This window comes from Puniceibacterium sp. IMCC21224 (assembly GCF_001038505.1).
In the GTDB taxonomy this organism is placed as follows: domain Bacteria; phylum Pseudomonadota; class Alphaproteobacteria; order Rhodobacterales; family Rhodobacteraceae; genus Puniceibacterium.
In genome coordinates this window covers 1-107,414 of record NZ_LDPY01000003.1, presented here as the reverse complement: position 1 = coordinate 107,414, position 107,414 = coordinate 1, and the positions used below count along the sequence as shown (strand labels likewise).

Sequence of the window (107,414 nt, the reverse complement as noted above, 5' to 3'; positions counted from 1 at the left end):
CGCGCATGTGTCAGGTGCCGCGCTCGGAAAACTTTTGCGCCCGGCAAGCCGGCGGCTGCGCCGTCCCTGACCCGGGCAGATTCGGAAACCAGGCATTCGGCCATGCCCCCACACTCACGTGGTGGCCTTGCAACCGAACACTGGAGACCAGACATGGCTTATGACAATGCGAACACCTACGAGACCATCGAGCTTTTCGGGCTGACCGAGAAGGACGCGCAGCTGCCGATCCCCGAGGATCACATCCTGACCGACCACATCATCCGCGAAAGCTTCGAGGCTTTGCTCGGTCAGCTGCGCGGGACCGGGCTTGAAGCTGAAATCGAACCGCTGGCCCATGGGCTCGCGACGATCCTGCAGCGCCGCAAGGTGGCGCTTGGCAAGGAGGTCGACCGCACCGCCGACAAGATCGGCGCGCTGGCAAAATCTCACGACGGATCGGAGATCGCCGAGACTGCACTCGAAGAGGCGCAGGCGCGCTTTGTGCAACTGCGCGAGATTGTCAGCGCCATCGAGGTGATGAGCGAGGCGGCGGCGGAATACTACGAGATCGAGACGGGTCACGCCTTCATCCCGGCGGCAGGCTCGCGCGCAAGCGTCCGGGCGCAAGAGACAGGTGCTGTCTTCGAGGCGCGGCAGCTCCTCGAGCAGCACGACCGCGAGACTGCCGAGAAATCGAAAGTCTCAGGGGTGCCCCTGATCGTCTCAGGCGCCACCGACTGGACCGATGTCGATGTGATCTTCAACACGCTCGACAAGGTTCGCGAACGGATCAAGCAGAACCGCAACCAGGAGATCTTCCTCTGCCACAAGGGTGGCAAGCACGGGGCGGAGATGATCGCGGCCCGGTGGGCCCGGGCACGCGGCGTCGCGCAGGCGCGCTTTGATCCGCGCTGGTCCGCACATGGGCGGGCGGCACCGTTCAAGTGCAACGATGAGATGCTGGACGACAAGTTCGCGGCGACAGGGGTTGTCCTCTTCGGGGGCAACGGGGTCGCGCTGAACCTCGGGCAGAAGGCGGAAGCGAAAGGCCTGACGGTCATGCGGGTTGCGGACCCGGCGAAGAAGGCGTCGCAGGATTGAAGAGAGAGGGTCGCGCTTGGCGCGGCCCTTTCGTCATGTCTCATGGCGCGTGCGGTCGGTCACGCGTGATCGGCAGCTCGCGGCATCCAGAACCGTCATCCCTCTACCTGCTCCGTCTGAGTGCGGCCCATCCACATCGGTACGGGCTGGCGATGGTGCGCACCTCACGCACATCGTCAGCAGCGCAAGACGCGAGGGGCCGAGGCGTCGCACTTGCGGCTGAAGACCAGCACGACCCTCGGGTGGTGTCTCAGAACATCGCACCCGCGCGGGCGGGCTCCGTCAGCGCCCCGGCCAGGCTTGGTGGGACGCGGACGCGGATGGTGGCGGCTGCGTGATGGCAAGGGTCATCCGGATCACTCCTTTTTGCTCATAGATGTGGATCGCACGGGGTCGGCCCAATCGTGCCCTCCGCTCACGCTTCGGCAAGCACAAATACGGCTTCCACGCCTTTGGCGCAGACCCTCCGCATTTGCGCTTGCGACCGGGCCTCTTGCCCCCGTGCCGGGTGATCCCCATCGCAACAAGGAGTAACCCAAATGACCAACCACTATGTCGCCACCGTCCCCGTCAAGTTCACCGATACCGATGGCCAGGAGCGCACCCGTTTTCAGCGCGTGGGTGCGATGTTCCGCAACACCCGCAACGGGGACGGCTCGGAGTTCTTCAGCCTCAAGCTCGACTTCCCGGTCGCGGTCTCGGAGCTGGTGATGTTCCCACCGAGCGCGAAAGATCCCCAGGACTAAATCCTCTGACGAGGATGGGCCGCCCCAGGACGATCTTGGGGCGGCCCGATCCCTGTTCCAGGGATGCCGTCACCGGCGCGTGTGATCGCCGATAGCGACCTTCTTTTGGTGCCGGTCGCTGCGCGTTCAAGGGACGCACTCCCCCCGGAATGATCAGGCCGCGACAGGGCGGACAGGCAGCCTCAAGGGGGCCATCCACAAAAACCTATCGGCCAGGGCCTCCCGGTTTTTGCGGCAGAGATTTGGCAAGCCAAATCTAGCCCTCCTTGACCCTGCCTGTCCGCCCTGTCGGTGGGGTTTGCGCCCGCCCGCGGTTCCGTCCGAACACATGCGTGTTCGGCCAGACCCGCGGGCGGGGCTGAGGAAGGGGACCCATTGGATAAGTGGGGTTCTTGACGGTGAGGGGGCAGGCTCGCGTCCCTGCGGGCCGCGGGGGAAGCGGACACCAAGGCTGCCTGAGCCTGAATGCGACGTAAGTATATAATTGACAGATTGGTATATTATCGTAAGGTAAGGGCAGCCTTGGTGGAAGGTGGCAGGAAATAGGGGGTCTTTCTTCGCATGTCTCGCTCAAAACGCCTCATCGATGCGGAGCGCATGGAGATCGTTCGCGAAGCTGCGGAAGGCGTTTCCACTTCAGTGCTGGCGGAACGGTTTGGCGTGTCGGTGCGGGCGATTCAGTACACGCTCAAAGCCGATGCCGAGCGCCAGACGGATGCCGCGATCCCGGTCTCAGCGGTCAGTGTGAAGGTCACGGCTGCGGAGCTTGCGGCGCTCGACGAGGTGTTGGCGAAGGCGGGGATCGAGAGCCGTGCCGAGGGGTTGCGGCGGCTCATTCAGGCGGCAGGCGGGGTGTTCGTTCCGGACGCGCAGATGGCAGCAGAGATGGCGCGCTACCGCGCTTCACTGCACGAGGTCGGCAATGGGGTCGCGCAGATCGCCAAGCAGATGACGCAGGCCAACCGGCAGGGGCAGGGGGCCGTGGGGGGCACGCGTGCCGAGTTCACCGAATTGCGCCTTGTGCAGATGCGCGGGTTGGCGCGGTTCATCCTGGATTCCGCGGACGAGATCGACCTACTGCTACGGCGTCGTCGCGATGCGATGCAGCTCGAAGCCACAGCCGCGCTGAGGGAGTTTGCCCATGCGGCTGAATGATGCCGTTGATGCCGTCACGGGCGAGGTCTTTCGGGACGGCTGGAGCCGCGTCCGGGGCTCGATGCAGGGGCTGCATGTCGCCAAGCAGAAACAGCTCATGCGCGCGGCCGCGGGACACCGGCCCGCGGTCTTCAAGGCAATCCGGGGCGGCGGTACGCATACCAAATCGCAGCTTGCAAACCAGCTTGATTACCTCACAACCAAGTCCACCCATATCGTCGACAGTAGCGGGTTCCTGGATGGCAAGGCGAAGCTCGAGGCGGGTGACATCAAGGACCTGACCGAGCGCTTTGCCAAGCGGTGGGATGCGGGCTTCAAGCCCAAGCTCGGGCAGACCACCCACATGCTCATGTCCTTCCCGATCGGCACGCGCGGGGAGGATGTGCGCGACATCGCGACCGATGTGGCCGAGCGGTTCTTCCAGACCGACGCGGGTCATTTCGATTACATCATCGCGGTGCATGAGGACCGCGATCACCCCCATGCGCATCTGGTGCTGAACCGCCGCTCGCAAGAAGGCGAGTTCTTCTTTCTGGGGCGCAACCACCGCTTCAACTATGACGACTTCCGCGTCGCCATGGTCGAGGAGGCGGAGAAGTATGGCGTGCGCCTGGAAGCCACGCGCCGGGTGGATCGCGGGGTTGTGCATTACCCCGCCCGCACCAGCGAGGTCTATGCGGCGAAGGAAGAGGGGCGCGCGCCCCGCGAGCGGGAACGTGTGGGGGCCGACTTGACCCGGACTCTGGCGGAGATCGCCAACACCAGAACCGTCTACCATTCGCTTGCCGCAGAGGCCTCCCGGGAGGCCCGCGAGGATATTGCCGCGGCACTCTTCCGCGCGGGCGAGGTGCTGGCGCATGGCGGGCAGGTGGACCGAACAGGAGATGTGTATATGGCCGAGGATCAAAGCTTCGAGGAACTGAGAAGTCTCTATGCGGAAAAGCTCGCGCGGGTGCAGGGCATGATCGCCGAGAAGTCTGACGCGGAACGTCCCGTGCTGGAAAAACGCCTCATCGCCATCCAGGCGCAGGTCCAGCACATGCAGCCTCTGGGTCTGCGATCATCCACGCTGTCAGAGACCCCCTCGGAGGGCGGGATCTATTCCGAGGCCAATATCGACACCAACCAGCTAGAACGTCTGGCCGAGTCCGACCTGAGATCGCGATTTGACGTCGCACTACGGGGCACCGGGATCAGCACATCGGAAGTGGTGGCCCGGATCGAGACCGGGGCCTCGAGCGCCGCGCTGGAACATCAGTGGATCGCAGATGATCTCTCCAAGGTGGCGGAGGCGCGCGATTTGAACCTCGAACGCCGCGCCGATCTGGAACAGGCGCGCGACATTCTCAACGATGTGCATGTTGAGCTGGGCACGCTTTTGGAACGGGAAAACGTGCTGCGCCGGGATGGTGTCGTGGAGCAGGAAGCGGTCAGCGAGCGGTTCCACTATCACGAGGACGCGGTGCGGGCGATGGAAGGGACAATCCGTCAGGAGATGCGCGCAGACGGCCTGACAGCGCAGCAGATCGAGGACCGGGACTGGGCGGTTGTCTCGCGGGCGGAGCGCCGGATCGAGACGGAGCAGCGCACGTATCTCGAGGCACACCCGGATCTGCTCGCACGTCCTGGCGATGTGATCGACCGGTCTGAACCCTACAGGGAGACCATCACCGATGCGGCCCGCGCCAGCGAGATTGTCCGCGAGGTCGACCGCATCATGGAGGGACGCGACGTCCGCACGCCCGTTGCAGATGCTGTCACGGATGACTTGCGCGCGCGCTATCCGGACATGCCGTCCCATCTCGCCCGTGGGCTTGGCGCGACCTACGCGGCCGTCGTCGATATACGCGACACGGAGGTCATCAATCAGGTCCGCCGCGAAACCGAGATGCGCGACGGGCTCGGGTCTGGCACGCGTGACGACATCCTCTCAACCCGCGATGAAACGGCGATGCGGTCTGATGCCCGTACCGACCGTCTTGCAGAGGAGATTGCGCGCGTCCTGGACCATGAGCGGGCGGGGGAGTTGACCGCGCCCTTCGAGACGGAGGCGGAGCGGGACGCTTTCCGAACGGAAATCGCGCGGGTGCTGGATAACGGCCAACTTGACCGGCTCACATCCGGCGATGCCGATGCGCTGGACAAGGTTCTCGAGGACCGCCTCGACCGGCTCTATGTCGCCAAGGTCTATCTGCAATCCGATGCCGCGACGGCCAACACGGAGGCCTTGCGCCAGGTGGTCGATGATCTTGCCGACACCGAATATGAAAAACACCGCACCACAGACGTGGATGGCGAGACCGAGCGGGGACAGGTCCATTGAGCGCCGCCATGGGAAAAGCGCGGATCGCAACAGGGGTCTTGCTGATGACGCTTGTGACCGGGGCCATGGGCTATACCATTGCCTCGGCGGTGCTGACCTACCAGGATCTCGGCTTCGGCGCCGAGATCGACTTTGCCTATATCGCGCAGAACTATCTGGCGATCCTCGATCGCCGCCCCGAGGATGCCCAACTTATTCACCTGATCATCGGCAGCTTTGCCGCCGCCGGCCTGATGCTGAGCCTCGCCCTCTCGGGGTCCGCCCTGACACGCTTTGGCCAGACCCATTGGCAGACCGCGCGCGAGATGAAAGCCAACGGGTTTTTCGGGGCGCCGGGCACCGGGTTCATCCTCGGCAAGCTGGGGCCGCCGGGCTCCCGCGCCAATTACATTTGCTCCAAGGTCTTCCCCCATGCGCTGATCGTGGCCCCCACGGGCCGCGGCAAGACCACGGGCTTTGTCATTCCGAACCTGCTGACCTGGCAAGGCTCCGCCGTGACGCTCGACGTGAAGGGCGAGTGTTTCGAGGCTACGGCCCGGCACCGCGCGGCCCAAGGCGACAAGGTCTATCGCTTTGCCCCCACCGATTGGGAGGGCAAGCGCACGCATCGCTACAACCCGCTGCTGCGCATCGCCGAGCTCAAAGACCCCGCGCGCCAGCAGATGGAACTGCAGCTTCTGGCGACGCTCTTCCTGCAGAGCGACAATGACCGGGTGCAGGGCCTCCTCAAGGGCGGGATTGATCTCTTCGTGGCGGCAGGCCTGCTGGCGTTCCAGCGCAAGCGCCCGAGCTTGGGGGAGATTTATCGCATCGCGGCGTCGGGCGGGAACAAGCAGAAGGAGTATTTCGCCCGCGGCCACGAGGTCGACAACAGGGCCGCCAAATTGATCTTCACGCGGCTGGCCTCGACCAACAACGATACGCTGACCTCCTATGTCTCGCTCCTGATGACCTCGGGGCTCGATCAATGGCAGAACCCTGCCATCGATGAGGCGACGGCGGTGTCGGACTTTGACTTCCGGACGATCCGCAAAAAGCCCTTTTCGGTCTATCTCGTCGTCCAGCCGCTGATGGTGAAGCCGCTCGCGCCGCTGATCCGGCTCTTCTTCTCCGATCTCCTCTCGGCCATGCAGGAAAAGGATCCCGGACCGGATGAGCCTTGGCCGGTGATGATCATGCTCGATGAGTTCAATCGCCTCGGCAAGATGCCCATCGTGGTCGAGAGCGTCGAGACCCTGCGGACTTATCGTGGCCATTTGGCCGTGGTCACTCAAACCATCCCCGCCCTCGATGAAATCTACGGCGAGAACACCCGCCGCGCCCTGCAGGGCAATGCGGGCGTGAAGCTCTATCTCACGCCCTCGGATGAAAAGACCGTCGAGGAGCTGAGCAAGGCGGTCGGCAAGACCACGAAGACCGTCGTCACGCGCTCACAGTCCATCGGCAAGAACCCCTTTGAGGGTCGTAGCCAATCGACACGCACCGAAGAAAGTTCGTTGTTGCCCGAAGATGAGGCACGCCGCCTGCCGCTCGATGAAATCGTCATGGTCATCGATGCCCAGATGCCGGTCCGTGCGAAGCGGATCCAGTACTTCGACGATCGGCTGTTCAAGGCGATCCACGCGGCGCAGACGGGCGAGTTGCCGTTTCCGGAGCCGGGGGGAGGGGGGCCGCAGGGCACGCTGCCGCTGAGTGTGCGCGCCATGCCGATGACTCCACCCGCGAACGGACCAGGTGGGTCTGACGCCGTTGTGGAGACCGCACGTCAAGATCCTGGTAGTCAAACGTCAGGGCAAACCGAGGCCGTTCCAAAAAAGACCGCGCGTGTCGTTCAAGCCGTTATCGCTGAGGAACAGCGGCAAATAGAGATGGATTTTGGGAGCCAGATCGCGGACGCCGAGGCAGCTGGTGTCGTGGATGAGGCGCAGATGCGCTACGCCGTCGAGGGCTTAGACGACATGGAAGCGATGCTGCGGGAGGACGCCCGTGAAAAGCGGGTTGTTCGATAGGGCGGCGGGCATGGTATGTCGGTCGGGCAGCGCGGGAAGCGGTAGTTCGCTGCGCCGGGTATGAACGGCAGCTGTGAAGACCTTCCAACCAGATCATGTTAGCGAAAGGCTGGTATTCTACATCGCCAGTTAATGAATTCGCAGGCGCGCACGACGAGAGTTGCATTTCAGTGACATGGGCTGCATCCTCACAACGACGCATCTTAAAGCCACGTGAGTGTATCTTGTTAGACCAAACATTTTCTGCAAGGAACCTCAGGAGAATATCCGAGAGAGAAAAACGGCGGGGAAGAGTCCGGGATCTCGACTTTTTCGATTCTGTGAAGGAAAAGACGGAAGAACTAAAGCAGGCCATTCAGGAGACCAAAGAGTTTAGGCGTCTCCATCCGGAAAAATACTCAGACGACGAACAGGCTGAGTTTAATCTCCTCAAGGAGCTCCGCGAAGAGAAGCGGCGCGAGCGTGATGATACACTGCTCCAAGAGCTTGATGGTGTTTCCAGTCAGATCAACAGGAAAGACTTTCAAATTTCGTTCACTCAAGAGGACGGTCCTGGTGGGAAGAAAGTCTACGTCATAGATCAAGAGCTTCCGGACCAGTTCTACGCAATCAAAAAGTTGGAAGCCAATCTTGCGTCTCTCTACCGGCTCAAGCCGGCCAACAGAGATGAAGTAATGAAGCAACTAATTGGAATGATATCGGACGGCTTCAACTATCACGTCTTGCGAACGGACATTTCGAGCTTTTTTGAAAGTATTCCTCACGACCGACTTCTTAAGAAGTTGAAGGGTGATCAACTCCTGAGTCAAAAATCCCTTAGACTAATCTCTGGCATATTGTTCAGGTACGCAAGATTGGCCAGCACCCCAGGCGTTGGCTTGCCGAGAGGCCTTGGTATAAGTTCCTATTTGTCGGAACTTTACATGAGAGATTTCGATCAACGTTTAAGGATGTTAGGCGACGTTGTCTTTTACGCCAGATATGTTGACGATATAGTTGTTCTCTTTGCGCCACTGCCCGGAGCAGATGTTAGGGTGAAGCTACCGAAAATTCGCGGCTTCCTGAGAGACATCTCTCTAACAATGAACGAAACCGCAGAGAAAACAAAGGAGTCACCGGTTAATAACCAGGGGATTCCGGAGACGAAGGGCGCGTGGAACTTTGAGTACCTAGGATACCGCATAGATTTCCGGTCAGGTGTGTCAGTTTACATGAGCCGAAAGCGACTCGCGAGATATAAGAACAGGGTATTCGGCTGCTTCCGAAGGTATGAGAGTCAGAAGTCAAACAATCACAAAAAGGCCTATCGGCTTCTCATAAAGAGGGTTCGCTTTCTTACGAGCAATACCCAGCTTACCCACAATAAAAGCAACGCATATGTAGGAATATATTTCAACAATATGCATATCACGCATCATAATGACCTGAGAGCTCTTGATAGCATTCTAACCGCGAATGTGGGCTCCCTTTCTAGCCCATCTCTAAGAGCGAAGCTGTCAGCATATTCTTTTGTCACCGGGTTTAGTGAAAGAACATTTCGACGCTTTCACAAGAAGGGTGAGTTCAAGGAAATTGTAGAGGCCTGGAAATATGAAGAGTAAAGCTAGGAAAATGAAGCTGTCGCCAAAGGCTCGCTATCAGCGGCCGGTGGCAACTGACATTCTGCCTTTCGAAGTACCGCCTTCATTTTCCAACTCCGGCTTTTTCGCGTTCCTCATGCAACTCGAAGTCAAAATATCTTACTGGGAAAATGTCAAGGCTGTGCGGTGGATCGCTTCCGATGACAGGTTTGATGATGCATTCTGCATAATGTTCAGACTCACTGACAAGTCTAACGAGAACTTCAGGACATTTACGGAAGTTCATGATGGTAAGAATCTAAACGTTCGAGAGTGGAAGATTTCCTCAAGCTGGACGATGCCATTCAACTTCCGAATATCCCACAAAGAAACTGAATTTCGTCAGCTATCTGTAATACATCCCCAAGCGCAGATGTTTGTGGCGGAGTTTTACCAGTCACACGCGTCAGAGATCCTCTATCATTGTTCCAAGAGCAGCTTCTCGATCAGATTTCCAGCATCTGTCGCAAGGTCCGTCAGGTACAAAGATCGGCTCTTCAAAGAGAACGTTGGGGATCCAGGCGACTCCATTGAGGAGGCTGGGAAGGAGTATGAAGGTTCAGGGTCATACTTTACTTACAGCAAGTACAGTAATATTTTTAAATTCTACGAGAATTATGCATATTTGAACGCCGAGCGGAAATTCGGATGTCTGTATAAGCTCGATGTATCGAGTTGCTTCGACAGCATATATACTCATTCCATCACGTGGGCTACACTGGGGCAGGAAGTTGCCAAGGAAAATATAAAAAGTCTCGGCACTACATTTGGAGGTAAGTTTGACAGGCTTATCAGAGAACTAAATAGAGGTGAGACCAACGGAATCGTAATCGGCCCTGAGTTTTCGCGGGTATTCGCTGAAATTATCCTTCAGGATGTTGATCGAAGCTTGGAGCAAGTGCTTCTGTCTGAACACGGCCTGACGAATAGGGTTGACTACGAAATATTTAGGTATGTTGATGATTATTTTGTCTTCTGCGAGCGAGAGGAGGTCGCCACATACGTAAAGCGTCATCTATCGGAGCTGCTGAAGCTTGTTAAGCTCACTTTGAACTCCGAGAAGTCAGAGATTTACGAGAGACCCATCATCACCCCGCTCACAATAGCTAAGAATAGAGTAAGTAGCTGCCTCGCCGAGAGGATCGTCACGAAGGTTGAGAAAAAAAATGATCCGGATGGTGGTGATGACATTGATTACTTCAGTGTCAGAATACAGACTAAGAGCTTGATCGTAGACTTCAAAGCGGCGCTAAAGGAAAGCGGCGTAAAGTATAAAGACGTCTTGAATTACACTCTCGCCGCAATTGAGAGGCGGGTGAATTTCATCTTTCGAAAGTTCAAGGCCAATCATGATGATCACAAGGATTATCGAGAGCTGGTCGCGGCTACGTTGGGAATCTTGGAATTCTCTGCGTTTATTTACGCCGCACAGCCTCGGGTCAACTTTACTGTCAGATTAACTAGAATTATAGCTACGATAGTGGACAAGTTGCATGAAGTTGAAGTTGAACGAGACCTGAAGGATCGGGTCTTCAAGTTCATTTTCGACAATATAAATAGGCATATCAAACATACACCTCATGACCGCTTTCATGAGGTGGAGACGCTCTATCTGCTACTTGCGCTTAACAAGTTGGGTCGCGGCTATAGAATTCCTGAACGAAACATAGCGACCTTCGTTGGGTTGGAAATCAGTGACGCTGGGGATTATTCATTCAAGCGGCACATGAGCTATTTCTCTATTTCTGTCTGCCTGCTCTACGTAAGGAACCAGTCTAGGTACGGAAAGATCCGTGACTTTCTGGAAGCTGAAATCAAGAAAAAGTTTGAAGACAGAAAAGCCTACTTACATCAGGATTCTGAGCTCGTAATCGCCGCTCTCGATCTTCAGTGTTGCCCTTATATTTCCCATGGGCTCAAAGAGTATATCGCGACCAGCTACGGGGTCGAAATCGCTCGAGCGCCCCTACTTCAGCGTGCAGCTCCGTACTGGTTTACCAATTGGGAGAACTTTGACCTTTCGAGAGAGCTTGACAAGAAGCGTGCTCGTGAAGTTTATTGATGATTAGAGCGGCACCCAAGCTAAATTGCCATGCGCGAAGCTCTTCGAGTGAAGCGTAGTTGCGGCACACACACAAGCTCCATGTCCTGCGTGCCTATAGACGTTATCAGGACTCCGTCGGTGGTCGAGGTGCGCCACCGACAATATTTCGCTGAGATAGAGCGCTGCGCTAAAGCCTAAGGCTTTGATGCAGGCTGCGCGGATCAATCAGATAAGTTAAGGCTCGGTCCTTCGCTGCATTTGGCCACAATGTCTCTTTTGGGCAGTCACCGTCGCCCAAGCCGCCCCAGTCTCGCCAGCTGCGCCAGCATTTTTGACCCTGAGTCCGCGGACCCTGTGCCGCCTGCGGAACCCGTCTGCCCCATGCCTTGCCTCATTGGCATCTGTTGCACTCCGAACAATTGCCGCGCTCTGAGGGCCGCGTACTCCGTGCCGCTCGCCCCACCGATCAGATACCGATTGTAGGACTGTTGGCTGCCCATGGCGGCGCGGGCGAAGCTGTAGCCGCCGCCAAGGCCACCAGAAAGCGCGGGCATCATGATGTTGCCGGAGATCGCGCGTACGATGAAGGGCGTTGCGATGATGAATCCCTTGGCCATGAGCACCATCATGAAGAACGGAATGAGCGCGCCGATATTGGTGGCCCCTTCCGGGTCGCCCAACTCGCCAATAAGTGCCGAGGACACCCCGGTGATCGTCGCGAACACGCCTGCAACTACGATCGGGTAGAGCGCAAAGGAGACCAGCGCGGACAGCCAGCGCGCAAAATAGTCCTTGGTCACCTCGAACAGCGTCAGGAAAATCATCACTGGGGCGATCCCGATCAGAAGCGCGATCATCAGTCGGGAGGCCACGAGGATGAAGGCGGCCAGTCCGCCGAGGATTGAGAGTAGAAGCACACCGACTATGTCGAGCATGGCGCCAGCCATCCAGTTCAGCTCGGACCCGGCAGCGTTCAGATAGTCGCCCAGCTCCGCGATCAGCCGGTCGAATTCCTCCGCGAAGGTGCCTGAAGGGCCCGGACTGCCGCCGCCGACCGAGGCCACCAGCGCGCCCGCGATACTGTCGATCCCATAGAGAATGGCTGACGAGAACGCGTTGAACTGCATCCAATTGGTCGCGAATATCCCGATGAGCCCGATCTTGACCGCGAGCCAGAAGGCTGTGTGCCCATCCATGGCCCGATATTGATAGATCATGTTGATGCCGACGAGGATCACGACCAGCGTTGTCCCCAAAACCAGAAGCGTGCCGACCGTTGCCGCAACCGCACCAAACTGGGTTTCGGCGGCGGTGTTGAGATAGCCTTGGGAGGTTTCAACGAAGTAGGTGACGACACTCATCGCGGCGCTGCCTTACCAATTACCTGCGGCGTCGCAGATGGCCTTCGCTGCAGGGCGGGCGGCATTGGCGCGGCGGTTGTAGGCGTCCGAGGCTTGCAGCATCTCCCATCGTTCGTCGCTCGCGTATTTTTCCCGAAACATCGCCTCTGCTGCGTCCCAGGACGGGAACCGGGTCGCGCAGTCGCAGTTGCCGATCTCAACGACCCGCTCGAGATTCTGGGCGCGATAGATGTCCTGAACCAGAACCCGCTGATATGCCTGACGCAAGGGGATCTTCTGCATCCAGACAGGTTCAGCGGGCCGGTCTGGACAGACGGTGAAGTTGCGCTCGAGGGTCGGCACGAGATTGCGCTCGGCAACGGCGAAAGTAGGCGTCAGGCTTAGGGCCAGCGCGGCCAAGGCGAGGTGCTGCGCCTGCCTCATGCCGTGGCTCCAGCGGGTGTGGTTTCGCGCTTCAGGAAAACGGTGTGCCCGATATTGGCGAATTCCGAAGTGCTGATCGACACCACCTCCCACCCGTCTGCGCCCTTCTCGTTCAGGCTGGCCTGCATGTCGGAGAGGCTGGTCTTACGAGTCATGGGAAAGGACAAGATATCGTATTCAAAGGTCTTCATGGGGAAGTTCCAATCTCGGTGGCGCCGGGGAGGTAGAATTCGGTGATGCCGCGTTTGCCGTCATGCCGGCCGGTCTGGATGATCACGTCGATGGAATTTTCGATGTACTGGATCATGTCGGCATAGGTCATCGGGATCTCGGTCTTCAGTGCTGCGATCGCGAGGCGCTGCACGGCAAGTTGGGGGGTTTCGGCATGCAGCGTGGTCATCGAGCCGCCATGGCCGGTGTTGATGGCTTCCAGAAAGGTCATGGCCTCCTTGCCGCGGACCTCGCCGAGGATGATCCGGTCGGGGCGCATGCGCAGCGTCGCAGTGAGAAGCACATCGGCGGTCTGGAATTCTGCGTCGCGATGGGCGATGAGGGTCACGGCATTTGGTTGGGTCGGCAGAAGCTCGGCGGCTTCTTCGATGGTGACGATGCGTTCCTCGGCCGGTACGTGAGAGAGGATCTTGCGCGCGGCCACGGTCTTGCCGGTGGAGGTGCCGCCCGAGACGATCATGTTGAGTTTGTTCTCGACGCAGAAGGCGAGCGCATCATCGATCAAACCCGCAGCCACCACTGCGCGCAAGGCACGCTTTTTTTCCACGCGCAGGTCTTCGAGCTTGCGCTCTTTTCCGTAGAGGAAATCGAGTGCGATGCCCTCGAGTGGCAGGCTCGAGAAGAACCGCAGGCTGATCGACATGGCCGAGAGCACGGCGGGCGGGGTGATGACCTGTGCGCGGATCGGGCGCCCCTTGTAGGTGATCGAAACCGAGACGATGGGGCGGTCCTTGCTCATCGTGGTATTGGCCGATGAGGCGATCTGGTTGCCGAGGTCCCTGACCTGAACGCCGGTCAGCCTTTGATCCAGCGCGCGCATGAAGTGATCGCCCTGGAATTCGCCCCAGCAGGTGCCATCAGGGTTGATGCAGATCTCGATGACATCGTCGCGAGCGGCGGCGTCGATCCGGTCGAGCGAGGTTTCGAGATAGCTCAGCGACATGGGCTCAGAATATCTCCAGATCGCGGTCGACCATGACCGTGACGCGGGCGCCCTGGTCAACATAGATGACGGGGCCGATGGAGAGGTAATCGCCGATGACGCTGTCCGTGGCATCTGCCAGATCATCGCCAACGTCTTCGAGAGCGTCGGCGGCAGTCTCATCCTGGACTTCGGAGGCGGCGGCACTGGGTGCTGCGGAGATCAGCGAGATCAGTGCGGCCGACCCGAAACGCTCGGCGAAGCGTGTGTCTATGAGGCCGGTGACGCCAGAACGGCCCAGTTCATCACCTCCGAAGGAGCTGATCTGGACGGTCTGGTTGTCGGGCAGGATGATCCGGTCCCAGGCGATCGTGACGCGGCGCTGCGCGATATCGACGCCAGCGCGGTAGCGCCCGACGAGACGGGATCCGCGGGGGATCAAGAGGCGCACGCCATCGACGCTGTAGACATCCTCGGACACCACGGCACGGGTCTGGCCGGGCAGGGAGCTGTCAAGGGCGGTTTCCATGACGGCCTGGATCATGGTGCCCTGGATGATGGTGTTGGAGGGATTGGCGATCACCTCGGCCTGCGTCACCGTCGAGGGCAGCGCCCCGTTCAGCACGAAATCCGTCACCTCGCCGAAGGTGCGTTCGGTCAGAGCCGTTTCATTCGCTCCGGACGTGCCGCCAAACGCGATGGTGGGCGAGGCGATGCGCCGCTCCTGGAAGGCGCGTTCCTCCGCGGCGCGGCGCTCCAGCTCGGCCATGCGCCGGGCTTCTTCCTCGCGGCGCAGTCGCTCTTGCTCGCGTGCGCGCAGCTCATCTTCCGTGGGGCCCGCTGGAGCGGGTTGGGGTCGGCTGGCCTCGAGTTGGGCCAATTCAAGATCCATACGGAGTTGTTCAAGACTTCGATCCCGCGCCGTCAGTTCGTCCTGAAATCGTTGCTGTGCGGCTTCCGAGGCGGCTTGCAGCGCCGCAATCTGAGCGGTCAGCGCGTCGATCGCCTCTGCGGCGGCGGTGTCTTCCTCGACGACCGGTTCAGGGGCGTTGCGCAACTCCTCAATCTGGGCCTGCAGGGCGGTGATCTGCGCCAGAAGCTCGGCATTGGGCTCAACGGGGTCTGGTCCGACGAACACAACCTCGGGCTCGGGCGGGGGCAAGGTCTCGATGGCGCCAAAGCCGTCCCCCTCGTTTTGGAAGACGTCTGGGGTGGCCGTCGGCAAGGCTACCTCTTCGTCGGGCTGTGAGAGGAGATAAAGCAGGGCACCACCCGCGCCGATGACAAGGACCACGATCAGCGTGAGCAGGGGCGACCGGCGCTGCGCCGCCGTGGGGGCGCGGGCACTGCCTTTCTCAAGGGCGGCGAGGCGTTTTTCCAGCTCGGTGTTCCCGGTATCGCTCATGAGGTGGCCTCCGCGGGCGGGATCGCCTCGATGCAGACCACCTCTTCGCCAAGTCGCAGGACCCATTGGCGGTTTACGCCGCTGACGCGGATCACGCCGTCTTCAGGGGTTTGCGTGTTGACCGTGCGTTCACGGCCGCCCGCGTAGCGGAAGATCGCTGGCACAGGTGCGTTCCGCGGAAACGCGAAATACGTGAACGTCCCGTCATCCCAGATGCGTGTTGGCGTGAACTCGGTCCGCGCGCTGGCGCCGTAATTGTAGTTCGGCGCTTGGGCGGCGATGGCCCGGGTCGGGCGCGCAGCGTCGTCTGGATAGCGGAACTGCACCACGTAGAAGGTCGGGCTGCGTACCTCCTGGACGTTGAAGTAGTAGCTCCGGCGGTTCGTATAGACTGTCACATTGGTATGCACCCCGCGCGCCACAGGCTTGATTGCAAATGCCTGGCCTCCGGGCACGCCATCGATCTCGAAGCCCTCGGTGTCGCCCGCGATGATCGAGCGGATGCTTTCGCCCTCGCCGAACTCGATGGTGGTCACATGGGTGAGCGACACGCTGAGACGGTAGACCTGACCCTCCTGGTAGGTGGCCAAGCGCACCCGGCTGTCGTTGGGACCGCCACGCGGGATGGCTTCGGCAGAGGCGAGGCCGGGCAACAGGGCAATGACAAAAATAAGCGATCTTATAAACAACAACGTCAGTTCTCCAATCTGTCGGAGCGGATGGAATATTCGAGGACGGTGAAGCCGAATGGATTGGTCCAGACCTCATCTATGGAGCGGCGGGTCTCCGGGCGGAACTCGAAGAGAAGCGTCGCAGTGAAGAGGCCGGTCTGGGTGCCGTTAATGGACGTCAGGCGCTTGCGCAGGCGGACCGTCGCGCGGTTGGTTCCGATCCGGTTGATGCTGAGGATTTCCACGTCGAGCCGAGCATTGGGGCCATAGACCGTCGGCGGGTAATTCTCGTTGGCGCTGTTCCAGATCTGGCGCAGCCCGCTCTCGGCAGCTCCGTCCGAGCGGCGCAGGACGCTGCGGATGCGCAGATCGTTGTCGAGCTGGTTATAGACCTCCCGGTCGGTCACATAGCGGAACACCTCCGCCTCGATGATCGCCTGGTTGGCGGTCACCGAGGAGGCGCCTACCGAGGCTTCGGGGAGTGCAAAGCCGGTGGCGGGATCATAGGGGACAACGACGGGGGGCGGGTCGACATCGAGGATCGAGACAGCCGCGGCACTCAGACAGCCGATGATACCGAAGACAAGGCCCATCAGGCCAAGGCGTTGCCAGAGCCGTTCGCGGCGCAGGGCACCGTAGACCAGTTCTTCCTCGATGATCTCTTGTTCACTCGCCACCATTCATGCCCCCACGGTCAGTCTGCCCGGAGGTCCGGTAACGTGAAATCCATGAAGCGCTGCTCTTCGGCGATGGTGGCGGCATCGATCACGCCGCCCGTGCCATCGCCCACGGTCTGCACCGCTTCGAGCTGCCACATGGCGACCAGCGCAATGGCGAGCTCCGCGGTCACGCGCGTGTTGAGATCGATGCTTTCCTTGAGTTCGTCCATGTCGTCGATGAGTCCGACAAGGCGGTCTACCCGCTCGAGCGATTGGCCGGCATCTTCATAGCTGTTCTGGGCGGCGGCTGAGACGAGCGCGCCGGTTGTTGCCTGCGTCGCCACGCGGTTGGCTCCGGGATTGCCGCTCGTGGCCATTTCGGAGAGAGTGTCGTCATCGAAGCCGAGATCGGCCAGCACCCGGTCCATCTGGGTTTCGATCTCGCCTGCGCCGGAGCCCGAGAGGCTCGAGAAATCCCCCGTCTTGATCGCCTCAATAGTGGCGAGGATGTCCCCGAACTCTTGGTCGAGCAGACCGTTCAACTCGTCTTCCATTTCCGTCCGGATGATTTCGGGAAGCTCGGCGAGGCGGGTGAGCGCTTCATAGGTTCTTTGCAGCTCCGCGAGTTGGTCCGTGAGCGTGGCAAGCTGTTCGCGGAGCTGCGTCAGCTGCTCGTTTTGCAGGATCTCGTCTTCGATCATCTGCCGCAGCTGCTGGATGTTTTGCGCGATGTTCTGGGTGTCGACGACGGGTACACCTTGTGCTGCGGCAGGGGGTAGGGCGCTGAACTGCAAGCCAACGCCAAGTGTCGTGGCCAAAGCTGTCCTCAAGAGCAGATGTCCCATCATTCAATCTCCCTGATCGTAAAATCCATGAACGCGCCTTCGGCCATGCGGGCGCTGGCCTGGGCCAACTCCTCGGCAGAAAGGACGCGGGTGCGTGCCGCCTGAAGCCGGATGCGTGCAGCGACGAGGCGCACGAGTTCGGCGCGGGCATAGGTGTTGAGTGCGATGCTTTCCTGCACGTCTTCAGTCTCGGAAATCCGTTCGACGATGTCGGAAATGCGCAGGGCGGCTTGGCGGATCGCGGCTGGTGAGTTGCTGCCATAAAAGGCCGCCCCATGACCCGTGAGCGAGAGGTTGGCATTGGCGAGAAGCGCCGGATCGATCGTGCCAAGCGCATCGATCCCGCCGATACGGCTTAGATATAGATTGTAGCGTTCAGGGATGACCGAAACGTAGTGCTGGGTCTCGCGGAAGGGTGGCACGCCGCCATACTCGAAAACCCGGCCGGGTCCGGCGTTATAGGCCGCGAGGGCGTTGATGATGTTGCCATCGAATGTGTTGAGCTGGGCTGCCAGATAGCGCGCGCCGCCATGCACCTGCAGGTAGGGGCTGTCGTAGTATTCCGGGTTGATGCCGAGATCACTGGCCGTGCCAGGCATGATCTGAGTGAGACCATAAGCGCCAACGGGAGAGCGTGCCCCAATGGTGAACCGGCTTTCCTGCCAGATCAGCGCTTGCAGCAACGCGCGCCACTGGACGGGCGAGAGCCCTGCGCGGCCAACACCCGCAAAGCCGCTGGTCTCCTGAGCCACGCGGATGATGAGTTGCTCGATGGTCTCAGACGCATCCCCGAACATCTGCGCACCGCCGGGATTGGGATCGATCTCGCCCGTGCCATAAACGGCTTCTACGGCGCGGTCGGGATCGCCGCTGCCGTTTTCCAGCCCCGAGACCATGGCGGGCAGTCCCTGACCGCCGAAGCTGGTCTGCGCATCGAGGATGCGTCGGAGGGTTTCCAGCTGCTCCCGTTCGATCTCGGCAATGAGTTCGCGCACGGCAAGCTTGTCCGCCTGAACGGCCAAGTCAGCCTCGCGATCGCCAGTCTCGACGATGTCACGCGCGGTCAGCCCACTGTCATTGGTCGGCACGCCTTGAGACAAGGCGAGACCGGGCAGCAGGCAAAACGCGAGGATATGAGGCAGGCTAGACTTCAACGTCGCCCTCCGGCGCGCCGAGCGGTGCGAAGTGGCAATCCTGGGCTGTCGCTGCCGTCGAGGCGAGAAAGGAAAAGCAATTGGCCTGCGGCTCCCGATACTGGGTGCAGGAGGCCAGCGCGCCGAGCGCAGCCAAAGCCAACAATTTGGCGTTTCGAGATTGTCTTGAATCGTTTGTTCGCTGCCTCTCGCTTCGCTCGAACGCGAAAAACGATGCAGGATTTATTGGTGAAATCTCGATACGCCATATACGAATCATGAAAGCCTCCAGAAGTCTGGGCGGTCGCGGTAGTCGGCCCCAACAAGCGCTTCGCCTTTCTCCATGCCGCCAAGAATGGTGAGATTGAGTCCAAGGGCGCTCAGATCGGCATCGACGACGATTGAGCCCTGATCGTCGCGGATCAGCGCCAAGCGGCTGTTGCTGCCCGTGTTGAGAAGGACGTCGAGTTCCTTCTCCGTGAGGTTCAGCATGGCGTAATCCGCAGGCTGCGCGCGGATATTGGGCAGCAGGATCTGCGTCGGAACGGCTTCGACGATGGTCTTGCCGGTCCGGGTGCGCTCAAGCTGGCTTGCGTATTGCGTCATCATCACCGCGACGGTGTTCTGCTTGCGCGCGGTCACCAGCCAGTTCGATAGCCGCTCGGCGAAATATGCGTTGTCGAGCGCCTTCCAGGCCTCGTCGATCACGATGATGGTGGGGCGGCGGTCCTCGATCTCGCGCTCGACCCGGCGGAAAAGATAGGAGAGAACCGCCATCCGTTCCTTGTCGGCCTCGCTGTCGAGAATGCCGGTCAGATCGAAGCCCACCACATCGCCTTTGAGCGAGAACGTGTCCTCGAGGCTCTGCCCGAAGATCCAACCATAGCGGCCGTCTTCAGACCACTCGAGCAGGCGCTGGTGCAGATCGCCGCCATCATCGGTGGACACAAAAAGCGACGCGAAATCCCGCCAGTTCCGCAGGGCCGGATTGGAGGCCTGGGCATTCTGGCGCACGACTTCCTGGATGCGGTTGGTCTGTGCGGGCGTCAGGGGCTTGTCAGCGCGGTAGAGCAGGGTGGCAAGCCAGTCCGAGAGCCAGGCGGTGCCGCGGGCATCGGTCTCTGTCCAGAGCGGGTTGAGGCCCGTGGGCTGACCGGCGTTCAGGGACGCGTAGCGCCCGCCATTCGCGCGGACCGCCATCTCCATGCCAAGACGGTAATCGAAGACGAAGATCCGCGCCCCTGCGCGACGGACCTGGGTCATCAGGAAGGCCGAAAGCACCGATTTGCCCGACCCGGGCCGTCCCATGATCAGCGTATGACCGCTGGTCGGTTCTTTGTCGGGCGATCCCTGCTCGTGATAAGAAAACCGGTAGGCGCTCTGCTCCGGCGTGGGCAAATAAGTGACGACCCGGCCCCATGGGGTTTTCTCGGCGGGTTTGCCGAGCTGTGTCCGGTGAAAGGCCGCAAAATCCGCGAAGTTGCGATTGGTGACGGCGCTGGCACGCACCCGCTTGGACTGGTTGCCGGGATGCTGGCTGAGGTAATGCGCCTTGGCCGCGACCCGCTCGCCAATCATCTTCACGCCTTCGGTTGCGGCGGCGTTCACGATCTCTGCGCTGAGCGTCTGTAGCTCTTCGAGCGTGTCGCAAAAGAGCGTCACGACCATATGATGCTCGCCGAAGCTTTGGCGCTTGGCCTCGAGATCATCGGCGGCGATGTCGAGCGCTTCCAGGAGCGAGAGGGCAGCGTCCTGGCTCGCCTGCATCTGCCGCTTTTGCCGTTTGATGCGGCCCGCCATGAGGTTCGAATTGATCGGTGTGAAGGAATGGGTGACGATCATGTCGACCGGCAGGTTCAGCATGTCGAACATGGTGCAGGAGGTGCCTTCCGAGTACTCCCCGATGGTGAAACTCTTGCCGTAGCGATGCCCCACCACGCCTTCCGAGAGTTCGAAATGGTCTCCGTGAAACGTCACGCGGGTATTGGCGACGTTGAAGGACAGAAAGCCATAGGTGTTTTCCGGATAAAGCGGCAGCTCGGTGCCTGTGTTCAGGGCGCCCAGAAACCCCACCAATTCCCCCGATGCGGCCGACAGCAAGCGCGGCTTCAGCTCGGCGAGGCCAGACAGAAAGACGTTCACGGCCTCACCGAGGCGCTGCAGGCGTTTGCGGGTTTCCTCTCTCAGGCGGTCCGGTGCGCTGCGGCTGAGGAATGGCAGGAGGCTTTTCGGGGGTGGGCGGTGAATGACGGTGAGCGTCAGCGTCTTGTCGCGCAGCCCGCTGGTCTCGAGTTTCGCGCGCCAGCGCCGGTCCACCTCGCCAGCGAAGCTGTCCTCACGGATGGGGTCGAGATCAGGTTTGATGGCCTTGGAGACCTTGTGGACGTAATAGCTGAATTCCGGCCCAAGTTGCGCGACGATGCGGGCAAAAAGCGCCGTCACCTTGTCGAGATAGGCATCGTCCGTCGTGTAGCTGTTGATCCCCTCGAGCCGGATGCAGCGGAAGAGCTCATTGACCCGGGTGCGCACGGTCTGGTCATCAACTAAGCTCACATAGGGCAGCATGTGCGCGAGGCGGGTCTCGCGTGAATACCACTCTGGTGTCATCGTGCGGGGATCGAGCGCAGCATCACGGGGCATAGCTGTCCCCGCCGTGAATGCTGCGGTTCCGCGTGGGCGGGGTTTCCTGCAGCGCCGTCATCATCACGTCGATGAAGCGCGGGTCCCAATCTGCGGCCTTCCAAAGCACCGGGTAGAGCAGGGCCGCGACAACCAGTACCGCGATGTGCTGGACCCAGACGAACAAGAGCACCGAACCGAAGAGCCAGACCATCGCGTATATGATGGGCAGGCCCAGAAGCTTCGGCGGGCGCACGAGGCCGAGAAAGAGAGGCGCGCGCTCAGCCACCGGCGAAGACCGCGGCAACGATGGTGGGGGCAGCCGCGACACCGGCGATGCCTACAAGCACCCAGAGCGCCTGGCGCAGATCGATGATGTTGAAGAACCAGCTGAGAAAGACCCCGAGAACGGCCAGCGTCGCGATGACAACGCCAAGTGGGCCGGTCAGCGCATCGACGATACCCTGCAACAGGCTCTGGATTGGGGAGAGATCGATGCTCTGTGCAAGGGCGGGTTCGGCAATGAACAGGAATAGCGCCAGCGAGGCGACAAAGAGGTTTGAAATCTGTTTCACGAATTTGATCCTTCCAATCGGGCCACGACGGCCATGACGCGGGCCACGTGGTTCTGGGTTTCTCGGTAGGGGGGAACGCCGCCATACTGGCGGACCGCATCGGGTCCGGCGTTGTAGGCAGCCAGCGCCAGGTGCGGATCGCCGAATGTCTCCAGCATCATCGCGAGGTAGCGGGCGGAGCCATCAAGGTTCTGCAGCGGATCACGCGGGTCAACGCCGAGGTCGCGCGCGGTGTCGGGCATCAGCTGACCAAGGCCAATGGCACCCGCATGTGAGATCGCATCCTGCCGATAGGCGCTCTCAACCTCGATATTCGCCCGATAGAGAGCCAGCCAATCCGTCACGGAAAGCCCCGCGCGACGCAGGCCGGGATGGCCGGCATAGCGCAAGGCCGTGGTCTGAATCCCGGAGAGGACATCGGTGCGGGGCAGGGGAGTCGGGCGGGCAAGGGCCGCGACTTGGACGCCCTCTTGCTCGGCCTCTACCTCGCCGAAGATCGCGATCCCATCGGAGGCCGAACCCTGACCAATCCCGTCATTGTAGTTTCGAGCAAAGCTGCTTTGGGAGCGTGACGGGATCAGGGAGCCGTCGCTCTCCATGACCAGGACCATTTGAGCTGAGGCAGGTGCTGCGACCAGCCAGAGACAGACAAGGTTAGTTGCCAGGGCCCTTGTCTGATGGGGCTTTGTCTGGCGGGGCGAGTTTATGCGTGCGGCTTGTACCCGCCTCAAGCGGCAGGTCGACATGTGCAAAGCCAAGGCCAATGAAGAAAGACACCACGCCGGAGATCGTCTTGAACTCGCGGATCTTGATATCGTTGTAGGTCGTCCGCGTGCGGGCGGTGACGAGGAGTTTTTCCGCCCCATCATCAGAGACAACGCGCATGATCCAGACCCCGTAATAGCTCGGGCCTTTCTTATGTGCCGACTCCTGGCACAGGATTTCTGCGCTATAGCCGCTTTCCACGAGTTCGCGGAATCTGGCTTCCGTAACCACATTTGGTGCTTCGATGTCCCAGTTCATGGCCCGGCTCACGCTTTCTCCAATGGCGCGACCCCAGGCATTCCCACTTGAAGCCCAGAGTTACGATAGTATACTATCAACCGCAAGATGTAATATCGTGCTTCAGCTGTAGTTTGGTCACGCAAACATTAGTCACGGCCAGTGCCCGTGTTCAAGGAGATAACAGGTTTGAAAAACCCAAGGTTGACATACCTGTTCCCATTACAAGCTATGGCCCTTCTGATCTGCGTTCCTGGGCCAGTTTTGGCGGAATCTTGCATCCCGCCGCACCGTCCCTTCCTGCCAAGCGATTCGCAGGCGGCGCGGGATTATGGGGACATCATCCGTCGCGATTTCGAAGACTACATCCAGGATATCCAGAGTTACTTCCGTTGTCTCGACGGTGAACGGGCCCGCGCATTCGAGGAAGCGCGCGAAGTCAGCGAGGATTATGGCCTACTTCTGCAATTGGTAGGGGATTGATGGGCAACCTCTGCAGCATCAAACTTGCAGCCCATGGCAACCAGACGCCGACAATACCCTCAAATATCTACTTTTTAGATAACAGATTTCATCCGCTAGCGACGTCACAAAAGGTATGTGACGCGTGGCAAAGACAATCAGAAGCACGGGACAGGTGGCACTTTGCCAGGCGTTGGTCGACGCCCGTATCAAGGCGGGCCTCGGTCAGGAGGACTTGGCAGTTAGACTCAATTGCCATCAATCCCTCGTGGCGCGCATTGAAAGCGGTCAGCGCCGGGTCGACGTCGTCGAACTGGTCGTCCTCGCCCGCGCCATTGGCTTTGACCCGTTCAAGGTTCTGGCGATCGTTGAAGCCGCCACGGAGCCCGACCACCGAATTTGAGCAATTTCATCAATCAAGCACACGGGAGCTGACTTCTCTCGGGGTGAATATCGATGCCGCGAGGAAGAGCAGCTAACCAATTTAAAGAAAACCGGCATGGCGCTGCAGCAAACGCTTTCGAAGCCCAAGCTGCGTTCCGCAAAGCCCATTTGCAGGAAGTTAATAAATAGTGAATGAAGATAAAGTCGAAGGCGTCGCAATTGCCAATTTGATTGCAGCCGATGAGAACAGAGTTGTTGGCTGGGTTTATCGCTGGAACACAGGTGCGCTTGCAGTCCTTTGGGATGTGGATGGGCCGCAGCGCGTATCAAAGCTTTGCCCGGATCTATGTGATGCTGAAAAAGCTGAAATCGACTTCGCGTCACTCACGCAGCTGCCCTGTCGCGAACACTGAAAGGGAAGAATATGGCCTTTACGACCCTCGAATGCGTGCGTTTGCCTGCGTTGCAGGTTTGGTTTCATACAAGGGTCTGCGCGACGTCACTGCGGCTCAACAGTCAGTAGTTGACCTGCTCGAAGCCGTAGTTCCCGTTATAATCACGCCACTCCACAAAGACTGATCTGTGAAAAATACTGGGGCAGCGCTCACCCCATCGCTTGAGACCGGCATGCGCAGCAGGAAGCGCTGCGGGTGTCGAGGCCCTCCACGAAAAGTCACCCTGTGTGCCGTAGGTGCCAAGCACGACGACAGCACTTCGGTTGCAATCCCCATCGTCGCCGGATTTTCGTTGCCATGCATATCGTACATCGAACACGCGGATGGAGCGCACGAAATTGAATTCCTGCCCGCTGATATCGATGTCGGCGCGGTCTTCTACGAGCTGGAGGGCGTAGTCAGCCTTGACGAGGTTGCCCCATGCCGCGTCGGCGCCTTTGAACACGGGCATACCGCCTGCCCTGGCGGCTTGACCAAAGAGCGGGGCTGCTGAGTTTGGTGGGGTCCCAGCAGAACCATACAGGGCATAGAATATCCGGTCCGCGGGGCGTGACCTGACAGGTCCATCGTAAGACGCTCCCATCGGGCAGCGCCAAATCTGCAGCGGCGGCTCCACCGGCCAAGGTGTGATGCGCCGGATGAACTCGGCCCGCGCGCGGGCGCATGGCACGGAAGCCGGCCACCCGCCGGACAAACACAGCAAGATGGCGCAATCGATCTGATAGGTTTGGGCGCGGGCTTGCGTCGGAACTGTTGGCCCGGTCAAGGCGAGAGCTAAAAAGGCCGCCAGTGGGATGTTTTTGAATTCGAAACGCATGGCAAGAACCCTTGACAATCTTCACCCAGCATACATACGAAAATATACTATTGCAACATTGATGATGCGTGTTGCGGTTGCGGCGGTCAGCAAGATCGCGAGGTGACCTAGCCGCCCGTCGTCATCCGCCACGTTGCGCGCGGCGCCAGTCCCACGGCATGTCAAAGCGTCCGGACCAGATATTGCGCCGTGCGGAACTGGCCTCGTTCTCATCGCGGATATAGTCGCGGCTGTATTGGCGATAAGCGACCGCCCACCCTTCACGCACAAGCCAAGCGTTCAGATCGGTACCGTCTTGATGACAGACCGCAATGAAGCGGCCATAGCGGTCGATATCTCGCACGGTGCAGCTGACCCGCCGGTGGCCGATCCTGTCGGCGAGAGACAGTGCTGCTTGTTGTCCGCACCGCCAGCGCTGACCCTCAGCCGTAGCGCAAACTTGCCGACTTTCCGGGGCATCGATCCCATGCAGCCGGATGCGCTGTCCCCGGATTTCCAGTGTATCGCCGTCGATCACGCTGGCAACGCCGGTCAAACGATCAGCATGGGCCTGTTCAAGAAAATATGGGGTTTGAGAAACCTCCGGTTGTACTGCTCTACTTTTGCGTGGGGTGTCGCCTTGGCGATCGCGTTGGTTAGCAAGGCAGGGGCCGAAACCTGCATCGCGCCGATACGACCCTTTGTTCCGAGTGATCCACTTGCGATGCGGGAGTTTCGAGACCTCATTCGTCAAGATTTTGAGTTCTACATTCATGATGTTCAGGAATATTTCCGCTGTTTGGATGAAGAACGTGCGCGCGCATTTGACGAGGCACGGAACGTCAGCGACGAGGTATGGGCGATTTTTGGATGTCACAGGTCAATGATTGCTCCTTCTTAAGGTGAGGGTTGAAGACCTTCCTTACTAAAAATATCTAAATTTTAGATAATCTACATTCTAGATTAACGACGTCGCAAGAGGTTTGTGACGCGTGACAAAAACTATTAGAAGCTCAGGACATGAAGCGCTGTGCGAAGCCTTGATCGCGGCGAGGATGACGGCTGGACTGACACAAGCTCAGCTTGCTGACCGTTTGCGATGCCACCAGTCATTTGTAGCTCGCTTGGAAAGTGGACAGCGGCGGATCGATGCTATTGAGCTAATTGTTATAGCTCGAGCACTAAACGCTGATGCGCATGCCTTTTTGAATGTTACTGAACAACATACGGAACTTGACCATGAGCTTTAGATGAAAATTGAGCTCCCGAAACGGGTAATCTCAAGAGTGTTGAGGTTAACTCTTACTGCTTTCGCTCTGTATTGGTAGGTTTTCTAGTAAATCTACCAGTTCTTTGCTACCGAGCAACCTTGCTCTGGCTAAAGTACCAGTATTGATTTTTCGATCAATGCAGTCAACTTTTTGACCTTTATATAACCGGAGCACACCGAGCGCTCCGGTCTCCCAAACATAGATCCACCCGATAGTTCGAGTGGGATTGACGGCGATCAACCGCGCGATAGCAATACCTTCCAATGCTTGATCATTCACTGGTGAAACAAACCTTAAGATGTCCTTATGCTATATTCGGAGCGTATCTTAACCCACTACTACTATGCTAATGGCGGCCAAAATATTTAGTCATTCTTTCTATGGCCCGACGCCGATTTTCTGCTTTACCTCGTCAAGATTAAAAGTTGCGCTGCGCTCAACAATTTTACCATCTTGGAGCCGATCAATCCCAATCGCTGGGAATACCGCGGTTCTATTTGTTGCGGGGATACCGATCCAATTGCCCGTGTGAGTGCCATAAACCGTCACGAGGCTTACGACGATATCACCTTGGGCCACTTGCAAGTCCAATCGGTCCAACACATCGGGCCAGCCCGCGTGAAATTGGCGAGCCCAAGTTTTTACACCCTCTGGACCTTTCAGATCGAATTGCGGCCAGTAAAATTCTTCAGCAAATATTTCGTCGGCTACCTCGTAGGCCTTTTTATTAACGATTTCTTGAAACATGCGCGCAACGATCCTTTTGTTGCGTGCTTCTTGGGGCGTGTCGGGGCTAGCGGCGGCTAGAGCTGCGTCGGTTAGGATGTTGGCGTAACCGGCCAGTAGATCATTTGTCATTTTGAGTCCCTTTCGGTGGTTTGGTTGAGTTTGGGGATGCGGTGCAAATTACACCGTCATTGATCAACGCTTTGATGTCTGCTGCCGATAGACCAAGCAGACCTGAAAGGAGGGCAGGGCCGTCTTCGCCCAGCTTTGGTGGGTAACGATGATGCTTGGCAGCCGCGTCTTGGCTAAACTTGATCGGGTTACCTGCGACGCGCGCGGAATGGCCGTCATTGGATTGAATATCCTCAACCATGCCCCGCGCGATAACATGCGGGTCTGACAGGCTCTTTTGTAGAGTATTTACCTCTGCGGCGGGTATCCTGTTTTCCACGAATACCTTTGCCCAATGGCTCGCCGGTTGAGTCGAGAATCCACGCTCAAGAAGTTGCCAAAGCGCCTCACGGTTCTTGTTGCGATCTCCAAGGTCGACAAATCGGGGGTCGGTGAGAAGATCTGGTTCGCCAAGGCACGCGCAGAGACCAGCCCACATTCGCTCGGTGTTCGCGGTGACCGCGATTTCCGTGCCTTCCGCACAAGGAAAAACGCGATAGGTTGGTATGGAGTCATGCCCGCGTCCTTGCAGACCGGGTATGTCGCCCGAGTGCAAATGATAAGCCGCCTGATAGCTGAGCATAGCGATCTGACAGTCCAGCATCGACACGTCGATACGCCGCCCTTTGCCGGTACTTTTACTTTCCAGGACCGTCGCAAGAATGCCGATCACGCCATACATTCCAGCGGCAATGTCCCCAATCGGCACTCCCATGCGCACGGCATTACCTCCGACCTCACCAGTGAGAGACATAGCGCCCGATATGGCCTGAATGATCATGTCGTAAGCGGGGCGATCCCGGTAAGGACCAGTCTGGCCAAAGCCAGATATGGAGCACCAGACCAAGTTTGGCGCATCTTTGCTCAGATCGTCATAGGACAAGCCCAGTTTCTCCGTAACACCTGGGCGAAAGTTCTCGACGATCACATCACATTGAATGGCGAGATCGCGAACAAGCGCCTGACCTTTTGTGGTTTTCAAATCGATTGCGATGCTGTGTTTGTTGCGATTCACACTCAGGTAATATGCGCTATCACCTTCTACGAAATAGGGCGGCAAATGACGAGTAAGATCGCCTTCTGGTGCTTCAATTTTGATCACCTCGGCACCTAAATCACCGAGAATTTGAGTTGCATAGGGGCCAGACAAAAACTGAGTTAGATCGAGGACTTTTAGTCCTGCAAGGGGTTGCGCGAATTGCTCTAATGGTGCCGGCATATTATACCTCAAAAATGTGAATTGAGCAGGCGCCGTGATCGTAACCTGCTACGCCACCGCCAGTTGCATGGGTCAGCCCGACTTTCGCCTTGTCGACTTGGTGCTTTCCTGCACGGTTTTGTAACTGGCGCGATATCTCGACGGCCTGGGCTACGCCGGTTGCCCCGACCGGGTGCCCGCGCGAAAGCAGGCCTCCGGAAGGATTGACGACACAATCCCCCCCCAGCGACGTGCGGCCAGACGCTAAGAGACCGTAGCCATCGCCTTTATTGCAAAAACCTAAAGCCTCGTAATACATCAGCTCTGCGATGGTGAAAGCATCATGCAGCTCTGCAACATCAATATCTTCGGGGCCAATCCCAGCGATTTCATAGGCTTCGCGCGCTCCGCGAGCGCTTAGCTCGGCCCAAGTCATGTCACGGAAACCGCTAGTGAAAACACCAGAGGTAACGTCGGAGGCGGAGATGCGCACGGGCTTTGCCTCCCCCCTTGTGCTCAATGACTTTGATGTCAGCAAAACGGCGGCGGCCCCGTCGCCGGTCGGGCAGCAATGCCACAACGTAAAGGGGTCCGCGACTTTGCGGGCGCCCATGACTTCTTCAACTGTTACGGTCTTAGTGATCTGGGCTCTTGGATTCAGTGCGCCGTGCTTGTGTGCCTTGACTGACACCTCTGCCAGCTGCCGTTCAGTCAGTCCAAATTCGTGCATGTAGCGTTGAGCGCGCATGGCATAGATCGCGGGCATCACCATGCCTTGGCGAACTTCCCAGTCTTCGTGCTCAAGCGGCAGAGTGCCTCCGCCAAACTTTGTCAGTTTTTCGACGCCAATCACCAATACTGCATCCTGTCGCCCGCTGGCGATTTCGAGCCAAGCGATAGACAGCGCAGATGAAGAAGAGGAGCAAGCATTCTCAACATTGATGATTGGCATCCCTGTTTTGCCAATTTTTTTCATCACCCTCTGTCCCGCCAACATACCGCCCAAAGCGCATCCGCAATACACCGCATCAATTTGCTCAACTACTAGGCCACTTTCTAAAATTGCTTCGCGCACGGCGGGCCAGCCGAGGTCACCCAGTGACAATTCGGGAAATTTTCCAAAAGGGATCAGTCCCGTTCCAGAGACAAAGACTTCGCGCATAACGTTGCTATTGGGGGACAAAGACATACGTACACCTTTCTGGAATTGTGTCATTCGTGCCCACATCAGCCATAGAGACTTTAACGGGCAAACCGCATCGCAGCTGCGCTTTTGGAACTTTAATATGGCCCATTACGCGCACCCCATCGTCAAGATCGACATAGCCTAGCGTGTAGGGCAGTGCCCAACCCGCAGGCGCCTGGTAGACAGTGCTGAAAGAATAAAGCGTGCCCAATCGCGCAAGTGCGCTGTCTTCGACATTTAACGATAGGCAGTTGGGGCAGACTTGCGTGGCCGGAAATTGAAGCGCGCCGCAATCACTGCAACGTGTTCCGCGAATATTAAAATCCGCCCCAGTGCCCATGATGTTTGTTGGGTCGATGAATGTTTCTGTGTTCTGCATGATGTCTCGCTTGTGAAGTCAGTGATGGGGTGCGCATGGCAAAGATTGTTACAGCTCGTCTTCGCCACGCGCCGAGTCAGGAAACGGACCAATCGCGCAGGGGGGTTTCCCCGCGGGACTTAAGCGCGTCCATGTAGAGCCGCATGATGCGCTGCGCTGGCAGACCTGCCTCTTCCAATGGAGCCGCCCACTCAGACGCAAGATCCGGAAGAGAGTTGGCCCAATCTTGACGACCCGCCTCTTGCATCTCGGTAAGGGTAAAGTCGACAGAGATGGATTGTAGTGTCGAAAGCGCGTTGGCGTCCGAGGCGCGCTGAAGGTTAATCAGCCCTTGCTCATAGGCCGCCCCAGCGAATTTGATAGCTGATTTCGTTTCTTCGGAGAGGGGATCAAACGCGGCCTTTGACATAGTGAACGCCGCCCAATATGCGGCGTTGAAATCTGCTTTTAGCATGAAAGGCGTCACCTCATAAAGCTTCAGGCCCAAAGCGGCAGAAGGCGACGTGAGGATCGCATCATAAATTCCAGTTTGCAGATCGTTGTAAATTGTTGCGGGTGTCAGACTCACTGGAATCGCGCCTGTACCACGCAGCCAGTTCAGCGGTGGACCTGCTGCGCCGACCTTGAGACCATCTATCTGATCCAACGAAGTAATCTTTTGCTTCGTAAAGAGCTGCAGCGACTCTGTCGCCACACCGCCGAGCTTGACCAGCCCGCTAGCTTCCCATTCTGCCGCAAATTCTGGCACCTGATCGGACACATCCTGAGCCGAAGTCACAGCGTTGCCCACATCCTTGACCGAAAATGGCGAAAACAAGCTAACCATCTGCATTGGAAGGCTAGATTGGTGAAACACCGCGCCTACCAAGGAGAAATCTGCAATTCTACTTTTCAGCCCGTCGATTTCGCTGCCGATCTTCAGTAGCGTACCCGAGTAGGCCTCTACGAGCGACAGTTGGTCACCGTTTTCCGCGATGCGAGTCTGAAGTGTTGGCACGAAATGCTCTTGAATAGCTTTGATCCAAACGAAGTTCGGCGCGTGGCCTGTCGCAATAGTCCAGTTGTATCTATTGCCCGCAGCAAAGGCAGGGCCGGCCATTTGTCCTGCAAAGGCAGCGCCTGTAAGGCCGATGGCCTGTCTACGATTGAGTTTCATACTGAATCCTTTCATGGTTTTTTGCCTCTTCGGCCGTTAGTTACTCGTTATGGTTATAAGCATCGGGAAAGCGATGATCAGACCAAGGCAGAAGGCCATGGCCCCTACAAACGGCAGTGCGCCGAGAGCTACATCTTTCAATGTAATGTCTGGATCTTCGGCTGAGGCGAGCACCACGAACAATGCGATGCCGACTGGAGGCGTTAATATCCCAATTTCGACCGCGATGATGGTGACGATACCGAACCAAACGGGGTCAACGCCCGCGGCAATGAAAAATGGAAACGTAATTGGAACAACCAGCAATAGGACAGAAATTGAATCTAGGAATAACCCCATGACCACTATCATGGCGATGTAGATCGCCAATGCAGCTCCGAAGCCCAATCCAGCTGTCTGCATCCAAATAGGGATCGCGCTCGGCAGGCCTGTCATCGCGAGCATCCGGCTATACATCGTCGCACCAACCACAAGGATGCAAATCGCCGCGGTGATCTTTCCGGTTTCTAGCAGTACAGAGAGAAAAGACGAGCGTGTCAGGCTCTTTCGCACCAGCGCTATGCCTAGCCCGAGCGTGGCCCCCACAGCTCCGGCCTCAGTGGGAGTGAAAAACCCGCCATAAATTCCACCCATAATGATTGTAACCATTAGTGCGATGGGCCAGACGCCGCCCATAGTACTTCGTTTAGTTGTGGTCTCGGTTGCTTCGGGTGCAGGACTATGACCAACCCCGACTGATGCGGGCCAGATCAGCCCAGTTAGGACGATCAGAAGCGAAAAAAGCACGGCCATTATGAAGCCTGGAACGATCCCGGCGATGAAGAGGCTGCCGATCGATACTTCTGTCAGGATGCCGAACACAATCATCAAAAGGCTTGGCGGGATCAGCATACCCAAGATGGACGAACCAGCGATAATTCCAAGCGAGAGTCGCGGCGCGTAGCCTAGCGATAGAAGCTGCGGCAGCGCGATCCGCGTGAACACTGCAGCAGACGCGATTGACACGCCCGTGACTGCTGCAAAAACAGCATTGGCCGCAACTGTCGCTACGCCGAGCCCTCCCCGCAGCTTGCGAAAAACACGGTCGGCTGCCGCATAGGCATCTTTGGCAACGCCCGCCTCAACCACCAACATGCCCATTAACACAAAGAGGGGTATGACCGCAAAGTCATAGCTCGAGATCGAATCCGTTGCAGACATAAATAATAGGTGAAAGGCGATCACGGGCGTATCGCGCAGTAGCCAAACACTAAGGAACGAAGTTGTGGCCAAAGCGATAGCCACGTGAAATCCTAATTGGATCAAAGTCAGTATCACAACAAACGACGCGATGCCGATTGAAAAGGGGTCGAGCATGAACATCAGATATCATCCCCTGTAGGTGTTTGATGTTGTGGCCGAAGGCGTTCCAACCCGACAGCGATGAACTGCATGACGGTGAGCGAACATCCCATCACCATCAGCACGTAAACTGGCCAAATCGGCAGTTCAAAAATCCCAGTGGTGCCTACGAATTTGCCTTGCTCATATGCTTGGCCCGTGGCGCGCGCGCCTAGCACCGTAAGCACGCAGAAGAACAGTGCGCCGACAATGAAAATACAGAAGTCGAAAATCCGGCTCGTCAACGGCGAAAGGCGCGCCAAACCTTTTATGAAAGCTTGCGAGCGGGTTAATTTGCCGGACCGTAGCGATTGTGCGATCTGAAGATAGACTATCGCCACTACCGCAGAAGATACGATTTCGTTTACGCCCGTCACGGGCTTGTTGAGCAAGGATCTGCCAAACACATCGAGGTTTACCAAAGTCATTACGATCAAAATTGTGACGCTTCCAAGTGCGCAACAAGCTGAGGTAGCGGCCTCAAGATAGGACCTTACTCGTTCGGCTAGTTTGGATGAAGGTGCGAGAGCGTCCTCGCGTGGAATAGGTATGTCTTGACGGATCATCTTATCACCTCAAAATCAGCTGGTTGGGAAATAGGATGACCAGCAACACACAAATCAACATGACAACAGCAAAGGGGAATGCGCCCGTGAAGATCTCGCGAAGAGAGATCGATTGATCCTCCAGCGTTTGCTTGATAATGAAAATCGCCATCCCGAAAGGCGGAGTGATCAGCCCGATTTCGATGGTAAGAACCGTAATAACCCCCAACCACACCAAATCAACGCCCATAGCTACAAACACAGGGATAATGAGAGGCACGACCAGAAACATGATTGACGCGGAATCAAGCAAGGCGCCCAGCACCAGCAGCGTCAACACATAGATCGTCAGCATTCCGTAGACGCCTAGATTCAGATTTGAGAACCAAAGCGACAACTCAAACGGCAGCCCAGTCAACGCAATCATTCGCGTATAGACGTTGGCGCTTAGGATCAGCAGTATGAGACCAGAGGCGATGTGCCCAGTTTCCACGAGAACTTGCATTAGCTTTTTTGCAGATAAGCGGCGGCGCATTAATGCAATGATCAGCGATAGCGCGGAGCCGATGGCTCCGGCTTCTGTCGGCGTGAAGATGCCGCCGTAGATACCCACCATCATTGCGGTTACCAGCGCAACCAGCGGCAAGCCTCGCACTGCAATGTCACGAAGCGGGAGAGATTTGGGCGCCCCCACAAGAGCGACCTCATCACTGGTAAATGACTTGGGCCAGTAGATCGCCCAGCCTAAAATCAGTAGGCTGTAACTGATCGCCAGCAAGAGTCCCGGTAAGATCCCCGCAACAAAGAGCTGACCAATGGACACCTCGCTGATGATACCAAAAAGGATGAACAGCAGACTCGGGGGGATCAACATGCCCAACACAGAGCTGCCCGCGACGACGCCGGTCGCAAACCCTGCATCATAGCCGTAGCGGCGCATCTCTGGCACTGCGATGCGGGTAAAAACCGTTGCTGATGCGACCGACACGCCTGTTATGGCCGCAAACACCGCGTTCCCGCCAACTGTAGCGTGGCCCAGGCTGCCCGGAACTCGGCGAAAGAGGGTATAGGCGATCTGATAGGCGTCTTTGCCAAGGTCGGACACCATCACCACCAGCCCCATGAGTACAAAGAGCGGGATGACCCCGAAAACGTAGTTTTCTACCGTATCCGTTGCCGCGATTCCCAATAGACTGATCGCAAGATTGAAGTCTCCGCGTAACACCCAGACTCCCGCAATGGACACGGTCAGAAAAGCAATCGGCAGCCAGAGACCTGCCATAATGAGGATGAGCAGCGCAACGATGGAGACGAGCGCAATCAGGATACCAAGGCTCATTGAGGCACATCATTGCGGCGCTCTGCCATATGCGCTGCATATATCAGAAATTGAATTGTCAGTACCGTTGCTCCGAGAGCTGCAATGGCGCGGATCGGCCATTTCGGGAACTGAAACACGCCCGGCGAGCCGTATTGATCCAACCGTGTAAAATCGCCCAATGCCTTGAGCCAGAGAGCATAGGCTAAAATCCCAACGCTGATCACACCCAGTAGTGCGAAGAGCATTTCGAGCCGCACAAAAACTCGCGGTGCACGCCGCAAAAGTAGATCCGGCGTGTAGCGCATTCGCACCACACGGCCCGCGGAAAAGGCATGCGGAAATTGCACAAAGACAATCGCAAGGATAGACATGGATACAAGCTCCGGCACCCCTGCGATGGGTGACGAAAACAGAACCCGCCCTAAAACGTCGGTACAAATGACCAACATTATGAATACGATAAGCAAAGACCCCAAAGTGTTTAAGGCTGTGACGATCCGACCGAAAAGGCGCATAAGCCTATTCGAAGAAGCGGCCGCACTATCCTGCGCACGGACTTCCATTTTACAGCGACCAGTCGCGCAGCGGTGTCACGTCGCGCTGAGCCAGGAAGTCCATGAAGAAACGGAGTGCCGCCTTCGCATCGATTCCGCGCGCAGACACACTTTCCGCCCAATTCGCCGATAGTGGAGGCAAAGCTTTTGCCCATGCCGCCGACTGATCGTCCGACATCTCGGTGATGATCGCGCCATTGTTCTCAAATGCGGCATAGCTGGCGGCCTCGATCACGTCCACACGGGTTTTGTAGGCCTCTACCGATGCCTGCCCTGCCGCGATCAGGGCCTGTTGGACAGGCCCGGGCAGCGAAATGAAAGCGCTGCGATTGGCTGCAAAGCTAAGCGTGCTTACGGCCCCTAATCGCATTTTCTTCACATGGGGTGCGATCTCGTAGAATCGGCTAGGCGCAAGGGCCGAAGGGAAGCCCTGGATACCGTCAAATAAGCCCGATGACATATCATTGTAAGCCGTTGCAAAGTTCGTAGCCACGGCTGTCGACTGCGTAGCGCCGATCCAAGGCAAGGCCATACCTGCGCCAGCTATCTTGCGAGACGCGAGCTCTTCAAAGTTAGACCATGGAAAATTCGTAAACCAGGCGTAACGTTCATTTGAAAGGGATCCGAGATGCACCAGACCTTGCCGCTGCCAAGATTCCGTCATCGGCGCAAAATCGCGGTGTAAAGCATTTATCACATCGACGGCGACACGATGATCAGGAACTGAAAAGGGTGTCACGAACCCGATGTTATCCAAGGGCAATGCCGTGGGTTCGAAGATGGGTGCAATTAACGCAACTTCGCAGAGGCCGTCCCGCGTTGCCGCTAGCATTTCATTGGGTCGAGCCAAAGAACCTGAAAGGGCTGTTGTCCATTCGATGGAATATTCTCCACCGAGGTCTGCGAGCGTTTTCTCAACGGTCGGAAGGAACGTTTCCGTAGCCTCTTTGACCCAAGGCAGGACAGGTGCAAAACCTGTTGCAAAGGTGAGTCGAATGCGCGTGCCTGCACGAGATAATGACGGTGTAGCGAGCGCTGCAGCTGCAGCGCCTGCCAATAGAAACTCGCGTCTTGGTAGATCGCGGCTGTTAAATTTTTTCATGTGTCCTCCCAAACACTTGCCCGCAACTCCCATCCGCGGGCTTAAAGTATGTCTTTACTCTTTCGCGTTGTTCGCGATCGCAAAGGCCTCCGAGTCTTCGTAAAATCGATATGCTGTGATCAAGCCATCCTCGGTTTCGGCAATCAGCGCCCAATCGCTAGCGAAAATCTGACCGGTCGCCCGAACTGTGTGTGAAAATGTTCCGAACATGGCTGCGTTTTGATCATCCCCGAACGTTCCAGAAACATTAAATGCGCCCGCTTCCAATGTTGATCCAAAGGCGCCAAAAAACGCTATTGCACCCTCTGGTCCAGTATACGTGCCATGCATCGGGTTGGAGGGATTTGTCGCTGGGTTTGTATTTACAAACACGGCTTCCTCCGCGACCATTGCGGCGGCCGCGTCCATATCAGAAGCAAAGATATGGCCCAGGAATTCCTGCGTGATGTCTAGCGCGTTTGCTTGCTCTGCCTGCGCCAAAGCGGGCAGGCAGAGTGACAATGCAGCAGTTGTTGCAAAAACGGTTTGTGCGAAGGAATTGTTCAATATCTTTTCTTCCATTTAGGTGTTATTTGTGGGCCGATTAAACGAGCGCTTCAGCGAGCGCCTCGCTGTCTTCATAGAAATGGTAGAGCGATACTTTGCCCTCTTTGACACGGCCGACTACAGCCCAGTCAGAAACGAAAGGTTTGCCAGTAGCGCGCACGGTATGTGCAAGTGTGCCATACATAGTGGCGTGATCGCCTTCGCCAAACTTGCCTTCGATACTGAATTGGCCAGGCTCTATAACTGCAACAAAATTGGCGAAAAACGTTTTTGCACCTTCCACGCCTTTGAATGTTCCGTGTAGGGGGTTATTGGGATTTCCACGTGGGTTGGAGCCGATAAAAACAGCGTCTTCATGAACCATTGCAAAGGCTTCGTCCGCTTTGCCTGTCAAAATGTTTGCCAAGAATGTATCGATCGTCTCGGTGGTCTTCATTTTTATCTCCAGCCTCATTAAGAATTAAACCTAGATGTAAGTATAATAAATATACGAGTCAAGATGGAACGTCGCATCTGAGCGCCGCGACAATATCTTGCGGGGTGATAGGGTGATGAAAGAACCTAACACCTTGAGCCGATAAGGCATTTTCAACTGCCGCCACCACAGCTGAAGCCATGGGGATCGTTCCGCTTTCCCCTGCACCTTTGACCCCCAGCGCATTGTTTGGAGATGGAGTTTCCAGGTGTGTAATCTCAAAGCTTGGCATCTCTGTCGCCATCGGCATAAGATATTCACCGTAGTTCATAGATACAGGCTGTCCCGCCTCGTCATGTACCATTCTCTCAAACAGCGCGTTGCCGATCCCGTGCACAGCACCACCGATGATCTGGCCCTCCACCAGAAGGGGGTTTAGCATTCGTCCACAGTCGTGGACAAAAACGCACCGCTTTAGTTCTACTGCGCCCAAAGCGGTATCAACCTCGACCTCGATACCTACAGCCCCATTTGAAAAGACGGGGGCAATCATCGTTGCATATTCGGTTGCCTCCAATCCGGGCGAAAACCCTCGCCGCACTGGAACGCCCGCAACCCCCCGAAGCTCCATTGCGATCCGCGCTAAAGGGATCGGTTCCGTAGGTGCATCCGTGCCAGGCAGCGCGCAAACATGCTTGTCTCGTAAGTGCAAAGAGTCTGGTTCACATGCCAGCATATCCGCAGCATATCGCAGCGTTTTCGCGCGCACCTTTTTAGCAGCAGCATAGACCGAATTCCCAGCCGTTACCGCCACACGGCTCCCGAGGGTCCCGATACCATAGGGGAGGGTCTGTGTGTCACCCGATCGGACAGTGACATCCGTAGGATCGACTCCCAAAACCTCGGCGCAGATTTGCGCAAAAATAGTCGTATGACCCTGCCCTTGATTGGCCGCTGGAGTTTCGACTATCACTTTTCCTGTGCCTTCGATCCTCACTGTCGCACCCTCAAATGGGGGTATGCCGGAATCCTCAACATAGCAGGCGATCCCTTGGCCGAGATAACGGCCCTCATGTGCAGCATCAGCCTTACGGCTCTCGAAATTGGAAATGTTTAGCTGTTCGCTCAGCACGTCTAAACACTGATTATGGCTTCCGGAGTCATGCGTGATCGGAAGCCCGGCGGGGTTCTTCATACCTGTCTGGTGCGGATACATATCTGACGCCACAAGATTGCGCCGCCGTACCTCTGCAGGATCAAGATCTAATTGCAGGGCGACCTCGTCCATTATCCGCTCCATCACGAAATTGGCCGAAGGCCGCCCAGCTCCGCGCACCGGGGACGTCGGCGTAAGATTCGTGAAATACGCCTCCAGCTCAATATCTAAGGCCTTCCACGTGTAGGGGCCCGGAAACTGGAAAAACGTGTTCATCGGTAAAAGCAAACCGTAGGGTAGATAGGCGCCGCAATCGTTAAGGCCACGCAGGCGAACAGCTTCGACCACGCCCTTTCCGTCAGTTGCGATCTCCGCCGTCCAATGCTGATCGCGTTGCTGAACGCAGGATAAAAAATGTTCGCGACGGTCCTCAATCCACTTCACTGGCTGCTTGAGTTTCAGTGCGGCGAGTGCCACGGCAAATTCTTCTGGGTAAACTATCCCTTTCGGGCCAAATCCGCCGCCTACATCTGGCGCCGCGACGCGGATATCCGCCTCAGCCACGCCCAAGTACAATGCCAAGTTGCGCTGCACAGCGTGGGGGATTTGCGTGGAGGTCCAGAGCGTCAGCTGATGACCCTCAAACCCCGGTTGACAAATGACCCCGCGGCCTTCCATCGAATGGCCGCCGCCCCGATGGGTTTTCACCTGGATCAAGAATTCATGGGTTGCATTTGCGAAGCCCGACTCCACATCGCCGTACTGCGTTTTGAACCGCCCCGCGAGGTTGGTTGGCGCGCCATCCCGTACGATCGCTTCGCACTTTTTGGCAGCTGCGAGCGAAGCCACAACCGGCAGCTGTGAAATTTCCACGTCGATCAACGGCACCGCGTCTTCGGCGATAGCTCGACTTTCGGCCAGGATGATCGCAATGGGCTCACCGACGAAACACACTTCATCAAGTGCCAGCGGATATGGAGTTGTAACCTCGGCGGTGATCGCGGGAATTGGCGCGGGTTGCGGCATCCTCGCTTTGGAGTAGGCCGCGAAATCCGACATCTTCAGCACGGCGTGCACGCCCGGCAGATTGCGTGCGGGCTCAACATCGATATAATCAATGCGCCCATGGGCTACATCGCTGCGCAGGAAAGCCGCGTGCAAAGTGCCTGGCGGCGTAATGTCGTCTATGTAGCGCCCCTGACCCTTCAGAAGCCGAGGGTCCTCGATTCGAGGAATTGGCTTGCCAATAAATTTTGTCATGACTTTACCTTTCCCATGGCCTGGGCCACATCCATCGCAGCAGCCACAATCGATGCATAGCCGGTGCACCGACAGATATGCCCAGAGAGAGAGTCGCGGACGTCTGCCTCAGAGATCTTCGCGCTATTGGCGAGCAGATGTTCCAAGCTCATCAAGACGCCAGGCGTACAAAATCCGCATTGCAGCGCATGGTGCCTTTGGAAAGCTGCCTGCAAAGTGGAAAGCGTGCCGTCGACCGCGAGCCCCTCAACGGTTCTCACCTCGTGATCTATGCATTGCACGGCCAGAGTAAGGCACGATCTTGCTGGTTGCCCATTGATCAGCACGGTGCAAGACCCACAAACCCCGTGCTCACAACCCAAATGCGTGCCGGTCAGTCCCAAATTTGTGCGTAGAACATCAGCGAGGCTGTCCCGCGGTTCTGCCGCGACGCTGAAATCGGTGTCGTTTACGGTAATGTTGAATTTCATTGATGTCATGCTGGCGACTCCGAACGATCAAAAGCTGATACGAGCGCGCGCTTGATCAATTGCGCCCCCACTGAACGACGGAAAGCAGCGGGGTAGTACGCATCTTCCATTACGTCACACTTTGCCAAGGTATCAGTGAGAAACGTGTCGCTATCGAGGTCAGCTGGCAACCCGATTAGGGACTCTTCCAGTTGTGTCAGGCGGCTTGGTACCTCCATTAGACCACCGACCCCAATAATTACTTTCTGGATGTATCCGCTCGCAACTGTGAGGCGGACCGCCGCCGAGGCAATAGCGAAATCCCCGTGGCGACGGGCGAATTCTGAAAACCCCCAGCCTTCTGCCCTATGAGGCCTTGGAAACTGGACGGAAACCAAAATCTCATCGGGCGCGAGCGCCGGCATCATGTACCCCATCGCCCAATCTGCCGCCGCGATCATGCGCGTGCCATCCGGGCCTTCAACGACCAGCCGAGCGTTATAGACCAAGGCGATGAGCGGCAGCTCAGCCGCTGGGTCCAAATGGCAGAGCGATCCCCCCACTGTACCACGGCTGCGCGTTTGTAGATGGCCGACATGGCTCAACGCCGTGGTTAAGCAGGGCAACGACTCGGCAATCCTCGAGTCTGCCAGAGCTACTGCCTGCCTTACCATAGCGCCCAAAGTCACGTGGCCCTCACTGACCGTGATCTGTGTTAGATCGGGAATGCGTGAGACATCGATGAGACAGTCCGGTATGGCATAGCGCAAATTAAGCATCGGGATGAGCGATTGCCCCCCCGCGAGGATCTTTGCATTCTCTGTTTGTTGCAACAGCTTGATCGTTTCGGGAATACTGTTTGGACATTGGTAGGTGAAAGGGGCAGGTTTCATTTGGCCGAAGACCCTTTCTTGCGCCACCCGAAAAGCATTCCACGCACCAGCGCCCACAGGGAGAGGGTGCGGGCGGGTTGAGCGTGTGGTGGGACATTAGTTCCAAGATCCACGCCAGTTTCAGGGCACACGTCCTCCGAAAGCATCTCGGCAAGGTTATTGGCAAAATCATGAACCATCTGATCAGCCACGTTTTGGATCAAGCCCTTGCCGCGACCGTATTGCGCGATAGCCCCCGAAAGGCTGATCATAGAAGTCACGGTCACCTCTGTGCTCTCGTCCGGTAGGCTCCGCATCTCAATCGTGACATTTGCCTGAGCTTTTCCGCGACCTTTGCCGTCGTTTCCCGTCGCAGTGAGCTTTGTCCGGTGTGCCGTGTTGTCACGCTCGTCCACGTGGGCGATACCCGCAAACGCTAAGGAAATAGGGCCAAGGCTCAAGGTTGCTTGACCGCGATATGTATCGGAGTCAATTTGCTCGGTGATAGAGGCGCCGGCCAAGCAGGGTGCCACGCGCGGGATATCGTTCAGGATTTCCCAAGTGTCATCGATGGCACGCGGAACGGTGAATGAATTGGTAATCTGCACGGTTTTTCCTCCCGTATCAGTGGTTAGTGGTTTTCAGGCATGTCGATAATGATCTTCCCAACAGCGCTTCCAGCTTCAAGATGTCGATGCGCCCCAGCCAGATCGGCTAAGCCAAACCGCGTTGGGTCAATCAATGGGCGCAATTCCCCTGCATCCACGAGTCCCGCAATCTGGCCCAGAATTTTGCCATGGGCCGCGCGATCTATGTCGTGGATCATACGAATGAGCATAAAGATCACATGAAGGGTTAGGCTGCGCGCGTGCATGGTCGTCAGATCGTACTGGGCGCGCGTGGAAATCGATGTTACGGTGCCGTAGGTGCGTGCAGCCTCGAAAGCCGGAGCAAGGTTGGGCCCTCCCACGGCGTCAAGTACTTGGTCAAATCCTCGGCCTTTTGTGAGCCGCGCAACGTAGTTTTCAAGCGGTTCGTCTCGGTAATTCACTACCTCATCGGCCCCAAGATCACGCGCGAGCGTGGCCTTATACTCATCACCGGCAGTGGTGACGGTATAGGCGCCGCGCCACCTCGCCAACTGAAGCGCTATATGGCCAACGCCACCCGTACCACCAAAAATCAGGGCGGTTTCACCCGGCGCAAAAGCAGCGCGTTCAACAACGGCCTCCCAAGCTGTAATCGAGACCAACGGTAAGGCTGCGGCGTCCCGCAGGCTTATGGTCTTGGGGGCCAGCGCCAAAAGTCGATGATCCGCGCAGATATGCGTGGACATCGTGCCCGCGGTTACGCCGCGCACACCACCACAACAGCCAAAAACACGGTCTCCTTCCACAAAGCCCGTGACACCGTCACCAACTTTCAAAACCGTTCCAGACATATCAAGGCCAAGCACCGCTGGCAGTTCTGGCGCATGGGCCGGGCCGTTCTGGCGAATCTTTGTGTCAGCTGGATTCAGGCTGGCCGCCGCGATACGTACCAAGACCTCTCCCGGTTGAGGATTGTGAAGTGGTATTTCACGCAGCTTGAACTCTTCGGGCCCGCCAAACTGTTGCAATACTTGCGCCGTCATGAAGTCAGCCATGTTGCATCCTTCTCAAAATCACATCCGCCAGATCACTTGGGGCCGAGAGCGCTATCTGATGTGCGACTCCGGATAGAATGTGATGTTCAACTTTCGTAAGATGTTCTGCTAGTTTGGACATGGCGGCTGGCGGCACCGACCGATCAAGAGCTCCACTTACGAGGGTTACAGGGCTCTCAAGGCCGGGCAATGAGGGCGTTAGCCGTGATGCGCCCAAAGCAGCCCATGCTGCCGCCCAGTTTTGGGTTTTCATCCTAACCAAACGGGCATGAGCATAGCACACTTGCCAGGACTGCGGGCTTGTCTCTTCCGGTATAAACCACCGCTCCAGCGTTTCGGCAATCTGTGGTGCGACACCCTGTGCCAGAGCAAGTCGAGATCTTTCTGTAGCAGCAGGGAAGCCATCGGCCACTCCGGCAACGACCCCCACATGCGCAATCGCGCTTGGCCGAGTCACCGCCATTGCCAGCGCGACTGTTCCACCAAACGACACTCCACACACAGCAAATCGAGTTATGCCAAGGCGCGCACAGGCACCTAAAATGATGCTTGCCGTCTTCTCCGCGTCATCAGGACCAGGTACTGCATCAGCGCCGTGACCCGGCAAATCTATCGCCAGAACTGTAAAGTGAGGTGCTAGGAGAGGCACAAGGCGAACCCAGGATTGGTGATCAAGGCCGATGCCGTGAAGTAGGACCAACTTGGGACCCACCCCGAATTGAACCCATCCTAACGTGTGACCGTCCTCAGAAACGATTCCGTTTTCGGCCGTTGCCAGAACGCGTAAGATCCGATCTTGCTCATACTTTTCGAGTCCAGAGAGCGCCGTTGCGGCTAATTTCATATCCGCTACGATCATTTTGCGCTATGCTTATCAACAAATGCAGAAATGAGGGCAACAGTCTCCTTCGGCTTCTCCATGACCGGAATGTGGCCACAATCCTTAATTTCATGATACTCTGCACCCGGCACATTATCCGCAATCAGCCTAGAAAACCGCGCAGGAATGAAGTGATCGGAGTCGCCGGAAATGGCGCAGGTAGGCACCTGAAACGTAGATAAGCGATCTGTAAATTTCTCCTCCGCTTCTTGCCCCTCGAGACAGCGACCCCATTCGAGTATTGATCGGTTCAAGCCGATATATGTGTCAGCGTCATTGAGTTTGACCATGTCCGTCGCACTAGCAGCAACCTGGCGGCCACGCTCCGTTTCGAGGAACTGATGGCTCATGATCCACATGGATACGTGGGCGGCCAATTCTGGCCCGATCCCAACCTTATCAATTAGCGCAATCCGAAACCGGAAATTCATTTCCATCAAGGTGTTAATTTCGGAGAAAGCTCCAATGAGAGTAAGGCTTGAAACCCGCTCGGGGGTCGTATCAGCAAGTGCCATCGCCATGCACCCACCATGCGAGGAGCCAACCATGTGCGCACTAGGCAGCGAGAGATGATCTAACAAAGCACATGCGTCATCGGCCCAATCTTGTGCTACAAACTCTGTTTGATCACATTTTGAACCGCCAATACCACGAGGATCTATGAGGATTACTTGGTAGTTTTCAGCAAGCTTGCTTGCGACCTGACTGTAGTAGCCCATCCCCGTTCCGAGACCTGGAAACATGAGTAGGGGCTCACCTTTCCCGACAATCTCCCATGCCAATGTTGTACCGTTGATATTCGCGCTTGGCATTACCAATCCTCCCGTATCGATAGCGTTGAACGACAACATACAACCGAAATGGAGTGAGTCAATACTTACATCTAACTATAATTCTTAAATTGCGATCAAGAATCGTTCGGCGTGTTTGTAAAGGTGCAGATACTGACATCACGCTCTTCAGCTTGTGCTACAAACACTTCAAAGCGAGCAACATTCCTCATAAGTTCATCACGAAAAGACGCCAATTCACTAATTTTATGATTGGTGCGATCGAGATGATCTCGCAATATAGCAATGACCCTGGTCTTGCCCATGACACCACTCGTATCTTGGGAATAAAAGGGTAAGACGTCGTTTACTTCTTCCAAGCTAAGTCCAATAGCTTTGAGTCTATATATTAGTTCAAGACGGCTAACAGAACCTTGGTCGTAATATCGGTATCCGCCACCATCGCGTTGCGCAGGCTCAATCAAGCCAGACCGCTCGTAAAACCTAATGGTTTTTTGATCGACCCCGGATAAGCGTGACAGCTCTCCGATCTTCATTAGCTTCTTCATAAACTGGCACCTCAATGTAACTCTTGTTCATAACCTGGCATTTCTGTCAAGCCAGCACCTAACGACTCTTTTCCGAACACAGATAACTGCTGCGCTTGGTCGTTTGGCAACTTTACTACCAGAGCAACCAGATATTTCAGAGTATAGTTAGCGTCGTAGGGAATTTCAATTTAAGGAGAAGGTTCACTCGGCATGGTGTGCGTTAGGGACATGACGTAATCGCGGGCGCGCAATTCCGGCGGTTTGGTGCATTCTGCGATTCTGCAATTTTCACAGGAGGATATCATGACTGTTTTTGCCGCTTTGGACGTGTCGAAGAAGAGCACGTCGGTCCATATTGTCGATGAGAAGGGCACTTGCCTGTGGCGGGGTAAGACATTGACCGATCCCGATGCGCTGGCCGTGGCGCTTTCTCCGTTTGCGGACGACCTCGCCTTGGTTGGATTGGAAACCGGATGTTGGACGACCTGGCTCTGGCATGAATTGACCGACCGTGGATTTCCGATGGTTTGCATGGATGCCCGACAAGCACATGCGGCCCTTTCGATCAGCATCAACAAGACGGATGCTAATGATGCACAGGGTCTGGCACATCTGCTGCGCACGGGGCTTTTCCGGGAAGTGAGGGTCAAGAGTTGGGAGGACATGCACAAACGAGCGCTTTTGAGAGCGCGTGCGACTATGCTGCGCTGCGTTCTCGATCTTGCCAATGCGATACGCGGGGCGCTGCGCACGTTCGGTATCTCGCTTGCAGCGGGAACCGGAAACGGAGGGGCGAAGACTTTCGAGCGCCGAGTGGTCGAACATCTTGCTTCACGCCCCGACCTTGGGCTGATCATCAGCCCCCTGCTGGAGGCATGGCGTGCGGGAAGAGTGCAGGTAGCGCGCCATGAACGAGCAATTCGCGCTGTTGTGCGCGCCGATCCGAGGTGCCAGTTGATGATGACGGTTCCAGGCGTTGGTTATCTGACAGCTGTGGGTTTTGTCGGTGCAGTCGGTGACCCGGCCATGTTCCGGTCAGGGCGAACCGCTGCGGCCTGGATTGGGCTGACTCCAAGGCGCTACCAATCGGGCACGATCAATGTGCAGGGAAGAATTTCCCGGCAAGGGGATAAGCTGCTTCGGTCGTATTTGTATGAAGCAGCCGCACATATTCTGACGCGGGCGCGCACCGACAGCGCACTTCGCCGCTGGGGCCTCAGATTGCGCGAGCGCATCGGGTTTAAGCGGGCGAATGTTGCCGTCGCAAGGAAGCTGGCGGTGGTCCTGCACGCAATGTGGCGAAGCGGACTGCCGTTCGAGGCGGAGAAGAATATGCCAGCTTAGGCCAAGAGAGAAAACAGGTGATAGCCATGTAGGCACCTACCAAGAGATCCGCTGCCTGTAAGCTGCGGGTGCGTCCACCGGGACGTGAGACATGAGGGCCACCGCGATACGCGCGCTGCAATCGTCCAACGGCGAATTGCGCTTCGAGACATAGCGGGGCCCGTCTCGAACTTCATCGTGCGGCAGCTTGTGGGTTGACCGCGTAGACAACCCTGACCCCGGCCATGCACTTCGCATCTCTACATAAGGTGGCAAGGCGTCCCATTGCTGCGGTAGGACCTGTGAAAAACGCATGTTTGTCGTGACATGCTACCGGTTCAGGCTGGCGCCTGATATTAGCGATCAGCGGTCTACGAAAACACCATATAAATCAATTGCCGAAAACTTGAAACGGAAATAGGTTTATCGTGATCTCTTCGAAGGAGACGGCCATGGGACTGATCGGCTACGCTCGGATTTCGACCATAGAGGGCGTGCAGGTGCTCGACCGCCAGCTTGACGCCCTCAACGCTGCCGGATGCGAGCGGATATTCGAGGATCGTGCCTCCGGCGCGAAAGCCGAGCGCCCCGGTCTTTCGGCTTGTCTGGACTTTTTGCGTAAGGACGACGTGCTTGTGGTGCTTGATCTCGACCGGCTCGGGCGGCTTGCGGGCGAGCTGATCACTCTCATCGATCAACTGGCTGCACGGGGCGTTGCGTTCCGGGCGCTGAATGCACCGATGGACACGACAACCCCGACAGGGCGCGCTTTCCTTCAGATTCAGGCCGCTTTTGCTGAAATGGAGCGCAACATCATCCGCCAAAGGGTGAACGAAGGCTTAGTCGCTGCGCGCGCACGGGGACGCAAGGGCGGGCGGCCTAGGATCATGACTGCTGACAAGCTGCGATACGCAAAGCACCTCATGGCCGACAGCACTAGATCCATACCGGATATATGCAAGGAACTCGGAGAGATCAGGCCCTCAACCCTATACCACTACTTGCATGCCGATGGTTCTTTGAAGACCGCAGGCCGTGATCTGCTTGAAAATGCCGGGAAGGAAGAAAGTGGCACTTGACCGGAGGGCCGCGATTAGACAACCTCGTGGAGTTGAAGGTTTGCCTTCTAGCGGCCCATCCAGCAACACTTCAATCAAGGAAACATGTGTTTTTTGATCTTACTCTTGATCAGCTCCACTTGAGTGGTCACCTCTGAATATCAGTGCATGATTGGCGTCTGGTCCATCAGGATGATGGTTTCTGACGCCGGTGGGCGCTAGCCAAACGCGCTGTCGGTCATTTGGTGTTGTAGTGCTTTCTCCACTCCTCGATAATAATTTGGACTTCGCGTAGGCAATTAAAGACCTCTCAGTTAAGCAGTTCGTCTCTGAAACGAGCGATGAAGCTATCGCTTTATCCGTTTCCCCAAGGTGATCTTGATCCGATATAAGTCGTCTTCGCCCCCAAGGCTTTGTTATTCCATGCACCGGAGTCGTAAGGGCAATAAAATGCCAAGATTGATTATTCAAACTCTACAAAATGAACATAATAAATGTGTGGATGCAGGGTTACTGTGAGTGAATTCAAAGTCATAGAATGCCTGTCGCGTTGTTCTTAAATCCGAGATGGCGCGCGCTGGAGGCTATTTCTTACCCTTAAATGTGAGATTCTGCGTCCATAAGCAGCGCGCTTCTCAGGTTTTGTTTCACTATTTGATCAACTGCAGTAAGCAAACGGGGCTCCTTTCCATAGGTACGCAGTAACGCGGCTCTTGCAAATCCGTCGATACTGCGGCTGAACATCGCCGCTTTGATAAGAGGATGTGCCTGAGCCGCAGCGATGGCGGCAAGGCAGAAGATCCTGACGCCTGGTCTGGGGTGCTGCAGTGCGAATGCCTTATCCCCACGGACAGTCTTGAGTGCCATGGCAAAGGTGACTGCCCGCATGGCACGCCGGAAGTGGGCGGCACTGTTGGACGCAATCGCGAGTTCGAGATGCCCTGCCCCGCGGCGAGCGCGGCGGAGCAGCTTTTCGGACGCGAGCTCGCCATGTGGAATGGCGAAGATCGAAAGAAGCCTTGTGCCGCAAATCTGGCAATCGAATGCCCATGCCCGCCGCCAGTGCCTTAGCGCAAGGTGTTGATTTCCACTTAGAAGTGAGCCGGTTTAGCGAATAATTTCCACTGAGAATTGAGCCATGTGACCCTTCCCCCAGCGCGCTGCGCCACGGGGAGCAATGGAGTGATACACATGGGACTTTTGAACATAATTCGCCGCATGTCTTTGCGCGAGAAGCTATCGATACGGGAGATTTCGCGCCGGACTGGTTTGTCGCGCAATACGATCACCAAGCATTTGAACGCGGGCACGATTGAGCCGCAGTTCACGACGCCAGATCGGCAGAGCAAGCTTGATCTTTTTGCCGACAAATTGGCCGGATGGTTAAAAACTGAAGCTGGGAAGTCGCGCAAGCAACGGCGAACAGCGAAGCAGCTGCATGAGGATTTGGTGAAGCTGGGCTACACTGGGTCCTACAATCGGGTCGCAGCGTTTGCCCGTGACTGGCGATTGGATCGGCAGCAAGAAAGCCAAACGACGGGGCGCGGCACCTTTATGCCTTTGACTTTCCGCCCTGGCGAAGCGTTCCAATTCGATTGGAGCGAGGATTTTGCGGTCTTGGCTGGTGAGCGCACGAAGCTACAGGTCGCCCATATCAAGCTGTCGCACAGTCGGGCTTTTGTGGTCCGCGCTTATTTGCTGCAAACCCACGAGATGTTGTTTGATGCCCATTGGCATGGCTTCCGTGTATTCGGCGGCGTTCCAGAGCGCGGGATCTACGACAATATGCGCACTGCGGTTGACCGTGTCGGGCGTGGCAAAGAACGGCAAATCAACATGCGCTTTTTGGCCATGACCAATCACTATGTGTTTGGGCCAGAGTTCTGCAACCCTGCGGCGGGATGGGAGAAGGGTCAGGTTGAGAAAAACGTTCGTGACGCTCGGCATCGGTTTTGGCAGCCTATGCCGGAGTTCCCCAATCTCGATGCGCTAAATGATTGGTTGGAGCAGCGCTGCATGGAGATGTGGCATGAGATTCCGCATGGTGGGTTGGTCGGCAGTATTGCTGATGTTTGGGCCGACGAACAGGCGGCATTGATGCCATTGCCCTGCGCCTTCGATGGTTTTGTCGAACATAGCAAACGCGTCTCGCCCACCTGCTTGATCAACTTCGAGCGCAATCGCTACAGTGTTCCGGCGTCCTTTGCGAACCGCCCTGTCAGTTTGCGGGTTTATCCTGACCGGCTCGTTGTCGCCACCGAAGGGCAAGTGTTATGCGAACATCCGCGCTTCATTGACCGCTCACACAAGCAATTGCCGCGCACGATTTATGACTGGAGGCACTATCTGGCCGTCATCCAGCGCAAACCTGGTGCCCTGCGTAACGGTGCGCCGTTCACGGAATTACCCCAGGCGTTTAAGCAGTTGCAGGACTTGATGCTACGAAGGCCCGGTGGCGATCGCGAGATGGCCGACATTTTGGCCTTGGTTCTGCATCACGATGAACAAGATGTGTTGGCCGCTGTGGAAATGGCATTGACCGAAGGCGTGGCAACCAAAACCCATGTGCTGAACCTGCTGCACCGCTTGGTGGACGGCAAGACCATTGGCGGCCCAGATATCGACACACCGCAAGCCTTGATCCTGCGCCTCGAACCCAAAGCCAATGTCGAACGCTATGATGGCCTGCGTGCCCAAACAGCCGGAGGTCGCCATGCGTCATGATCCTGCAAGTGGCGCAATCATCATCATGCTCCGCAGCCTGAAGATGTATGGTCTAGCACAAGCTGTCACCGACCTGATGGAACAGGGGGCGCCCGCTTTTGAAGCGGCGGTGCCGATCCTGTCGCAATTGCTCAAAGCCGAATTGGCCGAGCGCGAGGTGCGATCTATTGCCTATCACATGAAGGCTGCGCGCTTCCCAGCTTACAAGGATCTCTCAGGCTTTGATTTTGCCGCCAGCGAGATCAACGAGGCAACCTTGCGCCAGTTGCACAAATGCGAGTTCATGGATGGGGCGCAAAACGTCGTGCTGATTGGTGGCCCAGGAACGGGCAAAACCCATGCAGCCACAGCCCTTGGCGTGCAGGCCGTCGAACATCATCGCCGAAAGGTTCGCTTCTTCTCGACCATCGAACTGGTCAACGCGCTTGAACAAGAAAAGGCCAAGGGCAAAACTGGGCAGCTTGCAGAAGGCCTTACCAAGCTCGACCTCGTGATCCTTGACGAGCTGGGCTAGGGAAACCGTCGAGACATACCGGCGCGAGCACAAGAGTGCGTCTGATTCAGCCACAGATGCCGCCTCTGCGATCGAAGGGATGTCCTGGCCTGATCTCGAAGCGCTACGAGAAACGCACCAAACCCATGGCGAGGCGCTCGGCAACGCAACCGAAGAACGCGTCGCCGCTCAGGGCCATGTCGATCATCTGGATCGGCTTAGAAAGGGGATGGAAGAGACGCTGCGCAAGCTTGAAGAAGCGGAAGCGGCATCCGGCCCGCTGCGCGGTCTAGCAGCGCTGGTGAACGGGCAGAATTCGCAAAGACTGACCCTGGAGACATTCGCAATAGGCGCGATGTTCGACCAGATTTTGGAGGCTGCAAACGGATTGGCGCCACATGTTTCATCGCTGGGTGATGCATCGAGGCCATCATGAAACCAATGCCTGCCTCAATAATTGCGCGTTCGATGACTTCTGGCCCAACCATCGTATTAATGCCGAGTGCCGATTGTACATCTACCGTACCCGACATGGACGAGACATTGCGATTGCCATGTTTGGCTACGGGGACACCAGCCCCAGCTACAACAAAGACAGTCGCGGTTGAGATATTCAGCGTATGTTTCCCGTCGCCCCCGGTCCCTACAATATCTATTGCACCTTCTGGCGCATTCACCGAGACGCAGTGGGCGCGCATGACGGCTGCGGCAGCGGCGTATTCGGACACGGACTCGCCCCGTGCGCGCAACGCCATCAGAAAACCGCCGACTTGAGCAGGCGTTGCGGCACCTTCGAACAAATAGCCAAAGGCCTCCTCTGCTTGGGCACGCGACAGCGGACCCTCGGATGCAGCGAAAATCAGGGGCTTCATTGCATCGCTCATTCCGAGATCTTCGTCATTCTCAAGAGGTTCTGGCGGAGTCGTTTCTTTGGCAAACTGCAAGATGTTCGCATTGCCGAGGCCTGTTCGGCAATACGAATACTGGAACGAAGTTCAAGTCCTTTAGGCGCTTAGTTAAGCTACCGAAGCCTCGTTCAGGGCTGCGCTGTCCTCATAGAAGTGGTAGTATGTCAGCAAGCCGTCCACCACCTGCGTAATCATGGCCCAATCGCTTGGGTAAGGCTTACCCGTGGTACGAACTATGTGTTTGAAATGCCCGTACATAGCGACATGGCGACCATCTCCGAATGCATCGGTCACCGTGAAGTCGCCAGCTTCAAGTACTTCCCCAAATGCTGTAAAGAATGCTACCGCGCCCGATTTCCCTTTGAAGGTTCCGAGCATGGGATTTTGCTCGTTTGCAAGCGGGCTAACTGAAATGAATGTCGCGTCATCGGACACCAGCGCGAGTGCCTCGTCCATTTCGCCCGAGAAGATATGCCCAAGGAAGGCCTGAACGATTTCGAGGTTAGTCATTTTTGTTCTCCTGATTTATCAGATTTTTCGTGATGGCAATTTTGCCGATGGTTTGACCGCTCTCGATCAATTCGTGGGCAGTACGAACCGTCTCGCTTGAAAGCGGCGACAAGGTTCGTGCAAGCGTGCTGCGTAGGCGGCCGGACTGTACTAGATCGGTCGCAGTCGTCAGGATTTCGCCCTGGCGCGCTGATTTTTCTCCGCCCAATCTGGGGCGTGCAAACATGAACTCCCAGTGAAAGCTGGCGCTTTTACCCATGAGCAGATTCATGTCTGGCGGATTATCAAACGGAACAATGCATCCAATCGCGCCAAACGGGGCGACAATTCCTGCAGCTGTTGGGAAATGCTTATCAGGTGCAGCGAGCAATACGATTTGATCAACAGTCTCGATACCGAGCTGGTCGAGTTGCGCGGCCATGTCTGCACGGTGATCGAGCACATGATGCGCGCCCATATTTTCGCACCATGACTTGGTCTCTGGACGAGATGCTGTCGCGATAACTGTCAATCCCGGAACCAGTCTGGCGATCTGAATCATCATCGACCCTGTACCACCCGCGCCATTGATAATGAGGATGCTTTCATGGTGTCGTGGTTGATCGGGCTTCAGCCCCATCTTGTCGATCAGCAATTCCCAAGCGGTGAGTAAGGTGAGAGGCAGGGATGCCGCCTCTGACGCGCTCAGCGATCCTGGCCGGTGCGCGGCAATTCGGTGGTCTACCAGATGCAATTCGGCATTTGTGCCTGCGCGATCGAGGTCGCCCGCATACCAGACAAGATCACCCGGTGAAAACCCCTTGACGGCGGAGCCAACGGCGCGAACGCGACCAGCCGCATCGTAGCCGAGAATCTTCGGGTGCCCGTCATCAGTTTTGCGCATCCGGACACGGGCATCGGCAGGATTGACGGACACGGCCTCAATCTCGACGAGCAGGTCAAAGTCCCCGGGGATTGGGTCAGGAAGATCAACGTCCACAAAACATTGAGGATCATAGGCGGTCCGGGCGGAATATTGAGCAATACTTTTCATACTAAGGTTTATATTTCAGCTTGCCAATGCACGTAATTCCAAAAATATTCGTGTCATCTGTGCAAAAATGATCGGAACATCATGCAGTGGGACGACATCAGGTATTTTCTTGCTCTTTACCGCAGCGGAACGCTATCGGCGGCGGCGCGGGATTTGGGTGTGGAGCACTCGACTGTATCGCGACGGATTGGTCAGCTTGAAACGTCCGTCAGGCTAAAATTATTCAAGAGGCTGCCGCGGTCTTGGGTTGCGACACCACAGGCCCTTGCGCTGTATGATCAGGCCTGTGCATTGGAAGAAAAAGCGCTTGGACTTGCGCGAACCGCGGCTGGCCTCGATGATCTGACGGGCCGGGTACGCGTCTCTGTCCCACCCATGCTGGCCAGCCATGTCCTTGTTCCCGGCCTGCATAAGGTGATGGCGCGATACCCTAATCTGGCACTGGAAATTCAGGCGTCTACGGAGCTAAGCAACCTGAATCGAAATGAGGCAGACATTGCTATCCGGCTCGTCCCGCCAGCAATGTCTGAGCTAATGACCCGAAGCCTCGGGAAGATCGAATACAAGCTATTCGGAACAGCAGAGTGGGGTGCATGCCCGACCACCGACCTTCATTACATCGGTTTTGATGAGCTTTCCCGAGCGCAATCGCTTGCACAAGCGCTCGAAAAGATAATCGGGCAAAACCGAGTGGTCATGCGAACAGGCGATTTTCTATCAATGGCCCGTGCAGCCCAACTTGGATGGGGGGTCGCCTTACTGCCGCGCTTTCTGGGCAGTACGATCCCTCAACTTCTGGAACTGACAGGTCTGGGATTCCGTACGACCCGTGAAGCCTCACTACTGGTCCACCGTGATGTGCTGCTGCACCCCGGGGTTCGGGCCATAACGAATGAGATCGTCGATATCTTTCAAAACAGCGACCTCGGTTGAGTTTGCTGATCTGACAGGGAATTTTACCAAGGCGCATGTAAGATGTCGATTGGCACTACATCGCGCCAGGCAAGCCCATGCAGAACGGTTTTATCGGGTCATTCAATGGCGGCCTGCGCGACGAGTGCTTGAACGAGAAGATATTCGACAGCCTGGATGATGCGAGACGAAAGCTGGGGCTGTGGCGGGCATTGCCAAGTTGTTTGACTGGTCTGAGGTGGTTACAGGTTGATGCATGAAGATACCGACGTCCATGCCGCGCCTGAAGGGCTTTCGCTTTCCTCGTGAGATCATCGCCTATGCGGTCTGGGCGTATCATCGTTTCGCGCTGAGTACGGCGGATGTCGAGGATCTGCTGGCTGAGCGTGGTGTGATGGTCAGCCGGGAAACGATCCGCCTGTGGGCCAACCGGTTTGGTGCGCATTTTGCGGGGTGCATCCGCCGTGACCGGCCGCGACCGAACGACAAGTGGCACCTCGACGAGGTCGTGATCCAGATCGGTGGCGCGAAGCATTGGCTATGGCGCGCTGTCGATGCTAACGGCAATACACTCGATATTCTCGTGCAGACCCGCCGAAATGCCAAAGCTGCAAAGCGGTTCATGGCCAGACTGGTTGCCCAGTTCGGCCAGCCAAGGGTTGTCATCACCGATAAGCTACGCAGCTACATCAAGCCGATTGTCCATTATGTACCGGGCGCCGATCACCGAGCCCACAAAGGGCTCAACAACCGGATCGAGGGCAGTCACAGGCCGACGCGACGACGAGAAAAGATCATGGGCGGCTTCAAGTCGCCCCGACAGGCGCAACGCTTCCTCGCGGCACACGACCAGATCAACACCATCTTCCGCCCTCGCCGCTACAGCCTTACGACCGCCTCCTATCGTCACGCCCGGGCAGACGCGTTCTGCCTCTGGGCGGACTATGCCGCCGAGATGATCGCCTGAAGGCGGGAACCGTGCTTCTTGAAGCCGCGCCAAGATAACTTGGCAATGCCGGTCAGCGATATGTACCGCATCAGCGGCCAGATGGATGACTCTGAGGCGGACATCTTCATTCAGACAGGATTGAGTGAAAGTCATGGGTTCGTTCTCAATCCGGGAAGCTCCATCGTAGCCGACATCTTCGGCGCGACGACAGGCCGGACCGCGTGCTCCGAGCTTCGGGCTCAGGGCTCATGACCAGAAGATGACAGCCCCGGCGATGCACATGTGCTTGTGAAAGCGTGTGTGCATCGGTCGAAGCTGGTGGCGATACATCGCCAGTCCTTGAGGCGGTCGAACATGCGCTCGACCTTTTTGCGCGGCTTGTGCCATTTCGTCCCGTCCTCGACCGGTATGTTGCGGTCTTTGCGCCCGCCGATCGAGGCTTTGATGCCGAGATCGTTCAGTGCTTCGCGGAACGCGTGGCGAACATGACCTCGGTCCGCGATCATCAATATGCTGCTTTCCGCTTTCGTCGCTGAACCGCCCTTGGGCGAGGAAGGGTTGATCGTTTAACGAAGTGAAAAGGACCCGCTATGCGCGCTCAGTCTGCCCGCTTCTTTGTCCCATTTTTCGTTTGGTCGTGTCTTGGAAGTCTCGGCCTGGTAGCGCTTGCCTTCGGCCAGGACATCAACGCGCTGCGTGAACTCGGTGTTTCCCCTGATGTGTCTGACAACGTTTTGCGTGCGCTGATCGTCGTGCAGCCATTTATCCTTCTGGTCGCCGGGGTCGGAGCAGGCGTGGCCTTCGGGGAACGTGTTGGACTTCGGTCCTGGGTAGCCGCGCGGTTGCGGGGCGACCCGCCGCCTTTGATGCAAGTGTCGGGACTGGCGCCCGCCGCGCTTGTCGGCTTCGGCACAGGTGCGGTTGTGGTCGTGCTCGACAGATTGTTTGCGCCCTGGATCGGGCTCCCCTCGCTCGCGAGCCTTCCGGACATAGGCACGGCGATCATGGCGATCAGCTACGGTGGGATTACCGAAGAGCTTACTCTCCGATACGGCCTGATGACGTTTCTTGTCTGGGTCGGCGCAAAAGTATGGACGACGCTCCCGCCCGGGCTTTACTTCGGCGCCTTGCTCGTTTCGGCGGTCCTTTTCGGAGCCGGTCACCTGCCAGCGATGGCGGCGCTCATCCCACTGACACCGGTCGTGATTTTGCGCACTGTCGGGCTTAATGCCCTGCTTGGCTTGGCTTTTGGCTGGCTGTTCTGGCGGCGTGGCCTCGAACACGCGATGGTTGCCCATATTGCCACCCACCTTGCATTTTGGGAGCTTGCCGTCGCGCTGTAGGCTCGCCACGACCATTTCCATCGTTGCGCCCCGTCAGGTGGTCGCCGTTTCGGCGCGAAATTGTGAAGGAGTCTTCCCAGTCACCCGGCGAAATTCGGTATTGAAGCTCGATTTGCTGACAAAGCCCGCTTCAAACATCACTTCCGTGATGGACAACTCGGTCCTGCGTAGGGCCTCTTGCGCGTAGCGTATGCGAAAGCCGTTGATATATCGAGAAAAATTTTCGCTCGTCGTTCTGTTTATGGCATTGGAGACATCCCGCACAGGTATCGACAATCGCCGCGCGACCCGCGCAAGCGTCAGGTTGCTGTCCGTGTAGAGGTGCGTGTCGTTCATCAGCGCATCAAGCACAGCCCGTGTCGCGCGATCGATGTCGGTCGGCCCTTCGGCTTTGGCTGTGTCGCCCTTTGTGACCTGAAGCAACATCGGGGCACCGACCAGAGCGACGACAAAGACGAATGCTGTGAAAACACCTGACACCCCGGTCAGAAATGTCAGGATATGGGCATCGCCTGCGAACAGGCTGGCAGCCACAATCGAAAGATCCGTGGCCACCATCATGCCAAGCAGGACAATGGTGGCTTTGATCGCGGAGCGCACGATTATCAATGCGTGCGGCGCGACATGGACGAAGTCATCTGGTTGGCGGCGCAGAAGGCGGGCAATCGAAACCAGGTAGATGCTGTTGATCCCAAGAACAAACACATCTGCCGAGACCGGGAGGTTTGCCAGTATTGCCAGTTGCGCGACGGCGACTGGTGCCCCACTCAAAAGGAGCCTCTTGCGCCAGTTCAACCCCAGGTCTTGGGTCAGAGCCGAGAAGCCGAGATAGGCCGAAGGTGCGACCATCACGGCCACCAATGGCTGGAGCCATGCGGCCCAGGGCACGTCAAATGAAAGTCGGAGCCCGAGCAGCAGGCCGATGCTCGCCAAGGTCAGAAGAAAAACGCACAGAGAAAGGCGCGCTTGAAAGGGCATGCGGGTATCCTGCGCCAATGCAAACGCTGCGATTGTCGTCAGAACACTTACGAGCCAAACGAGGGGCAAAGTGATCATTGATCTTCCTGCTGGCCAAACAAAAGCCTGGTCGTCGTTATACCACCGCTTCTTCGACTAATCATGTTGGATCAACAACAGTTCAGGTCTCCTTGCGGCGGGCACCGTTGTTGGAAGGCACTGATGATCAGCGCCTCCCAAGTGATTATCAGGAACCGGGCATAGCCATCTTGAAGGTTTCGTCGCCGCTGGCGTCGAACACGCCTTCGCCAGTCACCACAAAGCCGCATCGCTCATAGAACGGCAGACCGATCTTGTTGTCTTTGAAGACCTCGACGGTCAGCGGACCTTTGATGGCGACAACATGGTCAACCATTTGACGCCCCAGGCCTTTGCCTTGTTCAGACGGGTCGAGGAACAAGCCTCCAATTTCCGTGCCGATCATTGCAATAAAACCGACCGGCGTGCCATCATTTTCCAGAACCCATGTTTCGGCGTTCGGCAGATAGATGTTAACCGTGTCTCTGCGCACCTGGTCCCTGACTTCATCCGACAAGAATGGGTGCGCGAGTGGCTCTGCCTTATCCCAGATTGAGATCAACGCATCGGTATCGCTGGTTTTGTATCCACGCATCATTGTTCTATTTCCTACTCTTACGCTGGATCGCGTTGATCATCTTCTTGAGAGATTTGTCGGCTGTTTTGCGTTCGGCCAACGTAGACGCGTTAAAGCGTTCCTCCGCTGCCAGCTTGTTCCATCGCGCAAATCGGTCAGGATCAATCTCTTCTCGCTTTAATGCACCTTGGATGGCGCAACCAGGTTCGCTGTCATGTCTGCAATCGCTGAAACGGCATTGGCCTGCCAAGGCAACGATGTCAGCAAACACATCTGCAATTCCGGCCTCGACATCGGTGAGTTGAAGCTCTCTCATGCCGGGCGTGTCCAGCACCGCGCAGCCATCGGCTGTGAAGTGCAATTGTCGCCGCGTCGTCGTGTGGCGACCCTTGCTGTCATCTTCGCGAATGGCAGCCGTATCGGCCACACCGTCCCGAAAGAGAGCATTGACCAACGTCGATTTCCCGACGCCAGAAGACCCCAGAAAGGCAACCGTTTGGCCTGGCGTGCACCATGGAGCCAACTTGGCAATTGGCTCTTCACTCAAGGCATTTAGCACTTCGACCAGAACGCGGTCTGAAATGGCGCTTGCCGCTTTAACGTAGGCGTCTGGATCGTCGCAAAGGTCGGCCTTGGTCAGCAAGATCACAGGCGTTACCTCCGCCTCGAACGCCAACGCCACATAGCGCTCGAGCCGCGCGATGTTGAAATCCTTGTTGCAGGACGACACGATAAAGACCGTATCAACGTTGGCAGCAATCAGCTGCCGCTTACGGTCAGAGCCCGGCGCACGACGCTCGAAAACGCTCCTGCGTTCCAAAACCTTACTATTGGAGGGCTTTTGCGGATCATAGAGCAGCCAGTCACCGACGGTCGCATTCGGCCCCGGCGGGATGAGGGTATCAAGCTTTTCACCCAGCACCCGCAGGCCGGTTCTGTGGACTTCAACCACGCGAACTGGTGGTGCATCAACGGTCGCATCAACATCGGTTTGTTGGCTGAAGAAGGGTTTCCAGCCAAGTCTTTCCAAAGGGGAAGGCTCGCGTTGTGGGATCTTGCTCGAGCCCAAAGGCAGCAAGAATTTGGAATAGTCCCGTATCATTCTTGGGATCTTTCATGTTCGGAGAGCGGAACAAGTCCGCGTCGAAATATCGAAATTGACCAGACAAAACTAAGCTATTCGCCCGCAGCAGTAACGCAGCGACGTTGGTTTCGCTTAGCTTTGCTTCGGGAGGCCGCTTTGCCTCCCCGCATTATCGGGTCATAAAATCTCCATGAACATGTTGCTCGTTTAAGGGAGTGCGGTGATTTTTGCAAGACGTGAAGGACCGAGTCACTGATCCGATGGCCTCTGTCAGCGGACGCTTTCCCCGCGGCCGTCCCCGAAGAGGTGAAGATCCACGACCGGAGCAAGATTTTCCACGATGTCAGCCCGGGACATTTCCGCGACCGGCGGGATGGCCAGGATGTAGCGGCACAGCGCGAGGCCGAACAACTGGCTGACGACCAGGCCCGCGCGCGTTTCCGCCGTCGCCGGGTCGCCGAAGCGCGCTGCCGCTGGCAGAACCTGTTCGCGAAATATCGTGCGGATCCGTTCTGCCGCCGCCTCGTTGGTCGCCGCCGCGCGCAGCAGGATAACAAGCCCCATGTCTTTGCCGCTTCCTTCCCAGAGTTCGAGGAAATGCCCCACGAGCATCGCGCCAACTGGGACCGGCGCTGTCGGATTGATGTCCGGCAATCCCAGTTCGACCTTCGAAGCCAGCGAGAACAGCCCGTCCTTGCCTCCGAAATAGCGGATGATCATCGACGGGTCGATCGACGCGCGCTCCGCGATCGCGCGCACCGTGGTGCCCTCGTAGCCGTGCTCGGCGAACATTGCCCGGGCTGCCTCCAAGATGCCTGCGCGCGTTCGATCGGATTTGCGCATGACGCGTCCTTCTCCTTTGATCTTTCCCCTCACAAAAACCATTTGCCAACAAGCGTTGACAAATGCAAGTACCATGACGTATGCCAACAACCGTTGACTTTCATGCCGAGGTCAGCTGCCCCAGCGCGCAAAGGACATACCCATGAGTACCCAAACAGTAAGCCGCAGGGATCTTGCGATCGGCACGCTCCTTGCCTTAATCATCGGAACGATCTTCGTCCTGGTCGGAGGCAGGCCCCTTGTCGTGACCTTCGTTCCGGGGCTCGTCGTCGCTTGGGGGGTTTTCGCCTGGCTGCATGTTTCGCAGACAGCCTTGCCGAAAGGCGGCACGCTCTATCCGCTCTACTACGGCGTCTTCGCCTGGCAGTTTATCCACTTCTTCGAGGAATATCTGACCGGCTTCCGGAGCCTGTTTCCCGAGTTATACGGCGCAACGCCCTACAGCGACGCGCTTTTCGTCGGCATCAACATGTTCTCGTATTTCGTTTTTGCCGTCGGCTTCATTTTGGTTTTCGAGAAGGGGCTGAAGTTCCTGCTGATCCCGGTGCTTTTCTATATCGTCTACGGGGCCATCGGGAATGCCATCGCCCATGTGTGGTGGGTCATCTGGACTGGTGGCTATTTCCCCGGGTTCGTCACCGCGCTGGCCTACTGGATCCTCGGCCCGCTATTGCTTTCCCGCTTTGTCGGATCGCTTGGTCGCGCCTATGCGATTACTGCGGCTTTCGCCATTATCCTGATCCCGGCTATCACCCTTACGATGTCGCCAATTTGACGATTTGCCGAGGAAGGTCCTCTCTGTAGCTTCGTGTTTCTAGCCATAATTCGCTTCGGCCCACCATTCATTTGGACGAGATAAAGCACTTACAGCTTACAAAGCCATCTCGTTGGCGGCACTGTACGGACATGACAGCGCACCGAAATGCCCACGAAGTAGTGCGATATCACGCGATCGAAACATGCACATGAACTGCACACGGCATCGCACAACCAATTGAAAAAATGCTTAAATCGTCACCATCCATCACGGGAGCCACACTCGCTTCTGGCTTCAACGACCCAACCTTTTCGCCCTCTCGGCCATCCGTACCACCTGCGCGCTTGCCGTTGCCGCGGCGCTCCGCACGGCGGCGGGAGCCTGGACAGCCCCTCGTCCGATCGCTTCGCCTGTCGTGAGTGCACCGATCCTCGCCCGGCCCTTGACGCCGTCGGTATTGAATATCCCCCGCATGATCCCGGTCGATCCAGCGACCACAGCAGGTGCCGCAGCCACCATCAGGTTCCCAGAGATACCCCGCACGATCAGCGGCGTAGCCGCGACGAAACCCTTGGCCAGGAACACCATCACGAAGAACGGCACCAGCGAGCCGATGTTGGTGGCCGAGTTCGGATCACCGAGCTGGGCCAGAAGCGAATTCGCCATTCCGACAACGGTCGAGAACATGGCGGCGATGACGATGGGGTAGAAGGCGTAGCTGATCGTCGTCGAGACCCATCTGTGGAAGAAATCCTTGGTCGCATCGAAGAGCGACAGCGCGATCATGATCGGCGCGAGGCCGAGCATCAGGGTGAGCATCATCTTGGCGAAGATGAGGACGATGCCAGTCATGAAGCCGAGCAGGCTCAACATGACAAGGCCGATCCCGCCGAGGATCGCGCCGGTCATCCAGTTCAGGTTGTTGCCGATCGCGTTGAGGTATTGGCTGAACTCGGTGATCAGCCGGTCGAATTCGCCCGCGAAGTAGGTGGCCCCTGCCCCGCCGCCGCCAACCGAGGAGATCAGTGCCCCGGCGATGTAGTCGAGCCCGCCGATCACGGCATTGGCCACAGCGTTGAAGTTGGCCCAGTTGAAGGCAAAGAGCCCTATCAACATCAGCTTTATCAGGTACCAGAAGAAGCTGGCCCCATCCATGCTTCGGAACTGGAAGGCCATGTTGATGCAAACGCCGATCAGCGAAAGCGTGACCATCAGCAGGATGATCGTGCCGGTATTGCTTGCCACCGCCCCGAACTGAGACTCGGCCGCATCGGCAAGGAAACCGTCAGCGGTTCCAACCATCCAGCTGACGATGCTCATTACCAGTTGCCTTGCGTTTCGCAGATATCCTGGACGTCGCGGGCGATCTGGTTCTGCTCGTTCCGAAGGGCCAATTGGGCCTGAGTGTGCTCCGCTTGGGTGCTTGTCGCGAACCGTTCCTCGTACTCGGCGGAGGCTGCATCCCATGACGGGAAGCGGACATCACAGCCGCAATCGCCGGTTTCCTTGATCGCCTCCCATGACCGCAGCTCGTAGAGCCGCATCAACGTCAGCGCCTTGTAGGCCTCGCGCGGGTGGACCTCGTCCATCCAGGTCGGGCGAGCGGGCCGGTCGTTGCAGATCCGGTACTGCTGGGGCGTGATGGTCACGGTGAGATCGTTCGTGACCTGAGGCGAGGTCTGGGCCGCGAGTGGCGCGGCCAGCAGGGTGACAGCTGCGGCGAGGATGGTCTGGCGCATGGGGGTTTCCTTTCGGTTCATTTGGCCGCGACCGTGGGGCGCTCGGCACCCCCGGCTGGACCCGTGTTCTGGTCTGGATGTCTTGCCTGCCCCGGCAGGAAGAACTCGGTGATGCCGCGGGCGCCGTCATGGCGACCGGCCTGGATGACCACGTCGATGGAGCCTTCAATGTAGTCGACCATGTCGGCATAGGTCATGGGTACGTCAGTCTTGAGGGCTGCGATGGCGAGCCGGCGGACGGCCAGCTGTGGGGTCTCGGCATGCAGCGTGGTGAGCGAGCCACCGTGGCCTGTGTTGATCGCCTCAAGAAAGGTTATTGCCTCCCGCCCCCGGACCTCCCCCAGTACGATGCGGTCGGGCCGCATGCGCAGCCGCGCGACTTCGAGGTCCATGCGCAGCTGGTCGAGCTCGCGGTCGCGTTCGGTCAATTGCCGCTCGAGCGCGCGCTGCGCCTCGGTCGAGGCCTCCTGCAGCGCCGCGATCTGCGCCGTGAGATCGGCGATAGCCTGCTCCGCGCCGCTGTCCGATGCCTCGACAGGCCGCGCGCGCAGGTCTTCGAGTTCCGCCCGAAGCGTCGCGAGGCTTTCCATCAGCGCCAGTTCAGACGCAGAGGGGCCCGTTTCGGCGGGCGGCGGCGCAGACTCGACCACTGGCATTGGGGCCAGGTCCCCAAAGCCCGATCCTGTGGTCTGGAACTCTTCCGGAGCTGCGGTCGGCAGTGGGGCTTCCGGCGATGGCTGTAGGGCGGCCCAGGCCAGCCCGCCCACGGCCACGATCCCGGCCACACCGAGGATGGCGGCCAGCGGGGAGGCCCGCGCGGCACCGCGCTTCTTGTCGCCTGTCGCTTCAAGGGCCGCGAGGCGGGCGGCGAGGTCTTCGGTGTCCTGGCTCATGACGTGGGCCCACCCATATCCTGAACACAGACTTCGTCTTCGCCGAGGCGCAGGACCCATTGCCGGTTCACACCCGAGACCCGGATCACACCGTCCTCGAGTGCCGTGCTGTTCACCGCCCGCTCGCCGCCATTCGCATAGCGAAAGATCGCCGGGACCGGCGCGTTCCGCGCGAAGCGGAAATACGTGAAGGTGCCGTCATCCCAGATGGCTGTCGGTGTGAACTCCTCCCGGGCGCTGACAGCGTAGTTGGCATTCGGCGCCTCTGCCGCGACCGCCCGGGCCGGTTGAACGCGGCTCTCGGGATAGCGGAACTGCACGACGTAATGCGGGGTCTCGCGCGCCTCGACCACGTGGAAATAGTAGGAGCGACGGTTCGTGTAGACCGTGATGTTGGTGGCGACACCAGAGGCGGCAGGCTTGATCGCGAAGGCCCGACCGCCCGGCACGCCGTCGAACTGGAAGCCCACCGTGTCGCCTGCGATGATCGAGCGGATGGTCTCGCCCTCGCCGAACTCGACGGTGGTGACGCGGGTCAGAGTGGTGACGACGCGGTAGACCTGCCCCTCGGTCCAGGTGGCGATCCGGACGCGATTGTCATGGGGGCCAGCGCGCGGCGTGGTCTCGGCAAAGGCTGTTGGTGTGGAAAGCACCAGGGCACCGGCGACGAGCAGGGCGTGAACGGATGCGAGAACGGGAACAGAGGTCATTCGGAACGGTCCGATCGGATGGCATATTGGGTGACGGTGAAGCCGAAGGGGTTCTGCCAGACATCGTCGATCGAGCGGGTCCGTTCGGGCTGAAAAGCGAACATCAATGTTGCGGTGAACGATCCGTCCTGCGCGCCCTGCGGGCTGGTCAGGCGCTTTCTGAGACGTACCTGGGCGCGGTTGTCACCGATCAGCGTGATCGAGGCGATCTCGACAGCCATCTCTGCCGCGGGGCCGTAGCGGGTCGGCGGATAGCTCTCCTGCCCGGAGGTCCACATGGTGCGCATGCTGGCCTCGGCCGCCCCGGTGGATTGCGCCAGAACGCGGCGCACGCGCAGATCGTTGTCGAGCTGGTTGTAGGCCTCGCGATCCAGGATGTAGCGGTAGATCTGCGCCTCGATAATGGCGGGACGCTCCGCCAACGAGACCGTTTCGACCGTGGCGTTCGGCAGAGCGAGACCGGTCGCGGGGTCATAGGGCACGACGACTGGCGGGGGCGTCTCGACCATCAGGGCGACGACTGCGGCTGCAAGGCAGCCAAAAACGCCAAAGCCCGCCCCGCAAAGGCCGATCAACCGCCAGAGCTGTTCCCGGCGCAGTGCGCCATGGATCAGTTCCTCCTCGACGAGTTCTCGCGTGCTCATACCTGCCGTCATGTCTGGAGCCTTGCTCATGGCGCGAGGCTCGGCAGGGTGAAGTCCATGTAGCGCCGCTCTTCGGCAACGGTGGCAGCATCCACCACGCCCGCGTTGCCCGCGCCGAGGGTCTGGATCGCTTCAAGCTCCCACATCCGCGTCATGGCGATCGCGAGTTCCGCCGTGACGCGGGTGTTGTGGTCCATTGACTCCTTGAGGTCCTCCATGTCGGGGATCAGCTCGACGAGTTGTTCGACGCGTTCGAGCGACTGAGCGGCCTCTGCATGGCTGTTCTGGGCGGCCGCGGACATCACGGCGCCCGTCGTGGCGCGGATCGCGACACCTTCTGCGCCGGGATTGCCGCTGGTGGCGATCTCGCGGAGTGAATCCTCATCGAATCCGGCGCTGGCGAGCGCCTGTTCCATCTGCGTGCGCAGGGGCCCTGCGTTGGGGCCGATCAGGCTTGACCAGTCGCCCGCCTGGATGCCCCGGATCAGACCGGGAATGTCTTCGAAATTGGCCTGCAGGAGGTCGTCGAGATCGCCGCCCATGGCTAACCCAAGGATACTGCGCGGCCCGGTCAGCGAGGCATACATCTCCTCGAGCTGGTCGAACTGTTGCTGCAGAAGGTCGAGCTGCTCCAGCGCATTGTCCAGAAGATCGGTCTGGATCCCGAAATCCTGCAGCATCTGCTGAAGCTGACGGATTTCCTGGGCGATGTTCTGGGTATCGACCGTGGGCACGCCCTGTGCGGTGACAGGCCCCGCAAGGACGGTGGCCAGCGCGAGCGTCGCGGCGGTGGTGGTAAGGGAACGGGACAAGCGCCGGATCATCGCAAATTCTCCTGGGTGAAATCCATATATTGTCGCTCGGCGGCTTGGGCCGCGGCCATGGCGAGTTGCTCCTCGCTCAGCGGTTGGGTGTGAGCGGCCTTGATCCGGGTGCGGATCGCGACCAGCCGGGCAAGCTCGGCGCGCGCGTAGGTGTTGAGCGCGATGGCCTCGTGCAGGTCTTCGGTCTCGCCGATGCGGGTGATGATGTCCTGCACCCGCAAGGCAGCTGCGCGGACCGAGACCAACGAGTAGTCGCCGTAGACACCCGCCCCATGGGCGGAGAGACTGAAGCTCGCGTTCGCCAGAAGGACAGGGTCGATAGTGCCGAGCGCATCGATGCCGCCCACGGCGGCGAGGTAGCTGTTGTACTGCTGCGGGATCACCACGACGTAATGCTGGGTTTCCGCAAAGGGCGGGACGCCGCCGTAGTTCTGAACGTTGCCCGGGCCTGCGTTGTAAGCGGCGAGCGCATGGATGATGTTGCCATCGAACATGTTCAGCATCTGCGCGAGGTAGCGGGCGCCCCCCGTCACCTGCAGCCAGGGATCGTCATAGTAGGCCGGGTAGATCCCGAGATCGCCCGCGGTGCCGGGCATGATCTGCGTGAGCCCGAAGGCCCCCACAGGCGAGCGCGCGCCAATTTGGAAGCGACTTTCTTGCCAGATCAGCGCCTGCAGAAGGCAGCGCCACTGCACGAGCGAAAGGCCCGCACGGCTCACACCCGGCAGGCCGTGGGTATGACGCGCGGCGCGGATGATCAATTCCTCGATCCCTTCCCGGGCATCTCCGAACATCCGGGCCGCGGCCGGGTTGTTGTCCTCCGGCGCATAGAGGCTGGCGGCCGCGCTTTCGACGTCGTCAACCGCCCCTTGCCCCGCCTCGAGCCCCGCAACGGTTCCCGCGACATCGCCGGAGCCGAGGGACATGGCATCCATGAGCCCCTCTAGCGAGGCGAGTTGCTGGCGCTCGATCTCCGCCAGTTCCTCTTCGCGGGTCAGCCGGTCCTGCTGAAGTGCCAGATCCTGATCGGTCTGCTCGAGGATTGCCTGTCGTTCGGCAAACAGGCGTAGATCGAAGGTCGGCACGCCTTGAGCGACCGCTGGCCCGACGCTGGGGCCTGCCAGTGCAAGACTGACCATCGAGAGGGGGAGCCAGGTCCGCATGCGATTAGCCGCCTGCCCCCAGCATCACGAAATCGCAAGCCGTGTCGCGGCGCGTGACCTCCGCCCCCATGGTCGAGATCGTGACGGCGGCGGCTCCTGCCTGCGCAGGAGCCTCGCGAAAATTGAAGCAGTTGGCTTGCTGGGGGTTATGCTGCGCACAGGCTGTCAGGGTCAGGCCGAGCCCGAGCAGCGCGACGCTGCGAATGATGGTACGGGTCATGTCACTCTCCAGAAATCAGGGCGGTCACGGTAGTCGGGGCCAACGAGGGCCTCGCCCTTCTCCATGCCGCCAAGGATGGTTACGAGGGGGCCGAGGGCGCTGAGATCGGCGTCGATCACGACGGAACCCCGGTCATCGCGCACGAGGGCCAGCCGCGAGGCGGAGCCGACGCCCAAAAGCACATCGAGTTCTTTGTCGCTGAGGCCGAGCATCGCGTAATCGGCGGCCGAGGCGCGGATATTGGGCAGGAGCACTTGGGTCGGCACGGCTTCCACGATGGTCTTGCCGGTCCGCGTGCGCTCGAGCTGGCTGGCATATTGCGTCATCATCACGACGACTGCGTTTTGCTTGCGCGCTGTCACCAACCAGTTCGAGAGCCGCTCCGCGAAGTAGGCGTTGTCGAGCGCCTTCCAGGCCTCGTCGATGACGATGATCGTGGGCTTGCGGTCCTCGATCACCCGCTCGACGCGACGAAAGAGGTAGGACAGGACCGCCATGCGTTCCCGCTCGCTCTCGGAATCGAGGATGCCGGTCAGATCGAAGCCCGCGACGTCACCGTCGGTGCTGCCCCCGATTTGGAAAGTGTCGTCTGTGTTCGCCCCAAAGATCCAGCCGTAGCGGCCCTCAGCCGTCCATTCCTGCATCCGCTCAAAGAGATCGCCTTCGTCATCGGTCGAGACGAGGAGCGAGGCGAAGTCCGACCAGTTCCGAAGACCTGCGTTCCCGGCGCTGGCGTTCTGGCGCACGACCTCCTGCAGGCGGTTGGTCTGTACCGGGGTCAAAGGCCGGTCGCGGCGTTCGAGGAGGCTGGCAAGCCAGTCGGCAAGCCAGGCCTGACCGCGCGGGTCGATCTCCGTCTGCAGTGGGTTCAGGCCCGTGGGCCGTCCCGCCCGCACGGTCGAATAGCTACCACCAAGCGCGCGGACGGCCATTTCCATGCCAGCCCGATAGTCGAAGACGAAGAGTCGGGCACCTGCTCGCCGGGCCATGGTCATGAGGAAAGCCGCCAGCACGGATTTGCCCGAACCGGGGCGCCCCAAGATCAGCGTGTGCCCGCCTGTGGGCTCACGGTCAGGCGCGCCCTGTTCGTGGAAGTTGAAACGGAACCCGCTGCGTTCGGGCGTCGGGAAAAGCGTGATCGGCACGCCCCAGGGCACTTGCGCGGCCGTCTTGCCGAGCGGGGTGCGGTGGAAGGTGGCGAGATCGGCGAAGTTGTGGTTCGTGATCGCGGCCTTGCGGCTCCGCGCGCCAGTGTTCCCCGGATGCTGCGCCATGAAATGCGCCCGTGCCCCGAAGGCCTCCGAGATCAGGTTTATGCCGGAGGTCGCGGAAATGTTGCGGATTTCGGCTGCGATATCGTCGAGGGCGGCCTGAGATCGCGCATAAACCGCCACCGTCATGTGGTGTTCGCCAAAGATCAGGCGTTTCGATTCCAGATCGTCCTGCGCAAGCTCCAACTCCTGCGCGAGGCTGACGGCCCCGTCATTGGCCGCCTGCATCAGGCGCAACTGCCGCTTGATCCGGCCTGCCATGATGTTTGCGTTGATCGGCACGAAAGAATGCGTGACCACCATGTCGACGGGCAGGTTCAGCTCGTCGAGCATCAGGCTGTCCGTCTTGGCGGGATAGTTCTTCACCGCGAAGATCGCGCCGAGCTTGTCGCCCACAGCGCCGTCGGAGAGCGCGATGGTCGTGCCGCGGAAGGTGACGCGGGTATTGGCGACATCCTCGGCGATCACGCCGAGGCGCGACCGCGGGAAGAGCGGATGTTCTTCGCCTGTGTTGAGCGAGCCGAGGAAGCCCAGCAGCTCACCCGTGCTGGCCGCAAGCAGGCGGGGCTTCAACTCATCGAAGGACGACTGCAGAAACCCCACGACCTCATCGAGCTTGCGCAAGCGTCGGGTCGTGTCGGCTGCATGCCGCGCGCGGGACGCCCCAAGACCGAAGGGCAAGCGGCTGCCGATCTCCGGGCGCTTCAGCACTGTCAGGGTCAGGGTCTTGTCGCGCAGGCCCGCTTGGCCCAGATGCGCGCGCCAGCGCTGATCGACGGCGGCGGCGAACCCTTCGCCCGGGATCGCCGGCAGAGACACGTCGACCGCTTTCGACACCTTGTGCAGGTAGAAGGAGAACTCCGTCCCGACCTGCGCGATGATGCCCGCCAAGAGTCCGCCGATCCGGTCGAGATGCCCGTCCTCGCTCGTGGTGCTGTTCACCCCCTCGAGCCGGATGCATTGCATCAGTTCGTTGCCGCGCGTCCGGATCGTCCGGTCGGTCACGAGGCTCACATAGGGCAGCATGGACGAGAGCCGCTTCTCGCCCTTGACCCACGCAGGCAGCGCGGTCAGCGGATCGAGTGTGTCGGCCACGTCATCGGCTACTCCATCACGGGGCATAGCTGTCGCCCCCGTGAAGCTTGCGGTTCGTCGTGGGCGGGGTTTCCTGCAAGGTGATCACGAGGACATCGAGGAAGTTCGGATCCCAGTCCGCGGCTTTCCAAAGCGCCGGCCAGGCCAAGCCCGCGAACACAGCCACCACCCAGCTCTGGACCCAGAGGAACAGAAGCGTCGAGCCGAAGAGCCAGACCATGGCATACATGATCGGCAAGCCCATCAGCTTGGGTGGCCTGAGAAGGCCGATGAACACGCGGGACTGGTCGGACATCGCCAAGAACTCCAGACTTGCTCAGGTCGTCCAGATGGCGGCGACGATGGTGGGCGCCGCGGCGATGCCTGCGATCGCGACCACGACCCAGAGCGCCTGACGGAAATCCAAGATTCCGAAGAGCCAGGAGAGGAACACGCCGATCAGCGCGAGCGTGCCGATCACGATGCCCAAGGGGCCGGTGATCGCGTCGACGATGCCTTGCAGCAGCGTCTGCACGGGCGAGAGGTCGATGCTTTGGGCCAGCGCCGGGCCCGCCAGCACGATAAGGGCCATCGCGCCGAGCGCGACAAGGGAAGATTTGGACGTCACGAAAGGTCTCCTCTCAGCCGCTGGAACACGGCTGTCACACGGGCCACATGGCCTTGGGTTTCTCGAAAGGGGGGAATGCCGCCATGGCGGGTGACCGCATGGGGACCGGCATTGTAGGCCGCGAGCGCCAGCGCGGGATCGCCGAACTCCTCGAGCATCATCAGAAGGTATCGGGCCGAGCCGTCGAGGTTCTGAGCAAGGTCGTGCGGGTCAACGCCGAGATCGCGCGCGGTGTCGGGCATCAGTTGCCCAAGCCCGATTGCCCCGACCGGGCTCAGAGCGCCAGGATTGTAGGCGCTTTCGACCTCGATATTGGCGCGGTAGAACAGCGCCCAATCACTGACCGACAGACCTGCCTGACGCAGAGCGTCATGACTGCCGTAACGCAAGGCGGTGGTCTCGATGGCGTGGAGGATTTCGGGTGAGGCGCGGACCGCGCGCGGGGCGACCGCTGCTGCAGCCGTCACATCGCTCAGGGGATCATCATCCCCGCGGGACTGCGGCGCTGCAAAAAGAAAGAGGCGATCTGGAAGGGGCCCATTCTGGGCATCGTCGTCGCCGGTGAACGAGCGCAGGCTGCTCGTGGTCTCGGCCATGTCGATCAGTCGGCCATCGGGGCTGACCTGGAAGATGAAACCGTCGGCAAGGGCCGGGGGTGCTGAACAAACACCTGTACCCAATGCAACGACGAGCGCAAATGCGCGGTCAGTTGTCCTTGACCAGAACCGGGCCGGTTCGTGGCTCGGGCGTGCGCCCGGGTGCTGCATGGCGCTCGCGGGCGCCTTCGATGAGCGGGATGCTGGCGGTCGTGCAACCCATGTCGGCAAGGAAGCTGACAAGACCGACAATCGTCTTGAACTCGCGAACCTTGAGATAGCTACGGCTCGTGACGAGCATCTTGTCGTCACGCCCGTCCTCAGCAACGGCACGGATGACCCATGTGCCGTACCAACTGTTATGGCGCTTCTCGGCGCCATCCTTGCAGACCACCTCGATGAGGTAGTGTTCGGCCAGCAGGCCGCGCAATCCGTCTTCTGTAACCACATTCGGTGCTTCTTCTATCATGGCCTTCCCTTGGGTCCTTTCCTGCCTGAGGTGCAGTACCGGTCCCACGGGTTCGAAACACCGTGGGCGATACAATACAACATTAACGGTAGCAAGACAATAATACCGACTTGACGAAGATCGCCTTGCTTCGATAAGAGTGATACCTGACAGATCGATAATCTTAAAGGCGGCAAAGGAGTTTTGCCCTGCACATAAACTGTGCGCGCAATATAACCTTGATGCTGCTGATCCTGTACGTTGGAGCGGCCGGTCCGGCTGCCGCCTGCATTTCCCCTGAGCGACCGTTTCTTCCCCAGTCTCAAGAGGACATGCGCACTTACGCGGATCTGATCCGGGGGGATTTCGAGGCCTACATCGCCGATGTTCAGGACTACTTCCGTTGCCTCGATGAGGAACGCGCGCGGGCCTTTGTCGAGGCTAGGGAGGTGAGCGAGGACTACGGGCGGTTTGTCGAGGCGGTTGAGTGACCTCTAGACGGAAAGCGGTCGGATGGCGCCGCTGCATGGAAAATGCGGCGAGGCGCGAATTGCAACAATAACTCCTTGCTCAAACGAGTCTTTTAAGTGTGTTTCTTATGCGCTTCGGATCGGCTGCATCACCTGAACTGCATAGGCAAGGCGTATAGGGCGACGGGCACCTACTCGCGTTTCATGCGGGAAAATGCAGATAAATCGAGGGTAAGCGATTGCAATGATCGCGTGGTTTCCACGTCGTCTTGCGTCAGCAAATCGACAAGATCTTCCTGATTTGGTTGCCCCAAGGCGAGGCGGTAGAGCAACCGTTGCGTCTTCAACTTCGCGAACCGATCTATGTCGCGGCTCTAGGGAAGTGCGAAAACAGCAGGATACGATGAAATAGTCTTGCTATCGTTAGTGTTGTTTTGTATCGCAGCACCATTATAGTTGGAGGCGGCGTCATGAAGCACAGGGTCCGAAGCGCGGCGGCCGCCGCTGCTATCACCGTATCGAGCCTCGTCGGTTCAGTCGAGCAGGCGCAAGCCTACCAGGTTGACTGCGCCATCTTGCTCTGCCTGGCCGGAGGCTGGCCAGCATCGGCGCCTTGCGCCCATGCGCGGGCCGTCTTCATTCGGCGGATTACACCGTGGCCGATCGAGCCGCCCCTACAGATATGGCGATGCCCGATGGGAGTGTTGTTCAGCGCCCCTGCCCCGCTTTCGCCGATGGAACGGCTCTACGACATCGCTTTTCGAACTGAGCCTCAGATCAGCGTGCCGCAAGACCCGCCGCTCGTTGTGCCGGTGCAGGCAGACGAACAAGCTGACATCGACATCTCAGGCGATGCCTTCGACTTCGTTCGCAGCATTCGCGTCTATCACATCCAGTTCAGCCAGCACGAAAACCGGGATGGCGATTGCAACCGTTACGACAGCACCCGCCTGGGTTCATATGGGGTGCAAGGCGATTATCGTTGGACACGGTCGAGCGTAGCCGATGTCCCTCCAGTATCGCAACTTCCCGAGCCCGTTCACTGCAGATCGATCAGCTACCGCTCCGTCTTCGTGGACTGGCGCGACCACGAGGGAAACTACGGCTTCGAAGAGGTCCGCTACTGACCCTGCGCGGGGCGGCGTGGCGCCGACCCGTATCCGATAAACCCTGCACCAGAGACTGTGCACCGACCCCAAAAAGGGAAACGACGCCAGACCGTGAAGCCTGACGCCGCGCTAGAAAAAAACCCGTGAACAAGGTTTTTCTAGCGCACTGTCCGAACCTCTGCAACCAGCAAAGTTGTTTTGCTTGCATAAATGTTGTTATCTCACGGCATGGCCTCGGCTCTCTCAGGAGACACCGACCATGGAACCCACTACCGGCCTGATCTTGCGACGGATCACACAGACAGAGCTTTCCGTATCCGCCCATAAGTTGGCAACGATCATCCTCGATGGCATCGCCTGGAAGGAAGGCTACAACGGCTTGTCACGCGGGACAGCCGCGTTCACCCTATCTGCGCTCGCAGACAAAACGGGCGTTTCGCGCCAGTATCTGACCGTGCTCTTGACTGAACTCGAAGCCTCCCAGCTGCAACTCACCCGCCAAAAGCCCAATGGCAAGTATGCACCGTGGCTCTTTCGCTTCACAGCCTTTGATGAAGAAGGCGAGATCGAAGATGTCGCGTCAGGTAGAGACGACACATCACTATCTAGTAAAGATTATAACAAAACTGTATTCTCAGGGCATATCAACATTAATGCAGTTTCAAACGTGTTCCAGACATGCTGGGCCGACTTGATCAAGGCTGCGAAGACCGTGCTTCCATGCTGGAATGTCGATACGCAAGTGATCTGGGATCGCTTCCTTGCGTTCAACCGCGCGCGCGGCAACGAGAAGGTTCCGGCGGGTTTCTTACTCGGATTCATGCGCAGGTGGCGCACCGCGCCAGGCGCTACACCTCGACCAAGAGAATTGCCCGAACCGCAGGTGATGCTCGATCCGAGAGAGCGCGAATTACGCGATCAGATCAAGGCCGCACCAAGCGCAAACCGCCAATTTCACGCTTCGGACCTGTGCAGCAAGATCGGTATGGCCGCTTATGAGGCGCGGGTTCTCGAGGTCATCCACCAGTTTGGATGCCAGCGGTTCACAGCCATGCGGGCTGTGCATGGTCGAGCTGTATTGGCTGGGGAGATTGCGCGGTGACAATGGAGAGGTTAGCACTTGCAATGCCAAAACGAGTTGAACACGCCCAGACCCGCGATGGCGCCAATCAGAGCAGATCGGCAAACTGGTCTAGGTCAGCAACAGTTGCGACCAGCCCTTGTTGCGTCAGGATCGACAGATATTCGTCAACGCTCTCGGGCGGGCTTTTGAGGCGGGCGCGAACTTTGCGTAGCGCGGAGCAGACCAGACCGGGCGCGAGAGAAAGCTGGTTCCGAAAAAAGTCGTCGGGGTGCTGGGTCTCGATGCCGAATGGTTCAAGTGCCTCTGGTGGGAAGTCCTTCAGGTTCTGAGTGACGATGGCGTCACAGCGCCCGACGATCGCGGCCGCCAGAACGTGCCGGTCGTCGGGATCCGGCAATATGAGGGCCGGCACCAAGGCCTCATAGCCGGTGACCAGGCAGTCGCGTGTGGCCCTGTCCATCAAGTCGCGTGTTCCGCGATACCCGCAACTCCCGGCAAATCTGCTTGATCGGCTTCTTGTCCTGAAAATACGCCCGCCGGGTCTTCGCAATCGTCTCCACAACCAACATCCCACACTGTGCTCCCCGATAGCCTCGGGGGCATTATCCACATCAGTGTAAGGGGGTCATTTTTGGATGCCGATCACCCCGCTACGGGGTCAAAATTGCATGCCTGTTCACAGCAAGGACCCTTCTGATCGTCGGCGGTGCCGGAGGGGTAGGGTCAATGGCAATCCAGGTCGGTAGGATGGTGGCTGGCCTGACCATTATCGCCACCGCGTCACGGAGTGAAACGCGTGATTGGTGTCTGAACCTTGGCGCGGACGCAGTGATCGACCATTCGGGCGACATGGCCGCAGAAGTGACTGTACGCGACCTGCCTGCACCGGACCTGATCCTTTTGGCTGCCGATCCTGACACGCACTTCCCGATACTCGCGGCCATGCTCGCGCCGCAAGGACGCATCTGCTGTATCGTCCCGTTTGACACACCGCCCGACGTGAATCTGCTGATGCAGAAAAGCGCCGCGCTGACCTGGGAATTCATGTTCACGCGGGCCATGTTCGTCACCCCTGATCGGGCACGGCAAGGCATCATCCTAAACCGTTTGGCGAGCTTGATCGATGCCGGTCGACTGACTCCCGCCGCGCCCGAAATTCTCGGTCCGATTAATGCTGCCAACCTGCGCGCGGCCCATTCCCGGATCGAGGGCAAGCGCACCATTGGCAAGCTGGTGCTTGCCGGATTTCCCCCAACCACAATCAACCAAGGAGCTTCCTGATGACCGACGCAACACAATCCGCCGTAGAGGTTACTCAAGCCTTCCTCGCTGCGATCTTCTCGGGTGCGATGGAAACCGCCATGGCCCTGACTTCGCCCGATGCAGTCTTCATTTCGACCAACCCACGCGACAATCCCGGCAATCCAATGCACGGAACCTTTACCGGCCATGACGGCGCCGCCGCGTTCTTTTCTGGTTTTGCCGAGGTTCTGGAACCGGGCGATTTTGAAGTGATTACGGCGTTTGGCGACGAGAGCCATGCCGCGTTCTATGGCAAACTGAGGCACACCGTGCGTGCTACTGGCAGGCCGTTCCTCAGCGATTGGGCCTTGATAACACGGATCGAGTACGGAAAGATCGCGCTCTACCACTTCTACGAGGATACCGAGGCGCTGAGCGAAGCCATGAGTTGATTCTCACAAGGCGGACCTGCGGGTCCGCCTCAACTGCCGCAACCATCGCGGGAATCGAAACCGCTCACATGATCCGAAAGGGTCAGTTCGGCGCAAACGGTCTTATCGCGTTTCAGCAATTCGCACAGCTGGCGGCATAATCATGTCCAGAGGTTGGCTATCCCAATTCGGCTCGGAAATTTGCGACGGAACCAAAATTTTCCCGAATTTAGCTTTATGTACGGTCGTGAAGGCTACTCTAGCGCCTCCACAAGGATTGTACAGGTTCGCTGGAAATGTTGAGAAATAAGTACTTCAGATTTCGCAATATCTTTTAACCTTACAGCCTCTGCTATTTCAGAATGCTCAGTCTGAACGTTGCGAACTGACTTTGCCATCGGAACAGAATACTGTCGGTAACGCTCACTTTGATCGTAAAGAAGGGACCGCATCTTCAACAGCCAAGTATTTTCACACGAAGCGACCAGCGCATTGTGGAAATACTTGTGTGCCAAAGCCCATTCGGGCGAAAGTATTGAAGGTACCCCTGTTAGATATGGCGTGCTATTTAACCTGTACACGGACGCGATGATCTCGGACTCCCACTCTAGGCTTGCGTGCTCAATAGCATTTCGGAGGCACAGTTTCTCGATCTCGATGCGAGCCGCGGTCAGCTGAACCAGATTTTCCCTAGTCAGTTCCGGAACCACGTAGCCGCGTCGCTGGAATGATTGGACAAGGCCTTCGGCAGATAGTTTTGACAGCGCCTCACGGACAGCACCGAGGCTGACCCCATGATCGCGCACGATCTGCTGGATGTTGAGCTTTGACCCTGGCGGTACGCGACAGCAAATGATGTCTTCGCGAAGACGACTGTAAACGTCCGAGGATATTGTGTTCTTACCCGACTTCATATCTCGCCCCATGGAAAATCCATTAATACTGGAGGGATATATTATCGGTATGAGTTGAAGAACGTCAACCGAAGGATGTACTATTCCGCTGTCCAACCGCCATCCACGATCAGATGCGTTCCGGTGACCATTGCCGACGCATCCGACGCCAGGAAAACCACCGGACCCATAAGGTCCGAAAGTTCGGCCAGCCGACCCAATTTGATCTTTTCCATGATCCACTTCTTTCTGTCGGGATTGGCAAAAGTCTGTTCCGTTAACGCCGTGCGCACGAAGGTTGGACACAGCGTGTTCACGCGGATGCCAGAAGGCCCCCACTCCACGGCCATCGACTTTGTCATGCCCTCGAGTGCGTGTTTCAAGGCGCTGTATACGCTGCGGTCGATCCCGCCGACATGGCCCATCTGCGAGGAGACATGCAGGATGCTACCAGGTCGGTTCGCCGCAATCAGGCCCCGCGCAACTTCGGTCGACAAGAAATAGGCCGCGCGTAGGTTCAGATCGACCGCAGCATCGAAGTCCTCGCACGTGGTGTCAACCGCGGGCCCGTGCCGGGCTAGGCCGGCCGAGTTAACCAGCACGTCGAATGGGTCGTTGTCGCGACAGAATGCCGCCACTGCCGCCAGATCGGTGATGTCGAGAGGCACTGGATGTGCGCTGCGACCCTCGGCCGCCAAAGTCGCGGCCAACACCGCGATTTCACGTTCGCGGCGCGCCAGCAGCGTGACCTCGGCCCCCGCGTGGGCCATGGCGACGGCGGCCGCCAGGCCAATGCCGGAGGATGCCCCCGCAACCAGGGCCCGTTTGCCATCAAGGCGAAAGGAAGGCGTGACCGGAAGGGGGGTCACGTCTCTTTGCCCATCCGCACTTCGGCCGCAGAGCCATATGGCACATTGACGCCGCCGTAGCGGCGGACGCGGATGTTGCATTGTTCGGCGTGGCCGAAGAACCCCTCCAGCATGCACAGCCGCGACCCGTATTCGCCGATCAGAGCAGCCGCATGGTCGGTGGTCACGCGCTGGTAGCTGTGCGTCTTGAGGAACTTACCGACCCAAAGACCGCCGGTGTAGCGCCCCGCTTTTTTCGTGGGTAGCGTGTGATTGGTGCCAATCACCTTGTCACCATTGGCCACGTTGGTCCGAGGACCAAGGAAAAGCGCGCCGTAGGAATGCATATTGTCCAGATACCAATCGTCACGATCAGTCATGATCTGCACATGCTCATAAGCCATGTCATTCGCGATCCGCAGCATCTCGTCATGATCGTCGCAGAGGATCACGTCTCCGTAATCCTGCCAAGACGCACGCGCCGTTTCGGCCGTCGGCAGAATTTCGAGCAGGCGCGTGATTTCAGTCAACGTCGCCTTGGCCAACGTCTCCGAGTTCGTCAGAAGGCAAGCTGGGGAGTTGTAGCCATGTTCCGCCTGGCCCAGCAGGTCGGTCGCGCAAAGCTCGGCATCGACCGTATCGTCGGCGATGACCATGGTTTCAGTTGGTCCGGCGAAAAGGTCGATACCCACGCGACCGTAAAGCTGTCTCTTGGCCTCGGCCACGAAGGCGTTGCCGGGACCGACCAGCATGTGCACCGGTTCGATGGTCTCGGTTCCGATGGCCATGGCACCCACCGCTTGGATCCCACCAAGACAAAGTATCTCGTGCGCCCCGCCCATATGCATCGCCGCAACAATGGCCGGATGCGGCGCCCCCTTGACTGGCGGGGCCGATGCGACGATGCGCGGCACGCCCGCAACCGATGCGGTCAGCACCGACATATGTGCCGAGGCGACCATGGGAAACTTTCCGCCCGGCACATAGCAGCCGACTGACTGCACCGGGATGTTGCGATGGCCGAGGATGACACCCGGAATCGTCTCGACTTCGATATCCGACATGGACGCTCGCTGCGCCTCGGCGAACCGGCGGATCTGATCCTGCGCGAACCGGATATCCGCCATCTCGCGAGCCGAGACCTTTTGTATCGCCGCCTCAATCTCTGATATTGTCAGCCGGAATGCCGCGGGCGCAAAACCGTCGAACTCCTCGCTCAGTTTTCGCACTGCCGCGTCGCCACCAGTCTCGATTCCCGTCAGCGCTTTTTCGACCGTGGTGCGCACGCGGCGGTCGTCCTCGGCGCGGTCCGCGTCCGGCTTGCTGGATTTTAGTCGTTTTGCCATCTTTTGTCCTATCCTTGGTGCTGCCAAGTGGGTTCGCCAGCGCTCAGCAATACGTGGCGTGCCGCGATCATCGCGCCAGCTTCAATTTCAAACGTCGCATACGCGGGGTCGTTGGCCATGAAGCGCCCGAAGGCATCGGGCGTCATGTTCCATTCCTCGACCAGCGCAACGCCGGTGTCGTCCACCCCTAACAGTACCTTTGTATTCAGGGAGTCGGGGTTGACCGATAAGCGGTCGAACAGCCGCTTCAGCGCTTCGACGCAGGCCGCGCGCTGACCAGGTTTGGTCTCAATCATGACAATGATCTTTAGCGTCATTCTGTCCTCCTGTAATGTCGAACGACAAGTCGGGTCACGCCTCGTGGTTCACCGTGAAATCTTTCGGCGGCTCTGGACCCCAGATGTAGAAGCTGTCCTCCGCCGCATGATCCCGGCCTTCCCACTCCACATCGGCCGGGATGTAGTCGATATCGCAGGAATATTCTGCGTAACTGCCCCAAGGATCGCGGACATAGTGGAAGAAGTTCGAGCCCAGTACGTGCCGCCCAACGCCCCATCCCCGGACGAAGCCTTTGTCAGCCATCTGCTTTGCACCTAACCCAACCTGGTCCACCGACGGCACGTCCCAGGACGTGTGATGAATGCCCGGCGCTTCGGACCGCACGAAGGCGACCATGTGGTGATCGCTACCGTGCCGCCCGTGCATGAATGCGATGTCGTTGCCGGATCGGTCCGACAGGCCCATGCCGAAGATCTGTACGTAGAACCGTACAGCTCTGTCGACGTCGCGCGTGAAGATCAGCACATGCGCCAGCCGCCGTGGCCGCACCTGACGCGCATCCTGCCGCTTTGGCGCACCCGCCTCGCCGGGAAGGGAGGACAGGTGCGTGCCGTAATATTTCTCTTCCGGCGCGGTCTTCGCGGTCACCTTCAATTCGATCAGGTTGCCATCATGGTCGTGCAGCCAAAGGCCGTTCGACTGGAAGCCCGGCGGTGCATCCAACAGCGGTAGGCCCGAAGCCTCAATGTGCTCCTGAAAGCGTGAGAGGTCCTCAGGGAACACCCCGAAGGACAGGTGATGAAAGCGTTTTGCCGCTCCTTCGATGAACAGCGCCCAGTCGTGATTGTAGCCTTCCGTCCGCGCGGCGTAACCGGTCGCCCTGTTCACAACGTCCAGCCCGAAACCCGTATGAAAGCGCTCTGCTTCCTCCAGGCTCGGCACGGTCATTGCGAAGTGGTTCAGCGAATGGACCCCTAGATGTCCTTCGCCCGGCTGGCTGATCACGCGCGATCTGATAACGGTCATCTCACTGTCTCGCGATAGGGTTGCGCAATGTGCCGAGGCCCTCAATTGTGACCTCACAGACGTCGCCATCTCTCATGTAGAGCTTGGGATCGCGCGCATGGCCGATCCCAGAAGGTGTGCCGGAAACGATGACGTCCCCCGTTTGCAGTGTCATTGCCTCGCTCAAATGGGCGATAATCTCGGCAATCGAGAAAACCAACGCATCGGTATTGGAGCTCTGCACGACCTTGCCGTTGAGCCGGGTTTCGATCTTCAGTCCTTTGGCGCCTGCGGGGAGTTCGTCGGCCGTGACCAACGATGGTCCGAAGGCGCCGGTGCCGTCGAAGTTCTTGCCAGGCATCCATTGCGGTGCTTTAAACTGGTATTCCCGCACCGACCCGTCGTTGAATACCGAAAAGCCAGCGATATGATCATGCGCCCGGTCCTTCGCGATATGGCGGCCCGGCTTGCCGATCACCACCGCCAATTCGCCCTCGAAATCCAACGTCGCCGATCCAGCGGGTTCGATCATCGGCGCATTGTGTCCTATGAAGCTGGACGGGAAGCGCGCAAAGAAAGTCGGGAAGTCAGGCTGGTCATAACCGGACTCCTCCGTATGGTCGCGGTAGTTCAGACCGACGCAGACCGTCTTAGGCGGACGGGGCAGCGGTGGAAGGAAGTTGATCGCTTCGACGTCGAAGACCGCCCCGTTGGCGAGCGACTGGCCAAGGGCAGTCAGACCCGCTGGTCCAATCTCCAACGCCGCTTCCAGAAGGTCGCTTTGCCTTGTCTCGATCACCTGCCCGCGTAGGAGGCCCGCCGCCTCAACGCAGAGAATGTGCTGGCCTTTATGATTACCCCTGACAAATCTCATGATCGTTCCCTTGCTTCTTGCATTTCACTGTTCACCCATCATCTACGGCGCCGGAGTTGATCGAGATAGACGATCACCACGATCAGAAACCCAGTGATGATCTGCTGCCAATATGGGTTGACGTTCAGCAGGTTGGCTCCGTTGTTGATCGTGGTCAGCGCCAGAGCTCCTAGAACTGAACCGGCCACCCCGCCGACGGCGCCGAAAAGACTCGCCCCGCCGATGACCGCCGCCGCGATGGACAGGAGCTCCCAACCCGTACCCGTCGTGGCGAGGCCGATTGAGATACGGCTCGCAGTTAGCACGCCGACCAGGGCAGCCAGACTTCCTGACAGCACGTAGACCAGACAGACGGTTGCATTGATGTCGATGCCACTCAGTCTTGCCGCCTCTGGGTTCGAGCCGACCGAATAGATGTGTCGTCCCCACTTGGTCTGTTTGAGCAGAAAGTGCATTGGCAGACCCACTCCAATCACCATCCAGAAGAGACTGGGGATGCCGAGGAAATCCTGTCGCGAGAATCGCGTAAACTCCTTCGGAAGGCCGGAAACTGTGGCGCCGTTGGTAATCAGAAGTCCGATGCCTACAAACACGGACATCGAGGCGAGTGTGATGATAAAAGGCGGTATGCCGAACTTCCGGATTGCTATGCCATGGTAGAGCCCGATCGCGGCGCCCATGACAAGCGTGATCAGGATCGCGAGGGGAATAGACACACCCGAGGTCAGCAGAAGCGCCACGATCACCGACGATAACCCAACAAGCGCTCCAACCGACAGGTCGATGCCAGCAGTGATGATGACAAGCGTCTGACCGATCGCAAGGATGGAGAGAAGCGCACACTGCCGCATGAGATTGGTAATATTCCCAGCAGTCAGGAAGGTGCTGGTCGACAGCGACAATCCCGTCCACATTGCCAGCAACAGGAAAACCAGCGTCAGGTTCAGCAGCAGGGTGACATTCACCGAGCCGATTTTTGATTTGATCGAATGCATTTCCCGCTCCTATCCGATTGCCGCCGACAAGACGGCGGCTTGACTGGCCTGTCCCCGGTCGAAGGACTGCACGACCCGACCCGTGCGCATGACGTGCAGTCTGTCCGCCAGGTCGAACACCTCGGGCAGGTAAGACGACACAATGATCACCGCAGCGCCCTCCTTCAGCAAACCCGCGATGATGCGATAGATCTCGGACTTCGTGCGGACGTCGACACCGACGGTCGGTTCGTCGAAGATGTAGAGCTTGGCGCCGCGTTGCAGCCATTTGCCGATCACGACCTTCTGCTGGTTCCCGCCAGACAGCCGCCCGACCTCTACCTCGACCGACGAGGCGACGATCCCCAGTTTCTGCATCCAGCCGCGCGTCGATTGACGTTCTTCCCCACCGTTGACGATCCCACCAGGCGCCAGAGAAGGCAGGCTGGGCAGCGACAGATTGGGCCGGATCCCGAGCGACAGGCACAGTCCTTCGTCTCGACGGCTTTCGGGGATCAGGACTATGCCCGCCCCGATCGCATCCGCTTCGCGCCGGATCACGCAGGCTCGGTCCTCGACGTAGACCTGCCCGGCCCGACTTCGCGTGCGTCCGAAGATGCCCCGCATCAGCTCGGATCGTCCCGATCCGATCAGGCCGAAGAAGCCGACGATCTCACCCGCCCGGACGTCGAAGGTCACATCTTCGAAGCCTTCGCCACTCAGCCCCTCTACAGCCAACACCTTTGGTCCGAGCGTGACCAACTCCTTGTGGTGAACGTCGCCGACGGCCCGGTTCGCCATGCATTCGATCAGCGCTTCTGGCGATGTCGCCGCGGTTTCGAAGGTCGACACCAACTGGCCGTCCCGCAAGACCGATGCGCGGTCGCACAGCTCGAAGATTTCTTCCATCCTGTGGCTGATATAAATGACCGTTCGTCCCTCGGCCTTTAACCGACGGATATAGCGAAAAAGCAGATCAGTATCGTGCCGTGTCAGGTAGGCTGTCGGTTCATCGAAGATCACGACTCGACTATCGAAGAGGATCGATCGCGCCACACCAACCAACTGCTGTCTGCCGATGGACAGTGTCGACAACACTGCGCCTGGGTCAATTTCTACGCCGAAATCCCGCAACGTCTCTACAGCACGCGCCCGCATCTCCCGCTTGCACAGACGGCCCATGCAAGTGGCCTCCTGGCCAAGGAATAGATTCTCGGTCACAGTCAGGTGTGGGCAGAGAAGCATTTCTTGATGCACAGCATAGACACCGAGATCCAGCGCCGTTCCTGGGCGAAAATCTGTGATCTGCCGACCTAGGATTTCAACCGAACCGGCGGTCGGTTGGAAGGCTGCCGTCAGAATGCGGATCAAGGTCGATTTGCCGGCCCCGTTCTCTCCTACGATTGCATGCACCTCGCGCTCCGCGATGTCGAGCGTAACCTCTACCAGCGCCCGCGTTCGCCCGAAGTGCTTGCTGACGCGGGTTAGCTGGATCGCCGGTTCGGAGGGCGCCGGGCCAGTGGGTGCTAATGCCGCAGACCCGCCCGAGACATTTGTTGTCAGCGTCATGTCAGTCGACCTTCGGACTCAGCAGTTCCTGCGACCGTTCAGAGGACATGTTCTCCTTTGTGATGACGTTCACACCGGTGTCGATGAGCTTCTCGACCGTCTCGCCATGGGCCGCTGCATAGGCCGCCTTGACGCCCTCGTATCCCATCCGGAAGGGATCCTGGACGATCAGCGCTGCGATGACGCCATCCGAGAGAAATTGCACCAGTTTTTCGTCGCTGTCGAAGGCCACAATTTTCACCTGGTCCTGCACATCGTTTTCCAGCACTGCCTGCCCGGCGCCGGCCCCCGTCACGAGGTCGGGCGCGAAGATACCGCGGATGTCGGGATGCACAGTCAGGAGGTCAGTCATGATGTTCACTGCCTCGGTGGCCTGACCACCCGCGATGCGTTCAGCTATGATTTCCAGCCCAGGATAGTCGGCCTCGAGCTTTTCCTTGAAACCGCGGACTCGTTGATCGAATGTCGACTGTCCGGCGAGTCCCACAATCAGCGCGACCTTGCCCTCGGGTGTGCCATGCGCTGCAGCAACTGCATCCGCCAAGGCAACGGCCGCCTGGCGGCCTCCCTCGACGTTGTCGGTGGTGACCATTGCGGTGATCGCCTCGGAATCTGCCGCTGAATCGACCGCGATGACTGGCACGCTTTCAGCGGCCTCGTCGATCGGCCCACCCAATGCGGAATACTCCAGCGGCGCAATCACGATGGCGGTCGCACCCGACGAGACCGCATTTTCGAGGATACCAATCTGGCCCTGAATGTCCGAGAACGATGTGGGACCCTGAACGGGAGTATTGATACCCAGCTCTTCCGCTGCTTTGCGGGCGCCGGCCGAAACGATGGCGAAATAGTAGTTGCCTGTGTGTTTCACGATCAGCGGAATGTTGTCCTGTGCGGTTGCTACTACCGGGGCAAGTAACGCCGTTCCCGCCAAGAACGTGCTCATCAACAGATTTTTCAATTGAACCTCCAAACTCCTCGACCGAGTCAAACCGGCCGCTCCCTGTATCAACCTGTCTGCCCAATATCGATTCGTCAACATAAAAATATATTGTTGATCATCTAATAGATTACTATACCATGTCCTCAAACACATCGGAGGAACGAATGAGATATGTTTTCTGGCCCGCGGCAGTGCGGACACACGGATTTGGCACACACGTGCGCGCAGCACGTATTGGCGGGTTCACGCATCTGGCGGTCGACCCGATCACTTGGCGCAACGCACGGGCCGACGGCCTCAGCGACGCCGACATGGTGGCCATGGCCGGGGATGCGGGGTTGACGATCAGCCATCTCGATACGATCACCGACTGGGCTCCTATCCGAGTGCCGGACGAGGTGAATCCGGCTCTCGCTGGCAAGTTCGACATCGACGCCGACGAATGTTTTCGGATGTGCGCGGGCCTGGGCATCACAGACATGCTTGCGGTCGCGGGTTACGACCTCGGCGCGGTGCCCTTCGACACGCTGGTCGACGGCTTCGGGCGGCTCTGCGACCGCGCGAAGGCAGAAGGCATCTGGGTGGATCTCGAATTCATGCCCTTCTGGGGCCTGCCGAACCTCGAAGACGCTTGGGCCATAGTGGAGGCTGTAGGCGCGAACAATTCCGGCATCCTAATCGACACCTGGCACTTTCCCAAAGGGAAGTACGACCCCGACCTGCTGAGGTCGATCCCGGAGCGGCATCTGAAGTCCTGCCAGGTCGCTGACGCGCTGAAGCAGCAGGAGGGTACCTCGCTCTTTGACGACACTGCGCATTACCGCAAGTTCGGTGGCGAGGGCGAGATGCCAGTGGTCGAGATCCTGTCAATCCTGCGTGAAAAGGGATTGGAAAACATTGGACCCGAAGTCTTTTCTGATGCCGCGGACGCGATGCACGTGGACGATGTCGGCCGCGTAAGCGGATCGACCCTGCGCAACGTGATGACCAGCGCCGGGTTCGATATTCCGGAGAACGTGTTGGCGGTCTGAATGCATGCCGGGCGCCGCCGTCTTGCGGTACCCGGACCATCGTCAGCTGGCGAAGGCGGCATAAACTTCGCGGATCACGCCGTTCGGGAAGTCACCGGTCATGCCACGCAGCGCGGTGTTTGTCAGTTGGACCGACACCAGTTCCTCCTCCGGATCGACGAACCAATGATGTCCCCAGGCCCCGCCCCACTGGAAGGTGCCGGTGCGGTGCGGTGTATCGGCCGCGACCGGATCGCGCAGAACCGCAGCGCCGTATCCAAAGCCCCAGCCCGGCCCATCGGTCGTCACCGGGATGTCGCCGATCATGTTGGTGTGCATCAGCTTCGCCTCGCGCGTTGGCAGGATTGGCGCGCCGCCGGTTCGGATGCATTCCAGAAACGTTGCAATGTCCCGCGCCGAGCCGCGGATCCCCGCCCCGCCGGAGTGGTATGACGCTGCGTCGAAGATCCGCCCCGGCGCATAGGTCACCCCTTCCACGAAGGGAACCAGCTGCTCCTCCGCATTCATCAGCCGCGCGATGCCGTCGCCGTCCCAGTAGGGCGGGACGATCCCGTCGCGATCCATCGGCGCGGCGAAGGATGTCTCCGACATGCCGAGCGGATCCAGAACGACCCGGCGGAGCACCGTCTCCAGCGGTTGGCCGTGCAGCTGCTCAAGCACCGCGCCGATTACATCTGTCGCGAGCGAGTAGTGCCAGGCGGTCCCCGGCTCGAACAGCAGCGGCGCGGCGGCCAGGCGTGCGAGGTTTTCCTCCAGCGACAGCCCCGGCTGGTCCAGCCCGGTCGAGACCTGGGTCTGCCAATGTGCGCTGTCGCGCGGCTCAAGGAAGGCATAGCTCAGCCCAGCGGTATGCGTCAGCAGGTGACCGAGTGTGATAACCGGAACGCGACCGTCCGGCAGCACCGGACGAAACTCCGGCAGCAAGTCGGTCACCGGCATTCCTGGTTCTAGTTGCCCCCCTGCAAAAGCTGAAAGCGCCGCCGCACTGGTTAGCGGTTTGGTGATCGAGGCCAGCCGATAGACTTGCCCAGTCTCCATCTTCCGAATCTCGTCCCGACGCCCGAAGGCTTGATGATAGATCGCTTCGCCGCCCTTCAGGACCAGCAGTTCTCCGCCATGGATCTGCCCCGTCTCCGCGGCGCCCTGCAGATAAGCCGTAAGGTTTTTCGTCATGCTTCTCTCCTACTAGAAATTCTGCGAGACCCGGAGCGGCCTGCCCCCCCGGGATCCCGTCGTTCCGACGCCCGATGCGCCTATTTCTCTCGCCAGCCGGGATAGCTGTCGACGGTGTCGCGGGTCACCAGACCCGTCGGCGCCTTGACCAGCTGGCCGGCGGCCTCGCTGCCGTCGCGGATCGCCGCGCCCAGTTTCACCGCCTGAAAGCCAAGCGAGAAGGGGTCTTGCGCGGCCGAGGCTGCGACCATACTTTCCGACTTCAACTCGTTCACCAGTTCCGCCCCGCCGTCGAAACCACCGATGGTAATACCGGAATAGCCCGCCTGCTTTGCCGCCAGATTGGCCCCGATGGCCATCGGATCGTTGATCGCGAAAACCCCGTCGACCTTGCCTTCCCGCGTCAGGATGCGCTGCATTACCGAGAAGCCGGAATCACGGCTGGCATCGCCTTCCTCATCCGCGACGATCTTAATACCAGAATTTTCCGCCAATGCCTGGTTGCAGCCGGCAATCCGGTCGATCACCCCCTGCACCTGGGGGCCGTTGATCAGCGCAACCTTGCCTTCTCCGCCCATCTGTTCGGCTATGTAGGAACAGACGATATACCCGCCCTGCACATTGTCTGTCACGACATTGGCCTGCGCTGCATTGGCAGCAGCATCCATACCTACGACGGTGACGCCTGCATCGACTGCCTTCTTGATGGCCGGGGTGATCGCATCCGGATCCGCCGCCACAAGTGCGATCAGCTGCGCCCCTGAGGCGGTGAGGCTGTCGATCAGGTTGAACTGCTTGCCCAAGTCGTTCTCGTAAGAAGTCACGGTGACCTTGGCGTCTGGATTGATCTCTTTCGCGGCGGCCTCTGCCCCGGCAGCCAGCGACACGTAGAACGAATTGCCGAGTGGCCCCGAGATAATGCCGATATTGTCCAGGCTTTCAGCCCAGCCGCCTCCTGTCGCCGCTCCAAAAATCCCGGCCGCGACGGCAAATGCATGGTGTTTCATGGTAGTCCTCCCGTGGTGATGAATGCTCAGCCGCGCCCTGTCCTCAGGCGGTCCAACGCGACGGCGAAGATAATGATCGAGCCCTTTATGATGTATTGCCAAATGTCCGGCACTCCGGCCAAAACCAGCCCGTTCGACAGAACCGCGATGATCAGCACGCCGACGATGGTGCCGACGATGCCCCCCTGTCCTCCGGTGAAACTGGTGCCGCCCAAAATCACCGCCGCGATCGCGTCAAGTTCATAGGCCTGTCCCATTTGCAGCCCGTTGGCAGAGTAGAGCCTGGCCGAGGCCATAACCCCGGTCAGCCCCGCCAGCAGACCTGAATAGGCATAGACCACTAGCAGGATGACCCACACCCGGATGCCAGCCATGCGCGCCGCTTCCATGTTGCCACCGACGGAGTAAATCCGTACGCCCAGAACGGTCCGCCGCAGGATCACCCAGGTCAGCAGCGCGACGGCCATGCCGGTCCAAACCAGCGAGTGCACTCCGAGAAGATGCGCGTTCCCGATGACGTCATACGCCAGCTCGGGGTTGATGACGGTGCGGTCCTCGCCCATCATGCGCGCCAGACCGCGTATAGCGGTCAGCCCGCCAAGCGTCACTATGAAGGGCGACAAGCCAAACCCGCCGATTAGTAGGCCGTTCAGCAGACCGCAGCCCAGCCCGACCCCGAGCGCCGCAAGCGGGGCCAGTGCGCCGAAGGCGGGCGAGAGACTGACCGCCACGCCCGCCACCGCCGAAGCGGCTAGGATCGACCCGACCGAGAGGTCGATGCCGCCAGTTAGGATCACCACTGTCATGCCACATGCCAGTACCAGGTTGATCGAGGCCTGCTGGGTGATCACTTGCAGGTTCTGAATCGTAATGAACCGGTCGTTCAGCAAGGTGAACCCGATGCACAAAAGGACCAGCACCGGCAGCATTCCGAGTGCCCGTAGCATCCTCCGCGCGTCAAGTCGCAGGGGCGACAGCGATGCATTGGCGGACTGGGGCGCGTCGCTCATGCTGCCGCCTCCGTCATTCCGGTCGCCAGTGCGATGACTTGTGCCTCGGTTGCAGGTGCGTCGGTCGTGTTCGCCATACCGCCCACAATGCGACCCTCGTAACAGACCAAGATCCTGTCGGCCACACCCAGTAGTTCCGGCAGGTCGGACGAGATCATCAGCACTGCCCCGCCGCCCTTCACGAAGTCTTCTATAATGCCGTAGATCTGCGCCTTCGCGCCGACGTCGACCCCTCGCGTCGGTTCGTCCAGCAGTACGACTTTGGGTGCGCTCTCCAAAAGGCGCGCCAGCATCGTCTTCTGCTGATTGCCGCCCGATAGTCGCCGTACGCTCTGGTCAGGACCCGACGCGCGGATTGCCAGCGCCTGTATGGTCCTCTGCGCCCGCACACTCTCGCGCCCCCGACGGCGCAGCCAGCCCAGGCGGGCGTCGGCGCGTGTGGTCAGGACGTTGATGTTGTCGGCGACGGACATATCCGGAAACAAACCCAGTTTTCGCCGGTCCTCGGTGAGATAAACGAGACCGGCTTTCGCCGAACGCGCGACGCCCGCTGGCTGGATTGGCGTGCCGAAAAGACGGACCTCGCCCGCGGTGGCCCGTCGATAACCGACGAGGCATTCTGCCAGTTCAGTTCGCCCCGATCCGACCAGCCCCGCCAGCCCGACCACCTCACCAGCCCGGACGGTTACAGTGCCGTCACGAAGCAGCTCCGGTCCGGCCAGTCCCTTGGCCTCAAGCACAATCGGGCCGTTCTCCGCCCGCCGCTGCCGCTTGAAAAAGTCCGACGGATCGCGCCCAACCATCAGCTCCAGCACCCTGCGCTCCGTCACCTCCGCCCGATCCAGACGGGCGATGCTACGCCCGTCGCGCAGGACGGTGACATAATCTGCTAGACGATAGATCTCCTCCATCCTGTGCGTGACATAGACGATGCCCACGCCGTCGTCCCGGAGTTGTTTCACGATTTCCATCAATGCATCGGCCTCGCGGTGCGAAAGCGCGGTCGTCGGTTCGTCCAGGATCAAGACCCGTGCGTCGGCTATCAGAGCGCGAGCAATTTCCACCAAATACCTCTGCGCCAAAGAGAGATCGCCTAACCGCGCGGTGCAGGTGAAGTCCTGCGTCAAACGAGAGAGCACCTTGGCGCAGCGCGCCTGCGTCGCCTGGCGCAGGACCCAGCCAATTTTCGCAACCTCTTGGCCAAGAAGCATGTTCTCGGCCACCGTCAAATTGTCAGCGAGACTGAGTTCCTGATGTATGGCTGCGATCCCAAGATGCCGAGCAAGTCGTGGCGAATGCGTCTTGATGGGCTGTCCATAGACACGCAGCACGCCGGATCTGTCAGGCTCTTCTGCCCCAACGATCACCTTTATCAAGGTGGATTTGCCCGCACCGTTCTCTCCTACCAACGCATGAACCGTGCCTCGCTCTAGCGAAAAATCTACGTGGGTCAGGGCCTTGACCGGACCATAGGCTTTGGAAAGACCCGTGATTTGAAGTAGCGGTTCACGCATTGCAGTTCCTCCCCGTTGTCGATTCTCTAGAATAATATATTATGATACTTTAAATCACATTCAAGTGATTCTAATACATTATTAGAATAGTTTAGTTTGAAGCGGCATTGTGGTAAGTTCTGGGCGTGAAGGATCCACACAAGGATCTATGGGGCTAATGACATTCGTTTCCGCTATGGCGTCGCTGACTTTCGGCAGGTTGCGGGGTAGAATGGGTGCCAAGGTCATCTTTGTGGTCGGTCTGGCGGCGATGGCTCTCGGCATTACCGTGACAGGCGCAGGCACCACATTACTGACGGTGATGTGTGGGACGGGGCTGACAGGTCTCGGGATGGGGATCGCCATCCCGAATATCTTCGCAAGTGCCATGGCACTTGCATCGCCACAAACTCGTGGTCGAACAGCAGGTGTGATTACAGCAAGTCTATTCCTGGGACAGTTCGTGTCACCGCTTCTAGGCTCTGGACTCATAACCAAAAGATCACGGTTGCGGCGAGAGCGACGGCAGAAAGGAAGACCTTGGGGCTTCGGTCATAGCGCGTTGCTACGCGCCGCCAGTCCTTTAGACGTCCGAACATGATTTCAATCCGGTTGCGCTTTCTGTAGCGGCGCTTGTCCATTGCCCGACAGTGCATTGCAAAGCAATGTCACGAAAGGGGTATTTGACGGGCTTGTCGCGTGACTTTCGACCGGGGATGCAGGGCGTTATCTTCTTGTCTATAAGGCCTTCACGGAACCAATCCGCGTCATATCCCCGGTCCCCCAGGAGCCAGTCTGCGGTCGGAAGACTGCTCAGTAATGCTCTCGCTCCAGTGTAGTCGCTGACCTGACCAGCCGTCATGAAGAACCGTATGGGCCGCCCACGCGCATCGGTGACGGCATGCAGCTTGGTGTTCATGCCGCCCTTCGTGCGACCGATCAGACGTCCACGCCCCCCTTTTTTGACCTCAGGCTTGAGGCCGTGCGGTGTGCTTTGAGGTAGGTCGCGTCGATGGAGATCGTTTTGTTGTCGGGTGCCTCTGCCGCCAGGCCTGTCATAATCCTGGCGAACACGCCCATATCACTCCACCTTTTCCATCGGTTGTAGAGTGTCTTGTGCGGCCCATACTCCCGCGGCGCGTCACGCCAGCGCAAGCCGTTGCGATTGATGAAGATAATACCGCTGAGGACCCGCCGGTCATCGACACGTGGCACGCCATGGCTCTTCGGGAAATAAGGCTGAAGCCGCTTCATCTGAGCCTCGCTCAGCCAATACAGATTGCTCATAATGCCCCCTTTGGTTTGGGGACGGTGAATCATGCAGGCCTCGTAGCCTCAAGTCGATTAATGGGTCCTGAGCCTAAGACGGATCGGACGCGCATTCGCTTCTATGACGCGAAGTACTCTACTCAGCACCTAGCGAAGTGCCATCGGTCACGTTGACCCCTGTTTGCTCATCATTCTGCAGCCACCATTCCCCCAAGCCATCAAGCAACGGGACGAGTTTTTGCCCAGCCTCCGTCAAGTCATACTCAACCCGAAGGGGGTAGCCGGGAAATTGGGTGCGCTGCACCACACCGGCATCTTCAAGCTTGCGCAGTTCAAGGGTCAGCATCTTGTGCGAGATCGTCGGGTTATCCCGACGCAGATCACTGAACCGCTTTGTCCCATCCTGAAGATAGTAAACCAAGAGCGTCGGCCAGCGGCCACTGAGGACCTGCATCACCTCTTCTATCGGACAGCGTGAAATAAGCTCTTTCATAAACGCCTCATGGTAACAAAAAGGTTCGTAATTTACTTGATCCGACAGACACTTCAGGTTCGGAATACGCTGCGCAGCGTCATCCTATGTAACCTTGGAGACAATAAACAATGACGCCGATCTTAGTATATGGCTTCCCGTCGGGAAGCTCCATGGGGCTGGTCGCAGCACTGGAATGGCTTGGTAAGCCCTACCGGCTTTGCCGTGTCGATATGTTCGGAGAAATGCGCGATCCGGCCTATGCAAAGCTAAACCCACGCATCGAAACCCCTGCCTTGATCGCGGATAAGGGCCAGATCGTGACTGAAACAATGGCCATCGCCGCTTGGCTGGAAGCAAGGGATGCTGAGCGGCGCATCAGTTTTGATCCGCTCTCGCGTGACGCTGATCGCATGCATCAGCTGATGGCCTTCGTCAATACAGGCTTCACCGGAGCCTTCGGCCCCCTTTGGGCCGCAATGGAGATGGACGTCCCCGAGCCTGCTGTTCAGGCCGCCTGGCAAAAGCTGGGCATTGAAGGCGTACTTGACCGTCACGACAAACTGGAAGGGCTGATTGAGAGCGGGCCCTACCTGATGGGGGACCGGCCGACACTGGCAGATGGTATTCTTGTCGGTGTAGCACGCTGGCTGGAATTTCATCAGGTCGCAGAAGTCGCGCGCTGGCCGAAAATCTCAGCCATCCGTCAAGTTCTTGAGGCAGACCCTGCTGTTGTGTTTGCGACAGGGCTTGAGAATGGTGAACAGCTTACTGGCAACGGGTGCTGTCAAGGCCATGTCGCACTTGCAGATGTCATCGAGCAGTACGGCGTATAACGATTAATCGCGCCCCAGCTTATAAGCTGGGGCGCGATTAATTGACCATCGATGGCCGTCCGCTGTGCGCTCCTTGCGTCGGCCCCTCCAGCCAGAACTCAAGCCTTTCTCCCCCTGACCAAACCAACCGCTTCTGACCATGTAGTTAAGTCCAGAGGTTTTCGATCCGGCTGACCGGCAGCGATGCGGTGTTACGCGACAGTAGGGCCGGAAGCATTCGCCATCGTCGCTGCGCTTCAGGGGGACGAGGACATGGAACATTTTGCTAGCAATCTGCTGCGCCGCTATGTCGACGCGTATGCACAAGCCTTTCGCCCCTACATCGAAGCTCCTATGGATGTGCTTACAATTCGTTGTACGGCTATTGTGGGCGCGGCAGAAGCCCTTTCTGGCGTGATGCTGCGAAACGAAATCGAAAAGCGGGAAGCCGTATCAACTCTGTTTTCCCTGATTACAAGTTGGTTCGGTCATGAGTGTGAAACGACCCAACTGCGATCTTGACGCGATGGCTTTACTCGGTCTGTTTCTTTGTATCTTGAGCATGGAAAAATTCTGTCTCGGCTTCTGGGCGGCCGACGAGCGACTGAAATCGCGTGCCAAGGAACAAGCACCCGCTGGCGCTGGCTGAACACATTAACAGGACATGGCCTCACATCGGTCAACTGCGACACGCAGCAGACCTGAACCCAAGCGTTTCTACTCCGGGTACATAGGACGGACCGTATTTGTCCTACATATTCTGACCGAATTTTTTTGTCCGGTAGCAGCTGTTCGCAGCTTGGACAGCGAAAGTCGGGAACGAGCCCAATCTGACGTGTGCTGAGTCGCATATGGATGGCTGCTTCATGCTGGCTTTCATTCAATCTGGCTCTTGATAATTCTCGTGATGAATAAGCAGAGACTTCATCAACCTCAAGAATTCTGCCCTCTCATCTTGTGTTAAGGGCGCGAGTAAAATGTCCTGCGCCTCGGCCACGAGCTTGTCGAGCCGTTTCAACTCGGAACGGCCCTGTTCCGTCATCTCGACGCGCTTGTTGCGTCGGTCGGATGGATCGGGTTGTCGAGCAACAAGGCCCTCGGCTTCGAGTTTGTCGAGCATGGCTACGAGGTCTCCCCGGTCCTGCCCGGTGCGCGATGAGAGAACGCTCTGGCTGGCAGCCCCCCCGTCAGCGAGTGCAGCGAGGATACCATATTTGTTGCGTTCGAAGGCAGGCCCGACCTGGTTTCCCAGAACGCGCCGCCCGCTTCCGGCAAGATGGTTGAGCAACCATGTGGGTCGGCTCCATAAACGCCGCGTCGGCGCGGCACCGTGCATTGACAATTTCATAGAGAGATATTAATTGGAATACCAATCGTTGGCAACCCAATGAATTGGAGAATTTGATGATGAAGATAGCGATCGTGGTCAGCTCGACCCGACCAACTCGAAAGGGGCGGCATGTCGGAGAATGGGTATTGGAGAACGTATCGCGCCCCGATGCCCACTTTGAGTTGGTTGATCTCGCTGAAATCGACCTGCCGCTCCTTTCCGAACCGAAACCCGCGGTTTTCGGCCCGCCCTATGAACAGGAAAGAACGCGCGCCTGGTCGGAGACCGTTGCAGGATATGACGGGTTCATCTTCGTTGTGCCGGAGTACAACCACTCAATTCCCGCCCCGCTCAAGAACGCGCTCGATCATCTGTATGTCGAGTGGCATGACAAGGCTGCCGCATTCGTCAGTTACGGTGTCGATAATGGCGTTCGGGCGGTGGAGCATCTGCGCGGAATCCTGAGCGAACTTGGTATCGCACATGTCGGCCCATCCGTTGGTCTATCGCTGAGCGATTTTTCGGATGGTGTTGTGTCTGCGAACGAACGCAAAGCCGCTGCACTCGACGCCATGCTAGACAAGTTGATCGCATGGTGCGGGGCGCTTGCCCCCCTGCGCGTTTCGTCTGACGACAATCAGGACCGGCCCCGACTTGGCTGCAGTGATCTCGATAGCGCGCAAGCTGCAACAGAAAGCATCATTGCGGAGCTACAGGATGGCATCGACCAAGGGAACGCCGATATTTATAACCGGCACTTCGCGCTGGATGTGATGTGGGGCAATCCAAACGGAGGCACGCTGCTCGGATACGAAGAATTACACGCAATCCATGGGCAGCTCCTGTCGGCCAACGTCGCCGGGCCGTCACGCTACGAGATCGTCGCGGCGCGCAAAGTCGCCGTTGATGTGGTGGTAGCCCATGTGCGGCGTGCGGCGATCGACGCGAGCGGAGTAGCTCTCGAACCGGCGGCCGCCGGAGTGTTTTCCGAGATGGCACTCTATGTTCTTGTCCGAAGACGCGGGCAATGGTGGCTTGCAGCGGGTCAGAATACGCCAATTGCTTCCATATGATCTAGGGGTATTGCCATGTGTGGATCCATCCCTTCGCCAACGGCAATGGACGTTGGGCGCGGATCATGGCGGACGCCTACTTGGCGAAGATCAATCCGGACATCTTCCTCGACTGGTCTGGTGGTGGAACGCTGAACGCCGAAAGTGCACACCGGTCAGCCTACATCGCAGCACTCAGAGCCGCCGATCAGCACGACTTCGCGCCCTTGGTGGCGCTCGTGCGGTCACTCGCAAGGTAGCCGTCGGCTCCGACAGATATGTGAACAAGCATGCAATTTTGACCCCAAGGGGGTGCGGACGAAAAGTTGGACTATCTTGGAGATAGTTCATGTATAGCTACGAAGATCGAATGCGCGCGGTTGAGCTTTATATCAAGCTCGGCAAGCGCGTGCGGGCCACCATCCGTGAGTTGGGGTATCCGACGAAGAATGCCTTGAAAGGCTGGCATCGAGAATATGAACGTCGGCAGGATTTGCGGATACGTTCTGTGTCGCGCCCGCCTAAATTCTCAGATGCACAGAAGCGGGTGGCGTTGGAGCATTATGCCGGCCAGGGGCGCTGTATTTCATGGACGCTGCGTGCCTTAGGCTATCCTGGCCGGGCCACGCTGACGGCTTGGGTGCGCGAGGCCTTTCCTGAGACCGGGACAGTTTCCACCGGGGCATATGGAGCAGGAAATCACTCTGACGCCGTGAAGAAAGCCGCTGTGGTTGGACTTTATAGTCGTCAAGAAAGTGCGCAGGCTTTGGCAGAAAAGGTCGGAGTTAGCAGGCCGACGCTGTATGCTTGGAAAAACCAGTTCCTTGGCTCGGAGGCTCCTGCCACAATGAAACGCAAGAAAAGTGCTTCCTTAGATCCAGAGATCGAAGAATTGGAACTTCTGCGTGAAGCCCTGCAGCGCGACATCCGCGAACTTCAGATTGAGCATGACCTGCTCAAGACTGCGAGTGAACTGATAAAAAAGGATCTTGGCGGCGATCTGCAGGGGCTGAGAAATCGGGAAAAAACCAAGCTGATCGTCGCCCTAAAAAATCGGTATAAGGCGTCGGCGCTGTTGGCCCGGCTGGGTCTCGCGCGGAGTTCTTACTTTTACCACCGCGCTCGTATCGCACTGGACGATAAGTATCTTCCCGTGCGCCACGCCATGAAGGAGGCTTTCGAAAGCAACCATCGTTGCTATGGCTACCGACGCCTCAGAGCCTGTATGATGCGGCACTCTATCTCGATCTCCGAGAAAGTGGTGCGGCGCCTGATGAAACAAGAAGCCTTGGTCGTCCCAAAGCCCAAGCGGCGGCGCTACAGCTCATATCTGGGCGAGATCAGCCCTGCGCCCGAGAACATAATCAAGCGTGACTTCCAGGCTTCCGCGCCCAACGAGAAATGGCTAACTGATATTACTGAGTTCCACCTCCGATCGGGAAAAGTCTATCTTTCCCCGATCATCGATTGCTTCGACGGCCTCGTCATAAGTTGGACCATTGGGACCAGACCGGACGCCGATCTCGTGAACACCATGCTTGATGCAGCGGTTGAGACCATCGCTGACAGCGAAGCGCGGCCCGTAGTTCACAGCGATCGCGGAGGCCACTATCGCTGGCCTGGCTGGCTGGAACGTATAGACGCGGCAAAGCTCGTTCGGTCGATGTCACGAAAGGCGAGCTCGCAAGACAATGCCGCATGTGAAGGCTTCTTTGGACGCCTGAAGACGGAGTTCTTCTATCCTCGGGATTGGCGGGCCTTCACCGCGGCTCAGTTTATTGACGAGGTTGACGCCTACATCCGCTGGTATAACGAAACACGCATCAAGATGTCCCTTGGCGGCAGAAGCCCAATCGAATACCGAAAAAGCCTCGGCCTTATGCCGTGAAAACAGTCCAAGTTTTTGTCCGCACCCCCCAAAAGTCGGTTTTGCTTGGCATCTGACACAACGGGTGTCAAATGCCACGCATCTCCGACTCTTGGCACCCAATTTTCAGTATCTAATCAGTGAGCCGTGCCAAGCAATTCCGACCCAAATGCCAAGCATTTCCGACCCCGCTCGGACCTGCACAAAAGGCGCGCGCAGGTCCGGCCGAAGAGGTTAGTGTAGGGCACGCTTTAGTAAGTCTCTCAACGCCAATCCGTCTTGATTAACTGATACAGGCTGACCACCATCTATCACTAGGCTTGGCACCCCGCGAATGCCTTGCTGAGAACCTCGGCTTAGGTCCTCCCGAACAGCATCACCGAACCTGTCGGATTGCTGAAATCTACGTGCTTCTGCTTGTTCAATACCCGCCTCCAAAGCAATACCAGCTAGGACATCCAGATCAGCAATGTTTAGTCCTTCTGAGTGATATGCTCGGAAGAGGCGTTCGCGCAACATTTCCGCTTGCAAGGTTCCTTGAGCAAAATGGATGAGACGATGCGCATCAAATGTGTTGACGGGAAGCGCACGGTGTAGATTTAGATCGAGACCTTCATCCTTGCCCGTTGAAATAATTTGCGCGATCCGCGCCTCTGCCTCTTCTACGCTTGAGTACCATCCGAGCATGGCTTTGGCAGCGGTCTGATCGGGGACATTGCTCGCATTGCTATCAAGTTGATAGGCGCGCCAAGTGATCTTCGGGCGGGCATCGGGTGAAAGGTCTGCGAGCGCGTTTTTCAGCTTTCGGTGGCCGATGTAGCACCAAGGACAAACAAAGTCGGAATAGACTTCAATGCTCATGGTCGGACCTCTCCGATTGGGACAAAGGTTTGTCTCGAACCTTGGGTGGAAAGCTCGCGAAAGGCCCTCTCCAGCGCAGCCATGCGACCTTTCGAATCCGACTCGCGTTCGAAGGCGTGGAAGGCATCTTCGGTCTCCCATTCGACTATTGCTCGCACGATCAATCCATCAGTGCTGGCCAAGAAGCGAGCGGAGCCATATCCAGGGTAAGATGCAACCCATTCTTTCTGGATCTCTGCGAACGCTGACGCGATCTTTGCTTGGTCCTCGGCGTTGGATGCCGAGTAGTCGATGATGGAATAAAATTCTGGGGATGGCTTCATTTCACACTCCTTTTGCGTCCACTGACTTGCACATGACGTTCGGTTATGAACTAACTATATGAAAGCCCTCGACCCAGACAAGAACGCACTTTTTGGTAAGGCGCTAACATGGTGGACGTGACTAAAGATGACAGAACCCAAAGCCTTCTTACGGAGGGCTGTCTATGGCGTGATGTCTTTAATCACGTCACAAGCCGTTGGGGATTTCTGATCCTGATCGCTCTGGTAAACAGCCCCTTGCGTTTCTACGAGTTGCGCAACACAGTTGAGGGTATCAGTGAGAAAATGCTGTCTCAAACTGTCAAACTACTCATGCGCGATGGTCTGGTGAGCCGACATGTAGAAAAAACCATTCCGCCCCAGGTATCTTACGCACTTACGGATATGGGCCGTGAGATCGCTATGAAGCTAGATGTCGTTTCCGATTGGATCGGCGCTCATGCGAGCGAAATAGAGCAGGCGCAGGCACGTTTTGATCGCATAGCGGGCTGAGCCCGACGATCTGGTGAACTGTATTTTCCAAGCACCCTCGTACCGGCGGCAGATGATGGAACGGGAGCTTCAGGCATAAAACCGGAACCGGCCTGGCCGCTGCGCCCGCTACCGGGGATGTCGATGGCTTGATTGGTGCCGGACGGCATGAGCCGACGGACGCACGACGTGGCGCAAGCCTACAAGGGACGACGTAAGCGAGTGGGCGACGGAGAAATCCGCAGGCTGGTAACGCAGGGCATTTCCAAGACCCGGATCGCCCGCAATCTCGGCGTGTCCTGCCTCACAGCCTATCGGGCGCTGGAACCCCTAAAACCGAATAACAAGCTATGACGGTGCGTCAGTATCCAATGGTGAACTGCGCTCGGTGGTGTTTCGGGTTTTCCGCTTCGTCCAGCAGTGCCACAGCGGCATCCTCCATCGACAGTTCCGATTTCCCGTTGGAATCGACCAGCAACTCGTTTTGGCCCGTCCGATAGCGACCGGTGCGTTTTCCCGGATTGAACGACGCTGAGGGGCTGAGGTATGCCCAATCCACCTCCGTCTCAGTGCGGCAAACCTCCAACTGGTCGAGACTGGCCTGACCGATATGGCGAAATTCCGGCGGCAGATAATTCGCATTCTCGATCACTGTCTTTCCGTCGCTGCCCGGCACAACGAGATTGGCAGCACCGCCCAGAACCAGTAATCTGGTCCCGCTTTTGCCCATGCCGCGCAGAAGAGCTTTGGTTGTCTCGGCGACGGTGGATTCTTGGCCCGGAGAGGGCCGAACTGCGCTGATGACGACGTCCTGACCCTTGGCCAATTGAGCGACATTTTCGGAAATTCCGGCATCACCGATGTTGAAGGTGACTTTGTCCGGCATGTCATCTGAGCCTTTGCGTGCCACAGCGGTCACCTCGTGACCTCGCGACAGGGCTTCGGTGACAATCCGGCGACCGGCACTACCGGTCGCTCCAAGAATGGTGATCTTCATTTGGTTAATCCTTGTCGATATTTGGGGGGCTCACGATTTTACGCCTTTGCGTGCAGTCGCTGCCTTCATGCCGCCCCATGTGACAAGAGCAACACCGAGAGCAATCAGGAAGGCTCCCGGCAACAGACCGTCTGGCACAGCTTCGTTTTGTAGCAATACCGCGATAGGAACGCCGACAACCGCGCCGACCGATCCGAGCAGGCTCAGCAGAACCGGTCCGGCGGTCTTCTGCAGCAGGAACAGCAGTAGGAATTGTCCCGAGAAAACCGGTACCTGCGCGGCAATCAGGAGAAATGGCATAGCATCGCCCATTGGCACTGCGAGCGTGAAGCCGGGAAGCAAACCTGTCATTCCCAGCATGATCGAGGCCGCTACCAGCATCCCCGGTGCCAATGCTTCGGGGGACGCATCGCGCGGCCAGTGCAATGTGCGATAGATGTTGCCGACCGCCAGTAGCACCGGCCCGCAGAGCGCCAGCAGAATCCAGAGAACATCGGCGTCCGGCGCAGACAACTTGCGGATCGCCAGGATGCCCGCGCCAGCAAGTGCCGCCGCAACGCCAAGAGCGCGCAGAGCCTGAAACCGTTCGATCCCGATCGCCAGCGCCCCGAGATAGGTCAAGAGCGGCGGCAGGGCGATGATCAGGGCGACAAACCCAGCGCCAATATGGGGGATGGTCGAGAAGAAGATCAGGTTCGACCCGGCCACACTGACCAAAGCGGCAATGGTGTAATACCTCAGACTGCCCATGTTGAGAGGCGGCGGATCATTCCGCAGCAGGGCAATAATCAGCAAAAGGATTGCGGCCCCGGTAATAGACCAGATCAGGAAGGCCAGCGGTGCCAATCCAACGTCGCCCGCATATTTTGCCAGATTGGTGGAAAGCCCGAGGAGCGCCCCCCCGCCCAGAAGACAAAGCAACGGGGTCAGCCAGCCTGTGCCGGATGGAAGTTCGTGAGCCGTCTTCAATATCCGCATAATCTACTCACCCCAGCCAGTTATCTTGACTTCAAGATACAATGCGATTAATCTTGAAGTCAAGATACAAGCGCTGCTAAGATGACGGTATGGATCACGTCGACAAAATTCTGGAGCAATGGCATCGGGAACGCCCCGAGCTGTCCATCGCGCCCATGGGCACGATCGGGCGGATCAAGCGTCTTCATCAGCATCTCATGCTGGGCATGGCAAAGACATGGGCCGCGCACGGTCTGAATGCCGCCAGTTTTGACGTGTTGGCAACATTGCGCAGATCCGGTTCGCCTTACGCCTTGTCGCCCGGTGAACTGATGGCATCCACAATGGTGACATCAGGCACAATGACGAACCGCATCGATCAACTGGCGAAGGTTGGATTGATTGAACGGGTCAGAAACCCGGCAGATGGCCGCGGCTTCCTCGTTTCTTTGACGAACAAAGGAGTCGAGATCATCGACACGGCTGTCACCGAGCATGTTTCAACCCAGGCGAATCTGGTCTCCGCCTTGTCAGACGACAAGCGCGCCCAACTGGATGACCTGCTCAAGCGATTTCTCAAGGGCTTCGAAGCCTGATATGGTTTCTACTCCATATCTTCGAAGGCTCGCTTCCATACCTTCGTTCAAGCTCACTGCACGGCTAGCGACAATCCACTGAACTCATTTGTGAAAAGCGACATGGCTTCGTTCTGGCCGCCATCTTGTGTAAAGCAAGACGCCCCCTCAATGATACTATATCCGGACCAGTCAAATGAGAATCGTTTTCTGCCGCAAATGCTGGGACGAGGTCATCGGTGATCCGGCGTCCTGTGAACAATCCCCTACCGGACAGCGAGCCGACGTTCATCGGAAAGCTTGCCACCGTCCGCAACGCGGGACTTTACTGCCGTTCGATCAGGAAAATTGAGGGGCAGCTTTGGCGTTAGAGGCTATAGCTTGAGAACAAGCGGACAGTGATCCGAGACTTCAGGATCGTGGATGACATCGAACTCCTTCACGACCTCTTTTTGGTTTATAGCCATGTAGTCTGCGAACCGTCCGGGCTTCTTGTATTGCGTGTTTCGGGTGCTGGCGAAACCGCGACCTGTCACCAATTCCGTCATCCCAGCATTTGTCAGGATCGCGAGAGTTTCACTGTTTGGTTCGACATTGAAGTCACCGCAGACGACCACCACGTCCTCAGGTTCGGATACCTGACATGAAAGATTATAAAACCTTCGCGCTTGGGCGGTACGTTCGGGCGTGTCCATCTTGCCGTTTAGGTCGCGCAGCCCGTGCATGTGTGTGACACTAACTGTCCGTTTGGCAGTGTAGTCATAGACCCTGATACCGTGTGCGCTACGAGACCGAGGGTGATCGCCATAGCCAACCGGTGAAAAGTCTTTGTGAACGAAACCCTGCACCTGACCAATTATTGGGAAGGATCGATGCACGAAGGTTGCCAGTCCAAATTGCGACGGAATTGGCTCATCCTCGTCCCAAAGGACGCCCTGTGCTGCCGGACAAAAGACCGCGACATGATTGGGCAAGGCATGCGAGACATCACGGAAGAAATTGGCGCGCTGTGGTAGAGTATGATCACCATCACGGTAGGTCAGCCAATCTTTTTTGGACTCTGGACTATGAATGACTTCCTGAAGGCACAAGATGTCGGGCGCGGTGGTTTCGACATACGGTAATAGGGCACTGTGCAGTTTTCCTCCCCAACCGTTCAGACACATTATTTTCACGAGCCATCTCCTTCACCTAGTTGAAGCCGACATTCTTTGCATTGAAGGAGGAATGCAAGAAGGGCTCAAACCGGACCTTCGCCGCGCCCGTAAGCAAGATCGGCGCCGAACCTATCGGCTAACGGCGGCTGTGCGGGGGCATTGCTGCCGTTAGCGGCGAAAGGTAGTATGATACAGAAAACGGAGAGTTTGATGCACACCGTATTGTGGCGCCGATTAGATCAACAAGGGCACGATGCTTGTCGGATTGCTGCGACCGCGCAGGGTTGGACGATCGAAGGCACTGCTGTTTTCGAACAAAACGGAGCTGTCGCCAATCTGGCGTATCGCTTGTTCTGCGACCGCGCGTGGCGGAGTCGCAGTGCATCTGTATCGGGATGGATCGGTGATCGTCCTTTCAATCTGATCCTGGAACACGAGAGGACAGGGGATTGGCGAATAAATGGCGAAATCGACCCTGCTATGCAGGGGTTAAGTGACGTCGACCTCGGTTTCACGCCCGCCAGTAATACCAATGCGATCAGACGAATGGATCTCTCTGAGGGCTCCGACGCGGACTGCGTAGCGGTGTGGCTTGACACCGAAGATTGGACGGTAAAACGGCTGCCACAAAGCTACCATCGGACTGGCCCGCAAACCTATGCGTATGCCTCACAGCAGCACGATTACCGCGCGACGCTCGTCACGGACGGTTTTGGTGCGATAACCGATCATCCCGGACTTTGGGCCATGTGCCGACACTGACGTGTCCCGCCTGTGTAATGCGTGCGAGAAGGGCTCCTTGCGTCGGCCCCTCCAGCCAGAACTCAAGCCTTTCTCTCCCTGACCAAACCAACCGCTTCTGACCATGTAGTTAAGTCCAGAGATTTTCGACCCGGCTGACCGGCAGCGATGCGGAGATAGCGAAAACGACCCGTGACGAGTCCCGCCATGCCGCCGATAAGTGTCGAAAGCCCCGGCTCACAGCGCATGCGAATGGAGCTTACGTGCAAAGATAATTTAGATCGCCAAACTGTCCGCCCAAAGCCATTATGAGTTACATCGGTGCATTCTGACCATTGATCGCAATACCGTGTTCGCACGCCAGGCTGACCACGTGTGCTGCATCAAGCACGTTCTCGGGAAACCACAAGCCAGCGGGAGTCGCTGATCGGCCATCAAGGCCTAGCACGCGCTCCAAGGCGAATGCTAAAACGCGTCCACTTGCCATCGTATGGAAGCCGTTACTCTCTATCGTTATCCGCCGATTGATAGTACGACTGTCTCTGCCGCGTCCCTCGACCTCGATAACGACCTCGTGGCGGGCAGTTGGCGACGGTTCGCGAACAGCAACATCAAATCGCACCGACCGCGCCTTCGTAGCAGCGGCGATGCTAGCGACATCCAACAACGAAAGAGCGCTGGCTTCATAGACAACCCCATCCGATCCAGCAAACCGCCGCGTCAGGTTCGACCCCTCTGCCCAGAGCCAACGACCTTCGTGCCGGATCAGAGGGTGCGGTGTTGCGCGCCCAACACGAGCGGCATCGGCTTGGGCCGTCGCGCCACCAAGATCGGCTTCATCAAAGATCGCGGCAACGCGAACTGAGATGACGTCGGCAAAGTCCCGAGTATGATGCAGAGTTGCCATCGTAACAAGGCCACCAAGATGGTGGCCGAACAGCAGGATTGGTATTTGTCGACCGTCGGTGCCTGAGCGAGTGGTGAGCGGTGCAATCTCGACTGCATAGTCAGATATCGCGACATACGCGGCCCCGTTAGCGATAGCGTTATCAAGCGCATGCAGATACTCGTCCTTGGCAAAGACAAGCGACGGCTCGATAAATAAGACCGGGTGCCAGTCCCAAACCGGGCGTTGTGAGATCGCACCCGACGCCCTGCGCGACGCCCAGCTCCTCCGCGAGTGCAGTCGCTCGCGTGACATCACGCCCGGCTATAATGAGCTTCATATTCGGGTAAAGCTGCCGGATAGTTTTTGCAGCCTCACGACCCACGGCACCGTATCCACCGACCATGAGAATGCCACTATTATCACTGCTCATGGCACCAGCTTCTCCGACCTGATCGCTTCGAAGCCATCTGAATGATGCCATTTGTCATCAATTGTCACACCGATCTCGCGAAGCAGATTGACCGCCCGCGTGGGATCGACAACGGCGTGCGGCAGGTACAGTCCTGGGGCCAATTTCTTACCTGTCCTGAGCCCGAGCATGTCTTCGATTGCCAAACTGACACCCAGAGCGGTCATGGGAGCCTGACCATCAGGATGGACTATAGCGCGCCTGGCGTGCGTCCGCCGTCCATCCTGAGAGGTGCCGCCGATTTCGACCAGTATCTCGTGGGAAAACCTTTCGCCGCGTCGGCGAGAGGAGGTTTCGCCAACCGCAAACTGAAAAACAATATCCTGTGCATCAGTCGCTGCCGACAAGCTCAGCACGTCAAGATTTCCGAACGCTTGCGCGTCAAAGCTTCTTCCGTCCACTGCCTCGAACGTACCTGCCGCATCCTTTCCGGAGACCCATATGAAGCGGCCGTTCTTTCGTAATAAGCCGGACGGTCCAGCCTGTGTCTGGCGCACGTAATCGGCTTCCGCAGCGCCCCCGCCAATATCCTGATCATCCAGCAAAGCCGATACAAGGATGCTATCAATACGATCAAAGCTGCTTGCGAGGTCAAGAGCAGCAAATGTGCTCGTACCAGCAAGCCAATTACTGGCAAGCAGCACGGGAGCGGCTTGCGGACGCTCGCTGAAAACCGCCGCCTGGGGCCCAAGTTCGAAGGCTGCGCTTGAGATATCGATAAAGGCGGCACCGTGATCCTGCGCAAAGAGCTGGCCGTTCAGGGTCTCATCTTTGACAAACATGGCGACAGCGCCGACAGAAACGCCATGAGCTAATCCGAGATCGCGGCGACTCAAATCCAATGCCACGCCCTTAGAGTTGCCGAGCTCAGCGGCTATGGCTTCCGCTCGCTGAAGGTTGCGACCGCCTGCAAGAATAGGCAAGTCAGGCCATCGCTGCCGAAGCCGAGTTGCCGTCTGTCGCCCGACAACGCCGGAAGCGCCAACCACTAGAACCCATCTATTTTCATTTGCCATCTCGTTCTGATCCTACAACTAACTTACGCCCACTAGACTAAGTGAGCGCATCTATGTACAATATTTAACCTACACTATGTATATAGTCAATCGGATTCTTATATGGATGTCAGAACGAAGCGAACACGCCTGAGTCGAGATCAACGAAGGCGGCAACTTCTTGATTCAGCGAAAGCCATGGTCGGCGCGCACGGCGCAGACGCGCTGACACTTGTGTCACTCGCCGAGTCGGCTGGAGTCAGCCGACCGGTCGTGTACGACCAGTTTCAGACAAGATCGGGCTTGTTCATCGCGCTTTACGAAGAGATAGCCGAACGGCAATTCGGCATGCTCCGAGACCGCTTGGCAAAAGCCGACCCTAACTTTCGGTCTGTCGCCGAAGCAGCAAGTACAGCGTACATGCGGTGTTACGCGACAGTAGGGCCGGAAGCATTCGCCATCGTCGCTGCGCTTCAGGGGGACGAGGACATGGAACATTTTGCTAGCAATCTGCTGCGCCGCTATGTCGACGCGTATGCACAAGCCTTTCGCCCCTACGTCGAAGCTCCTATGGATGTGCTTACAATTCGTTGTACGGCTATTGTGGGCGCGGCAGAAGCCCTTTCTGGCGTGATGCTGCGAAACGAAATCGAAGAGCGGGAAGCCGTATCAACTCTGTTTTCCCTGATTACAAGTTGGTTCGGTCATGAGTGTGAAACGACCCGACTGCGATCTTGACGCGATGGCTTTACTCGGTCTGTTTTTTTGGATCATGGGCATGGAAAAATTCTGTCTCAGCTTCTGGGCGGCCAACGAGCGACTGAAATGCGGGACAAAGCGGCTGTCTACGAAATCGGGTTCAATGATCGCTTTGTATGGGTGCGTGAAGCACAGATTCAGACGTCAAATCTTCTGCCTGTCCGGATTACACGTCGTGCGCACATACACACTCCACAAATCTTTGAACAGAAACGCGCTGCTCGTGCGCTGAGACAACGACGAAATGGCGCCGCGGATTTTCAGCGCTGCTTTCGTTGAGCCGCAACACATCCGGCTCGCACACTTGCTCTTCGTTATGTTCGCGCCGCAACAAGGCCCCGATGCCCCGCCGCATCGCCTCCAAAGCAAGGTCGTAGTCCTCGAACCGCATGTCAGACGCCTTCATCCGGTATCTAATGCCGTGTTGCGCAAACCAGTGCTGCCAGAGCGATGTGTCGGAATCGTGGATCAGCGGCAAAGCGGCAATCGCCTGCGGTGTCATCTTTTCCGCCGCGCCACTCAACCTGGCGGATGCAACCGGGCACAATGTCTCGCGGCGCAATGGAATGGCGGTCAGCCCGTCCCAATCGCCTTTGCCATAGCGAATGGCGACATCGGTTTGGCCATCGCCTAGTGCGACAGGCTGATGCGAAAGAGACAACTCGATCCGGTAGCGTTGCGGTTTGCCGATCAGATCGGGCAGACGCGGCATCAGCCAAAGACGGGCGAAAGACGGCAGGACGCTGAGCCGGATGAGCGTCGGACCGGTAGCGGGCTTCCACCGATCCGCGCTGCGCTCCAAGGTTTCGACGGCTTGATCGAGGTCCGCCGAAAACCGCTGACCGGCGGGCGTCAGCACTACGCCGCGACCACTGCGCTCGAAGACGCGCGTGCCGAGCCAGGCTTCGAGTGTCTGCACCCGCCGCAAGACAGTCGCGTGATTGACGTTCAGTGCGCGCGCCGCCTGTGCGAACGATCCGCCATTACGCGCGGCCTGGAAGGCCAGCAAGGTTTCAGTTGGAGGAAGGGAGGAAATGCTGTGCGTCATGCGCACAGAAGAGCCTTTCTTTGCAGCATATGCAACAGAATCCACCGCAAGTATCCTGTTCTCATGTTGCAAACACAATCAGCCAAGCTGACTGCCGCCGGACTTTGTGCCGCTGTCACCATCCTGTTCTGGGCGGGGTCTTTTCCCGCCATCACTTTGGGCCTGACCGGGTTCGACCCGCTACCTCTTGCAGCCTTCCGGTTTCTGATCGCATCAGTCGCGCTGTTCGGACTCGTGCTGTTCCGGAACGGCGGGCCGACGCTCCCAACGGTCCGGGATGCGGCATGGTTTCTGTTCTGTGGCGCTCTTGGGATCGCAATCTACAATTGCCTGCTGAATACCGGCCAGAAGACCGTCAGCCCGGCTGCCGCGAGCTTTCTGATCGCCTGTCAGCCCGTCTTTGCCGCCATCGTGGCAATCGTTTTTTTTCGCCAGCGGTTCGGGGGCGCTGGTTGGATCGGAACCGGCATCTCTCTTGGAGGGGCTGCGATCATTGCCACGGGTCAACCAGGCGGGATGGACCTTGGCGCCGGTGCGCCACTCATACTGATGGCGTCGGTCTGTTCCGGTGCGTTCTTTGCGTTTCAGAGGCCGCTTATCGCGCGATATGGTCCGCTGGTCAGCAGTTTCTGGACCTTGCTTGCAGGGGCGGTCCTGTTGTCACCATGGGCGGTCTGGGGCTTGGGTCAGTTTGGCACTGCTCCCCCTTCCGCCCTGATGGCGCTGGCTTTTCTCGGGCTCTTTCCCGGCGCGCTCGCCTATGTCACATGGATGGTCGCGATTGACGGGTTCGGCGCTCCAAAGGCCGCAAACCTCTTGTTTTTCATGGCCCCTGTCGCCAGCCTTCTGTCGATCCCACTTGTTGGTATGTGGCCAAACTGGACGACTATCCTAGGTGGCGCGTTCGCAATCGTCGGCGTCTCGATTGTCCACAAATCCCGTTGAGGGTTATCGTTCGGTTGATCAGCGATTGCGGCCATTGGAACGCAACGCAGCATTCGGCGGAATGGGCTCACGACATCAGCCAAATGCGCCAATGCCGCGAAGCGGCTTCGTCCTTGGGCTCTTTTCCTCTTTCGCTGCAATTTTCACGAATGACCGCTTGGCCCCGCCCTACGGATGTAGCATCGCGCTCTGGGTCGGCGATGTGACACAAAAAGTCGGTTTTGCTTGCTCCGCGCTCTTACGCTTCATCGCCTGCGGGTCTCGCTGAGGTCTTCAGTTGGTGGCGCGCCACATCCGATACCGACCCTGCCCGGTCACCTCGCGGATAAGGCCTCGCGTTTCCATCCAGGCGAGGTTGCGCTGGACGGCGGCGCGGCTGGCACCGGTCAGGGTCTCGGCCATTGGAGCGGAGACGACGGGCCATTCG

117 protein-coding genes and 6 pseudogenes are annotated in these 107,414 nt (G+C 58.2%); 39 read left to right on the top strand and 84 right to left on the bottom strand.

Features of this window, described 5'->3' with window-relative positions; translation table 11 throughout:
• The first annotated feature begins 153 nt into the window (after positions 1-153).
• From IMCC21224_RS22120 to drt3b, 7 genes are all read left to right on the top strand, one after another.
• Complete coding sequence (locus tag IMCC21224_RS22120) at positions 154-1,083, top strand: DUF2493 domain-containing protein (protein WP_047997773.1); 930 nt, start codon at positions 154-156, stop codon at positions 1,081-1,083.
• Between the two features lie 539 nt (positions 1,084-1,622).
• Positions 1,623-1,829: a hypothetical protein gene (locus tag IMCC21224_RS22115; protein ID WP_007120662.1), complete on the top strand. Its 207-nt coding sequence runs from the start codon at positions 1,623-1,625 to the stop codon at positions 1,827-1,829.
• Between the two features lie 561 nt (positions 1,830-2,390).
• Positions 2,391-2,984, top strand: a complete 594-nt coding sequence (locus IMCC21224_RS22110) for a helix-turn-helix domain-containing protein (RefSeq protein ID WP_047997772.1) — start codon at positions 2,391-2,393, stop codon at positions 2,982-2,984.
• A complete protein-coding gene (locus IMCC21224_RS22105; protein ID WP_047997771.1) occupies positions 2,971-5,307 on the top strand; it encodes a relaxase/mobilization nuclease domain-containing protein in 2,337 nt (778 codons plus the stop codon). The genes IMCC21224_RS22110 and IMCC21224_RS22105 overlap by 14 nt, the downstream gene beginning before the upstream one ends.
• Before the next feature lie 8 nt (positions 5,308-5,315).
• Entirely contained in the window at positions 5,316-7,316 is a 2,001-nt protein-coding gene (locus IMCC21224_RS22100; protein WP_047997770.1) for a type IV secretory system conjugative DNA transfer family protein, read from the top strand.
• Positions 7,317-7,540: 224 nt separating this feature from the next.
• Positions 7,541-8,917 carry an antiviral reverse transcriptase Drt3a gene (drt3a, locus tag IMCC21224_RS22095; protein WP_047997769.1) on the top strand — a complete coding sequence of 459 codons (1,377 nt, stop codon included), beginning with the start codon at positions 7,541-7,543 and terminating at the stop codon, positions 8,915-8,917.
• On the top strand, positions 8,907-10,997 hold the full coding sequence (gene drt3b, locus IMCC21224_RS22090) for an antiviral reverse transcriptase Drt3b (protein WP_053079160.1): 2,091 nt from the start codon (positions 8,907-8,909) through the stop codon (positions 10,995-10,997). Before drt3a ends, drt3b begins: the two co-directional genes overlap by 11 nt.
• 266 nt (positions 10,998-11,263) lie before the next feature.
• Here the strand turns inward: drt3b and IMCC21224_RS22085 are convergent, their stop codons facing one another.
• The 15 genes from IMCC21224_RS22085 to IMCC21224_RS22020 are packed head-to-tail and all read right to left on the bottom strand — an operon-like array spanning position 11,264 to position 22,846.
• On the bottom strand, positions 11,264-12,340 hold the full coding sequence (locus IMCC21224_RS22085; protein ID WP_047997768.1) for a type IV secretion system protein: 1,077 nt from the start codon (positions 12,338-12,340) through the stop codon (positions 11,264-11,266).
• Positions 12,341-12,352: 12 nt separating this feature from the next.
• The gene (locus IMCC21224_RS22080; protein WP_047997767.1) at positions 12,353-12,763 is read right to left on the bottom strand and encodes a hypothetical protein; all 411 of its coding nucleotides are present in this window, start codon (positions 12,761-12,763) and stop codon (positions 12,353-12,355) included.
• Entirely contained in the window at positions 12,760-12,954 is a 195-nt protein-coding gene (locus IMCC21224_RS22075; RefSeq protein WP_047997766.1) for a DUF4177 domain-containing protein, read from the bottom strand. Before IMCC21224_RS22075 ends, IMCC21224_RS22080 begins: the two co-directional genes overlap by 4 nt.
• Positions 12,951-13,937, bottom strand: a complete 987-nt coding sequence (locus IMCC21224_RS22070; RefSeq protein ID WP_047997765.1) for an ATPase, T2SS/T4P/T4SS family — start codon at positions 13,935-13,937, stop codon at positions 12,951-12,953. Before IMCC21224_RS22070 ends, IMCC21224_RS22075 begins: the two co-directional genes overlap by 4 nt.
• A 4-nt stretch (positions 13,938-13,941) precedes the next feature.
• Positions 13,942-15,321 carry a TrbI/VirB10 family protein gene (locus IMCC21224_RS22065; RefSeq protein ID WP_047997764.1) on the bottom strand — a complete coding sequence of 460 codons (1,380 nt, stop codon included), beginning with the start codon at positions 15,319-15,321 and terminating at the stop codon, positions 13,942-13,944.
• A complete protein-coding gene (locus IMCC21224_RS22060) occupies positions 15,318-16,013 on the bottom strand; it encodes a TrbG/VirB9 family P-type conjugative transfer protein (protein ID WP_047997763.1) in 696 nt (231 codons plus the stop codon). The genes IMCC21224_RS22065 and IMCC21224_RS22060 overlap by 4 nt, the downstream gene beginning before the upstream one ends.
• Before the next feature lie 2 nt (positions 16,014-16,015).
• Positions 16,016-16,672, bottom strand: coding sequence for a virB8 family protein (locus IMCC21224_RS22055; protein ID WP_047997762.1), 657 nt, complete (start codon positions 16,670-16,672; stop codon positions 16,016-16,018).
• 14 nt (positions 16,673-16,686) lie between these two features.
• Positions 16,687-17,496 (bottom strand): type IV secretion system protein, encoded by an 810-nt coding sequence (locus IMCC21224_RS22050; protein WP_047997919.1) that lies wholly within the window; start codon positions 17,494-17,496, stop codon positions 16,687-16,689.
• Positions 17,496-18,650, bottom strand: coding sequence for a lytic transglycosylase domain-containing protein (locus IMCC21224_RS22045; RefSeq protein WP_197089293.1), 1,155 nt, complete (start codon positions 18,648-18,650; stop codon positions 17,496-17,498). Before IMCC21224_RS22045 ends, IMCC21224_RS22050 begins: the two co-directional genes overlap by 1 nt.
• Positions 18,640-18,909 (bottom strand): hypothetical protein, encoded by a 270-nt coding sequence (locus tag IMCC21224_RS27415; protein WP_082135414.1) that lies wholly within the window; start codon positions 18,907-18,909, stop codon positions 18,640-18,642. Before IMCC21224_RS27415 ends, IMCC21224_RS22045 begins: the two co-directional genes overlap by 11 nt.
• Positions 18,906-21,269 carry a type IV secretion system DNA-binding domain-containing protein gene (locus IMCC21224_RS22040; RefSeq protein ID WP_047997761.1) on the bottom strand — a complete coding sequence of 788 codons (2,364 nt, stop codon included), beginning with the start codon at positions 21,267-21,269 and terminating at the stop codon, positions 18,906-18,908. Before IMCC21224_RS22040 ends, IMCC21224_RS27415 begins: the two co-directional genes overlap by 4 nt.
• Complete coding sequence (locus tag IMCC21224_RS22035; RefSeq protein WP_047997760.1) at positions 21,259-21,537, bottom strand: type IV secretion system protein VirB3; 279 nt, start codon at positions 21,535-21,537, stop codon at positions 21,259-21,261. Before IMCC21224_RS22035 ends, IMCC21224_RS22040 begins: the two co-directional genes overlap by 11 nt.
• Positions 21,530-21,823 carry a TrbC/VirB2 family protein gene (locus tag IMCC21224_RS22030; RefSeq protein WP_008282963.1) on the bottom strand — a complete coding sequence of 98 codons (294 nt, stop codon included), beginning with the start codon at positions 21,821-21,823 and terminating at the stop codon, positions 21,530-21,532. Before IMCC21224_RS22030 ends, IMCC21224_RS22035 begins: the two co-directional genes overlap by 8 nt.
• The gene (locus tag IMCC21224_RS22025; protein WP_047997759.1) at positions 21,820-22,434 is read right to left on the bottom strand and encodes a lytic transglycosylase domain-containing protein; all 615 of its coding nucleotides are present in this window, start codon (positions 22,432-22,434) and stop codon (positions 21,820-21,822) included. The genes IMCC21224_RS22030 and IMCC21224_RS22025 overlap by 4 nt, the downstream gene beginning before the upstream one ends.
• A 43-nt stretch (positions 22,435-22,477) precedes the next feature.
• Positions 22,478-22,846 (bottom strand): hypothetical protein, encoded by a 369-nt coding sequence (locus tag IMCC21224_RS22020; protein ID WP_047997758.1) that lies wholly within the window; start codon positions 22,844-22,846, stop codon positions 22,478-22,480.
• 210 nt (positions 22,847-23,056) lie between these two features.
• Between IMCC21224_RS22020 and IMCC21224_RS22015 the strand changes: the two genes are divergently transcribed.
• From IMCC21224_RS22015 to IMCC21224_RS22005, 3 genes are all read left to right on the top strand, one after another.
• Complete coding sequence (locus IMCC21224_RS22015; protein WP_047997757.1) at positions 23,057-23,308, top strand: hypothetical protein; 252 nt, start codon at positions 23,057-23,059, stop codon at positions 23,306-23,308.
• Between the two features lie 124 nt (positions 23,309-23,432).
• Positions 23,433-23,690, top strand: a complete 258-nt coding sequence (locus IMCC21224_RS22010; RefSeq protein ID WP_047997756.1) for a helix-turn-helix transcriptional regulator — start codon at positions 23,433-23,435, stop codon at positions 23,688-23,690.
• A 169-nt stretch (positions 23,691-23,859) separates the two neighbouring features.
• Positions 23,860-24,084 carry a hypothetical protein gene (locus IMCC21224_RS22005; protein ID WP_047997755.1) on the top strand — a complete coding sequence of 75 codons (225 nt, stop codon included), beginning with the start codon at positions 23,860-23,862 and terminating at the stop codon, positions 24,082-24,084.
• 103 nt (positions 24,085-24,187) lie between these two features.
• Here the strand turns inward: IMCC21224_RS22005 and IMCC21224_RS28305 are convergent, their stop codons facing one another.
• Both IMCC21224_RS28305 and IMCC21224_RS21995 read right to left on the bottom strand, forming a co-directional pair.
• Complete coding sequence (locus IMCC21224_RS28305; RefSeq protein WP_197089292.1) at positions 24,188-24,943, bottom strand: hypothetical protein; 756 nt, start codon at positions 24,941-24,943, stop codon at positions 24,188-24,190.
• 121 nt (positions 24,944-25,064) lie between these two features.
• On the bottom strand, positions 25,065-25,697 hold the full coding sequence (locus IMCC21224_RS21995) for a thermonuclease family protein (protein WP_082135427.1): 633 nt from the start codon (positions 25,695-25,697) through the stop codon (positions 25,065-25,067).
• 217 nt (positions 25,698-25,914) lie between these two features.
• On the opposite strand from IMCC21224_RS21995, the gene IMCC21224_RS27405 reads away from it, so the two are divergent.
• Positions 25,915-26,172 (top strand): helix-turn-helix domain-containing protein, encoded by a 258-nt coding sequence (locus IMCC21224_RS27405; protein ID WP_082135413.1) that lies wholly within the window; start codon positions 25,915-25,917, stop codon positions 26,170-26,172.
• Positions 26,173-26,571: 399 nt separating this feature from the next.
• Here IMCC21224_RS27405 and IMCC21224_RS21990 read toward each other — a convergent pair whose 3' ends face one another.
• From IMCC21224_RS21990 to IMCC21224_RS21900, 20 genes are all read right to left on the bottom strand, one after another.
• Entirely contained in the window at positions 26,572-27,051 is a 480-nt protein-coding gene (locus tag IMCC21224_RS21990) for an ester cyclase (protein ID WP_082135412.1), read from the bottom strand.
• Positions 27,041-28,309, bottom strand: a complete 1,269-nt coding sequence (locus IMCC21224_RS21985) for a CaiB/BaiF CoA-transferase family protein (RefSeq protein WP_047997753.1) — start codon at positions 28,307-28,309, stop codon at positions 27,041-27,043. Before IMCC21224_RS21985 ends, IMCC21224_RS21990 begins: the two co-directional genes overlap by 11 nt.
• Before the next feature lies 1 nt (position 28,310).
• A complete protein-coding gene (locus IMCC21224_RS21980; protein WP_197089291.1) occupies positions 28,311-29,504 on the bottom strand; it encodes a thiolase family protein in 1,194 nt (397 codons plus the stop codon).
• On the bottom strand, positions 29,458-29,853 hold the full coding sequence (locus IMCC21224_RS27400; protein WP_082135411.1) for a Zn-ribbon domain-containing OB-fold protein: 396 nt from the start codon (positions 29,851-29,853) through the stop codon (positions 29,458-29,460). Before IMCC21224_RS27400 ends, IMCC21224_RS21980 begins: the two co-directional genes overlap by 47 nt.
• A 76-nt stretch (positions 29,854-29,929) precedes the next feature.
• A complete protein-coding gene (gene dctP / locus IMCC21224_RS21975) occupies positions 29,930-31,009 on the bottom strand; it encodes a TRAP transporter substrate-binding protein DctP (protein ID WP_047997752.1) in 1,080 nt (359 codons plus the stop codon).
• 36 nt (positions 31,010-31,045) lie between these two features.
• On the bottom strand, positions 31,046-32,371 hold the full coding sequence (locus IMCC21224_RS21970) for a TRAP transporter large permease (protein ID WP_231582178.1): 1,326 nt from the start codon (positions 32,369-32,371) through the stop codon (positions 31,046-31,048).
• Positions 32,371-32,955 (bottom strand): TRAP transporter small permease subunit, encoded by a 585-nt coding sequence (locus IMCC21224_RS26770; RefSeq protein ID WP_082135409.1) that lies wholly within the window; start codon positions 32,953-32,955, stop codon positions 32,371-32,373. Before IMCC21224_RS26770 ends, IMCC21224_RS21970 begins: the two co-directional genes overlap by 1 nt.
• A 4-nt stretch (positions 32,956-32,959) precedes the next feature.
• Positions 32,960-34,273 carry a TRAP transporter large permease gene (locus IMCC21224_RS21960; RefSeq protein WP_047997751.1) on the bottom strand — a complete coding sequence of 438 codons (1,314 nt, stop codon included), beginning with the start codon at positions 34,271-34,273 and terminating at the stop codon, positions 32,960-32,962.
• Complete coding sequence (locus tag IMCC21224_RS21955; RefSeq protein WP_082135408.1) at positions 34,270-34,818, bottom strand: TRAP transporter small permease subunit; 549 nt, start codon at positions 34,816-34,818, stop codon at positions 34,270-34,272. Before IMCC21224_RS21955 ends, IMCC21224_RS21960 begins: the two co-directional genes overlap by 4 nt.
• A 1-nt stretch (position 34,819) precedes the next feature.
• Complete coding sequence (locus IMCC21224_RS21950; RefSeq protein ID WP_197089290.1) at positions 34,820-35,911, bottom strand: C4-dicarboxylate TRAP transporter substrate-binding protein; 1,092 nt, start codon at positions 35,909-35,911, stop codon at positions 34,820-34,822.
• Between the two features lie 54 nt (positions 35,912-35,965).
• On the bottom strand, positions 35,966-36,472 hold the full coding sequence (locus IMCC21224_RS26765) for a nuclear transport factor 2 family protein (RefSeq protein WP_053079158.1): 507 nt from the start codon (positions 36,470-36,472) through the stop codon (positions 35,966-35,968).
• A 22-nt stretch (positions 36,473-36,494) separates the two neighbouring features.
• Positions 36,495-36,893 carry a nuclear transport factor 2 family protein gene (locus tag IMCC21224_RS26760; protein WP_053079157.1) on the bottom strand — a complete coding sequence of 133 codons (399 nt, stop codon included), beginning with the start codon at positions 36,891-36,893 and terminating at the stop codon, positions 36,495-36,497.
• 58 nt (positions 36,894-36,951) lie between these two features.
• Positions 36,952-39,288, bottom strand: a complete 2,337-nt coding sequence (locus tag IMCC21224_RS21935; RefSeq protein WP_047997748.1) for a xanthine dehydrogenase family protein molybdopterin-binding subunit — start codon at positions 39,286-39,288, stop codon at positions 36,952-36,954.
• Entirely contained in the window at positions 39,285-39,767 is a 483-nt protein-coding gene (locus tag IMCC21224_RS21930) for a (2Fe-2S)-binding protein (RefSeq protein WP_047997747.1), read from the bottom strand. Before IMCC21224_RS21930 ends, IMCC21224_RS21935 begins: the two co-directional genes overlap by 4 nt.
• Positions 39,764-40,630, bottom strand: a complete 867-nt coding sequence (locus IMCC21224_RS21925) for a xanthine dehydrogenase family protein subunit M (protein WP_047997746.1) — start codon at positions 40,628-40,630, stop codon at positions 39,764-39,766. The genes IMCC21224_RS21930 and IMCC21224_RS21925 overlap by 4 nt, the downstream gene beginning before the upstream one ends.
• Positions 40,627-41,217, bottom strand: a complete 591-nt coding sequence (locus IMCC21224_RS21920; RefSeq protein ID WP_053079156.1) for an SRPBCC family protein — start codon at positions 41,215-41,217, stop codon at positions 40,627-40,629. The genes IMCC21224_RS21925 and IMCC21224_RS21920 overlap by 4 nt, the downstream gene beginning before the upstream one ends.
• A 23-nt stretch (positions 41,218-41,240) precedes the next feature.
• Complete coding sequence (locus IMCC21224_RS21915; protein ID WP_197089289.1) at positions 41,241-42,254, bottom strand: zinc-dependent alcohol dehydrogenase family protein; 1,014 nt, start codon at positions 42,252-42,254, stop codon at positions 41,241-41,243.
• Positions 42,247-43,098 (bottom strand): alpha/beta fold hydrolase, encoded by an 852-nt coding sequence (locus tag IMCC21224_RS29030; protein WP_369796062.1) that lies wholly within the window; start codon positions 43,096-43,098, stop codon positions 42,247-42,249. Before IMCC21224_RS29030 ends, IMCC21224_RS21915 begins: the two co-directional genes overlap by 8 nt.
• An 11-nt stretch (positions 43,099-43,109) precedes the next feature.
• Entirely contained in the window at positions 43,110-43,946 is an 837-nt protein-coding gene (locus IMCC21224_RS21905) for an alpha/beta fold hydrolase (RefSeq protein ID WP_047997745.1), read from the bottom strand.
• Between the two features lie 95 nt (positions 43,947-44,041).
• Positions 44,042-44,473 carry a MerR family transcriptional regulator gene (locus IMCC21224_RS21900; RefSeq protein WP_047997744.1) on the bottom strand — a complete coding sequence of 144 codons (432 nt, stop codon included), beginning with the start codon at positions 44,471-44,473 and terminating at the stop codon, positions 44,042-44,044.
• A 285-nt stretch (positions 44,474-44,758) separates the two neighbouring features.
• On the opposite strand from IMCC21224_RS21900, the gene IMCC21224_RS21895 reads away from it, so the two are divergent.
• The 4 genes and pseudogenes from IMCC21224_RS21895 to IMCC21224_RS21875 all read left to right on the top strand — a co-directional run.
• The gene (locus tag IMCC21224_RS21895) at positions 44,759-45,799 is read left to right on the top strand and encodes an IS110 family transposase (RefSeq protein WP_047997743.1); all 1,041 of its coding nucleotides are present in this window, start codon (positions 44,759-44,761) and stop codon (positions 45,797-45,799) included.
• A 431-nt stretch (positions 45,800-46,230) separates the two neighbouring features.
• Positions 46,231-46,857: a recombinase family protein gene (locus IMCC21224_RS21890; RefSeq protein ID WP_047997742.1), complete on the top strand. Its 627-nt coding sequence runs from the start codon at positions 46,231-46,233 to the stop codon at positions 46,855-46,857.
• Positions 46,858-48,027: 1,170 nt separating this feature from the next.
• The gene (gene istA / locus IMCC21224_RS21880) at positions 48,028-49,560 is read left to right on the top strand and encodes an IS21 family transposase (RefSeq protein ID WP_082135404.1); all 1,533 of its coding nucleotides are present in this window, start codon (positions 48,028-48,030) and stop codon (positions 49,558-49,560) included.
• A pseudogene (locus IMCC21224_RS21875) lies at positions 49,550-50,071 on the top strand (ATP-binding protein); the annotation flags it as partial. The gene istA and the pseudogene IMCC21224_RS21875, both read left to right, overlap by 11 nt.
• Before the next feature lie 359 nt (positions 50,072-50,430).
• Here IMCC21224_RS21875 and IMCC21224_RS27395 read toward each other — a convergent pair.
• The 3 genes and pseudogenes from IMCC21224_RS27395 to IMCC21224_RS21855 form a co-directional block, all read right to left on the bottom strand.
• A pseudogene (locus IMCC21224_RS27395) lies at positions 50,431-50,937 on the bottom strand (anthranilate phosphoribosyltransferase); the annotation flags it as partial.
• Between the two features lie 132 nt (positions 50,938-51,069).
• Positions 51,070-51,471, bottom strand: coding sequence for a nuclear transport factor 2 family protein (locus tag IMCC21224_RS21860; RefSeq protein WP_053079153.1), 402 nt, complete (start codon positions 51,469-51,471; stop codon positions 51,070-51,072).
• Entirely contained in the window at positions 51,464-52,504 is a 1,041-nt protein-coding gene (locus IMCC21224_RS21855; RefSeq protein WP_047997738.1) for a zinc-binding alcohol dehydrogenase family protein, read from the bottom strand. Before IMCC21224_RS21855 ends, IMCC21224_RS21860 begins: the two co-directional genes overlap by 8 nt.
• Before the next feature lie 81 nt (positions 52,505-52,585).
• Here IMCC21224_RS21855 and IMCC21224_RS21850 point away from each other — a divergent pair, with 81 nt between their 5' ends.
• The 3 genes and pseudogenes from IMCC21224_RS21850 to IMCC21224_RS21845 all read left to right on the top strand — a co-directional run bounded on the left by IMCC21224_RS21850 (position 52,586) and on the right by IMCC21224_RS21845 (position 54,383).
• A complete protein-coding gene (locus IMCC21224_RS21850; RefSeq protein WP_047997737.1) occupies positions 52,586-53,437 on the top strand; it encodes a LysR family transcriptional regulator in 852 nt (283 codons plus the stop codon).
• Between the two features lie 44 nt (positions 53,438-53,481).
• Positions 53,482-53,625: pseudogene (locus IMCC21224_RS27390) on the top strand (transposase); the annotation flags it as partial.
• A gap of 47 nt (positions 53,626-53,672) precedes the next feature.
• On the top strand, positions 53,673-54,383 hold the full coding sequence (locus IMCC21224_RS21845; protein WP_047997736.1) for an IS6 family transposase: 711 nt from the start codon (positions 53,673-53,675) through the stop codon (positions 54,381-54,383).
• Between the two features lie 221 nt (positions 54,384-54,604).
• On the opposite strand, the gene IMCC21224_RS27385 is transcribed toward IMCC21224_RS21845, so the two are convergent.
• Positions 54,605-54,871 (bottom strand): transposase, encoded by a 267-nt coding sequence (locus IMCC21224_RS27385; RefSeq protein ID WP_082135403.1) that lies wholly within the window; start codon positions 54,869-54,871, stop codon positions 54,605-54,607.
• An 84-nt stretch (positions 54,872-54,955) separates the two neighbouring features.
• Here IMCC21224_RS27385 and IMCC21224_RS21830 point away from each other — a divergent pair, with 84 nt between their 5' ends.
• Positions 54,956-55,708: a type II CAAX prenyl endopeptidase Rce1 family protein gene (locus tag IMCC21224_RS21830; protein ID WP_047997733.1), complete on the top strand. Its 753-nt coding sequence runs from the start codon at positions 54,956-54,958 to the stop codon at positions 55,706-55,708.
• 33 nt (positions 55,709-55,741) lie between these two features.
• Here the strand turns inward: IMCC21224_RS21830 and IMCC21224_RS21825 are convergent, their stop codons facing one another.
• The 4 genes from IMCC21224_RS21825 to IMCC21224_RS21810 all read right to left on the bottom strand — a co-directional run bounded on the left by IMCC21224_RS21825 (position 55,742) and on the right by IMCC21224_RS21810 (position 59,247).
• Positions 55,742-56,704 (bottom strand): AraC family transcriptional regulator, encoded by a 963-nt coding sequence (locus tag IMCC21224_RS21825; RefSeq protein WP_231582177.1) that lies wholly within the window; start codon positions 56,702-56,704, stop codon positions 55,742-55,744.
• Positions 56,705-56,912: 208 nt separating this feature from the next.
• Positions 56,913-57,341 (bottom strand): GNAT family N-acetyltransferase, encoded by a 429-nt coding sequence (locus tag IMCC21224_RS21820; protein ID WP_047997731.1) that lies wholly within the window; start codon positions 57,339-57,341, stop codon positions 56,913-56,915.
• 4 nt (positions 57,342-57,345) lie between these two features.
• Positions 57,346-58,422, bottom strand: a complete 1,077-nt coding sequence (rsgA, locus tag IMCC21224_RS21815) for a ribosome small subunit-dependent GTPase A (RefSeq protein ID WP_047997730.1) — start codon at positions 58,420-58,422, stop codon at positions 57,346-57,348.
• A gap of 252 nt (positions 58,423-58,674) precedes the next feature.
• Positions 58,675-59,247: a TetR/AcrR family transcriptional regulator gene (locus IMCC21224_RS21810; RefSeq protein ID WP_053079152.1), complete on the bottom strand. Its 573-nt coding sequence runs from the start codon at positions 59,245-59,247 to the stop codon at positions 58,675-58,677.
• 142 nt (positions 59,248-59,389) lie between these two features.
• On the opposite strand from IMCC21224_RS21810, the gene IMCC21224_RS21805 reads away from it, so the two are divergent.
• Positions 59,390-60,022 (top strand): HXXEE domain-containing protein, encoded by a 633-nt coding sequence (locus IMCC21224_RS21805; RefSeq protein WP_047997729.1) that lies wholly within the window; start codon positions 59,390-59,392, stop codon positions 60,020-60,022.
• Between the two features lie 276 nt (positions 60,023-60,298).
• On the opposite strand, the gene IMCC21224_RS21800 is transcribed toward IMCC21224_RS21805, so the two are convergent.
• The 13 genes and pseudogenes from IMCC21224_RS21800 to IMCC21224_RS21740 form a co-directional block, all read right to left on the bottom strand.
• Positions 60,299-61,324, bottom strand: coding sequence for a type IV secretion system protein (locus IMCC21224_RS21800; protein ID WP_047997728.1), 1,026 nt, complete (start codon positions 61,322-61,324; stop codon positions 60,299-60,301).
• Positions 61,324-61,743, bottom strand: coding sequence for a hypothetical protein (locus tag IMCC21224_RS21795; RefSeq protein WP_047997727.1), 420 nt, complete (start codon positions 61,741-61,743; stop codon positions 61,324-61,326). Before IMCC21224_RS21795 ends, IMCC21224_RS21800 begins: the two co-directional genes overlap by 1 nt.
• A 17-nt stretch (positions 61,744-61,760) precedes the next feature.
• A pseudogene (locus tag IMCC21224_RS28295) lies at positions 61,761-62,171 on the bottom strand (ATPase, T2SS/T4P/T4SS family); the annotation flags it as partial.
• A gap of 461 nt (positions 62,172-62,632) precedes the next feature.
• Positions 62,633-63,346 carry a TrbG/VirB9 family P-type conjugative transfer protein gene (locus IMCC21224_RS21785; protein ID WP_047997725.1) on the bottom strand — a complete coding sequence of 238 codons (714 nt, stop codon included), beginning with the start codon at positions 63,344-63,346 and terminating at the stop codon, positions 62,633-62,635.
• Complete coding sequence (locus IMCC21224_RS21780) at positions 63,343-63,990, bottom strand: virB8 family protein (RefSeq protein WP_047997724.1); 648 nt, start codon at positions 63,988-63,990, stop codon at positions 63,343-63,345. The genes IMCC21224_RS21785 and IMCC21224_RS21780 overlap by 4 nt, the downstream gene beginning before the upstream one ends.
• 26 nt (positions 63,991-64,016) lie before the next feature.
• A complete protein-coding gene (locus IMCC21224_RS21775; protein WP_047997723.1) occupies positions 64,017-64,814 on the bottom strand; it encodes a type IV secretion system protein in 798 nt (265 codons plus the stop codon).
• Positions 64,811-65,977 carry a lytic transglycosylase domain-containing protein gene (locus IMCC21224_RS21770; protein ID WP_047997722.1) on the bottom strand — a complete coding sequence of 389 codons (1,167 nt, stop codon included), beginning with the start codon at positions 65,975-65,977 and terminating at the stop codon, positions 64,811-64,813. Before IMCC21224_RS21770 ends, IMCC21224_RS21775 begins: the two co-directional genes overlap by 4 nt.
• Before the next feature lie 4 nt (positions 65,978-65,981).
• On the bottom strand, positions 65,982-66,197 hold the full coding sequence (locus IMCC21224_RS21765; RefSeq protein ID WP_047997721.1) for a hypothetical protein: 216 nt from the start codon (positions 66,195-66,197) through the stop codon (positions 65,982-65,984).
• Positions 66,194-68,590: a type IV secretion system protein B4 gene (locus IMCC21224_RS21760; RefSeq protein ID WP_047997720.1), complete on the bottom strand. Its 2,397-nt coding sequence runs from the start codon at positions 68,588-68,590 to the stop codon at positions 66,194-66,196. The genes IMCC21224_RS21765 and IMCC21224_RS21760 overlap by 4 nt, the downstream gene beginning before the upstream one ends.
• Entirely contained in the window at positions 68,580-68,858 is a 279-nt protein-coding gene (locus tag IMCC21224_RS21755; RefSeq protein ID WP_018065947.1) for a type IV secretion system protein VirB3, read from the bottom strand. Before IMCC21224_RS21755 ends, IMCC21224_RS21760 begins: the two co-directional genes overlap by 11 nt.
• 21 nt (positions 68,859-68,879) lie before the next feature.
• A complete protein-coding gene (locus IMCC21224_RS21750) occupies positions 68,880-69,170 on the bottom strand; it encodes a TrbC/VirB2 family protein (protein WP_072244820.1) in 291 nt (96 codons plus the stop codon).
• A complete protein-coding gene (locus IMCC21224_RS21745; RefSeq protein ID WP_369796060.1) occupies positions 69,167-69,766 on the bottom strand; it encodes a lytic transglycosylase domain-containing protein in 600 nt (199 codons plus the stop codon). The genes IMCC21224_RS21750 and IMCC21224_RS21745 overlap by 4 nt, the downstream gene beginning before the upstream one ends.
• A 109-nt stretch (positions 69,767-69,875) precedes the next feature.
• A complete protein-coding gene (locus IMCC21224_RS21740; RefSeq protein ID WP_047997718.1) occupies positions 69,876-70,235 on the bottom strand; it encodes a hypothetical protein in 360 nt (119 codons plus the stop codon).
• Between the two features lie 221 nt (positions 70,236-70,456).
• Here IMCC21224_RS21740 and IMCC21224_RS21735 point away from each other — a divergent pair, with 221 nt between their 5' ends.
• The 3 genes from IMCC21224_RS21735 (at position 70,457) to IMCC21224_RS21725 (ending at position 72,895) form a co-directional block, all read left to right on the top strand.
• The gene (locus IMCC21224_RS21735; protein ID WP_047997717.1) at positions 70,457-70,705 is read left to right on the top strand and encodes a hypothetical protein; all 249 of its coding nucleotides are present in this window, start codon (positions 70,457-70,459) and stop codon (positions 70,703-70,705) included.
• 674 nt (positions 70,706-71,379) lie between these two features.
• The gene (locus IMCC21224_RS21730; protein WP_369796059.1) at positions 71,380-71,811 is read left to right on the top strand and encodes a hypothetical protein; all 432 of its coding nucleotides are present in this window, start codon (positions 71,380-71,382) and stop codon (positions 71,809-71,811) included.
• Positions 71,812-72,052: 241 nt separating this feature from the next.
• Positions 72,053-72,895: a hypothetical protein gene (locus IMCC21224_RS21725; RefSeq protein WP_047997715.1), complete on the top strand. Its 843-nt coding sequence runs from the start codon at positions 72,053-72,055 to the stop codon at positions 72,893-72,895.
• Between the two features lie 67 nt (positions 72,896-72,962).
• Here the strand turns inward: IMCC21224_RS21725 and IMCC21224_RS21720 are convergent, their stop codons facing one another.
• On the bottom strand, positions 72,963-73,337 hold the full coding sequence (locus IMCC21224_RS21720) for a PIN domain-containing protein (RefSeq protein WP_082135402.1): 375 nt from the start codon (positions 73,335-73,337) through the stop codon (positions 72,963-72,965).
• A 266-nt stretch (positions 73,338-73,603) separates the two neighbouring features.
• Between IMCC21224_RS21720 and IMCC21224_RS21715 the strand changes: the two genes are divergently transcribed.
• From IMCC21224_RS21715 to IMCC21224_RS29025, 3 genes and pseudogenes are all read left to right on the top strand, one after another.
• On the top strand, positions 73,604-74,158 hold the full coding sequence (locus IMCC21224_RS21715) for a zinc-binding dehydrogenase (protein ID WP_053079151.1): 555 nt from the start codon (positions 73,604-73,606) through the stop codon (positions 74,156-74,158).
• Complete coding sequence (locus IMCC21224_RS21710) at positions 74,158-74,571, top strand: nuclear transport factor 2 family protein (RefSeq protein WP_047997714.1); 414 nt, start codon at positions 74,158-74,160, stop codon at positions 74,569-74,571. Before IMCC21224_RS21715 ends, IMCC21224_RS21710 begins: the two co-directional genes overlap by 1 nt.
• Positions 74,553-74,711: pseudogene (locus IMCC21224_RS29025) on the top strand (IS6 family transposase); the annotation flags it as partial. The gene IMCC21224_RS21710 and the pseudogene IMCC21224_RS29025, both read left to right, overlap by 19 nt.
• 93 nt (positions 74,712-74,804) lie before the next feature.
• Here IMCC21224_RS29025 and IMCC21224_RS21705 read toward each other — a convergent pair.
• From IMCC21224_RS21705 to IMCC21224_RS21665, 9 genes are all read right to left on the bottom strand, one after another.
• A complete protein-coding gene (locus IMCC21224_RS21705; RefSeq protein WP_047997713.1) occupies positions 74,805-75,476 on the bottom strand; it encodes a GntR family transcriptional regulator in 672 nt (223 codons plus the stop codon).
• A gap of 68 nt (positions 75,477-75,544) precedes the next feature.
• A complete protein-coding gene (locus IMCC21224_RS21700; RefSeq protein WP_047997712.1) occupies positions 75,545-76,312 on the bottom strand; it encodes an SDR family NAD(P)-dependent oxidoreductase in 768 nt (255 codons plus the stop codon).
• A complete protein-coding gene (hisD, locus tag IMCC21224_RS21695; protein WP_047997711.1) occupies positions 76,309-77,637 on the bottom strand; it encodes a histidinol dehydrogenase in 1,329 nt (442 codons plus the stop codon). The genes IMCC21224_RS21700 and hisD overlap by 4 nt, the downstream gene beginning before the upstream one ends.
• Before the next feature lie 8 nt (positions 77,638-77,645).
• Positions 77,646-77,954: a hypothetical protein gene (locus IMCC21224_RS21690; protein WP_047997710.1), complete on the bottom strand. Its 309-nt coding sequence runs from the start codon at positions 77,952-77,954 to the stop codon at positions 77,646-77,648.
• A 34-nt stretch (positions 77,955-77,988) separates the two neighbouring features.
• Entirely contained in the window at positions 77,989-78,942 is a 954-nt protein-coding gene (locus IMCC21224_RS21685) for a VOC family protein (protein ID WP_047997709.1), read from the bottom strand.
• Between the two features lies 1 nt (position 78,943).
• A complete protein-coding gene (locus tag IMCC21224_RS21680) occupies positions 78,944-79,795 on the bottom strand; it encodes a fumarylacetoacetate hydrolase family protein (protein WP_047997708.1) in 852 nt (283 codons plus the stop codon).
• 38 nt (positions 79,796-79,833) lie between these two features.
• A complete protein-coding gene (locus IMCC21224_RS21675) occupies positions 79,834-80,790 on the bottom strand; it encodes an ABC transporter permease (RefSeq protein WP_047997707.1) in 957 nt (318 codons plus the stop codon).
• A gap of 9 nt (positions 80,791-80,799) precedes the next feature.
• Positions 80,800-82,338: a sugar ABC transporter ATP-binding protein gene (locus IMCC21224_RS21670; RefSeq protein ID WP_047997706.1), complete on the bottom strand. Its 1,539-nt coding sequence runs from the start codon at positions 82,336-82,338 to the stop codon at positions 80,800-80,802.
• A gap of 1 nt (position 82,339) precedes the next feature.
• Complete coding sequence (locus IMCC21224_RS21665; protein WP_047997901.1) at positions 82,340-83,284, bottom strand: ABC transporter substrate-binding protein; 945 nt, start codon at positions 83,282-83,284, stop codon at positions 82,340-82,342.
• Positions 83,285-83,445: 161 nt separating this feature from the next.
• On the opposite strand from IMCC21224_RS21665, the gene IMCC21224_RS21660 reads away from it, so the two are divergent.
• Positions 83,446-84,312 (top strand): sugar phosphate isomerase/epimerase family protein, encoded by an 867-nt coding sequence (locus IMCC21224_RS21660; RefSeq protein ID WP_047997705.1) that lies wholly within the window; start codon positions 83,446-83,448, stop codon positions 84,310-84,312.
• A 42-nt stretch (positions 84,313-84,354) separates the two neighbouring features.
• Here IMCC21224_RS21660 and IMCC21224_RS21655 read toward each other — a convergent pair whose 3' ends face one another.
• The 4 genes from IMCC21224_RS21655 to IMCC21224_RS21640 all read right to left on the bottom strand — a co-directional run bounded on the left by IMCC21224_RS21655 (position 84,355) and on the right by IMCC21224_RS21640 (position 89,016).
• Positions 84,355-85,485 (bottom strand): serine hydrolase, encoded by a 1,131-nt coding sequence (locus IMCC21224_RS21655; RefSeq protein ID WP_047997704.1) that lies wholly within the window; start codon positions 85,483-85,485, stop codon positions 84,355-84,357.
• An 80-nt stretch (positions 85,486-85,565) separates the two neighbouring features.
• On the bottom strand, positions 85,566-86,492 hold the full coding sequence (locus IMCC21224_RS21650) for an ABC transporter substrate-binding protein (RefSeq protein ID WP_047997703.1): 927 nt from the start codon (positions 86,490-86,492) through the stop codon (positions 85,566-85,568).
• 26 nt (positions 86,493-86,518) lie between these two features.
• The gene (locus IMCC21224_RS21645; protein WP_047997702.1) at positions 86,519-87,502 is read right to left on the bottom strand and encodes a hypothetical protein; all 984 of its coding nucleotides are present in this window, start codon (positions 87,500-87,502) and stop codon (positions 86,519-86,521) included.
• Positions 87,499-89,016, bottom strand: coding sequence for a sugar ABC transporter ATP-binding protein (locus IMCC21224_RS21640; protein WP_047997701.1), 1,518 nt, complete (start codon positions 89,014-89,016; stop codon positions 87,499-87,501). The genes IMCC21224_RS21645 and IMCC21224_RS21640 overlap by 4 nt, the downstream gene beginning before the upstream one ends.
• Before the next feature lie 148 nt (positions 89,017-89,164).
• Here IMCC21224_RS21640 and IMCC21224_RS29020 point away from each other — a divergent pair, with 148 nt between their 5' ends.
• The gene (locus IMCC21224_RS29020) at positions 89,165-89,596 is read left to right on the top strand and encodes an MFS transporter (protein WP_082135400.1); all 432 of its coding nucleotides are present in this window, start codon (positions 89,165-89,167) and stop codon (positions 89,594-89,596) included.
• Here the strand turns inward: IMCC21224_RS29020 and IMCC21224_RS27375 are convergent.
• Together IMCC21224_RS27375 and IMCC21224_RS21625 are read right to left on the bottom strand one after the other, a co-directional pair.
• Positions 89,484-90,282, bottom strand: a pseudogene (locus IMCC21224_RS27375) (IS5 family transposase). The gene IMCC21224_RS29020 and the pseudogene IMCC21224_RS27375 overlap by 113 nt on opposite strands.
• Before the next feature lie 118 nt (positions 90,283-90,400).
• A complete protein-coding gene (locus IMCC21224_RS21625) occupies positions 90,401-90,757 on the bottom strand; it encodes a helix-turn-helix domain-containing protein (protein ID WP_047997699.1) in 357 nt (118 codons plus the stop codon).
• 110 nt (positions 90,758-90,867) lie between these two features.
• Between IMCC21224_RS21625 and IMCC21224_RS21620 the strand changes: the two genes are divergently transcribed.
• Positions 90,868-91,572 carry a glutathione S-transferase family protein gene (locus IMCC21224_RS21620; protein WP_047997698.1) on the top strand — a complete coding sequence of 235 codons (705 nt, stop codon included), beginning with the start codon at positions 90,868-90,870 and terminating at the stop codon, positions 91,570-91,572.
• Positions 91,573-91,824: 252 nt separating this feature from the next.
• Entirely contained in the window at positions 91,825-92,073 is a 249-nt protein-coding gene (locus tag IMCC21224_RS21615) for a hypothetical protein (RefSeq protein WP_156178395.1), read from the top strand.
• Positions 92,074-92,431: 358 nt separating this feature from the next.
• Here IMCC21224_RS21615 and IMCC21224_RS21610 read toward each other — a convergent pair whose 3' ends face one another.
• Complete coding sequence (locus IMCC21224_RS21610) at positions 92,432-92,887, bottom strand: MarR family winged helix-turn-helix transcriptional regulator (protein WP_047997697.1); 456 nt, start codon at positions 92,885-92,887, stop codon at positions 92,432-92,434.
• A gap of 56 nt (positions 92,888-92,943) precedes the next feature.
• On the opposite strand from IMCC21224_RS21610, the gene IMCC21224_RS27370 reads away from it, so the two are divergent.
• From IMCC21224_RS27370 to IMCC21224_RS21595, 3 genes are all read left to right on the top strand, one after another.
• Entirely contained in the window at positions 92,944-93,954 is a 1,011-nt protein-coding gene (locus IMCC21224_RS27370) for an NADPH-dependent FMN reductase (protein WP_197089285.1), read from the top strand.
• Between the two features lie 17 nt (positions 93,955-93,971).
• On the top strand, positions 93,972-94,193 hold the full coding sequence (locus IMCC21224_RS21600) for a Fic family protein (protein ID WP_082135397.1): 222 nt from the start codon (positions 93,972-93,974) through the stop codon (positions 94,191-94,193).
• Positions 94,194-94,282: 89 nt separating this feature from the next.
• Positions 94,283-95,821 carry an IS3 family transposase gene (locus tag IMCC21224_RS21595; RefSeq protein WP_047997695.1) on the top strand — a complete coding sequence of 513 codons (1,539 nt, stop codon included), beginning with the start codon at positions 94,283-94,285 and terminating at the stop codon, positions 95,819-95,821.
• A gap of 213 nt (positions 95,822-96,034) precedes the next feature.
• Here IMCC21224_RS21595 and IMCC21224_RS21590 read toward each other — a convergent pair whose 3' ends face one another.
• Both IMCC21224_RS21590 and IMCC21224_RS28285 read right to left on the bottom strand, forming a co-directional pair.
• Positions 96,035-96,661 (bottom strand): DsbA family oxidoreductase, encoded by a 627-nt coding sequence (locus IMCC21224_RS21590; RefSeq protein ID WP_047997694.1) that lies wholly within the window; start codon positions 96,659-96,661, stop codon positions 96,035-96,037.
• Complete coding sequence (locus IMCC21224_RS28285) at positions 96,658-96,984, bottom strand: hypothetical protein (protein WP_047997693.1); 327 nt, start codon at positions 96,982-96,984, stop codon at positions 96,658-96,660. Before IMCC21224_RS28285 ends, IMCC21224_RS21590 begins: the two co-directional genes overlap by 4 nt.
• A 108-nt stretch (positions 96,985-97,092) precedes the next feature.
• On the opposite strand from IMCC21224_RS28285, the gene IMCC21224_RS21580 reads away from it, so the two are divergent.
• Both IMCC21224_RS21580 and IMCC21224_RS27995 read left to right on the top strand, forming a co-directional pair.
• Positions 97,093-97,476, top strand: a complete 384-nt coding sequence (locus IMCC21224_RS21580) for a helix-turn-helix domain-containing protein (RefSeq protein ID WP_047997692.1) — start codon at positions 97,093-97,095, stop codon at positions 97,474-97,476.
• Positions 97,477-97,623: 147 nt separating this feature from the next.
• Positions 97,624-97,809 (top strand): helix-turn-helix domain-containing protein, encoded by a 186-nt coding sequence (locus tag IMCC21224_RS27995; RefSeq protein ID WP_156178394.1) that lies wholly within the window; start codon positions 97,624-97,626, stop codon positions 97,807-97,809.
• Positions 97,810-97,816: 7 nt separating this feature from the next.
• Here the strand turns inward: IMCC21224_RS27995 and IMCC21224_RS21575 are convergent, their stop codons facing one another.
• Together IMCC21224_RS21575 and IMCC21224_RS21570 are read right to left on the bottom strand one after the other, a co-directional pair.
• Entirely contained in the window at positions 97,817-98,452 is a 636-nt protein-coding gene (locus tag IMCC21224_RS21575; protein WP_047997691.1) for an NAD(P)-dependent oxidoreductase, read from the bottom strand.
• Between the two features lie 30 nt (positions 98,453-98,482).
• Entirely contained in the window at positions 98,483-99,430 is a 948-nt protein-coding gene (locus tag IMCC21224_RS21570) for an EamA family transporter (RefSeq protein WP_047997690.1), read from the bottom strand.
• A gap of 89 nt (positions 99,431-99,519) precedes the next feature.
• Between IMCC21224_RS21570 and IMCC21224_RS21565 the strand changes: the two genes are divergently transcribed.
• The gene (locus IMCC21224_RS21565; protein WP_047997689.1) at positions 99,520-100,005 is read left to right on the top strand and encodes a MarR family winged helix-turn-helix transcriptional regulator; all 486 of its coding nucleotides are present in this window, start codon (positions 99,520-99,522) and stop codon (positions 100,003-100,005) included.
• Between the two features lie 353 nt (positions 100,006-100,358).
• On the opposite strand, the gene IMCC21224_RS21560 is transcribed toward IMCC21224_RS21565, so the two are convergent.
• Positions 100,359-101,150, bottom strand: coding sequence for an endonuclease/exonuclease/phosphatase family protein (locus tag IMCC21224_RS21560; protein WP_197089308.1), 792 nt, complete (start codon positions 101,148-101,150; stop codon positions 100,359-100,361).
• A gap of 201 nt (positions 101,151-101,351) precedes the next feature.
• On the opposite strand from IMCC21224_RS21560, the gene IMCC21224_RS21555 reads away from it, so the two are divergent.
• On the top strand, positions 101,352-101,903 hold the full coding sequence (locus IMCC21224_RS21555; RefSeq protein ID WP_047997898.1) for a putative glycolipid-binding domain-containing protein: 552 nt from the start codon (positions 101,352-101,354) through the stop codon (positions 101,901-101,903).
• Between the two features lie 292 nt (positions 101,904-102,195).
• Here IMCC21224_RS21555 and IMCC21224_RS21550 read toward each other — a convergent pair whose 3' ends face one another.
• Positions 102,196-103,083 carry a hypothetical protein gene (locus IMCC21224_RS21550; protein ID WP_047997687.1) on the bottom strand — a complete coding sequence of 296 codons (888 nt, stop codon included), beginning with the start codon at positions 103,081-103,083 and terminating at the stop codon, positions 102,196-102,198.
• Between the two features lie 114 nt (positions 103,084-103,197).
• Positions 103,198-104,163, bottom strand: a complete 966-nt coding sequence (locus IMCC21224_RS21545) for an NAD(P)-dependent oxidoreductase (RefSeq protein WP_231582175.1) — start codon at positions 104,161-104,163, stop codon at positions 103,198-103,200.
• A gap of 195 nt (positions 104,164-104,358) precedes the next feature.
• Between IMCC21224_RS21545 and IMCC21224_RS21540 the strand changes: the two genes are divergently transcribed.
• The gene (locus IMCC21224_RS21540; protein WP_047997685.1) at positions 104,359-104,973 is read left to right on the top strand and encodes a TetR/AcrR family transcriptional regulator; all 615 of its coding nucleotides are present in this window, start codon (positions 104,359-104,361) and stop codon (positions 104,971-104,973) included.
• 187 nt (positions 104,974-105,160) lie between these two features.
• On the opposite strand, the gene IMCC21224_RS21535 is transcribed toward IMCC21224_RS21540, so the two are convergent.
• Positions 105,161-106,087 carry a LysR substrate-binding domain-containing protein gene (locus tag IMCC21224_RS21535; protein ID WP_053079148.1) on the bottom strand — a complete coding sequence of 309 codons (927 nt, stop codon included), beginning with the start codon at positions 106,085-106,087 and terminating at the stop codon, positions 105,161-105,163.
• Between the two features lie 18 nt (positions 106,088-106,105).
• Between IMCC21224_RS21535 and IMCC21224_RS21530 the strand changes: the two genes are divergently transcribed.
• Positions 106,106-106,987, top strand: coding sequence for a DMT family transporter (locus IMCC21224_RS21530; protein ID WP_047997684.1), 882 nt, complete (start codon positions 106,106-106,108; stop codon positions 106,985-106,987).
• A 273-nt stretch (positions 106,988-107,260) separates the two neighbouring features.
• Here the strand turns inward: IMCC21224_RS21530 and IMCC21224_RS27990 are convergent.
• A partial coding sequence (locus IMCC21224_RS27990; RefSeq protein ID WP_255348004.1) for a helix-turn-helix domain-containing protein occupies positions 107,261-107,414 on the bottom strand: 154 nt, incomplete at its 5' end.

What these genes read in the sequence shown, in the direction of transcription:
- IMCC21224_RS22120 (WP_047997773.1), top strand. Translation starts at nt 154, where the DNA reads ATGGCTTATGACAATGCGAACACCTACGAGACCATCGAGCTTTTCGGG.
- IMCC21224_RS22115 (WP_007120662.1), top strand. Translation starts at nt 1,623, where the DNA reads ATGACCAACCACTATGTCGCCACCGTCCCCGTCAAGTTCACCGATACC.
- IMCC21224_RS22110 (WP_047997772.1), top strand. Translation starts at nt 2,391, where the DNA reads ATGTCTCGCTCAAAACGCCTCATCGATGCGGAGCGCATGGAGATCGTT.
- IMCC21224_RS22105 (WP_047997771.1), top strand. Translation starts at nt 2,971, where the DNA reads ATGCGGCTGAATGATGCCGTTGATGCCGTCACGGGCGAGGTCTTTCGG.
- IMCC21224_RS22100 (WP_047997770.1), top strand. Translation starts at nt 5,316, where the DNA reads ATGGGAAAAGCGCGGATCGCAACAGGGGTCTTGCTGATGACGCTTGTG.
- drt3b (WP_053079160.1), top strand. Translation starts at nt 8,907, where the DNA reads ATGAAGAGTAAAGCTAGGAAAATGAAGCTGTCGCCAAAGGCTCGCTAT.
- IMCC21224_RS22085 (WP_047997768.1), bottom strand. Translation starts at nt 12,340, where the DNA reads ATGAGTGTCGTCACCTACTTCGTTGAAACCTCCCAAGGCTATCTCAAC.
- IMCC21224_RS22080 (WP_047997767.1), bottom strand. Translation starts at nt 12,763, where the DNA reads ATGAGGCAGGCGCAGCACCTCGCCTTGGCCGCGCTGGCCCTAAGCCTG.
- IMCC21224_RS22075 (WP_047997766.1), bottom strand. Translation starts at nt 12,954, where the DNA reads ATGAAGACCTTTGAATACGATATCTTGTCCTTTCCCATGACTCGTAAG.
- IMCC21224_RS22070 (WP_047997765.1), bottom strand. Translation starts at nt 13,937, where the DNA reads ATGTCGCTGAGCTATCTCGAAACCTCGCTCGACCGGATCGACGCCGCC.
- IMCC21224_RS22065 (WP_047997764.1), bottom strand. Translation starts at nt 15,321, where the DNA reads ATGAGCGATACCGGGAACACCGAGCTGGAAAAACGCCTCGCCGCCCTT.
- IMCC21224_RS22055 (WP_047997762.1), bottom strand. Translation starts at nt 16,672, where the DNA reads ATGGTGGCGAGTGAACAAGAGATCATCGAGGAAGAACTGGTCTACGGT.
- IMCC21224_RS22050 (WP_047997919.1), bottom strand. Translation starts at nt 17,496, where the DNA reads ATGGGACATCTGCTCTTGAGGACAGCTTTGGCCACGACACTTGGCGTT.
- IMCC21224_RS27415 (WP_082135414.1), bottom strand. Translation starts at nt 18,909, where the DNA reads ATGATTCGTATATGGCGTATCGAGATTTCACCAATAAATCCTGCATCG.
- IMCC21224_RS22040 (WP_047997761.1), bottom strand. Translation starts at nt 21,269, where the DNA reads ATGCCCCGTGATGCTGCGCTCGATCCCCGCACGATGACACCAGAGTGG.
- IMCC21224_RS22025 (WP_047997759.1), bottom strand. Translation starts at nt 22,434, where the DNA reads ATGGTCCTGGTCATGGAGAGCGACGGCTCCCTGATCCCGTCACGCTCC.
- IMCC21224_RS22020 (WP_047997758.1), bottom strand. Translation starts at nt 22,846, where the DNA reads ATGAACTGGGACATCGAAGCACCAAATGTGGTTACGGAAGCCAGATTC.
- IMCC21224_RS22015 (WP_047997757.1), top strand. Translation starts at nt 23,057, where the DNA reads ATGGCCCTTCTGATCTGCGTTCCTGGGCCAGTTTTGGCGGAATCTTGC.
- IMCC21224_RS28305 (WP_197089292.1), bottom strand. Translation starts at nt 24,943, where the DNA reads ATGCGTTTCGAATTCAAAAACATCCCACTGGCGGCCTTTTTAGCTCTC.
- IMCC21224_RS21995 (WP_082135427.1), bottom strand. Translation starts at nt 25,697, where the DNA reads ATGAATGTAGAACTCAAAATCTTGACGAATGAGGTCTCGAAACTCCCG.
- IMCC21224_RS21990 (WP_082135412.1), bottom strand. Translation starts at nt 27,051, where the DNA reads ATGACAAATGATCTACTGGCCGGTTACGCCAACATCCTAACCGACGCA.
- IMCC21224_RS21985 (WP_047997753.1), bottom strand. Translation starts at nt 28,309, where the DNA reads ATGCCGGCACCATTAGAGCAATTCGCGCAACCCCTTGCAGGACTAAAA.
- IMCC21224_RS21980 (WP_197089291.1), bottom strand. Translation starts at nt 29,504, where the DNA reads ATGACACAATTCCAGAAAGGTGTACGTATGTCTTTGTCCCCCAATAGC.
- IMCC21224_RS27400 (WP_082135411.1), bottom strand. Translation starts at nt 29,853, where the DNA reads ATGCAGAACACAGAAACATTCATCGACCCAACAAACATCATGGGCACT.
- dctP (WP_047997752.1), bottom strand. Translation starts at nt 31,009, where the DNA reads ATGAAACTCAATCGTAGACAGGCCATCGGCCTTACAGGCGCTGCCTTT.
- IMCC21224_RS21970 (WP_231582178.1), bottom strand. Translation starts at nt 32,371, where the DNA reads ATGTTCATGCTCGACCCCTTTTCAATCGGCATCGCGTCGTTTGTTGTG.
- IMCC21224_RS26770 (WP_082135409.1), bottom strand. Translation starts at nt 32,955, where the DNA reads ATGATCCGTCAAGACATACCTATTCCACGCGAGGACGCTCTCGCACCT.
- IMCC21224_RS21960 (WP_047997751.1), bottom strand. Translation starts at nt 34,273, where the DNA reads ATGAGCCTTGGTATCCTGATTGCGCTCGTCTCCATCGTTGCGCTGCTC.
- IMCC21224_RS21955 (WP_082135408.1), bottom strand. Translation starts at nt 34,818, where the DNA reads ATGGAAGTCCGTGCGCAGGATAGTGCGGCCGCTTCTTCGAATAGGCTT.
- IMCC21224_RS21950 (WP_197089290.1), bottom strand. Translation starts at nt 35,911, where the DNA reads ATGAAAAAATTTAACAGCCGCGATCTACCAAGACGCGAGTTTCTATTG.
- IMCC21224_RS26765 (WP_053079158.1), bottom strand. Translation starts at nt 36,472, where the DNA reads ATGGAAGAAAAGATATTGAACAATTCCTTCGCACAAACCGTTTTTGCA.
- IMCC21224_RS26760 (WP_053079157.1), bottom strand. Translation starts at nt 36,893, where the DNA reads ATGAAGACCACCGAGACGATCGATACATTCTTGGCAAACATTTTGACA.
- IMCC21224_RS21935 (WP_047997748.1), bottom strand. Translation starts at nt 39,288, where the DNA reads ATGACAAAATTTATTGGCAAGCCAATTCCTCGAATCGAGGACCCTCGG.
- IMCC21224_RS21930 (WP_047997747.1), bottom strand. Translation starts at nt 39,767, where the DNA reads ATGACATCAATGAAATTCAACATTACCGTAAACGACACCGATTTCAGC.
- IMCC21224_RS21925 (WP_047997746.1), bottom strand. Translation starts at nt 40,630, where the DNA reads ATGAAACCTGCCCCTTTCACCTACCAATGTCCAAACAGTATTCCCGAA.
- IMCC21224_RS21915 (WP_197089289.1), bottom strand. Translation starts at nt 42,254, where the DNA reads ATGGCTGACTTCATGACGGCGCAAGTATTGCAACAGTTTGGCGGGCCC.
- IMCC21224_RS29030 (WP_369796062.1), bottom strand. Translation starts at nt 43,098, where the DNA reads ATGAAATTAGCCGCAACGGCGCTCTCTGGACTCGAAAAGTATGAGCAA.
- IMCC21224_RS21905 (WP_047997745.1), bottom strand. Translation starts at nt 43,946, where the DNA reads ATGCCAAGCGCGAATATCAACGGTACAACATTGGCATGGGAGATTGTC.
- IMCC21224_RS21900 (WP_047997744.1), bottom strand. Translation starts at nt 44,473, where the DNA reads ATGAAGAAGCTAATGAAGATCGGAGAGCTGTCACGCTTATCCGGGGTC.
- IMCC21224_RS21895 (WP_047997743.1), top strand. Translation starts at nt 44,759, where the DNA reads ATGACTGTTTTTGCCGCTTTGGACGTGTCGAAGAAGAGCACGTCGGTC.
- IMCC21224_RS21890 (WP_047997742.1), top strand. Translation starts at nt 46,231, where the DNA reads ATGGGACTGATCGGCTACGCTCGGATTTCGACCATAGAGGGCGTGCAG.
- istA (WP_082135404.1), top strand. Translation starts at nt 48,028, where the DNA reads ATGGGACTTTTGAACATAATTCGCCGCATGTCTTTGCGCGAGAAGCTA.
- IMCC21224_RS21860 (WP_053079153.1), bottom strand. Translation starts at nt 51,471, where the DNA reads ATGACTAACCTCGAAATCGTTCAGGCCTTCCTTGGGCATATCTTCTCG.
- IMCC21224_RS21855 (WP_047997738.1), bottom strand. Translation starts at nt 52,504, where the DNA reads ATGAAAAGTATTGCTCAATATTCCGCCCGGACCGCCTATGATCCTCAA.
- IMCC21224_RS21850 (WP_047997737.1), top strand. Translation starts at nt 52,586, where the DNA reads ATGCAGTGGGACGACATCAGGTATTTTCTTGCTCTTTACCGCAGCGGA.
- IMCC21224_RS21845 (WP_047997736.1), top strand. Translation starts at nt 53,673, where the DNA reads ATGAAGATACCGACGTCCATGCCGCGCCTGAAGGGCTTTCGCTTTCCT.
- IMCC21224_RS27385 (WP_082135403.1), bottom strand. Translation starts at nt 54,871, where the DNA reads ATGATCGCGGACCGAGGTCATGTTCGCCACGCGTTCCGCGAAGCACTG.
- IMCC21224_RS21830 (WP_047997733.1), top strand. Translation starts at nt 54,956, where the DNA reads ATGCGCGCTCAGTCTGCCCGCTTCTTTGTCCCATTTTTCGTTTGGTCG.
- IMCC21224_RS21820 (WP_047997731.1), bottom strand. Translation starts at nt 57,341, where the DNA reads ATGATGCGTGGATACAAAACCAGCGATACCGATGCGTTGATCTCAATC.
- rsgA (WP_047997730.1), bottom strand. Translation starts at nt 58,422, where the DNA reads ATGATACGGGACTATTCCAAATTCTTGCTGCCTTTGGGCTCGAGCAAG.
- IMCC21224_RS21810 (WP_053079152.1), bottom strand. Translation starts at nt 59,247, where the DNA reads ATGCGCAAATCCGATCGAACGCGCGCAGGCATCTTGGAGGCAGCCCGG.
- IMCC21224_RS21805 (WP_047997729.1), top strand. Translation starts at nt 59,390, where the DNA reads ATGAGTACCCAAACAGTAAGCCGCAGGGATCTTGCGATCGGCACGCTC.
- IMCC21224_RS21800 (WP_047997728.1), bottom strand. Translation starts at nt 61,324, where the DNA reads ATGAGCATCGTCAGCTGGATGGTTGGAACCGCTGACGGTTTCCTTGCC.
- IMCC21224_RS21795 (WP_047997727.1), bottom strand. Translation starts at nt 61,743, where the DNA reads ATGCGCCAGACCATCCTCGCCGCAGCTGTCACCCTGCTGGCCGCGCCA.
- IMCC21224_RS21785 (WP_047997725.1), bottom strand. Translation starts at nt 63,346, where the DNA reads ATGACCTCTGTTCCCGTTCTCGCATCCGTTCACGCCCTGCTCGTCGCC.
- IMCC21224_RS21780 (WP_047997724.1), bottom strand. Translation starts at nt 63,990, where the DNA reads ATGAGCACGCGAGAACTCGTCGAGGAGGAACTGATCCATGGCGCACTG.
- IMCC21224_RS21775 (WP_047997723.1), bottom strand. Translation starts at nt 64,814, where the DNA reads ATGATCCGGCGCTTGTCCCGTTCCCTTACCACCACCGCCGCGACGCTC.
- IMCC21224_RS21770 (WP_047997722.1), bottom strand. Translation starts at nt 65,977, where the DNA reads ATGCGGACCTGGCTCCCCCTCTCGATGGTCAGTCTTGCACTGGCAGGC.
- IMCC21224_RS21765 (WP_047997721.1), bottom strand. Translation starts at nt 66,197, where the DNA reads ATGACCCGTACCATCATTCGCAGCGTCGCGCTGCTCGGGCTCGGCCTG.
- IMCC21224_RS21760 (WP_047997720.1), bottom strand. Translation starts at nt 68,590, where the DNA reads ATGCCCCGTGATGGAGTAGCCGATGACGTGGCCGACACACTCGATCCG.
- IMCC21224_RS21755 (WP_018065947.1), bottom strand. Translation starts at nt 68,858, where the DNA reads ATGTCCGACCAGTCCCGCGTGTTCATCGGCCTTCTCAGGCCACCCAAG.
- IMCC21224_RS21745 (WP_369796060.1), bottom strand. Translation starts at nt 69,766, where the DNA reads ATGGCCGAGACCACGAGCAGCCTGCGCTCGTTCACCGGCGACGACGAT.
- IMCC21224_RS21740 (WP_047997718.1), bottom strand. Translation starts at nt 70,235, where the DNA reads ATGATAGAAGAAGCACCGAATGTGGTTACAGAAGACGGATTGCGCGGC.
- IMCC21224_RS21735 (WP_047997717.1), top strand. Translation starts at nt 70,457, where the DNA reads ATGCTGCTGATCCTGTACGTTGGAGCGGCCGGTCCGGCTGCCGCCTGC.
- IMCC21224_RS21730 (WP_369796059.1), top strand. Translation starts at nt 71,380, where the DNA reads ATGGGAGTGTTGTTCAGCGCCCCTGCCCCGCTTTCGCCGATGGAACGG.
- IMCC21224_RS21725 (WP_047997715.1), top strand. Translation starts at nt 72,053, where the DNA reads ATGGAACCCACTACCGGCCTGATCTTGCGACGGATCACACAGACAGAG.
- IMCC21224_RS21720 (WP_082135402.1), bottom strand. Translation starts at nt 73,337, where the DNA reads ATGGACAGGGCCACACGCGACTGCCTGGTCACCGGCTATGAGGCCTTG.
- IMCC21224_RS21715 (WP_053079151.1), top strand. Translation starts at nt 73,604, where the DNA reads ATGGCAATCCAGGTCGGTAGGATGGTGGCTGGCCTGACCATTATCGCC.
- IMCC21224_RS21710 (WP_047997714.1), top strand. Translation starts at nt 74,158, where the DNA reads ATGACCGACGCAACACAATCCGCCGTAGAGGTTACTCAAGCCTTCCTC.
- IMCC21224_RS21705 (WP_047997713.1), bottom strand. Translation starts at nt 75,476, where the DNA reads ATGGGGCGAGATATGAAGTCGGGTAAGAACACAATATCCTCGGACGTT.
- hisD (WP_047997711.1), bottom strand. Translation starts at nt 77,637, where the DNA reads ATGGCAAAACGACTAAAATCCAGCAAGCCGGACGCGGACCGCGCCGAG.
- IMCC21224_RS21690 (WP_047997710.1), bottom strand. Translation starts at nt 77,954, where the DNA reads ATGACGCTAAAGATCATTGTCATGATTGAGACCAAACCTGGTCAGCGC.
- IMCC21224_RS21685 (WP_047997709.1), bottom strand. Translation starts at nt 78,942, where the DNA reads ATGACCGTTATCAGATCGCGCGTGATCAGCCAGCCGGGCGAAGGACAT.
- IMCC21224_RS21680 (WP_047997708.1), bottom strand. Translation starts at nt 79,795, where the DNA reads ATGAGATTTGTCAGGGGTAATCATAAAGGCCAGCACATTCTCTGCGTT.
- IMCC21224_RS21675 (WP_047997707.1), bottom strand. Translation starts at nt 80,790, where the DNA reads ATGCATTCGATCAAATCAAAAATCGGCTCGGTGAATGTCACCCTGCTG.
- IMCC21224_RS21670 (WP_047997706.1), bottom strand. Translation starts at nt 82,338, where the DNA reads ATGACGCTGACAACAAATGTCTCGGGCGGGTCTGCGGCATTAGCACCC.
- IMCC21224_RS21665 (WP_047997901.1), bottom strand. Translation starts at nt 83,284, where the DNA reads ATGAGCACGTTCTTGGCGGGAACGGCGTTACTTGCCCCGGTAGTAGCA.
- IMCC21224_RS21660 (WP_047997705.1), top strand. Translation starts at nt 83,446, where the DNA reads ATGAGATATGTTTTCTGGCCCGCGGCAGTGCGGACACACGGATTTGGC.
- IMCC21224_RS21655 (WP_047997704.1), bottom strand. Translation starts at nt 85,485, where the DNA reads ATGACGAAAAACCTTACGGCTTATCTGCAGGGCGCCGCGGAGACGGGG.
- IMCC21224_RS21650 (WP_047997703.1), bottom strand. Translation starts at nt 86,492, where the DNA reads ATGAAACACCATGCATTTGCCGTCGCGGCCGGGATTTTTGGAGCGGCG.
- IMCC21224_RS21645 (WP_047997702.1), bottom strand. Translation starts at nt 87,502, where the DNA reads ATGAGCGACGCGCCCCAGTCCGCCAATGCATCGCTGTCGCCCCTGCGA.
- IMCC21224_RS21640 (WP_047997701.1), bottom strand. Translation starts at nt 89,016, where the DNA reads ATGCGTGAACCGCTACTTCAAATCACGGGTCTTTCCAAAGCCTATGGT.
- IMCC21224_RS29020 (WP_082135400.1), top strand. Translation starts at nt 89,165, where the DNA reads ATGGGGCTAATGACATTCGTTTCCGCTATGGCGTCGCTGACTTTCGGC.
- IMCC21224_RS21625 (WP_047997699.1), bottom strand. Translation starts at nt 90,757, where the DNA reads ATGAAAGAGCTTATTTCACGCTGTCCGATAGAAGAGGTGATGCAGGTC.
- IMCC21224_RS21620 (WP_047997698.1), top strand. Translation starts at nt 90,868, where the DNA reads ATGACGCCGATCTTAGTATATGGCTTCCCGTCGGGAAGCTCCATGGGG.
- IMCC21224_RS21615 (WP_156178395.1), top strand. Translation starts at nt 91,825, where the DNA reads ATGGAACATTTTGCTAGCAATCTGCTGCGCCGCTATGTCGACGCGTAT.
- IMCC21224_RS21610 (WP_047997697.1), bottom strand. Translation starts at nt 92,887, where the DNA reads ATGCACGGTGCCGCGCCGACGCGGCGTTTATGGAGCCGACCCACATGG.
- IMCC21224_RS21595 (WP_047997695.1), top strand. Translation starts at nt 94,283, where the DNA reads ATGTATAGCTACGAAGATCGAATGCGCGCGGTTGAGCTTTATATCAAG.
- IMCC21224_RS21590 (WP_047997694.1), bottom strand. Translation starts at nt 96,661, where the DNA reads ATGAGCATTGAAGTCTATTCCGACTTTGTTTGTCCTTGGTGCTACATC.
- IMCC21224_RS28285 (WP_047997693.1), bottom strand. Translation starts at nt 96,984, where the DNA reads ATGAAGCCATCCCCAGAATTTTATTCCATCATCGACTACTCGGCATCC.
- IMCC21224_RS21580 (WP_047997692.1), top strand. Translation starts at nt 97,093, where the DNA reads ATGGTGGACGTGACTAAAGATGACAGAACCCAAAGCCTTCTTACGGAG.
- IMCC21224_RS27995 (WP_156178394.1), top strand. Translation starts at nt 97,624, where the DNA reads ATGAGCCGACGGACGCACGACGTGGCGCAAGCCTACAAGGGACGACGT.
- IMCC21224_RS21575 (WP_047997691.1), bottom strand. Translation starts at nt 98,452, where the DNA reads ATGAAGATCACCATTCTTGGAGCGACCGGTAGTGCCGGTCGCCGGATT.
- IMCC21224_RS21570 (WP_047997690.1), bottom strand. Translation starts at nt 99,430, where the DNA reads ATGCGGATATTGAAGACGGCTCACGAACTTCCATCCGGCACAGGCTGG.
- IMCC21224_RS21565 (WP_047997689.1), top strand. Translation starts at nt 99,520, where the DNA reads ATGGATCACGTCGACAAAATTCTGGAGCAATGGCATCGGGAACGCCCC.
- IMCC21224_RS21560 (WP_197089308.1), bottom strand. Translation starts at nt 101,150, where the DNA reads ATGTGTCTGAACGGTTGGGGAGGAAAACTGCACAGTGCCCTATTACCG.
- IMCC21224_RS21555 (WP_047997898.1), top strand. Translation starts at nt 101,352, where the DNA reads ATGCACACCGTATTGTGGCGCCGATTAGATCAACAAGGGCACGATGCT.
- IMCC21224_RS21550 (WP_047997687.1), bottom strand. Translation starts at nt 103,083, where the DNA reads ATGTCACGCGAGCGACTGCACTCGCGGAGGAGCTGGGCGTCGCGCAGG.
- IMCC21224_RS21540 (WP_047997685.1), top strand. Translation starts at nt 104,359, where the DNA reads ATGGATGTCAGAACGAAGCGAACACGCCTGAGTCGAGATCAACGAAGG.
- IMCC21224_RS21530 (WP_047997684.1), top strand. Translation starts at nt 106,106, where the DNA reads ATGTTGCAAACACAATCAGCCAAGCTGACTGCCGCCGGACTTTGTGCC.